Annotated in this window: 94 protein-coding genes and 3 pseudogenes (1 of these 97 running past the window's edge); 66 read left to right on the top strand and 31 right to left on the bottom strand. The window is 62.2% G+C overall.

The features are described 5' to 3' along the window. From BMZ57_RS17320 to BMZ57_RS17310, 3 genes are all read left to right on the top strand, one after another. Positions 1-186: the 3' portion of an oxidoreductase gene (locus BMZ57_RS17320; RefSeq protein WP_069673075.1), read on the top strand. It extends 648 nt beyond the left edge of the window; 186 of the gene's 834 nt are visible here — the last part of the coding sequence; the start codon falls outside the window, past its left edge; it ends in the stop codon at positions 184-186. Positions 187-212: 26 nt separating this feature from the next. Next, positions 213-1,154, top strand: a complete 942-nt coding sequence (locus BMZ57_RS17315; RefSeq protein ID WP_069673076.1) for an AraC family transcriptional regulator — start codon at positions 213-215, stop codon at positions 1,152-1,154. 409 nt (positions 1,155-1,563) lie between these two features. Further along, on the top strand, positions 1,564-2,046 hold the full coding sequence (locus BMZ57_RS17310; protein WP_010210553.1) for a GNAT family N-acetyltransferase: 483 nt from the start codon (positions 1,564-1,566) through the stop codon (positions 2,044-2,046). 281 nt (positions 2,047-2,327) lie between these two features. Here the strand turns inward: BMZ57_RS17310 and BMZ57_RS17300 are convergent, their stop codons facing one another. From BMZ57_RS17300 to BMZ57_RS17280, 5 genes are all read right to left on the bottom strand, one after another. Further along, on the bottom strand, positions 2,328-2,711 hold the full coding sequence (locus BMZ57_RS17300; RefSeq protein WP_069673077.1) for a tautomerase family protein: 384 nt from the start codon (positions 2,709-2,711) through the stop codon (positions 2,328-2,330). A gap of 61 nt (positions 2,712-2,772) precedes the next feature. Continuing rightward, a complete protein-coding gene (locus BMZ57_RS17295) occupies positions 2,773-3,603 on the bottom strand; it encodes a phytanoyl-CoA dioxygenase family protein (protein WP_021492017.1) in 831 nt (276 codons plus the stop codon). Positions 3,604-3,642: 39 nt separating this feature from the next. Continuing rightward, positions 3,643-5,022, bottom strand: a complete 1,380-nt coding sequence (locus BMZ57_RS17290; protein ID WP_069673078.1) for an MFS transporter — start codon at positions 5,020-5,022, stop codon at positions 3,643-3,645. A 10-nt stretch (positions 5,023-5,032) separates the two neighbouring features. Then, positions 5,033-6,190, bottom strand: a complete 1,158-nt coding sequence (locus BMZ57_RS17285) for a hypothetical protein (protein ID WP_069673079.1) — start codon at positions 6,188-6,190, stop codon at positions 5,033-5,035. 20 nt (positions 6,191-6,210) lie between these two features. Further along, a complete protein-coding gene (locus tag BMZ57_RS17280) occupies positions 6,211-7,197 on the bottom strand; it encodes an aldo/keto reductase (protein ID WP_010210562.1) in 987 nt (328 codons plus the stop codon). Positions 7,198-7,511: 314 nt separating this feature from the next. Here BMZ57_RS17280 and BMZ57_RS17275 point away from each other — a divergent pair, with 314 nt between their 5' ends. The 8 genes from BMZ57_RS17275 to BMZ57_RS17240 all read left to right on the top strand — a co-directional run bounded on the left by BMZ57_RS17275 (position 7,512) and on the right by BMZ57_RS17240 (position 15,532). Continuing rightward, the gene (locus BMZ57_RS17275; protein ID WP_010210563.1) at positions 7,512-9,167 is read left to right on the top strand and encodes a GH3 family acyl-acid amido synthetase; all 1,656 of its coding nucleotides are present in this window, start codon (positions 7,512-7,514) and stop codon (positions 9,165-9,167) included. A gap of 15 nt (positions 9,168-9,182) precedes the next feature. After that, positions 9,183-10,061 carry an alpha/beta hydrolase gene (locus BMZ57_RS17270; protein ID WP_021492013.1) on the top strand — a complete coding sequence of 293 codons (879 nt, stop codon included), beginning with the start codon at positions 9,183-9,185 and terminating at the stop codon, positions 10,059-10,061. Next, positions 10,048-11,241 carry an enolase C-terminal domain-like protein gene (locus BMZ57_RS17265; protein WP_069673080.1) on the top strand — a complete coding sequence of 398 codons (1,194 nt, stop codon included), beginning with the start codon at positions 10,048-10,050 and terminating at the stop codon, positions 11,239-11,241. Before BMZ57_RS17270 ends, BMZ57_RS17265 begins: the two co-directional genes overlap by 14 nt. Next, the gene (locus tag BMZ57_RS17260; protein ID WP_069673081.1) at positions 11,238-12,959 is read left to right on the top strand and encodes a thiamine pyrophosphate-binding protein; all 1,722 of its coding nucleotides are present in this window, start codon (positions 11,238-11,240) and stop codon (positions 12,957-12,959) included. Before BMZ57_RS17265 ends, BMZ57_RS17260 begins: the two co-directional genes overlap by 4 nt. 9 nt (positions 12,960-12,968) lie before the next feature. Next, the gene (locus tag BMZ57_RS17255) at positions 12,969-13,841 is read left to right on the top strand and encodes a sugar transporter (RefSeq protein WP_010210568.1); all 873 of its coding nucleotides are present in this window, start codon (positions 12,969-12,971) and stop codon (positions 13,839-13,841) included. After that, positions 13,834-14,154 carry a Dabb family protein gene (locus BMZ57_RS17250; protein ID WP_010210569.1) on the top strand — a complete coding sequence of 107 codons (321 nt, stop codon included), beginning with the start codon at positions 13,834-13,836 and terminating at the stop codon, positions 14,152-14,154. Before BMZ57_RS17255 ends, BMZ57_RS17250 begins: the two co-directional genes overlap by 8 nt. Next, a complete protein-coding gene (locus BMZ57_RS17245; RefSeq protein ID WP_021492009.1) occupies positions 14,141-14,851 on the top strand; it encodes an SDR family oxidoreductase in 711 nt (236 codons plus the stop codon). Before BMZ57_RS17250 ends, BMZ57_RS17245 begins: the two co-directional genes overlap by 14 nt. 108 nt (positions 14,852-14,959) lie before the next feature. After that, positions 14,960-15,532, top strand: a complete 573-nt coding sequence (locus BMZ57_RS17240) for a TetR/AcrR family transcriptional regulator (RefSeq protein ID WP_010210571.1) — start codon at positions 14,960-14,962, stop codon at positions 15,530-15,532. 128 nt (positions 15,533-15,660) lie between these two features. Here BMZ57_RS17240 and BMZ57_RS17235 read toward each other — a convergent pair whose 3' ends face one another. Continuing rightward, on the bottom strand, positions 15,661-16,551 hold the full coding sequence (locus BMZ57_RS17235; protein WP_082001435.1) for a helix-turn-helix domain-containing protein: 891 nt from the start codon (positions 16,549-16,551) through the stop codon (positions 15,661-15,663). A 330-nt stretch (positions 16,552-16,881) separates the two neighbouring features. On the opposite strand from BMZ57_RS17235, the gene BMZ57_RS17230 reads away from it, so the two are divergent. Continuing rightward, positions 16,882-18,936: a TonB-dependent receptor gene (locus BMZ57_RS17230; protein WP_083266260.1), complete on the top strand. Its 2,055-nt coding sequence runs from the start codon at positions 16,882-16,884 to the stop codon at positions 18,934-18,936. A 124-nt stretch (positions 18,937-19,060) separates the two neighbouring features. Here the strand turns inward: BMZ57_RS17230 and BMZ57_RS17225 are convergent, their stop codons facing one another. From BMZ57_RS17225 to BMZ57_RS17215, 3 genes are read right to left on the bottom strand one after another with little or no spacing between them, the layout of a single operon-like run. After that, positions 19,061-21,208, bottom strand: a complete 2,148-nt coding sequence (locus BMZ57_RS17225; RefSeq protein WP_069673084.1) for a TonB-dependent receptor — start codon at positions 21,206-21,208, stop codon at positions 19,061-19,063. A gap of 33 nt (positions 21,209-21,241) precedes the next feature. Then, positions 21,242-24,295, bottom strand: coding sequence for an ABC-2 transporter permease (locus tag BMZ57_RS17220; RefSeq protein ID WP_044287158.1), 3,054 nt, complete (start codon positions 24,293-24,295; stop codon positions 21,242-21,244). After that, on the bottom strand, positions 24,292-25,176 hold the full coding sequence (locus BMZ57_RS17215) for an ABC transporter ATP-binding protein (protein ID WP_069673085.1): 885 nt from the start codon (positions 25,174-25,176) through the stop codon (positions 24,292-24,294). The genes BMZ57_RS17220 and BMZ57_RS17215 overlap by 4 nt, the downstream gene beginning before the upstream one ends. Positions 25,177-25,471: 295 nt before the next feature. On the opposite strand from BMZ57_RS17215, the pseudogene BMZ57_RS17210 reads away from it, so the two are divergent. From BMZ57_RS17210 to BMZ57_RS17130, 19 genes and pseudogenes are all read left to right on the top strand, one after another. Then, positions 25,472-29,800: pseudogene (locus tag BMZ57_RS17210) on the top strand (non-ribosomal peptide synthetase); the annotation flags it as partial. A gap of 24 nt (positions 29,801-29,824) precedes the next feature. Continuing rightward, positions 29,825-31,354, top strand: a pseudogene (locus BMZ57_RS30200) (amino acid adenylation domain-containing protein); the annotation flags it as partial. Further along, positions 31,331-31,891 carry a phosphopantetheine-binding protein gene (locus tag BMZ57_RS30195; protein ID WP_437438498.1) on the top strand — a complete coding sequence of 187 codons (561 nt, stop codon included), beginning with the start codon at positions 31,331-31,333 and terminating at the stop codon, positions 31,889-31,891. The pseudogene BMZ57_RS30200 and the gene BMZ57_RS30195, both read left to right, overlap by 24 nt. 38 nt (positions 31,892-31,929) lie before the next feature. After that, positions 31,930-37,386: a non-ribosomal peptide synthetase gene (locus BMZ57_RS17205; RefSeq protein WP_045792188.1), complete on the top strand. Its 5,457-nt coding sequence runs from the start codon at positions 31,930-31,932 to the stop codon at positions 37,384-37,386. Then, positions 37,383-39,116 (top strand): ABC transporter ATP-binding protein, encoded by a 1,734-nt coding sequence (locus BMZ57_RS17200; RefSeq protein WP_010210581.1) that lies wholly within the window; start codon positions 37,383-37,385, stop codon positions 39,114-39,116. The genes BMZ57_RS17205 and BMZ57_RS17200 overlap by 4 nt, the downstream gene beginning before the upstream one ends. Beyond that, on the top strand, positions 39,113-40,858 hold the full coding sequence (locus BMZ57_RS17195; RefSeq protein WP_021492003.1) for an ABC transporter ATP-binding protein: 1,746 nt from the start codon (positions 39,113-39,115) through the stop codon (positions 40,856-40,858). Before BMZ57_RS17200 ends, BMZ57_RS17195 begins: the two co-directional genes overlap by 4 nt. Further along, the gene (locus BMZ57_RS17190) at positions 40,852-41,955 is read left to right on the top strand and encodes a saccharopine dehydrogenase NADP-binding domain-containing protein (protein WP_052806512.1); all 1,104 of its coding nucleotides are present in this window, start codon (positions 40,852-40,854) and stop codon (positions 41,953-41,955) included. The genes BMZ57_RS17195 and BMZ57_RS17190 overlap by 7 nt, the downstream gene beginning before the upstream one ends. Then, positions 41,952-42,986, top strand: a complete 1,035-nt coding sequence (locus tag BMZ57_RS17185) for a class I SAM-dependent methyltransferase (RefSeq protein ID WP_044287152.1) — start codon at positions 41,952-41,954, stop codon at positions 42,984-42,986. Before BMZ57_RS17190 ends, BMZ57_RS17185 begins: the two co-directional genes overlap by 4 nt. Then, positions 42,983-44,653, top strand: coding sequence for a class I SAM-dependent methyltransferase (locus tag BMZ57_RS17180; protein ID WP_069673087.1), 1,671 nt, complete (start codon positions 42,983-42,985; stop codon positions 44,651-44,653). Before BMZ57_RS17185 ends, BMZ57_RS17180 begins: the two co-directional genes overlap by 4 nt. After that, positions 44,650-45,828, top strand: a complete 1,179-nt coding sequence (locus tag BMZ57_RS17175; protein ID WP_069673088.1) for a cytochrome P450 — start codon at positions 44,650-44,652, stop codon at positions 45,826-45,828. Before BMZ57_RS17180 ends, BMZ57_RS17175 begins: the two co-directional genes overlap by 4 nt. Next, positions 45,825-46,970 carry a Gfo/Idh/MocA family oxidoreductase gene (locus BMZ57_RS17170; protein WP_010210589.1) on the top strand — a complete coding sequence of 382 codons (1,146 nt, stop codon included), beginning with the start codon at positions 45,825-45,827 and terminating at the stop codon, positions 46,968-46,970. The genes BMZ57_RS17175 and BMZ57_RS17170 overlap by 4 nt, the downstream gene beginning before the upstream one ends. Next, positions 46,967-47,686, top strand: a complete 720-nt coding sequence (locus tag BMZ57_RS17165) for a VOC family protein (RefSeq protein WP_031290816.1) — start codon at positions 46,967-46,969, stop codon at positions 47,684-47,686. Before BMZ57_RS17170 ends, BMZ57_RS17165 begins: the two co-directional genes overlap by 4 nt. Beyond that, on the top strand, positions 47,679-49,277 hold the full coding sequence (locus tag BMZ57_RS17160; RefSeq protein ID WP_069673089.1) for a (2,3-dihydroxybenzoyl)adenylate synthase: 1,599 nt from the start codon (positions 47,679-47,681) through the stop codon (positions 49,275-49,277). Before BMZ57_RS17165 ends, BMZ57_RS17160 begins: the two co-directional genes overlap by 8 nt. Further along, positions 49,274-50,032 (top strand): thioesterase II family protein, encoded by a 759-nt coding sequence (locus BMZ57_RS17155; RefSeq protein ID WP_069673090.1) that lies wholly within the window; start codon positions 49,274-49,276, stop codon positions 50,030-50,032. The genes BMZ57_RS17160 and BMZ57_RS17155 overlap by 4 nt, the downstream gene beginning before the upstream one ends. Beyond that, the gene (locus BMZ57_RS17150; RefSeq protein WP_010210594.1) at positions 50,029-50,337 is read left to right on the top strand and encodes an isochorismate lyase; all 309 of its coding nucleotides are present in this window, start codon (positions 50,029-50,031) and stop codon (positions 50,335-50,337) included. The genes BMZ57_RS17155 and BMZ57_RS17150 overlap by 4 nt, the downstream gene beginning before the upstream one ends. Continuing rightward, the gene (locus tag BMZ57_RS17145) at positions 50,334-51,701 is read left to right on the top strand and encodes an isochorismate synthase (RefSeq protein ID WP_069673091.1); all 1,368 of its coding nucleotides are present in this window, start codon (positions 50,334-50,336) and stop codon (positions 51,699-51,701) included. The genes BMZ57_RS17150 and BMZ57_RS17145 overlap by 4 nt, the downstream gene beginning before the upstream one ends. Before the next feature lie 450 nt (positions 51,702-52,151). Next, positions 52,152-53,393 carry a multidrug efflux RND transporter periplasmic adaptor subunit MexE gene (gene mexE, locus BMZ57_RS17140; protein WP_042571180.1) on the top strand — a complete coding sequence of 414 codons (1,242 nt, stop codon included), beginning with the start codon at positions 52,152-52,154 and terminating at the stop codon, positions 53,391-53,393. Between the two features lie 15 nt (positions 53,394-53,408). Continuing rightward, positions 53,409-56,588: an efflux RND transporter permease subunit gene (locus BMZ57_RS17135; protein ID WP_010210597.1), complete on the top strand. Its 3,180-nt coding sequence runs from the start codon at positions 53,409-53,411 to the stop codon at positions 56,586-56,588. Next, entirely contained in the window at positions 56,585-58,000 is a 1,416-nt protein-coding gene (locus BMZ57_RS17130; protein ID WP_038453228.1) for an efflux transporter outer membrane subunit, read from the top strand. The genes BMZ57_RS17135 and BMZ57_RS17130 overlap by 4 nt, the downstream gene beginning before the upstream one ends. 109 nt (positions 58,001-58,109) lie before the next feature. Here the strand turns inward: BMZ57_RS17130 and BMZ57_RS17125 are convergent, their stop codons facing one another. After that, positions 58,110-59,135: an AraC family transcriptional regulator gene (locus tag BMZ57_RS17125; protein ID WP_010210602.1), complete on the bottom strand. Its 1,026-nt coding sequence runs from the start codon at positions 59,133-59,135 to the stop codon at positions 58,110-58,112. Positions 59,136-59,302: 167 nt separating this feature from the next. Here BMZ57_RS17125 and efeU point away from each other — a divergent pair, with 167 nt between their 5' ends. The 4 genes from efeU to efeO (BMZ57_RS17105) are packed head-to-tail and all read left to right on the top strand — an operon-like array spanning position 59,303 to position 63,514. Then, positions 59,303-60,136 carry an iron uptake transporter permease EfeU gene (efeU, locus tag BMZ57_RS17120; RefSeq protein ID WP_010210603.1) on the top strand — a complete coding sequence of 278 codons (834 nt, stop codon included), beginning with the start codon at positions 59,303-59,305 and terminating at the stop codon, positions 60,134-60,136. A gap of 10 nt (positions 60,137-60,146) precedes the next feature. Then, a complete protein-coding gene (gene efeO / locus BMZ57_RS17115) occupies positions 60,147-61,349 on the top strand; it encodes an iron uptake system protein EfeO (protein ID WP_044287144.1) in 1,203 nt (400 codons plus the stop codon). 14 nt (positions 61,350-61,363) lie between these two features. After that, positions 61,364-62,668, top strand: coding sequence for an iron uptake transporter deferrochelatase/peroxidase subunit (gene efeB / locus BMZ57_RS17110; RefSeq protein WP_010210606.1), 1,305 nt, complete (start codon positions 61,364-61,366; stop codon positions 62,666-62,668). A gap of 27 nt (positions 62,669-62,695) precedes the next feature. After that, complete coding sequence (gene efeO / locus BMZ57_RS17105) at positions 62,696-63,514, top strand: iron uptake system protein EfeO (RefSeq protein ID WP_010210607.1); 819 nt, start codon at positions 62,696-62,698, stop codon at positions 63,512-63,514. Positions 63,515-63,578: 64 nt separating this feature from the next. Here efeO (BMZ57_RS17105) and pssA read toward each other — a convergent pair whose 3' ends face one another. Further along, the gene (pssA, locus tag BMZ57_RS17100; protein ID WP_021491988.1) at positions 63,579-64,922 is read right to left on the bottom strand and encodes a CDP-diacylglycerol--serine O-phosphatidyltransferase; all 1,344 of its coding nucleotides are present in this window, start codon (positions 64,920-64,922) and stop codon (positions 63,579-63,581) included. A gap of 125 nt (positions 64,923-65,047) precedes the next feature. Here pssA and BMZ57_RS17095 point away from each other — a divergent pair, with 125 nt between their 5' ends. Continuing rightward, the gene (locus BMZ57_RS17095; protein WP_069673092.1) at positions 65,048-65,611 is read left to right on the top strand and encodes a TetR/AcrR family transcriptional regulator; all 564 of its coding nucleotides are present in this window, start codon (positions 65,048-65,050) and stop codon (positions 65,609-65,611) included. 53 nt (positions 65,612-65,664) lie between these two features. Continuing rightward, a complete protein-coding gene (locus BMZ57_RS17090) occupies positions 65,665-66,144 on the top strand; it encodes a nuclear transport factor 2 family protein (RefSeq protein ID WP_021491986.1) in 480 nt (159 codons plus the stop codon). Between the two features lie 32 nt (positions 66,145-66,176). Here the strand turns inward: BMZ57_RS17090 and BMZ57_RS17085 are convergent, their stop codons facing one another. Both BMZ57_RS17085 and BMZ57_RS17080 read right to left on the bottom strand, forming a co-directional pair. Next, a complete protein-coding gene (locus BMZ57_RS17085; RefSeq protein WP_010210611.1) occupies positions 66,177-67,334 on the bottom strand; it encodes a PQQ-dependent sugar dehydrogenase in 1,158 nt (385 codons plus the stop codon). Between the two features lie 12 nt (positions 67,335-67,346). Then, entirely contained in the window at positions 67,347-67,661 is a 315-nt protein-coding gene (locus BMZ57_RS17080) for a hypothetical protein (RefSeq protein ID WP_031290812.1), read from the bottom strand. Between the two features lie 184 nt (positions 67,662-67,845). Between BMZ57_RS17080 and ku the strand changes: the two genes are divergently transcribed. Both ku and ligD read left to right on the top strand, forming a co-directional pair. Next, positions 67,846-68,679 (top strand): non-homologous end joining protein Ku, encoded by an 834-nt coding sequence (ku, locus tag BMZ57_RS17075; protein ID WP_010210615.1) that lies wholly within the window; start codon positions 67,846-67,848, stop codon positions 68,677-68,679. 3 nt (positions 68,680-68,682) lie between these two features. Further along, on the top strand, positions 68,683-71,142 hold the full coding sequence (gene ligD / locus BMZ57_RS17070) for a DNA ligase D (protein WP_069673093.1): 2,460 nt from the start codon (positions 68,683-68,685) through the stop codon (positions 71,140-71,142). Positions 71,143-71,163: 21 nt separating this feature from the next. On the opposite strand, the gene lpxO is transcribed toward ligD, so the two are convergent. Beyond that, on the bottom strand, positions 71,164-72,063 hold the full coding sequence (gene lpxO / locus BMZ57_RS17065; RefSeq protein ID WP_010210619.1) for a lipid A hydroxylase LpxO: 900 nt from the start codon (positions 72,061-72,063) through the stop codon (positions 71,164-71,166). A 296-nt stretch (positions 72,064-72,359) separates the two neighbouring features. Here lpxO and BMZ57_RS17060 point away from each other — a divergent pair, with 296 nt between their 5' ends. Continuing rightward, positions 72,360-72,746 (top strand): TIGR03067 domain-containing protein, encoded by a 387-nt coding sequence (locus tag BMZ57_RS17060; RefSeq protein WP_010210620.1) that lies wholly within the window; start codon positions 72,360-72,362, stop codon positions 72,744-72,746. A gap of 141 nt (positions 72,747-72,887) precedes the next feature. Here BMZ57_RS17060 and BMZ57_RS17055 read toward each other — a convergent pair whose 3' ends face one another. Beyond that, positions 72,888-73,700 carry a class I SAM-dependent methyltransferase gene (locus BMZ57_RS17055; RefSeq protein ID WP_042571186.1) on the bottom strand — a complete coding sequence of 271 codons (813 nt, stop codon included), beginning with the start codon at positions 73,698-73,700 and terminating at the stop codon, positions 72,888-72,890. Positions 73,701-73,855: 155 nt separating this feature from the next. Here BMZ57_RS17055 and BMZ57_RS17050 point away from each other — a divergent pair, with 155 nt between their 5' ends. The 3 genes from BMZ57_RS17050 (at position 73,856) to BMZ57_RS17040 (ending at position 78,163) form a co-directional block, all read left to right on the top strand. Further along, positions 73,856-75,094: an MFS transporter gene (locus BMZ57_RS17050; protein WP_029529153.1), complete on the top strand. Its 1,239-nt coding sequence runs from the start codon at positions 73,856-73,858 to the stop codon at positions 75,092-75,094. A 142-nt stretch (positions 75,095-75,236) separates the two neighbouring features. Beyond that, positions 75,237-76,823, top strand: coding sequence for an ABC-F family ATPase (locus tag BMZ57_RS17045; RefSeq protein ID WP_010210624.1), 1,587 nt, complete (start codon positions 75,237-75,239; stop codon positions 76,821-76,823). A gap of 164 nt (positions 76,824-76,987) precedes the next feature. Next, positions 76,988-78,163, top strand: coding sequence for an MFS transporter (locus tag BMZ57_RS17040; protein WP_010210626.1), 1,176 nt, complete (start codon positions 76,988-76,990; stop codon positions 78,161-78,163). Here BMZ57_RS17040 and BMZ57_RS17035 read toward each other — a convergent pair. Next, positions 78,157-79,194 carry an alpha/beta hydrolase family protein gene (locus BMZ57_RS17035; protein ID WP_045792201.1) on the bottom strand — a complete coding sequence of 346 codons (1,038 nt, stop codon included), beginning with the start codon at positions 79,192-79,194 and terminating at the stop codon, positions 78,157-78,159. The two genes, BMZ57_RS17040 and BMZ57_RS17035, sit on opposite strands and share 7 nt — an antisense overlap. 228 nt (positions 79,195-79,422) lie before the next feature. Then, complete coding sequence (locus BMZ57_RS17030) at positions 79,423-80,034, bottom strand: FMN-dependent NADH-azoreductase (RefSeq protein WP_047543736.1); 612 nt, start codon at positions 80,032-80,034, stop codon at positions 79,423-79,425. A 125-nt stretch (positions 80,035-80,159) separates the two neighbouring features. Here BMZ57_RS17030 and BMZ57_RS17025 point away from each other — a divergent pair, with 125 nt between their 5' ends. Together BMZ57_RS17025 and BMZ57_RS17020 are read left to right on the top strand one after the other, a co-directional pair. After that, entirely contained in the window at positions 80,160-81,068 is a 909-nt protein-coding gene (locus tag BMZ57_RS17025; protein WP_010210630.1) for a LysR substrate-binding domain-containing protein, read from the top strand. After that, on the top strand, positions 81,065-81,421 hold the full coding sequence (locus tag BMZ57_RS17020) for an MmcQ/YjbR family DNA-binding protein (RefSeq protein ID WP_021491979.1): 357 nt from the start codon (positions 81,065-81,067) through the stop codon (positions 81,419-81,421). The genes BMZ57_RS17025 and BMZ57_RS17020 overlap by 4 nt, the downstream gene beginning before the upstream one ends. A 384-nt stretch (positions 81,422-81,805) precedes the next feature. Here BMZ57_RS17020 and BMZ57_RS17015 read toward each other — a convergent pair whose 3' ends face one another. Together BMZ57_RS17015 and BMZ57_RS17010 are read right to left on the bottom strand one after the other, a co-directional pair. Continuing rightward, the gene (locus tag BMZ57_RS17015; protein ID WP_010210632.1) at positions 81,806-82,189 is read right to left on the bottom strand and encodes a DUF1294 domain-containing protein; all 384 of its coding nucleotides are present in this window, start codon (positions 82,187-82,189) and stop codon (positions 81,806-81,808) included. After that, positions 82,186-83,016, bottom strand: coding sequence for an undecaprenyl-diphosphate phosphatase (locus BMZ57_RS17010; RefSeq protein ID WP_069673094.1), 831 nt, complete (start codon positions 83,014-83,016; stop codon positions 82,186-82,188). The genes BMZ57_RS17015 and BMZ57_RS17010 overlap by 4 nt, the downstream gene beginning before the upstream one ends. 218 nt (positions 83,017-83,234) lie before the next feature. Between BMZ57_RS17010 and BMZ57_RS17005 the strand changes: the two genes are divergently transcribed. From BMZ57_RS17005 to BMZ57_RS16995, 3 genes are all read left to right on the top strand, one after another. Then, on the top strand, positions 83,235-84,869 hold the full coding sequence (locus BMZ57_RS17005; RefSeq protein WP_021491978.1) for a methyl-accepting chemotaxis protein: 1,635 nt from the start codon (positions 83,235-83,237) through the stop codon (positions 84,867-84,869). 104 nt (positions 84,870-84,973) lie between these two features. Next, positions 84,974-85,537 (top strand): nicotinamide riboside transporter PnuC, encoded by a 564-nt coding sequence (pnuC, locus tag BMZ57_RS17000; protein WP_069673095.1) that lies wholly within the window; start codon positions 84,974-84,976, stop codon positions 85,535-85,537. Beyond that, positions 85,534-86,052: an AAA family ATPase gene (locus BMZ57_RS16995; protein ID WP_010210642.1), complete on the top strand. Its 519-nt coding sequence runs from the start codon at positions 85,534-85,536 to the stop codon at positions 86,050-86,052. The genes pnuC and BMZ57_RS16995 overlap by 4 nt, the downstream gene beginning before the upstream one ends. A 51-nt stretch (positions 86,053-86,103) precedes the next feature. On the opposite strand, the gene ggt is transcribed toward BMZ57_RS16995, so the two are convergent. Further along, positions 86,104-87,828 carry a gamma-glutamyltransferase gene (gene ggt, locus BMZ57_RS16990; protein WP_010210643.1) on the bottom strand — a complete coding sequence of 575 codons (1,725 nt, stop codon included), beginning with the start codon at positions 87,826-87,828 and terminating at the stop codon, positions 86,104-86,106. 160 nt (positions 87,829-87,988) lie between these two features. On the opposite strand from ggt, the gene BMZ57_RS16985 reads away from it, so the two are divergent. Then, complete coding sequence (locus BMZ57_RS16985; protein WP_042571188.1) at positions 87,989-88,636, top strand: TetR/AcrR family transcriptional regulator; 648 nt, start codon at positions 87,989-87,991, stop codon at positions 88,634-88,636. A gap of 41 nt (positions 88,637-88,677) precedes the next feature. Here BMZ57_RS16985 and BMZ57_RS16980 read toward each other — a convergent pair whose 3' ends face one another. From BMZ57_RS16980 to BMZ57_RS16965, 4 genes are all read right to left on the bottom strand, one after another. Further along, positions 88,678-92,205 (bottom strand): molybdopterin cofactor-binding domain-containing protein, encoded by a 3,528-nt coding sequence (locus tag BMZ57_RS16980; RefSeq protein ID WP_069673115.1) that lies wholly within the window; start codon positions 92,203-92,205, stop codon positions 88,678-88,680. Positions 92,206-92,210: 5 nt separating this feature from the next. Further along, entirely contained in the window at positions 92,211-92,693 is a 483-nt protein-coding gene (locus BMZ57_RS16975) for a (2Fe-2S)-binding protein (RefSeq protein ID WP_010210646.1), read from the bottom strand. Between the two features lie 173 nt (positions 92,694-92,866). Then, positions 92,867-93,301 (bottom strand): MarR family winged helix-turn-helix transcriptional regulator, encoded by a 435-nt coding sequence (locus tag BMZ57_RS16970; RefSeq protein ID WP_010210647.1) that lies wholly within the window; start codon positions 93,299-93,301, stop codon positions 92,867-92,869. A gap of 151 nt (positions 93,302-93,452) precedes the next feature. Further along, the gene (locus BMZ57_RS16965; RefSeq protein WP_042571190.1) at positions 93,453-94,505 is read right to left on the bottom strand and encodes a 2,5-dihydroxypyridine 5,6-dioxygenase; all 1,053 of its coding nucleotides are present in this window, start codon (positions 94,503-94,505) and stop codon (positions 93,453-93,455) included. A 308-nt stretch (positions 94,506-94,813) separates the two neighbouring features. On the opposite strand from BMZ57_RS16965, the gene BMZ57_RS16960 reads away from it, so the two are divergent. The 6 genes from BMZ57_RS16960 to BMZ57_RS16935 all read left to right on the top strand — a co-directional run bounded on the left by BMZ57_RS16960 (position 94,814) and on the right by BMZ57_RS16935 (position 100,892). Continuing rightward, entirely contained in the window at positions 94,814-95,947 is a 1,134-nt protein-coding gene (locus tag BMZ57_RS16960; RefSeq protein WP_010210651.1) for an FAD-dependent monooxygenase, read from the top strand. Continuing rightward, entirely contained in the window at positions 95,944-96,741 is a 798-nt protein-coding gene (locus tag BMZ57_RS16955; RefSeq protein ID WP_069673096.1) for an alpha/beta fold hydrolase, read from the top strand. Before BMZ57_RS16960 ends, BMZ57_RS16955 begins: the two co-directional genes overlap by 4 nt. 14 nt (positions 96,742-96,755) lie before the next feature. Further along, a complete protein-coding gene (locus tag BMZ57_RS16950; RefSeq protein ID WP_010210656.1) occupies positions 96,756-97,508 on the top strand; it encodes a maleate cis-trans isomerase family protein in 753 nt (250 codons plus the stop codon). 13 nt (positions 97,509-97,521) lie between these two features. After that, positions 97,522-98,154 carry an N-carbamoylsarcosine amidohydrolase gene (locus tag BMZ57_RS16945; RefSeq protein WP_010210657.1) on the top strand — a complete coding sequence of 211 codons (633 nt, stop codon included), beginning with the start codon at positions 97,522-97,524 and terminating at the stop codon, positions 98,152-98,154. Positions 98,155-98,476: 322 nt separating this feature from the next. Beyond that, positions 98,477-99,787 (top strand): MFS transporter, encoded by a 1,311-nt coding sequence (locus BMZ57_RS16940; protein ID WP_010210658.1) that lies wholly within the window; start codon positions 98,477-98,479, stop codon positions 99,785-99,787. Positions 99,788-99,815: 28 nt separating this feature from the next. Next, entirely contained in the window at positions 99,816-100,892 is a 1,077-nt protein-coding gene (locus BMZ57_RS16935) for a nucleoside hydrolase (protein ID WP_047543728.1), read from the top strand. Between the two features lie 64 nt (positions 100,893-100,956). On the opposite strand, the gene pdxR is transcribed toward BMZ57_RS16935, so the two are convergent. Further along, entirely contained in the window at positions 100,957-102,384 is a 1,428-nt protein-coding gene (pdxR, locus tag BMZ57_RS16930) for a MocR-like pyridoxine biosynthesis transcription factor PdxR (protein ID WP_069673097.1), read from the bottom strand. A 131-nt stretch (positions 102,385-102,515) separates the two neighbouring features. Between pdxR and BMZ57_RS16925 the strand changes: the two genes are divergently transcribed. The 4 genes from BMZ57_RS16925 to BMZ57_RS16910 are packed head-to-tail and all read left to right on the top strand — an operon-like array spanning position 102,516 to position 105,227. Beyond that, entirely contained in the window at positions 102,516-102,989 is a 474-nt protein-coding gene (locus BMZ57_RS16925) for a carboxymuconolactone decarboxylase family protein (protein WP_010210663.1), read from the top strand. Next, positions 102,986-103,426, top strand: a complete 441-nt coding sequence (locus BMZ57_RS16920; RefSeq protein ID WP_010210668.1) for a GNAT family N-acetyltransferase — start codon at positions 102,986-102,988, stop codon at positions 103,424-103,426. Before BMZ57_RS16925 ends, BMZ57_RS16920 begins: the two co-directional genes overlap by 4 nt. Then, positions 103,423-104,016: an FMN-dependent NADH-azoreductase gene (locus BMZ57_RS16915; RefSeq protein ID WP_010210671.1), complete on the top strand. Its 594-nt coding sequence runs from the start codon at positions 103,423-103,425 to the stop codon at positions 104,014-104,016. Before BMZ57_RS16920 ends, BMZ57_RS16915 begins: the two co-directional genes overlap by 4 nt. A gap of 59 nt (positions 104,017-104,075) precedes the next feature. Then, positions 104,076-105,227, top strand: a complete 1,152-nt coding sequence (locus BMZ57_RS16910) for a MalY/PatB family protein (protein WP_038453221.1) — start codon at positions 104,076-104,078, stop codon at positions 105,225-105,227. A 189-nt stretch (positions 105,228-105,416) separates the two neighbouring features. Here BMZ57_RS16910 and BMZ57_RS16905 read toward each other — a convergent pair whose 3' ends face one another. Continuing rightward, positions 105,417-105,632 (bottom strand): TOBE domain-containing protein, encoded by a 216-nt coding sequence (locus tag BMZ57_RS16905; protein WP_003173733.1) that lies wholly within the window; start codon positions 105,630-105,632, stop codon positions 105,417-105,419. Between the two features lie 317 nt (positions 105,633-105,949). Here BMZ57_RS16905 and BMZ57_RS16900 point away from each other — a divergent pair, with 317 nt between their 5' ends. From BMZ57_RS16900 to BMZ57_RS16890, 3 genes are read left to right on the top strand one after another with little or no spacing between them, the layout of a single operon-like run. Then, a complete protein-coding gene (locus BMZ57_RS16900; RefSeq protein ID WP_069673098.1) occupies positions 105,950-106,906 on the top strand; it encodes an aliphatic sulfonate ABC transporter substrate-binding protein in 957 nt (318 codons plus the stop codon). 10 nt (positions 106,907-106,916) lie between these two features. Continuing rightward, positions 106,917-107,738: an ABC transporter permease gene (locus tag BMZ57_RS16895; RefSeq protein WP_069673099.1), complete on the top strand. Its 822-nt coding sequence runs from the start codon at positions 106,917-106,919 to the stop codon at positions 107,736-107,738. After that, complete coding sequence (locus BMZ57_RS16890) at positions 107,735-108,451, top strand: ABC transporter ATP-binding protein (protein ID WP_069673100.1); 717 nt, start codon at positions 107,735-107,737, stop codon at positions 108,449-108,451. Before BMZ57_RS16895 ends, BMZ57_RS16890 begins: the two co-directional genes overlap by 4 nt. A 37-nt stretch (positions 108,452-108,488) precedes the next feature. On the opposite strand, the gene BMZ57_RS16885 is transcribed toward BMZ57_RS16890, so the two are convergent. The 4 genes from BMZ57_RS16885 to BMZ57_RS16870 all read right to left on the bottom strand — a co-directional run bounded on the left by BMZ57_RS16885 (position 108,489) and on the right by BMZ57_RS16870 (position 111,556). After that, a complete protein-coding gene (locus BMZ57_RS16885; RefSeq protein WP_045792209.1) occupies positions 108,489-109,415 on the bottom strand; it encodes a FecR domain-containing protein in 927 nt (308 codons plus the stop codon). Beyond that, positions 109,412-109,930: a sigma-70 family RNA polymerase sigma factor gene (locus BMZ57_RS16880; protein ID WP_010210683.1), complete on the bottom strand. Its 519-nt coding sequence runs from the start codon at positions 109,928-109,930 to the stop codon at positions 109,412-109,414. The genes BMZ57_RS16885 and BMZ57_RS16880 overlap by 4 nt, the downstream gene beginning before the upstream one ends. Positions 109,931-110,043: 113 nt before the next feature. Next, positions 110,044-110,775, bottom strand: coding sequence for a DUF4365 domain-containing protein (locus BMZ57_RS16875; protein ID WP_069673101.1), 732 nt, complete (start codon positions 110,773-110,775; stop codon positions 110,044-110,046). A 151-nt stretch (positions 110,776-110,926) separates the two neighbouring features. After that, entirely contained in the window at positions 110,927-111,556 is a 630-nt protein-coding gene (locus BMZ57_RS16870; protein WP_044287076.1) for an LbetaH domain-containing protein, read from the bottom strand. Between the two features lie 113 nt (positions 111,557-111,669). On the opposite strand from BMZ57_RS16870, the gene BMZ57_RS16865 reads away from it, so the two are divergent. Both BMZ57_RS16865 and BMZ57_RS16860 read left to right on the top strand, forming a co-directional pair. Further along, positions 111,670-112,635, top strand: coding sequence for a threo-3-hydroxy-L-aspartate ammonia-lyase (locus BMZ57_RS16865; protein WP_069673102.1), 966 nt, complete (start codon positions 111,670-111,672; stop codon positions 112,633-112,635). Next, complete coding sequence (locus tag BMZ57_RS16860; RefSeq protein ID WP_010210686.1) at positions 112,632-113,012, top strand: RidA family protein; 381 nt, start codon at positions 112,632-112,634, stop codon at positions 113,010-113,012. The genes BMZ57_RS16865 and BMZ57_RS16860 overlap by 4 nt, the downstream gene beginning before the upstream one ends. On the opposite strand, the gene BMZ57_RS16855 is transcribed toward BMZ57_RS16860, so the two are convergent. Next, on the bottom strand, positions 113,000-113,626 hold the full coding sequence (locus BMZ57_RS16855) for a helix-turn-helix transcriptional regulator (protein WP_045792213.1): 627 nt from the start codon (positions 113,624-113,626) through the stop codon (positions 113,000-113,002). The genes BMZ57_RS16860 and BMZ57_RS16855 overlap by 13 nt on opposite strands. 70 nt (positions 113,627-113,696) lie before the next feature. Between BMZ57_RS16855 and BMZ57_RS16850 the strand changes: the two genes are divergently transcribed. Together BMZ57_RS16850 and BMZ57_RS16845 are read left to right on the top strand one after the other, a co-directional pair. After that, positions 113,697-114,794 carry a DSD1 family PLP-dependent enzyme gene (locus tag BMZ57_RS16850; RefSeq protein ID WP_069673103.1) on the top strand — a complete coding sequence of 366 codons (1,098 nt, stop codon included), beginning with the start codon at positions 113,697-113,699 and terminating at the stop codon, positions 114,792-114,794. Positions 114,795-115,080: 286 nt separating this feature from the next. Next, a pseudogene (locus tag BMZ57_RS16845) lies at positions 115,081-115,343 on the top strand (ribonucleotide-diphosphate reductase subunit beta); the annotation flags it as partial.

The raw sequence follows: 115,343 nt of genomic DNA, 5'->3' as shown, positions 1-115,343 counted from the left end.
AGCGGCCTTCAACTGGGCGACCCGCAGAAAGCCGCACGCGCCATGATGACTATTATCACCAGCCCCAATCCGCCGGCTCAACTGCTGCTGGGCAGCGACGCCCTGGCTCTGGTGCGTGACAAGCTGCAGCGGACGGCGGAGAGTATTGAGCAATGGGAAGCGCTGAGCTGTTCCACGGACGGCTGAGCATAAAAGTGGAGAACGTACAATCGATGCCGAAATCCAAGGACCCGAGCACTGCGCGTATGGTGCAGTTGATGGGCCAGCTTGCACCGCTGGAGGGTTACAACCTGAGTCCGCTGGATGATGTGCGTTTTCTGCGTTCCAACCGGCCGCTGAAGCGCACCCCGGTTCTATATGAGCCGGGCATCGTCATCCTCTGTCAGGGGCAGAAACGCGGCTATCTGGGTGATGACATTTACATCTATGACGCCCAGCATTATCTGGTGGTGTCAGTGCCCGTGCCTTTTACAATGGAGACCGACGCTAGCGAGACGGAGCCAATGCTGGCGGTGTACATACGTCTGGATTTCAATCTGGCCGGCGAGCTGATTCAGCAGGTAGATGAGGTATGGAACATCCGCGCGGCTCAGCCTATGGGTATGTACGCCTCGCCCATGGACGAACCGCTGCGCCAGTCGACCCTGCGTTTTCTGGAAGTCATGGGCGACTGCACCGACGCGCTAATCCTCGGACCAGCGATGTTGCGCGAACTTTACTACCGCATCCTCACTGGCGAACAAGGCGGCACCCTACGCGCGGCTATCGTCCAGCAGGGTCAGTTCGGCAAGGTGACGCGCGCCATTCACAAAATCCACCGCTGTTACCACGAGCGTCTGGATGTAGAAATCCTCGCCCAGGAAGCGCAGATGAGCGTGCCTAACTTTCATCTACATTTTCGCAAGGTGACCGATTCCTCGCCTATGCAGTACCTCAAGTCGACGCGGTTGCATCAAGCGCGACTACTGATGCTGCGTAACGACCTGACAGCGGCCAAGTCGGCATTTCTGGTGGGTTATGAAAGTGCTTCGCAATTTAGCCGCGATTTCAAACGCCTCTTCGGACGCACGCCAATAGCGGAGGTGGCATGGATGAAGCAGGCTTATGCGTTGCCGGCACCGCCAACCCCTTCGCCCTTCGTGTCATCACACTGAGTTTCAAACAATCCTGTCTTGGCCGTCGCCAGTAGGCTTGGGATCGTGCGGATGGCGTGCCTGCCGATACGGCGGGCGAGTGAAGTTTCACATCTGCGGCCGCATGGATGAACAGTAAGCGTCTGGTGAAGACGTCTGGACAAAGTAAATGGTCTGAACACGATCAGATTTCCCGAAAGAGCCACTCGCCAGTTCGCATTTTCGTTTCTTGACACAGTGCTCGAATTTCCAGATTATCGATCAATGACGCCTACAAATCTCGTTAGCATGATGCGCCCCTTGATGACTGCCTTTGGCGGGCCATAGGGCGATGTGCGCTTAGAACAGAAGCATTGACCAGAAGCCCCGCCAGAAATGGATGGGGCTTTTTCATTCCCCTTCCAACTCATTGATGACAAGGAGAGTGAAGATGCTGTTGATCCGCCCAGCCAAACGTACTGACGCCGAGGCCGCGTTTGATATACGCCTCCAGGCGATCCGGCATCAATGCATTACCGTCTATACCGCTGAGCAAGTAATGGCGTGGACTGATGTGCCGCTCACAGACCGATATCGGGCTTGGGTGGAAAAGGAGTACCACGTTGCCTGGTTGGGCGAGATACCGGTCGCAACAGGTCTGATTGATTTCCAGTCTGGAGAGATAGGCGCTATTTTCGTATTGCCTGCATTCATGGGACAGGGGATTGGCAAGACAATGCTCCTATACCTTGAGCGACTGGCCTTTAAAGCTGGGATCGTCGACATCCATTTAGATGCTACCCCTAACGCAACCGCGTTCTACCGTCGGTGTGGCTATCACGGAGATATTCAAGCTATCTATACCTCGCCCTCCGGTCTTGAGCTGGCTTGTACACCGATGCGGAAACAGTTGGCCAGTGGAGAGCTCCTGTAACGCGGGTGACGAGCAGGCTGCCGAACTCAAGTTGAGTAAGTCAGTCCGGCATGCAGTCGTGGACGAAGCTTAACCCTGGAGATCCGGCGTTGAAGTGAAGCGTCAGGTCATAAGCCCCCATTCGCGATCGCCCGCGCGCCCGATGTAAAGGGGGGGCAAAACTGGGCGCGCATTCATTTTCATCGCCGCAATGCTGATACCGAACCTGTCGCGATATGAATACATCAACGGTCCCGGCGAGGTCGAAGACGGGCGTCTTGATGCATTCCATCATCCAACCCTCATGGTTCCAAAAACGTTGATCGTATGCGCACGTAGCCACTTGCGGGCACTTCAGTGATCTGTACGGATATATCCACCTTCTGCTGGCGCAGCACCGGCTCGAAAATGTCAGCGAGCACCTCCAGCAGGAGACTGCTGATGGTGTGGCGTTTTTCATCATCGCCAGCCTTACCGGAAACAGTCGACACGTTCAGATGGATGAACTCCTGAGGCTCAACGCAATCACCTACGAAATAGTTGTCGTATCGAATGAGCCGCGTCTTAACCAAGTCCAGCCGCAGTCCGGAAACCTCAACAAGGGTGTTATGAAGGCGCTGGCTAGCCTCCTTGAAATTAACGTCACTCCCTACCCCTGCGGTGTACTCAAGGTATACATGTGGCATGTTCAACTCCTTGGGCGTAATCAAACACCGACCGGCAGGCGCCGGCCGGGTAACCTGCCTGTCAGCGCGTTGGGATAATGGGGAACTTCGGGTGCTCCATCGGCATATCCAGCGTCAACCCGAGGGGGTCGGTACGGTGGTTGGAAGCCCCGGTGTAGCGTGCCGAAACGGGCAACCACAGGGTTGAATACACCCATCGTGGCGTATTAGAGCTGTTAGCGGGAGCCGCGTGGATCACGTTCATGTCATGCACGGTGGCATCGCCGGCTTTGAGCGAAATAGGCGGTGACATTTCGAACTCATCCAGCACCCAAGGATGTTCGTCGAGCAACGTTACGTTATCGCGGCGATTGAAGTAGCGCCCCAGCATGCCCGCTCGGTGGCTGCGGCTGAGAAACTGCATGGTCCCCATCTCCGGCGTGAGATCGACCAGCGCGATCCAGATATTCAGCGCTCCTTGCCGGTCCAGTGGATGATGTGGAAAGTCCTGGTGCCAGGGAGTGTCACCGCCGGCTTCGGACTCGGGGTTCTTGGCGAACACATGGTCCGAATAGAACCGCACCTCCTCGCCCGCCAGTTGCGAGGCAATGCTGGCCAGCTGCGGCGAGTGGCTGAGTGCCTTGATCTGCGGACAGGTGGCGGAGACTTCATCCCAGCGCGCATACCAGCGGTAGGCATTTTCGATCTGCTTGCCGGGATCGTTGCGATCGACGGTGCGCGCGACTTCGCCCATCCGGGTCTTGGCCTCGTTGAGCAGCATCTGCACGGTTTGGGCGTTGATCACATTTTCCAGTTTCATCCAGCCGTTGGCCCGATAATCCAGGATTTGCTGGGCGTCCAGAGAGTGCGGCGCGTAGCCGTCGTTTGCCTCGGTCTTCATGACTGCTTGCATGTTCAATCTCCAATGTTTCCAGGTTTATTGAGCACTGCTTCAGGCGGCCGATTGCGCGGCCATGGGTTGCTTGCGCAGCAACACGAGCGTCAACGCCCAGCCCGCAGCCAACAGCAGCGAGGACAAGACGATAACTTGGGTGAAGCCATGGCCGAACTGGGCGGCGTCGGCAACGTTGATCAACAGACTGAAGATCGCCACGCCAATCAGACCGCCCACCTGGCGCGACGCATTGACGATGGCCGACGCCACGCCGGACTTGTCACTGCTGACATGGTTAACGGCGGTGGCAGTCAAGGTGGGCACCGTCAGTGAGATACCGAAGCCGATGACAAACATCTGCACGGCAATGTGGGCGTAAGGCGCCCCACCCACGAACGGCGTGAGCGCAACCACGCCGAGCAGCGCGATGGCCAGCCCCAACGACAGCAGGCGCCGCTCACCCAACTTGGGCAACCAACGGGCCGCCAACTGATTGCCGAAGAACAGCACGCCAGTCATGGGAATAAAGGCCAGTCCGGTATTGATCACCGAATAGTGATTGACCTGCTGCAAAAAAATGCTAAACACGAAAATCAGCCCGTAGAACACAAAGTTCACGATCACTCCCAATATCGAGGCCAGGCTAAAGGCCGCATTGTTGAAGACCGCGAGCGGAACCATCGGTCGTGCGGTACGTGATTCGACCCACAAAAATCCGAGCAGGCCGCCAAGAAAGCACAGCGCATGCACCAGAACGCGTTGGTCCAGACCTTTCTGGCGACCCAGCTCGATGACGGTGTAGGTCAGGTTGGCCAGGGTAAACAACGCCAGCAGTTGCCCCCACAGGTCAAAACCGCCTTTGTGATTGGCCGGAATTCGCGGCGCATTGATCAGGCACAACACAATGCCGATCAGGCCAATCGGCAAGTTGATGAAAAAAATGCTGCGCCACCCGAACACACCGATCAGTAACCCGCCCACGACCGGACCGGCCGCCAGCGCAATACCCGCTACGCCCGCCCACAAGGCAATCGCCTTGCTGCGTTCGGAAGGCACTTCAAAGGTGATACGCACCAGGGCCAGGGACGTCGGCACCAGCAGTGCAGCACCTATGCCTTGCAGCGCTCGAAAGCCAATCAGCGACGGCAACGTCTGGGCCAGGCCACAGCCCAGCGAGGCCAGGGTAAAGACCACGTACCCCCATAAAAACACTTTCTTGTGCCCGAACCGGTCACCCAGCGCGCCTCCGGTGAGCAGGAAGGAGGCAAACAAAAGCGTGTAAGCGTTGACGATCCATTGCAGTTGCAGCACATCGGTGGCGAACTCGGCCTTGAAACTTTCGAGCGCGACGTTGACCACGCTGACATCAAGCAACACCACCACGAACCCCAGGCAGGTGGCGAGCAACGTTAATTTCTTCTTGCTGGAAGTATCCATTATCAATTCCTCACGGGATGTTGAACGCAGCAGGCAGTGCCTCAAGCACGGCCTCGATCTGCGCCTTGAACGCCAGCGCCGTTGAGCGCTCTACTTTCAGCGAACTGAAGGCCAACGCTGCATGCCAGGTGCCATTGAACCGGGCCAAGTGCAGGACGAAGTCGTAGTTGCCACCGGTGCGGTTGACCAACGTTGAGAAACCGATCACAGAAGCCGCGGGATGCGTCAGGAACCGCTCCAGCGACCCGGTATTGGTAAACGCCAGCGCGGGCCTCGGGGTGTGGTCGAGCACCGTCTCTTCGTGTGTTCCCAATAGCGCCCTGGCCTCGACCACCGCCTGCGCATACCGCTCGATACACCCATACAGATCCGGGCTCTGGCTATCGAGCGTGGTTTTGCGAACGTCAATCAAGCAGGCCTTGGTCAGCGGAGCCCCAGCGGCGCCAGGCTCACGTCGCGAATACGCGGTGAATAAATCGAATGCGGGGACGCCGAAATGCCTGAGATAGCTATGAGCAAAAACCCCGCCCCAAATGGCGTTAGTGCTGAAACCCGACGCCGTGCGCAGTTGATCGATGCGTTTTTCGGCCTCGCTACTGACCTGCAACCGGACAAAATCGGCGTAACTGGCTTTGCCTGTCTCGATGGGTGAACCGCGCCAATGCGCCAGGCGTATGCGGAACGCATGCGCCGCTCGATCATCGAGGCTGGCGGGCATCTCACCCAGGTAGCCGGCGAGGCTATTGACCAATCTGGCGGTGCTGTAACCGTCGGAGATCGCATGGTTGCGCGTGAGCAGGATATGGGTCTGATCGATCTCGGGGTCGGTCACCACCAGCGCCCTCCAGCCTTCCTGGTCGGCCAGCAAACGGTTGAGCTCAAGCTTGAGCAAAACGTCGGGAAGCAACGATGTCGGGGGTGTGCAAGGTAGTGCCTGGACCTCGTCTTCGACTGCCACGAACCCATGCCTGTCGTTGCCGACAGGCACTATCTTCTGGCGCAGAAACGCATAGTCGGCGACCAATTGCCCAAATGCCTTGCACGCCCGCAGCGGGCTGACGCACCCCGGCACCGTGAGCAATGTGGTCACTTGGGTATTGCCGTTGCGGTTAAGGAAATTCTGGTGAAACCGCTGTTCGGTTTCGTCCAGCAAGCGGTGCGGCTGCATACCGGCCTCCGTGGCAGTGCCTATCGGTCGATGAATTGCATCATTCGCTGTTCGTAGCGTTCACCCGCCACCGCCCACTGCCCAAGCAACGCCTGGATCGCGTGCGATTGTTCGTCGTTTAACACGCAGGCATCGGCAGCCACGTTCTCTTCCAGGTAGGCGACCCGCTTGGTTCCCGGGATCACTGCCAGGTGCGGGCTGCGCGTGAGCAACCAGGCCAGCGCCAACTGCGCAGGCGTCATCGACCACGAATCGGCCAGCGCAAGAATCGACTCGGTCAGAAAGGTGTTGGCGGCAAAGTTTTCTTCGCGAAAGCGCGGGTCTTGCTGGCGGAAGTCATTGGCGTCGTAGTGAGTAGCGCTGGCCGCCTTGCCGGTCAGGAACCCGCGGCCCAATGGGCAGAAAGCGACGTAGCCGATGCCGAGGTTGTGCAACAGCGGCAGGATCTCTTGCTCGACATTGCGCTCCCACAACGAGTACTCACCCTGTATCACTGAAATCGGGTGAGTGGCATGGGCGCGCTCGATGGTGCGCGTGCCCACCTCGCAAAGGCCCAGGTACTTGACCTTGCCCTGCTCGACCAGACGCCCCATCGCCCCCACCACTTCTTCGATGGGAACCGTAGGATCCAACCGGTGCTGATACAGCACGTCGATGTAATCGGTCCCCAAACGTTTGAGCGAGGCCTCGACGACTCTTTGCAGATTGCTTTCAGAACTGTCCACGCCAACGATCTGGCCGTCGACGATGCGGAAACCGAACTTGGTGGCGATGACCACCTCCCCGCGGCGCCCGGCAAAAGCGCGCTGCAACAGCCGCTCATTGGTAAACGGCCCGTAAGCCTCGGCCGAATCGAAGAAGTTCACGCCCAGCTCCAACGCTCGATGCAAGGTGCGTAGCGATTCGTTGTCATCCGTGGCGCCATACCACTGGCTCATCCCCATGCAGCCCAGCCCTATGCGGCCAACCTGCAGACCCTGTGTGCCCAACGTGATCGTCGAAACCATGGAATCGCCCTCCTTGTGATACTGATCGTTCTACATCTTTTTCAAATTATCGCCTCCCCGTCAATACAATGTTTCTAAATATTTTGTTTTATTTCGGGTTCGAATGTCCTTATCAAGAGCCACGAACATGAAAAATAACTATATAAATCAATTTATTAATGCCTCATAACCGATCTTAAAATTTTATTCCGCCAAAACCAAATGATTGGATCCAATAACCAGAAACATATTGACACATATATTTTGAGCGTCTAAACACTCTCAACAGAGACATCACGGTCTCTTTTTCTTTCCACAAGATCGAGGACGAACGCATGGGCAAGATGGACTCTTGGATCGGCCATTGGCAGCGCGGGGTGCCGACCTTCAAAGCGGAATGCGCCCAAGCGCAAGCGAACTATTTGGAAAGGCTCGACAAGCCCCTAAAGACCCAGGAACACGTGCTCGAAGACATCATTCACGTGTGCCAGAAGTCGTTGTTTTGGAAAGAAAACGGTTTTCAGGTCAGCCACTGCAACGGCAGGATCACCCGCACCAACATCCCGGTCATGACCTATGAAGGGTTCCGCGACATCCTGGTGCGTGAAGGCCAGCAAAAAGGCGGAATACTCAGTTGCAGCCCGGTGGTGCGCTGGCTCAAGACCAGCGGTACCACCGGGCAATCCAAGCGCATTCCCTACACGCTGCACTGGATTCGCCAGTACCGGGTGCCGGCCATCAAGGCCATGTGGGGGTTCTTTGCCCATGACTACCCGGCCCTGCACGCAAATCCGTGGGCCACACTGGACACGCAAACCGTTCGAGACCCAAGCAACGAGTACGTTGAAGGTTTGCCCTACCAGGCGATCAGCAACCGCCACCCGCAGATCGGCAGCGGCGACTGGAACCCGCCCTGGTATGAAGCGCCCTGGTTTACGCCGACGCCGGATGCCAGCCATGAGCAGAAGATGTATGCACGGCTGCTGTGGACACTGGGTGAGGACGTCAGATTACTCACGGCCATCAACCCCAGCACTCTGCTCTCCCTGCACCATTGCCTGCTGGAAAACCGTGAACGCCTGCTGCGCGACCTGCACGACGGCGCCCATGCCGGCAGCCTCATGCGGGCAGCTGACCCTGCGGCTGCGCACCGGCTGGAGAGTGTGTTGGCCCGCGACGGGGTGTCACTGCCGGATGTATGGCCGGGGCTGGAGCGCTTCAGTTGCTGGACTGCAGCGTCGGCCAAGCTCTACAAGCCCCAATTGGAGCGAATCATGGGGCAGGCCAAGGTGCTGCCATTCATGTCATGCGGCACCGAAGGCGTGGTGACCCTGCCCGTGGATGACGATCAGGACAGCCAGCCGTTGGCGGTTGATCAGGCGTTTTTCGAGTTCATTCCCGTATCAGTGGATATGGATGCGCTGATACGTGATCAGGTGCAGCCGCAGACCGTGTCTCTGGATCAGCTCAAGGAAGGCGACGAATACCACCTGGTCATGTGGCAGGGCAACGGGATGGTGCGCATGTACACCGGCGATATCTATCGCGTGCACGGCTATTACCGAGGCGTGCCGCGTATCAGTTTCAGCCGGCGTAATGGGGTGATGCATTCTTTCACCGGCGAAAAGATCACCGAGACCCAACTGCACGAAGCGGTGCAGATGTGTGGCATCCCCAATGCCGGGCTTTACCTGTGCGCCCCGGTCTGGAACGAAACGCCCTATTACGCCGTGGCCATCGAGGCGGCAGGCGCGCCTTGCGGTGAGTCGGAGCGCCTCAGTCAGTTACTCGATGGGCATCTGCAGGCGATCAATATCGAGTACGAGTCCAAGCGTTCCAGCAAGCGCCTGGGACAAATCAAGGTCATCACTGTGCCTGGCAACGCGATCTCCATGGCGATCGAACAGGAAAAAGCCGCCAGGAAAACCCTGCAGATCAAGTACAAGCCCTTCCAACCCGACCTGTCCCTGCTGGGCATCCAGCAACTCTGATCTTGAGAGGCACTCATGAACATGCACTTGTTTCAGCACAACATTGCGCGTGAAGTCCACTACCTGGCTCAGGCAGACCGGCGGATGGCCCTGCATGCCTGGCGCCCGCAGCAGCCGCAAGGCGCCATCCTGTATTTTCATGGGCTGCAAAGCCACGCCGGTTGGTTGTGGTCGGTAGGTAATGCATTCGCCAACCTGGGCATCGCGTTCTACGCCCTGGACCGCGAAGGGTGCGGTATCAGCAGCGGTCAGAAACATGGGTTCCCGGACGTGCGTACGTTGCACACGGATGCCTCGGCCGCCATCGAACACATTCGTCGCGAAGTGCCCGACGATGTGCCGCTTTGCCTGTTCGGGCACTGCCTGGGCGGATCGGTGCTGGCCGCCATCGCAAGCAGCCCCCGCGCCGAGCTGCCCTATGACAATCTCGTCATCTGTTCGGCCTGGCTGGGCAAAATGCATGACCGGCTCAGTGAACAGGAGCGCGCCGACATCGATCTGGACGACAGGCAGACGCTGTGGGATGCGGGGCTCAACCCGGACGACTTCACCGCCAACCCGAATCTGGCCGAATTCATCCGCAACGACACGCTGGCCACCACTCATTTGCAACATCGAGAGCGGAAAAAATTGCTGGCGCTGGAAAAGGTCTACCTGGCGGCCGATGCCCGACCCATCGACGCCCCCAGCCTGTTTATCTGCGCCAACAAAGACCCGCTGGTGGATGTGAACGCCACCGTTGGTCACTTCCAGCGCCTGTGCCGCAACGGCTCTACCCTGCTGGTCAATCAGGACAAGCACTACCTGTTTTTCACCCCCGCGATGGGCCAGGTGGTGCAGTTCACCGCAGATTTCGTCAAGGCCAACGGACGCTACGCCTATGACGCCGCCTGAGGTCTACCTGGTACGCCAGCCCATGGCCAACCCGTTCGTGCATGGCGCCCACCAACGCCACACTTCAGACAGTGTGGTGCTCAGCTGGACGCTCGGCGCCTTTACAGGGATCGGTGAATGCGCGCCGCGCCGCTACGTGACAAGCGAAGACTGCGAGTCGGTGCTGACCCAACTGCGCAGCCTTGACTTCGCGCACTTGGCAAAAGCATTGGCCAGCGGCGACCCGGTCGACCGGGGGCGCGCACTATATGAACATGGCCTGCCATTCGAGGCCAGTGAGAACCTGGGTAACAACACGCAGTGCGTGGTGGAAATGGCGGTACTCGACTCGCTGGCCCAACAGGCCGGCCTGCCATTGTCCACCTACCTGCTGCGCATCACCGAGGCCGTTGCGACGGCACGCCGCACCGTGCCCGCGCACATCAACATCACCCAGGTACTCGACCTGTCGCAACCGGTTCAGGCGTTCCTTGAACAGCGCAAACCGTTGCGCTCGCTCAAGCTCAAACTGGCCGGTGATCCGCACGCCAACCAACAACGTCTGGAAACCATCCGGGCACTGGCGCCGCCCCTGGCGTTGTACGTCGACCCGAACATGAGTTGGTCGGCCGAACAACTCCACGGCAGCGCGCGACAGTTTCATGCACTGGGTGTCGCGCTGTTCGAGGAACCCTTGCCGCCCGGCAGCCTGGAGGATTACCGCCAGGCGAGGCTCAAGCATGGCGTGGCAATCATGCTCGACGAGTCGGTCACCTCAGCGTCCAGCCTGGCGCGGGCGTGGCAACACCAGGCGCTGGATGCGGTGAACCTTCGGATCGCCAAATGCGGTGGGCTGTTGGCCAGTGCGCGAATGATCGAGCAGTGCCACGCGTGGGGGCTGCCCGTTTACCTTGGCGTGCAAGTTGCCGAAGTCGGACCGCTGATCGCCGCGCACCGTGCGCTGCTCACGGCCTACGAGGGTTTTATCGGCGTGGAAGCCGGGCAACACGATCGTTTTTTCCACACCGACCTGCTCGAACCGATGCCAGCCATTGATAGAGATCACAACGCCATTCACTTGCCCGTTCCGACGCGAACAGGCCTTGGCTGCCGCCTGACGTCCCATGTGCAGCCCTACCACTGTGCAACCGGTGTCGACAGACACCCCAACGAATCTCTTCACATGGAGCGTGCACGATGAAGTATTTCTCCGATCTGCTTGTCGATCTTCTGATCAACCAGGGCATTGAGTACGTCTGCTTCAACCCCGGCGCGTCATTTCGCGGCATTCATGACTCGCTGGTGCATCACCCCGACCCGGCCGTACCGGCCATCCTGATGTGCTGCCACGAGGAAATTTCGGTAGCAATGGCCCACGGTTATTACAAGGCCAGCGGCAAGCATATGGCGGTGCTGGTACATGCCAATATCGGCTTGCAGCACGCGAGCATGGCCATCTTCAACGCCTGGTGCGATCGGGTCCCGCTGTTGGTGCTCGGCGGCAACGGGCCGATCGACGCCGCACTGCGTCGCCCCTGGATCGACTGGATCCACACGTCCCAGGGCATCGACAAGTTGCTCTCGGGTTACACCAAATGGACCGATATGCCGGTCTCCCAAGCCGCCACGCTGGAATCGGTGCAACGGGCGCTCAAGCTGTGCGCGGCCGAACCTCACGCCCCTTGTTATGTCGCCATCGACAGTGCAGTTCAAGAAGAGTCACTGGCGCCGGGGCTCTTGCTGCCATCCGGCGCGGTACGCCCGGAACGCCTGCCGGCACTGGACGATGAGCAACTGAACGAACTGGTGGACCGCATGCTGGCGGCACATCACCCCGTGATCGCGATTGATTACGCCGCACTGGACGATGAGCAGGCCGAGCAAATGCTGAGGCTCGCCACCCTCACAGGCGCGGCGGTGATTTCACGTAACGGCCGCTACAACGTGCCCAATACCCATCCGCTGGTGTTCCAGGACCACGATGCACAACTGATGAGCGAGTGCGACTTTCTGCTGGCCTTGGAAGTCCAGGATCTTTATGGGCTGATCGCCAACTCCGGACAGCAACCCCACGCTGGTCTTTACATCGCGACCCTGGGCACCCACTCGCTGTTGATCAGCAGTTGGGTGGCCGACAGCCAGAAGCTGGTGTGCGCCGACCTGGCGCTGCACGCCAATGTGGCGGCCTCCATTACGCGTATCGCACAGGCGGCGCAGGCGTTGGCGGCGTCGCGCACTCACACGGCACAGACGTTGGTCGATGAGCGCACCCAGCGCATTGCGGCCCACAAGCAGGCGCGTCGCCAGGCGCTGCTGGCGCAAGTCACCCAACCCGCCGACGGCTTGACCATCGCCCAGGCGCTGATCGCTATCCACGAAGCCATCGGCCATGAACGTTGGGTACTCACCAACACTGGCAGCGTGACAATCGACACCCTGGTGCGTGGGCTCTGGCCCATCGAGCGCAGTGAAGCGTATATCGGCATGAGCGGCGGCGCCGGGCTGGGTTACGGCCTGGGCGCAGCCATCGGTGCGGCCGTCGCCCACAAAGGCAGCGGCCGGCTGTGCGTCAATCTGCAATCGGATGGCGACCTGCTCTATACCCCAAGCGCCTTGTGGACCTTGTCCGCCTACGACATTCCCCTGCTGGTGCTGGTGATCAACAACCGTCTCTACCTCAATTCCAAGCAGCACGCCGAACGGATTGCCGACCTGCGTCAACGGCCCAGCGACCTGTCCAATCTGGCGACCAGCTTTCATGAGAACGAGGTGGACTTCGTCGCCCTGGCGAAAACCTTTGACCTCTATAGCCCTGGCAGTGCCGAGACACCGGCGCAGATCGGGGAAAAGATCTGCGACTGCCTGTCCTACATGCGCACCTACGGCAAGCCTGCCCTGCTCGAAATCAAGACCCTCTAGGAGCTTCCCATGTCGATCATTTTCGAATGCGCGCGGGATGGCCAGCGCTACGTCACCCGCCCCAGCTCCACCGGGCCCTACACCCTTTATCCGGTGAGCGACCTGTACACGCTGCTGCGCGACACACCGGCGGGCGAATACCCCGGCGGGCCGCTGGAATACCTGCACGAGCACAGCCCTGCGCCGTTGACCGTTGCGGACCTTGCCGGCTTCGAGCTGCTGCCCTGCCTGCAACCGCCCGACCCACGCCAAGGCATGGTGTGCGGCTTTGGCCTGACCCATCAGAGCAAAGTCGCGGAACCACCGCAACACGGCGAGCGCCCGGCCTTCTTTATCAAGGGCTTTGCCGATTCCCTCAAGCGCAGCGGCGACGTACTGCGCATGAACCGCGGCGCACTCTCGGCATGCGAAGAAGCTGAAGTGGTAGCGCTGTTTCTGGTGGCCGATAACAGTCGCCCGACCTATATCGGCTACACCTTCGGCAACGACCTGACCGATATCGCCCTGGCCAAATCCAAGCGCAACTACCTGGCCTACGCCAAGTTACAACCCAGCGCCATCTCCCACCTGCTCTACCGCCAGCCCCTGCCCGAACTGATACAGGGCAAGACATCCATCTACCGCGCGGGCGACCTGCACTGGGAGCAAGGCTTCAGCACCGGCCTGTCGTGCCTGTGCTATGACGCCGACGAGCTGTTCGAAACCCTTTGGCAGCACCCGTCGCTGCGCCTGCCCGGCACGCTGATCTACCTGTACCTGGGCGCCGATCGTAACAGCGCCGATGCCGGTATCCACCTTAGCCACGGCGATACCGTGGTGTGCGATTTCGACAACGGCCCGCGCCTGAGCAACTTGATCGAATGGGAGAACGTTCATGTTTAAACGCATTGTTTTGCTCAAAAGCCCTGACGCGGCCGCCGTATCCACGCTGCTGCAGGAACTGCACGCATTTCCCGGCCAGGTGCCAGGCTTGGTAGCGGTGGAGGTGATCGCAGACAGCGGCGAGCGGTCACTGGGCTTCGACCAGGGTTTTATCCTCACGTTTACCGACGAGTCGGTACTCCCCGGCTGGCGGGAACATCCGCTGCACGCGGGTTTCCGCCCCAGGTTGCGCGCGTTGTGCCAGATGTTGATTTTCGATTACCCGCACCCTGCGCCCGCACACCAGAAGGAAGACCACTATGCCTACGTTTGAACCCACTACTGAGGTGTTGGTCATCGGCGGCTCTGCCGGGATCGGTTTTGCAATCGCCAAACTGTTCCACCAGCAAGGAGCGAGAGTCACCTTGGCCGGGCGCAGTACGACGCGGTTGCATCGCGCTGCGCACGACATCGGCCCGAACGTGGCAACCGAGGCACTGGACGTTACGCAACCGGCGCAGCTGGAGGATTTTTTCTCCCGGCCGACGCGCTGGAAGCATATTGTCGTCACCGCCGCCTCGCTGACCTTCGGCCCACTGCGTAGCGTTTCTCTGGAGGATGCCCAGCGCATCTTCGACAGCAAGTTCTGGGCGGCTTATCACATTGCCCGGCTCGCCACCTTTGACGAGCACAGCTCGCTCACGCTGGTCTCCGGGCGCTTTGCCCAGCGCGCCGGTGCGCAAACTGCGCTGATCAGCGCAGTCAATGCCGGCATCGAGGGGCTGGCACGTGGGCTGGCCAGCGAACTCTCACCGGTGCGGGTCAACGTGCTCTCACCGGGCTTTGTCGACACTGGCATGCATCCCGAAGCCCTGGTAGAAAAAATGCGCCAGCGCAGCCAAGCACTGCCGGTCAAGCGCATCGCGCTTCCTGAGGATATCGCCTCGGCCGCCCTGTTGCTGGCGACCAACTCAATGATCAGCGGCACCGTACTGGCCGTGGATGGCGGCGATACGGTGACACTGACCTGAGGTTTGCGACGCATGGGCGAAATACTGAATCAAGACTGAGATAGACTGGTCTATATCAGAATGTTACGGTTTTCGCCCATTTCTACTGCCCGAGCCTGGAGTTCCGAGTTGTCTGTATCGAAAAAGCAGCATGTCGTCGACACTGCTACCAGCCTGTTTTCCCAATACGGTTTTCACCCCGTGGGCGTCGACTGGATCATTGAAGCCTCTGGCGTCGCCAGGATGACGATGTACCGTAATTTCGCGGGTAAAGAAGACTTAGTCAAAACCGTGCTGTTACAGCGCTCGGATCATCTGCTCAAGCAATTGAAGATGCGCATGGACGAAAAGCCCAGTCTGGAAGAGAAGATCATCTCGATCTTTGATTGGCGAGGTCAGTGGTTCTGCTCGACCAGCTTCGCAGGCTGTTTGTTCGGCCGAGCGGTGGCCGAATTCCCGGACCGCTCGGATATCCGAGAGATCGCCCTCGATTACAAGCGCAAGCTGCATGGACTTGTAGAAGACGAAATAACCCGCCACTACCCCCAAGAGACCGCCACGACACTCGCGACCTACATCATTATGCTGCTGGACGGGGCGACGGTGAGTGCCCATGCGTTCAGTGGAAGTCACTATGCGAGTGATGCATGCGATGCGGCGCTAATGTTGCTCCGATTTAACGTAGGCAAGCAAATTCGCTGAACGGCTCGTTGCCCGCTAGGGCGGCACCAATCCATTGCGCTCAATAAGCGGGGGCCGTCAAATTCCCCCGGTACTTCGGGGCTGGCGCAGGCTATTAAACCTATCGCGATAGCCGCTATTGAAACGGTCTATGAAGCATTAATCCCAAATGATTTGCTTCTGCCGCCGTTCTTGAAAGTCGACGGGTTGATTCCAAACTGCTTGCGAAACGCCGTCGCAAAATGACTCGCGTTGGCGTACCCCAGGTCCGAGGCAATGCGCATCACGGATTCATCACCGCTCATCAAGCGGCTGCGTGCCTGAATCATTCGTGCTTGCTGAAACACGCCGTAGACGCTGTTGAAAAACAGTTGGCGAAACCCGCGTGTCAGCTTGGGTTGGCTCAACCCGGACTCACGCGCCAACTCCGACAGGCTCGGCGCCTTGCCCAGGTCTTCGAGCAGACGCTCACGGGCACGCACCAACCTTTGACGGTCGGTGTTACTGACGCGACAGGTGCATTCAGCGTCCTGGCGCACCTCAAGGAACAAACTCACCAGCGTAACGCTCTGCCCGTAGAGCCATAGACTGCTGCGCGGCTGGACGGGTGACAGTCCGGCCCCCTGATCCATAGCGCTGCCGAGCAGGTGCGCAGTCGCGCTCATTTCGCCACTGCGGTGTCCATCGAGGAAGCATTGGTCACAGGCCAGCGCTTTGTTCAACAGCGGATCGAGTTTCAACTCCCATTGCTCAAGCACTTCAGGACGAATCATCACGGTGATGTTATCGATCTCGCCATGCTGGTGATACAGACCATGGCGGCAACGCCCGAAGCTGATGCTGCCGGCGCCCTCGTCAATTGCATAGCGCCGTTGCCGACGCCCCTCCTGAAAGCTGCACGAGGCTTTACCCTTGAGCAGGTTGGTGAAACTGAAATGGATGCAATCACTGTCGTCTTGCAAGGGCAATTCGATCGGCTGTTCGAACGTACTTTGCCAACGCACGATGTCCAGCCCGTCCTGCAGCGACACGCGGGTCACGCGACAGTGCGCCCCTGGTCCGAGGTCGCTTCCATATCCTCCCGTAATGATTCGCGAGACCGGCATCGGCTCCCCTGCGCCTCCTTGAACGGCTGACATCGTAAATCTCCTGGCTGACCGGATACGGCTCGAATCAGATCACATCGGGGTGGAATTACGCAATTGATAATTATTAGCATCTGGCGCGCTGCACAGGCTCCGCCAAATCGCCGCTGCCCCCCGCAACGCGCGCCGATCAGAATCTTCAGTCAAGGTCCCATCATGTCTGCACAATGCAACACGACGGCTACCCGCCAATTTTGCTACAAACGTAATACTATAACAATAGCCATGAGTTTGACATTGGCCAATTCGGCACTCGCCACCACCATCAGCGAGCCCGTGCAACTGCCGGCCTCGACGGTGACTGCGCGCATGGAGCAGGAAGACCCGAAGGAAGTGCCCATCAGCCTCAGCGTGATCAGCGGCGAGCAACTGCGCACCCAACGCCTCGACACCCTGGAGAGTGCCCTGCGCAACACTTCCGGAGTGAGCGTCAACTCCTCAGGAGGGCCGAATGACTTCAACGTACTGATCCGCGGCGTCGGTTCGCTGTACCAGATGTCGATGGATGACAGCTCGGTGGCATTCAATATCGACGGTGTGCCGGTGTCGTCGCGCAGCCTCGGTTTCGGCACCCTGGACGTCGATCGCATCGAAGTACTCAAGGGGCCCCAGGGCACGCTGTCCGGTGCGATTGGCCAGGCGGGCGCGGTCAATATCACCACGCATCAACCGACCCGCGAACTTGAAGGTTATGTGCGCGGCGAAGTCGGCCAGGAAGGCCAGTTCCTCACCGAAGGTGCCATCGGCGGGCCGATCAGCGACAGCCTCAGCGGTCGCCTGGCAGTGCGTCGTGCCGGCTATGACAGCTGGATCGACAACGACCAGACCAACCACCCCATCACCAAGCCGCGTAACGAAGCCTACCGAGGCAGCCTGCTCTGGGACCTCAACGATGACACCCATGTGCTGGTCAGCGCCGAACGCCAGAACACCGAGCGCGCCACCAACTCCCTGGTGTTGCGTACCTACGGCAGCGACCCCAGCCTGAACCTGACCCCCGGCCTGTTCGACGACAACTACAAGACCACCGAGCGCTACACCATCAAGGTCGATCATGATTTCGCCAACAGCCGCCTGACCTCCACCACCGCCACCGGCACCGCCGACTTCGAAGGCCTGATCGCCTACGACAGCAAACTCATGGGCGCCCTGTACGGCACCCCCAGCGAGTTTTGGGTGGTGGACAAATCCTTCGAGCGCAGTTGGAGCCAGGACCTGCACTTGAGTTCGCTGCCCGACTCCGAGGTGTTCTGGGTTGCGGGCCTCGCCGCCAGCCGCAACGAGCGCAGCTACGACACGCCGCGCAACACCTACGGCACCTCCGGCGCCAAGTACCGCGATTTCACCACCACCACCTACGCCGGATATGGCGAAATGACCTTCCCCCTCACCGAGCGCTTGAAACTCACCACCGGCTACCGCCACTCCTGGGACCGCAAGACCTACGACGGCCAATACTTCTCCGGCAGCAGTGCAGTGCAGGACTCACGCAAGCTGACCGACGACTACGGCACCGGCCGCGTTGCCCTGAGCTACGCCCTCACGCCGCAAACCAACGTCTACGTGCAACTGGCGCGGGGCTATAAATCCGGTGGTTTCAATGACTACGCCTCGCAGGTCACCGACAGCGAACCCTACAAGGCCGCCGTCAGCAAAGCCGCGGAACTGGGCTTCAAGAGTGAAACTGAAGACCGTCGCGGCAGCCTTAACGGTGCGCTGTTCTTCACCCGCGTGCACGACGACCACCTGCTCGGCTACGACGCGGCGACCTTCGCCACCAATGCCTTCAACGCCGACACCCGCACCCGCGGCGCCGAATTGGAGGGCAGCTGGCGCTTCGACTACGGCCTGACCCTGGCCGCCAGCGCCACCTACCTCGATGCCAAGATCACCAGCGGCGTGCAAGGCATCCAGGCTGGTGACGTCGCGGCCGGCAACCGCACTCCGGATGTCCCGCGCTGGAGCGGCAACTTCAACGCCAGCTGGAAACACCCACTGGGCACCTTCGCCAGCCTCGGCGAAACCACCCTCAACACCAGCCTCAACTACCACTTGATGGGCGAACGCGCGGCCGACCCGCAAAACCACTTCAACCTGGACAACTACGAGAAACTCGACCTGCGCGCCGGCCTGGAAGGCAAGTTCGGCGAAGTCTATGCCTTCGCCGACAACCTGCTGAACCAGACCTACGACACCTACGGTTTCTACAGTGACCCGGTGGCCTACGGTGCACCGGCACGCCGCCGAACCTTGGGCGTCGGCTACACCTACACGTTCTGACCCTCCCCCCTGTCGGCGCGAGCTTGCCCGCGAAAAACGTCAACGCTAACCGAGCAACCTGATTTAACGCGGCACCGGGACGCTCTTTCGCGAGAAAGCTCGCTCTTACAGGGGCAGATGTGGGTCAGAACTGGTAGCTATACCCCACGCCCGCCGAACGCCCACGCCCTGGCATGCCCGTTAGTACCTGGTCAGTGGAGTACGAGCCGTACAGGTCGTAGCGCGCATCCAGGAGGTTGTCGGCCCACAGGTAGACCTCCGAACCGCCACTCTCCAGGCCCAGGTGCAGGTCCAGCTTGGCGTAGCCCTTGAGGTCGTAGTGGTTCTGCGGGTCGGCCGGGCGGTTTTTCTGTACGCGGTAATTGAGCAAGGTGTTCAGGCGTGGCGCCGGTAACCCGAGCAACGCCCCCAGGTTCTTCTGCCAGGCGACGCTGAAATTACCGCTCCACAGCGGCACATCCGGCACGCGACTGCCCGCCGCCACGTCACCGCCGGAAACACCCGGCGCATCCGACGTCACCACTGCATTGGTGTAGCTCACGGCACTGCCCAAGGTCAGCTCATCGGTGACGTGCCAGGTAGTCGACAACTCGGCGCCCTTGCTGCGGGTGTCGGCATTCACCGCGCTGACCGCCAGGGTGTTGAAATCGTAGCCCAGCAGGTGGTCGTCCTGTACGCGGGTGATGAACAACGCCCCTTCCAGGCTCAGGTCGCCCCCGGCACTTTCATGCTTGAAACCCAACTCGGCGGAATTTACCTTGGCCGCCTTGTAAGGTTCGCTGTCCTTGACCGACGTGGCGTAATCGTTGAACCCCGCCGACTTGTAGCCCCGCGACAGCACCGCATACACATTGGTCTGCGGCGTCAGCGCGTAGCTCAACGCCACGCGCCCGGTGCTGTAATTGTCCTGCAAACGCCGGCTGTCGCTGACCAGCGCGCCGCCAGTGGAGTAATCGCCACCATAGGTCTTGCGGTCCCACGTATGACGCAGGCCGGTGGTAAGTTTCCAGTCTTCGGCAATTGGGTACGTCACCTCACCATAGGCCGCGTAACTGTTGGTGCTGAAGTCGCGCAACTGCTGCGCGCCGCTGGTGAGATTGTTGGAGTCGAAACTGCGCTCGGAGCGCGACAAGTTGAGCCCCGTCACCCAAAACACATCGGCATCCGCCAGCGACCCCAGGCGCAGGTCCTGGCTCCATACCCGCTCATGGGCCGAGTCTTCGATCAGGTATTCGAACGCAGAACCGTACAACGCCCGCGTGATGTTGCGATCGTAGCCCTTGACCGCATTGAAATCGGTGCTGGTGTAGGCACTGATCGAGGTGATGCGCGACTGCGCCAGGTCGTGGTTGAGTTCGAAGGAGTAACGCTCATTGGTCTTCTGGTTGCCATCGAATGTGCCGGGCGTGTAGTCCAGGCTCGGGCGATTGCCAAACGGGCGTAGCAGCTCCAGGCCCGCATAGTGCTCGGCGCGCTGGCGCTCGGCGGTCAGCAAGCCGGTGGTACCCTGGTCGTTATCCCACAGCAGGCTGCCGCGCAGCGCCAGGTCTCGGGGTTTGGTCAGCGGGTCGCCGTTCTGTTGATCATCGACCCAGTTATCAAAGCCGCTGCGACGCAAGGCGATACGCCCCGCCAGCGAGTCGGTCAACGGCCCGCCCACGGCGCCTTCGGTCATGAACTGGCCTTGGTTACCCACTTCGCCACGCACATACCCCTCCAGCTCGCGCGTCGGCTTACGGGTGGTCACGTTGATCGCGCCCGCCTCGCTGTTGCGCCCCAGCAACGTGCCCTGGGGGCCTTTGAGCACCTCCACCTGCTGCACGTCGAGGGTGGCCAGCGCCGCATTGCGCACTGACATCGGCACGCCGTCCACATTCAACACCACCGAGCCGTCATCCATGCTCATCTGGTTCAGTGACCCGACGCCACGGATACGCACATTGGCGTCATTCGCGCCGCCCCAGGAGTTCACCTCCACCCCCGGCGTGGTCCGCAGCGCGTCTTCCAGGGTACGCAGGCGCCGGGTCTCCAGGGTCTTCCCATCGATCACCGAGAGACCAAAGGGAATATCCTTGGCACTCTCCTGGCTCAACCGCGCGCTGACCGTCAGCGGAGCCAGTTCAATGGACTCCGCGGGGGCCTCCGGCTGATAGTCAGCGGCATAGGCCGTGCACATCTGGCTGGACAAACCCAGCGCCATGGCCTGGGTCAAGACGTTGGCCCGCCAGCCGAGGGGACGGCGCAGCGGCTGGATAAACAGAGCAGATGACATGGAAAAACTCCAAAAGGCAGGGATGATTCAAATTCATTGAGCAGGCCCCCAGCGCGTGAGCGCGGCGGCGATCGCTTGCGGATCAGGCGCGCCCAGCAGAGGCTGGATCGCGGCCGGCCATCCCTGGCCGTTTCGGATAGCGGCAGTCATTGCCTTCAGTTGTTCGGGGCTTTGCGCAGCGGTCCATCCCAGGCTCGCCAGCACTGCATAAGTGGCGGCCCAGCCGTGTTCGCGGGCATCGGCCAGGGTGCCGACGGGTTCGCCGTCATTGCCCAGCGCGCGGGTCAGGTCATCGTCCATGAGCTTCACCAGAACCGCGCGAGCCTCAGGGCCGTCCACATCCGCCACACACAGCAAAGCGATCGCACCTGCTACGCCCTGGCTCAACCACAAGTAACCCGGCACCTGGCGCAGGTCGCTGGCATCAACCAGCATCCGTCGGGCGAGCAGTTCGGCGATATGCGCACGGCGTGCCGAGCGCCCGACGCCGGCAGCAGCCGCGTCCCAATCTGGCGATTGGGCGAGCAACAGGTGACCGTGGCTCAAGCGACTGGCGCCCATGCCGGTCGGCCACAGGCTCACGTCATCCACCGCCGGGCGACTGCCCAGGCGTCGCGCCACACAAGCGCTCATCAGGTCCAGGTCTTCACGCACTTCAACGGCAGTTTGCTGGCGACTGGCATCCGCCCGTGCCTGCAGGCTGTAGGCAAAATCCATGGGCGCTGAGCTGTGACCGCTAAAGGCCTGCCCGTCGATCTCAACATGCCATTGCCAGTCGCCCGCCGGTGCAACGGCCTCCACGGCGACGGCGGAATTCGTCGCCAAGGTAGGCACTTCGGGCGTCAAATCGGCCTCGCTGCGCTGCACCGGCGCACGCAACAGCCGCTCGCTGTCCAGACCCAGGCGCGGCATCACGCGGCGTGCTTCCAGCCATACGCCGTGCGGCCCCAGCCAGTAGGCTTCGCCTTCCGACGGCCAGCCGTTGGCGCTGACAATCCAGTTCAGCTCCACACTGCAAGCGTTCGTCGTGCACTGTGCCAGGGGCACGCGCAGGTGTTCGGTGGCCTGCTCGAACGTGACCGGTTGCCCCATCACGCTGACCGCCGTCACCCGCAGGCCTGGGGGCAACTCGGCATCCAGTTGGCGGGCGACCATGGCGTCCAGCGTCCACTGGCCCTCGACTTGACGCGCGGTTGAATCGACGCGCAACTGCACACGCCCGCCCGCCACCTGCCAGGCAGCCGCGCCGGCCAGCCAGCGCTGTTCCCAGGCGGCGCGCTCGGCACGTTCCTCGGCCACCGATTGGTAGTCGCCCTGCTCCACCAGGTAACGCTGCAAAGCCACGCCACTGCCCAGCAAACCCAAGGCGCCCAGAGCCAACATGGCAAGCGGCAACGGCTGGCGCAAGTCAGCGAAACGGCGTCGCTCGGGACCACGTGGTAACACCAGCGCCGCCACGCCGACCATCACCACGCAACCCGCAAGTTTCCAGCCCGCCAAGGTGCCGAGATAGGGCAACCAGGGTGCCCAGCCGGTGAGCTGTGACAACGCCACATGGGCCGGTATCCCCATCGCATAGGCGGGATAGCTGACCAGCCCCAGTTCGTGGTTGAGCACCAGGAAAAACGTCAGCAGCATCGACATGGCGTAAGCCAGCCCCGAGCGACGTATCAACGCATGCACCAGCACCGTCAGCGTGGCCAGTTCCAGCAGCGGCGGCGCGAACACCAGCGCCTGGTAAATCAGCACAAAGCCCGGTGCCAGGCTGTCGGGCGCAGCGATGGCGCTGATCAGCAGGCTGGCAATGCCCGGCACCAGCGCCAGGGTCACGGTGGCCAACAACACACAGGCCGTGCGGCCGAACAACCGCAGCCAGGTTGGCGCGGGCGTGGCCTGCAACATGGCACCCAGGCCTTCGACGTCATCACGACGGCACACCAGGCCTACCAGCGCCGCGACGATAAACGCGATCACCAGGAACAACGCGCTCGACAACAGCGGCAGGGTCAGATCCGCCCGTGGCACCATCGGCCCGCGCGCATGCCACACGCCGTGGACAAAGCCGCTGAGCACGCCCATCACCAATAGCAAGCCGAGCGCCACCCACCAGATCCGCCGAGCAAACAACTGGCGTACCTGCCAGCGCGCTTCATGCCACACGGCGTGCGCCCAACAACTGGCCGCCAATGGACCCGGCAACTGCACGTCACTGCTGCGCAGCATCGGTGGTTCCGCCAGCACCGCGCCGCTGCGGCGCCCCATCAGGCCCTGGCGAGTGGTGCGCGCCAATACCACGGCGAGTACCAGCAGCGGCAACACACACCACAGCGCACGGTTGAGCCAAAACCCCGGCGTCAACGCCAGCAGCGCCTGGGACTTCTGCGCGGCGCTCCAGGTTTCGATCTGGGCCTGAGCAAAGGTAAACAGCGACGGGTCCAGGCTGGCCGCCAACAGCGGGTTGATATGCCCGCCTTTGAGCACCACCACCGCAAACATCCACAACAGCATCAATACCGTCGCCAGGCCAAATGGCGCGGCCAGGCCACGGCTGCGCAACGCCAGCAGGTAATACAATGCGCCGATCCCGGTGCTTACCGGCAACAGCAAGGCAATCCAGGCAAACCCCAGCGCCGACCACACCGGCGCACCGATACTCGCCGCCGGCACCCAGCCGAGCCAGCCCAATACCGGGCTGACCAGGAAGCCGACAATCAACGAGCTGGCGAGCAACCCGCCCACCAGCGCCGCGCCGATAAAACGCCCCCACAGCAAGGCCGGCAACGACAGTGGCAAGGTCAGCAGTACCTCTTCCAACTGCGCCTTGCGGTCGCGCAGGGCCGGCTGTGCAAACACCCAGGCCCAGGCAAAAAACAGAAAGAACATGCAGCCGCATGACATCAGGTAAATCAAGCTCGGCGCATTGCGGGCAATGTCGCTGGCGCCCATTTTCTGCACGTAGTCGGCATTTGTCAGGGACATCAGCAGGTAGCCGGTGAGGCCAAGAAACACCAGCAAGGGAATGCCGCTGCGCAGCCCGGCGCGGGCTTCCACCCAGGTTTCACGCAGCAGCAACGCGAAGGTATTCATGCGTCCACCGCCTCACCGGCCTGGGCCAGCGCCAGGTAATAGATATCTTCCAGGCGTGGCACGTGGGGGGTGAAGCGCGAGTCTGCCGGCCGCTCGCCATGCACGATCACGCGACTGCCTTCGGGGCTGGCGGCCACATGCAGGGCTGCGGGCAACGTTTCGCCGCGGCTGAATGGCGCTTCCCACAGTCGGCCCTGCTCGGCAGCGAGCAAATCGGCCGGTCGACCTTCGACAATAATCTGCCCGCCGGCCAACACTGCCAGGCGGCTGCACAGGTTCTCGACGTCTTCGACGATATGGGTCGAGAGCAGCACGATGGACTCGGCGGCGACATCCGCCAGTACCCGATGAAAACGGTTACGTTCGGCCGGATCGAGGCCGGCCGTGGGTTCGTCGACGATCAGCAAGCGCGGCGAACCCACCAGCGCCATGGCGATACCGAACCGGCGCAACATGCCCCCCGAATAGGTCGCCAGCGCACGGTGAGCGGCCTGCTGCAGGTTGACTTTATGCAGCAGAGCCTCGATTTCCTCGCGACGCTGGCGATTGTCGGTACGGCCCTTGAGCCAGGCGAAACGGTCGAGCAAATCCCGGGCACTCACGCCAGGGTACGCGCCCAATTGCTGCGGCAGGTAACCCAGACGGCGGCGTAGATGGTCGGGGCCGCGCAATACATCCACGCCGTCCAGGTGAATGCTGCCGGCGTCCGGCTGCTGCAGGGTCGCCAGGGTGCGCATCAGGCTGCTCTTGCCCGCGCCGTTGGGACCGAGCAAACCATACATGCCGGGGCTAACACTCAGGTCCACGCCACGTAGCGCTTCGACGCCATTGTTGTAGCGCTTGCGCAGGCCGCGCACCTGTAAACCTGAATCGACTGACATCCGCAACTCCATGAAGAGGCCCTGCAAAAGGGCGGCGAGCGACGGTAGTCAAGGGCGTGTGCCGGGCTCTACCCGATTCAAGTCATTTTCCAACCGCATCGCGCGACGTATTGGCGGCATGCCCCGCCGCTGCGCCCGCGCAATCCGCACTGGGCAAACGGATACGGGGCAAAAACGATTCGATCCGGGTAGTCGCCAAAATGAGAATGACTAGCATCTTCCCCCATGCATTTGCCTGCCCCCAGCGCCTGGGCCAACCCCGGTCCGGGCCCTAGCGATGAGAAGACGTTGAGCCATGGCCACTCCCAGCACCTCAACCGCAATACTGCTGCGCCAATCCCTGTCCGACGCCCTTGGACTGCCCGCCGACCAGGTGCCCCTGGAGGCCAACCTGATCGAATGGGGGCTGGATTCCGTCACCCTGATCCGCCTCGCCGGCCAATGGCGCCGCCAAGGCCTGGCCGCACGTTTCGCCGACCTGGTAGCGGACCCGCGCCTGTGTGCCTGGCTGGCCCTGCTTGACACAGCGCCCACAGCCACCGCGCCGATCAGCACCTCTATCGACGACAGCTTACCGTTCGAACTCGCGCCGATGCAGCACGCCTACTGGATCGGCCGCGCCCCCGGCCAACAGTTGGGTGGCGTGGCCGCGCACTTCTATAACGAGTTCGATGGCCAGGACGTTGACCCGATACGGTTGGAAGCGGCCGTACGTGCCCTGCTCGCGCGGCACCCGATGTTGCGGGCGCAGTTTCTCGATGACGGCCGCCAGCAGATCCTCGCGCACAGCCCGTGGCCAGGATTGACGGTGCATGACCTGCGCCAGGCCAGCGCCGAGCAGGTGCAGCAACGGTTGGCGGCCTTGCGCGCCGAGCTGTCCCACCGTCAGCTGGCCGTTGAACAAGGCCAGGTGCTGGATATCCAGCTATCGCTGTTGCCCAACGGCACCCGTCTGCACCTGAACCTCGACATGCTCGCCGCCGATGCCCTGAGCCTGCGCACTCTGCTCGGCGACCTGGTGCAGTTGTACCGCCAACACCCCCTGCCCGCGCTGGACTACAACTTTGCCCGCTACCTGGCCGACCTGCGCCAGGAACAGAACAGCGCCGAGCAGCGTGATCGCCACCAACAAGCGCGCGACTACTGGTTACAGCGCCTCGATCAATTGCCCGGTGCTCCGAGCCTACCGATCAAGCCCCAGGGCGATGACCGCCAGGTCTGCCGTCGTCACCATTGGCTGCCGCCGTCAGAACGCCAGGCATTCGAACGCCAGGCGCGGGAACACGGGCTCACGCCGGCCATGGCGCTGGCGGCGGTGTTCTGTGAGGCCCTTGGCGCCTGGTGCGATACACCCGAGTTATTGCTCAACCTGCCGCTGTTCAACCGCACACCGCTGCATGCCGACGTCGATCGTCTGGTCGGGGACTTCACTTCGTCGATCCTGCTGGCCTGGGACGGCCGGGTCGCCGGCACGTTTGCCGCACGCGCCACAGCCCTGCAACGGCGATTCCACAGCGACGTCGCACACAGTGCGTTTTCCGGCCTGGAGGTGTTGCGCGAACTGTCCCGCCAACGCGGTGAGCAAGTGCTGGCACCCGTGGTGTACACCAGCGCGCTGGGCTTGGGCGAGCTGTTCGCCGAGGGCGTACAAGCCAGTTTTGGCCAGCCGGCATGGATCATTTCCCAAGGCCCGCAGGTATGGCTCGATGCGCAAGTCACCGAGCTGGACGGCGGTATCCTGGTCAACCTCGATGCGCGTGAAGGGTTGTTCGCCGGCGGCGTGCTCGATGGCATGTTCAAGGCCTATACCGACCTGCTGCAACGCCTGTGTTTTGACCCCGCCAGCTGGCATCAGGCACCGCCAGCGCTGGTCCCCGCCGCGCAACTGGCAGTGCGCCAAGCCGTGCAAGGCCAACGTGTCGCCCTGCCCGTCAAGCGCCTGCATGAAGCGTTTTTTGCCCAGGCACGCCTGACGCCCACATTGCCCGCATTGCTGCAGGGCAACCCTCCCGTCATCAGCTATGGCGAGCTGGCAGAGCGTGCCCTGCAACTGGCGGCGTACCTGGAAGACCAAGGTATCCGGCGCGGCGATGTGGTGGCGCTGCAACTGCCCAAGGGGCCCGAACAGGTCATCGCGGTGCTGGGCATCCTCGCCTGCAGTGCCACGTACCTGCCGATCGGCATCGACCAGCCCGAGGCGCGTTGCCAGAAAATCTGTGACGGGTCGGGCGCGCGGTTACTGCTCAAGGCCCTGCCATCCGAGGGCCCCGCGCTGGAAGCCCCCCGGCCCGGCGCGATCAGCGACCTGGCCTATATCCTCTATACCTCCGGTTCCACCGGTGACCCCAAGGGCGTGGAAATCAGCCACCTGGCCGCAGCCAACACCCTGGACGACCTGCAACGGCGCCTGCAGTTGACCGCCGACGATCGCATTCTCGCGCTCTCTGCGCTGGAGTTCGACCTGTCGGTGTTCGACCTGTTTGCCGCGCTGTCCACCGGCGCGGCGGTGATTGGCATCGAGCCCGAAGCGCAGCGCGATGCCCTGCGCTGGCGTGAACTGGCCTTGCTGCACCACGCCAGCGTGCTCAACTGCGTACCGGCGCTGCTGGACATGTTGCTCGGTTGCGCAGCGGCCGACGCCCGCCTGCCGCTGCGTGCGGTGTTGCTGGGCGGTGACAAAGTCGCCCCGGACCTGGCGCCAAGATTGTGGGCTCAGGCGCCAGGCTGTCGCTTCATGGCCTTGGGCGGCGCCACCGAAGCGGCGATCCACTCGACGCTGTTCGAAGCCTTCCCCGACCAACCGCTGCAATGGCATTGCCTGCCCTACGGCAAACCGCTGGACAACGTCAGCCTGCGCATTGTCGACCACCAGGGTCATGACTGCCCGGACTGGGTGGCCGGGGAACTGTGGATCGGCGGCGCCGGGGTTGCCGAAGGGTATCGCGGCGACCGCGTGCGCAGCGCCGAGCGTTTTGTCGACTATCAAGGCCAGCGCTGGTACCGCACTGGCGACCGTGCACGCTACCACCCCGACGGCAATGTCGAATTCCTCGGGCGTACAGACTTCCAGCTCAAGCTGCACGGCTATCGCATCGAAGCTGGCGAAGTCGAACAGGCACTGCTGGCCTGCCCAGGCGTGGAGCACGCCGTCGTGCTGCTGGCCGGCCAGCAATTGGCGGCGGTTGTACGCCAGGCGCACGGCCCCGCGCAGCCTGCGCCCATTGACCTGCCGGGCCTGGCCGAGCGCCTGCCGGCGTATATGATTCCCACGTTCATCCTCGGCTGCGCGCAGTTGCCCTTGACCGGCAATGGTAAGGTCGACCGCAAGGCCCTACACGCCTGGCTCGCCCAGCACAGCCCGGCGCAGCAGGCCAACCTGACACCGCCCTGCGGCGTCATCGAACAACAGGTGGCCCGCGCTTGGCAGCAGCTGCTCGGCTGTAGCGAGGTGTGCCGCGAGCACAATTTCTTTGCCTTGGGCGGCGACTCCCTGAGCGCTACCCGCCTGGTGCGCCTGCTCGCCGAACACGGGTTGGGCGGTGCACGCATCGCCCAGGTGTTCGCCAAGCCGGTGTTGGCGCAGTTTTGTACCACTCTGCATCAACAGGTCCGGGCCGAATCCGCGCGCACCATTGTTGCAGACCTGGCTCAACGCCATGCGTCGTTCCCGATGACCGAGGTGCAACAGGCGTACTGGCTGGGCCGCGATCCCAGCCTGGTGTTGGGGGGCGTGAGTTGCCACTTCTACCGTGAATACGACGTCGAAGACCTCGACTTGCCGCGCCTGCAACGCGCCCTGCAGCGTCTGATCGAGCGCCACGAAATGCTGCGTGCCGTGTTCGATCACAGCGGCCAGGCGCGCATCCTGCAACAGGTGCCGGCCTTCGTGATCGGCCAGGGCCACGCCAGCCTCGACGACCTGCGCGAGCACTGTGCCCATCGCGTGTTCGACCCTCACCAATGGCCGCTATTCGACGTGCAAGCGGTTACCCATGGCCGGCATACACGCTTGGCGATCAGCCTGGACAACCTGATCCTCGATGCCCTGAGCATCCTGCGTTTCTACGCCGAACTCGATGCCTTGTACCGTGAGCCCGACATGGCGCTCGCCCCATTGGCTCTGTCGTTCCGCGATTACCAATTGCAGTGCGCCGCGGCGCCTGCCGAACTGCAAGCCGCGCAGCGCTTCTGGCAGGAACGTCTGCCGCAATTGCCACCCCACCCGCAATTGCCGCTGGCCGCCGACCCCGCCAGCCTCGGCCGGCCACGCTTTGAACGCCTGCAGGGGCAGATCGATGCCAGCGCCTGGCAAGCGATCCTGGCCAAGGCCCAGCAACAAGGGCTGACCGCCTCAGCGGTGCTGCTCTGTGCCTTTGCCGAAACCCTCGGCCGCTGGAGCGCACGCCCGGACCTAAGCCTGAACCTCACGCTGTTCGATCGCCGCCCCCTGCACCCACAGGTCGACCAAATAATGGGCGACTTTACCTCCCTGACCCTGCTCGGTTATGTGCCGGTGGCGGGTGAGCGTTGGGTCGACCGCGCACGGCGTACCCAGCAATCCCTGGGCGAGGCGCTGGAGCATCGCTGCGTGGGGTCGGTCAGCCTGCTGCGCCAACTGGCCCGTGGCAATGGCGAGCAACAGGTGAGCATGCCAGTGGTGTTCACCAGTGCCCTGGGCGTGCCGGATGGCACGGCGGCACCGGTGGATGGCCCGTTTGCCCGCCAGGTGTTCGGCCTGACACAAACCCCGCAAGTGTGGCTCGACCACCAGGTCGTCGAAGCGAACGGTGGTATCGCCCTGAACTGGGATCGTGTGGTCGGCCTGTTTCCCGAAGGCTTGGTCGAAACGATGTTCGCCGCTTACCTGCATAGCCTCAACTGGCTGGCCGAGCACGACTGGGACAGCGCTCCACCTGACCTGCTGCCCCAGGCCCAGGCGCAACGGCGTGCGCAGCTCAACGCTCCGGGCGACCGCGTGCCGGGCGACCCGACGCTGCACCAGGGCTTCTTTGAACAGGCGCGCCAGACTCCGCAAAGCCCGGCACTGTTATGGGGTGAACACGGCACGCTGAAGTACGGCGAACTGGCTGACCGTGCGTTGCGTATCGCCCACAGCCTGATGGATGCAGGCGTCGCACCCGGCGACCTGGTGGCCGTGTCCCTGGCCAAAGGGCCGCAGCAGGTCGCCTGCGTACTGGGCATTCTGGCGGCCGGCGCCGCGTACCTGCCGGTGGGTGTCGACCAGCCGTTGCAGCGCTGCCAGCGAATACTGCAACAGGCTGGCGTGACCCTGATGCTCGCCGAGCACGACCCGCAGCTGCCCGGCGTCAAACACCTCAAGCCATCCAGCGCGCTGAAAGCCGAACCGCTGGCGGCACCACGGCCTCTCGCGGCGGGTGAGCTGGCGTATGTGATCTACACCTCCGGCTCCACTGGCCAGCCCAAAGGTGTGGAAATCACACACCGTGCGGCGATGAATACCGTGGCCGACATCAACCGCCGTTATGACGTCCAGGCCACCGACCGGGGCCTCGCCCTGTCGGCGTTGGACTTCGATTTGTCGGTATACGACCTGTTCGGCCTGCTCTCGGTGGGCGGCGCCCTGGTGCTGATCGACGAAGACCAGCGCCGCGATGCACGGGCCTGGCTCAAGGCACTGCAACAGCACCGCGTGACCTTGTGGAACAGCGTGCCGGCGCTGCTCGACATGCTGCTGGAAGCCAACGCCAAAGACCGTCAGCGCCTGGATCTGAAGGTCGCGCTGCTGTCCGGCGACTGGATCGGCCTCGACCTGCCGCAACGCCTGCAAGACCAGGCCCCCAGTTGCCGTTTTATCGCCCTTGGCGGCGCGACCGAAGCGGCGATCTGGTCGAACCACTTCGAGGTGCAACCACCACTGCCGGGCTGGCGTTCGATCCCCTACGGCGTGCCGTTGACCAACCAGGCCTACCGGGTGGTCGATGCCCTGGGCCGTGACTGCCCGGACTGGGTCACGGGGGAATTGTGGATCGGCGGCGCCGGCGTCGCGCGCGGTTATCGCCACGCGCCGCAGTTGAATGCCGAACGTTTTGTCGACGGTTGGTACCGCACCGGTGACCTCGGCCGCTACCACCCTGATGGCCTGCTGGAGTTTCTCGGGCGGGCCGACAGTCAAGTGAAGATCGGTGGTCATCGCATCGAGCTGGGCGAGATCGAAGCCGCCTTGGCTCGCCATCCCTGTGTGAACAGCGCCGTGGCGCTGGTCGTCGACAACCGTCTGATGGCCGCTGTCACTGCCAGCACCTGCGCCGAGGTGCTGGCGCAACACCTGGAACAGTGCCTGCCGGCGTACATGCGCCCGGAACAGGTCCTGGTGCTTGAACGCCTGCCATTGAACAGCAACGGCAAGGTGGATCGCCGTGCACTGCTCGCCCCCTTGACCGCCGCTGCCCAGTCACGCGTGGCGCTGGATGAGCAACCGCTGAGCGCCGGCGAACACGTGATCGCCGAGCTCTGGCAGCACTTGCTCAAGGTGCCGAACGTATCGCGCCACGACAACTTTTTCCGCCTGGGTGGCGACAGCCTGCTGGCCACGCGTTTTCTCGAAATGCTGCGCAGCCGCCTTGGCGTGGAACTGCCCATGGGCCAGTTGTTCGGCGCCGCCAGCCTGCTGGAAGTGGCGCAGACCCTCGAACGCCTGCCCACCCCGCACACCCTTGAAGAAGGCGTCATCTGATGCCCGCGCAACCTCCCTTTTTCCCAGGAGCTGTACCCATGCCCGCCGCCAAACTGCTAAGCGAACTCAAATCCCTGGGCGTCGAACTCTGGCCCCAGGACGGACAACTGAAATTCCGTGCACCCCAGGGCCTGCTCGACACCGAGCGCCTGGCGCAATTGCGCGAACACAAGCAACAGATCCTGCACTTGCTAGAGACACAGGAACGCCCGCTCGTGCTGGCTGATCCGGCGCAACGCCACACGCCCTTCCCTCTCACCGATGTGCAGAACGCCTACCTGCTGGGCCGCCAATCGTCCTTCGGCTACGGTAATGTGGCCTGCCATGGCTATCTGGAACTGAGCTGGCCAAGCCTGGACCCACAGCAGGTGGAGCTGGCCTGGAACCGCTTGATCGCTCGCCACGACATGCTGCGCGCGGTGATCGCCAGTGAAGGCTCGCAGCGGGTGCTGGCCGACGTCGCCCACTATTCGCTGACCATTGCCGACCTGCGTGGCGCCACCCGCGCGCAGCACCAGCATACGGTGCAACAGATTCGCCAGGCCATGGAGCAGAAGCTTTACCCCACCGAGGTCTGGCCGCTGTTTGAGCTGCGCCTGAGCCGCAGTGACAACGGCGACACACTGCACTTCTCCATGGACTCCCTGATCGCCGACTGGGCCAGCGCGCAGCTGCTGTTCAATGAGCTGGAACTGTTGCTGCAGAATCCCCAGGCAGCCTTGCCAGCCCTCGACATCACCTTTCGCGACTACCTGCTGGCCGAGCGCAGTTTGCTCGAAGGCAGCCGCCACCAACGCGACCGTGATTACTGGCTGACACGCATCGACGCATTGCCCGCCGCACCGCAACTGCCGACGCCCCTGAGCGGCGAAGACACCCGCGAGCCACGGTTCCAGCGACACTCGGCGCGGCTTGAGCCGCGGCCATGGGCTGCCCTGAAAAGCGCAGCCAGCGAACGTAGCCTCACCCCATCGATCGTAGTGCTGGCAGCCTATGCCGCGACCTTGCAACGCTGGAGCCAGCAACCCGCCTTCAGCCTCAACCTGACATTGCTCAACCGCCTGCCGCTGCATCCACAGGTGGATCGCCTGGTGGGCGACTTCACCTCGGTCAGCCTGTTGCAGGTCAACGATCCCGAGGGCCTGGACTTCACCGCCCAGGCACGCCAGTTGGGCAACCAATTGTTTACCGACCTGGAGCACCGGTTGTTCTCCGGCATCCAGGTCATGCGCGAAATCGGTCGCCGCCGCGGGCGTGAAGCGGCGGCCATGCCGGTGGTCTTCACCAGCGCCATCGGCCTGGGGATTGAGGCGCCGCCGGCCAGTCAACGCCGGGTTGGCCACGGCATCACCCAGACGCCGCAAGTCACCCTCGATTGCCAGGTGATGGATGACGCCAATGGCCTGCACATTCATTGGGACGTGCGCCAGGGCGTGTTTCCCGACGGCCTGGTGGACGACATGCAGCAGGCGTTCGTCGCCGAATTGCAGTTGCTGGCCCTGGACCCGGCAGCCTGGGAACATCCGGTGCAAGTGCCGCTGCCGGCCTGGCAGCAGCGTGAACGCTTGGCGGCGAATGCTACCGCCGCCCCGTTGCCCACCGGCCGTCTGCATGACGGCCTGCTGGCCATGGCCTGGGAACATCCCCACGCCCTGGCGGTGATCGATGCCAGTGGCAGCCTGACCTACGCCGCCCTTGCCGAACGCGCGCTGGCGGTGGCGTCAGCCCTGCGTGAGGCGGGATGCGACGCGCAGGAACCGGTGGCGATCCTGATGCCCAAGGGACTCGACCAGGTGGTGGCAGCCTACGGCGTGTTGCTCGCCGGCGCCGCCTACCTGCCCCTGGACAGCAACGCTCCGGCCGCACGCCGCGACCGCGTACTGCGCAGCGCCAAGGTGCGGCATGTGCTGGGGCATTCCCTGGCGCAGCCCCATACGCCGTTGCCCGAGACATCGCAGTGGCACAGCGTGGACCGGCTGCCCTCGGCAGGCGCGGATTTCGAGCTGCTCGAAGGCAGCCCCGATCACCTTGCCTACGTGATCTACACCTCCGGCTCCACCGGCGAGCCCAAAGGCGTGATGATCAGCCATCGTGCCGCACTCAATACCGTGCAAGACATCAACCGACGCTTCGAGGTCAACGCCGATGACCGCGTACTGGGCCTGGCGCAGTTGAGTTTCGACCTGTCGGTGTATGACCTGTTCGGTCCCCTCGCCGTGGGCGGAACCCTGGTGCTGCCCGACCCCGCACGCGGCGCCGACCCATCGCATTGGGCCGAGCTGGTGCAGCGCCATCAGGTCACGCTGTGGAACTCGGTACCGGCACAGTTGCACATGCTCGCCGACTATCTGCACGCCGAACCCCGCCCACTGGACAGCCTGCGCCTGGCCTTGCTCTCCGGTGACTGGATCCCGCTGAATCTGCCCCCCCAACTCAAGGCGCTGCTGCCCGAACTGAAACTGGTGGGCCTGGGCGGCGCCACTGAAGCCTCGATCTGGTCGAACCTGCACCCTATCGGCGCCATCGACCCAGCGTGGCGCAGCATTCCCTACGGCCTGCCGTTGGCCAACCAAGGCTTTCGGGTACTCGACCACCACTGGCGCGATGCACCGACCTGGGTGCCGGGCGACCTGTATATCACCGGTGTCGGCCTGGCCCAGGGCTACCTGGGCGATATGGATTTGAGTGACGCACGCTTTTTTCCTCATCCGCTCGACGGTCAGCGCCTGTACCGCACCGGTGACCGTGGCCGCTACCTGCCGGGGGGTGAACTGGAATTCCTGGGCCGTGAAGACGGCCAGGTGAAAATTCGCGGGCACCGGGTGGAGCTGGGTGAGGTTGAGGCTGCACTGCTCGCCACCCCCGGCGTGGACAGTGCGGTCAGCCTGGTCAGTGGCGACCTGTTGGCGTTCGTCACCGCCGCACGCGCCGAACCCGAGCCGCTTCCAGGCGCGTCGTTGCTTACGGCGGTCAAACGCTATGCCGACAGCCAGGTGGGTAGTTTCGACGCGCAACAGGTGCGCGAGTATCAGGCTGACCTGAGTGCCGCCGCATTGAGTTCAATGCTGGAGGTGTTGCTCAAAGCCGGCCTGTTCAGCGGCGAACGGGCCGAACCGGACGCTGGCACAATCCTGCACGCCTTGCACGCCGAGCCGCGTCACCATTGGCTGGTACGCCGCTGGTTGGGCGCGCTGTGCGAGGCTGGTTTGCTGCGCTACACCCACTCGCACTACCGCCTCGCGCAACCCGCGCCCAACCCGGCACTGGCGTGGGGCCGGGTGGAACAGGCGGTCGCCTCGGGGCTGTGCAGCCAGGCGCTGCTCGACTACCAGCTCAAGCATGTGGGGCAACTGCCGCAACTGCTCAAGGGCGAGGTCAACCCGTTCGACCTGCTGTTCCCCCAAGGCCAACTGGACTTGGCATTGCAGCTGTATGGCGGTGACGCGGTGTCGCGCTACAACAACCACTGCATTGCTGCGCTGATCAATCGCCTGGCCACCCACCATCAAGGCGATGGCCCGCTGCGCATCCTCGAAATTGGCGCCGGTACTGGCGCCACCAGCGCGCCGGTCATCGGCTTGCTCGATGGGCTGGAAGTCGACTACCTGTTTACCGACATGACCGCGTTTTTCCTGCCGGCGGCCAAGCAACGCTTTGCTGAACAGGCCTGGGTGCGCTATGGCGTGTTGGACATCGACCAGGACATCCGCCCTCAGGGTCTGGCCAGCAACAGCGTGGATATCGTGCTGTGTGCGGGCATGCTCAACAGCGTCAAAGACATCGATAACGCCCTCGGCCAGATCACCGAATTGCTCAGTCCCGGCGGTTGGCTGGTGTTCAGCGAACCCACCGGTGAGTGGCCGCCGATCCTGCTGACCCAGGGCTTCATGATGACGCCGGTCAATGGCGACCACGACCAGGGCCGAAGTGGTCTACGTGACGCCGATATCTGGCAGGCGCGGGTCAAGGCCTTCGGTGGCGAATGCCTGCCTGCCCTGCCCCAGGCCGACCACCCGCTGGCCGCCCTCGGCATGCAGGTATTCGCCGCGCGCTTCAAGGCCGGCGTGCAGCGTCTGAGTGTCGACAGCCTACGCCGCGCCCTGGCCCAGCGCCTGCCGGACTACATGCTGCCAGCGCACCTGCAGGTACTCGACCGTTTGCCGCTGACCGCCAACGGCAAGGTCGACCGCAAGACGTTGGCCGGCTGGCGCCCTGCCGCCGATGCCCAGGCCTCCAGCAGTCAAGAAGCGCCGAGCGATCCGCTCACCGCCGAGTTGTGTCGCGTATGGGCCGACGCCCTGGGGCTGGCGCAGATCGGCGTCGAGGACAGCTTCTATGAAAAAGGCGCCGACTCGCTGATCCTCGCCCGTGTCGCCGGCCAACTGCGTGAGCAACTGCCCCAGGCCCAAAGCCTGAGCTACGACACCTTGTTGCGGCAGATGCTCAATGAGCCGAATGTCGCCGCCCTCGCGCGCCTGCTCAATCAGGGCAAAACCACGCCGGCCAGAGTTGCCGCCAGCGGTGAAGCGCAACGCTCATCCCGCAGCAACGCGCTGGTGGTACCGTTTGGCGGGGGTGAGGCCGGCCCGGTGCGGGTGATGTTCCATGCGGCCCTCGGCACCCTGGATTATTTCCAGCACCTGGGCCGCGCCCTTGCCGACCAGCAGGCGGGTCCGGTGATTGGCTTTGCCGTGGCGGACACCGAACAGTACCTGGCGCTGGAGCCCAAACGCCTGATCGAGAGCGTGGCCGAGGACTACGCCGAGCGCTTGATTGCCGACGGCCATCAACGTTTCCAACTGATCGGCTACTGCCTCGGCGGCCTGCTGGCCACTGAGGTTGCCCGACGCTTGCTCGAACGCGGCATGGAGGTGGTCGACTTGAGCCTGATCGACAGCATCCCGATGTTCATCGACACCGACGAAGAACTGGCCTACGAGGCGATCTTCGTGCCCAACCTGAACCTGGACCCGGTGAAAACCGTGTTCGGTGCGCACATCGAAGACTACGACGTCTACCGTGCCATCGACCTGTTGATGGCCCGCGACAACCGCCGCGTGCCGGCCGGGGCCATGGCGGCGTTGAGCGGCGATCCGGGGCTGGACGCGCTGGCGCTGGCGGTACAACAACAATCGGCGCGCAGCCAGGAGGAGCGCCTGGCCGAATACGCGCACCTGGCCTCAGGCCAGGCCGGCGTACCGATCGGCGCCGAACTGGTGCCGACGCTGTTCCGCGTGTGCCGCCACAGCATGCGTGCGGCGCGATTCGACCCGCCGCCGTTCCTCGGCAACATGACCTACCTGCGCTGCCTGGAGCAGCAATCGTTTGGTATCACCGGCGGCGTCGGTCATCTGGCCGCGCCGTTCTGGGAAGACGCCTGCCTGGGCCGCTTCGAGTTGATCGACGTGCCCGGCAACCATTTCAGCGTGATCGAACCGCCCCACGTCCACACCGTTACTGGGCACCTGCTTGAGGCCCTTCGGAAAAACTCATGACCACTGCCCTGGATACCCTGAAACGCCCGGTCAATCGCCTCATCCGCCTCGGTGTGGCGTTCGCCGCCCTCGGCGCATTGGTTAACCTGGTGCCCTTTATCGGCCTCACCGAACTGGGCCGCTTGCTGTTGGCCGGCAGCGCCGACAGCCAAACCCTGTGGCTGTGGGCCGCGCTGGTGGTGATCGCCCTGAGCGTAGGGTGGATGGCCAGCGGCGTGGCGCTGTGGTTGACCCATGTGGCTGACCACCGGCTGCAATCGAGTTTGCGCGAAGCCATGGTGCACAAGCTCGGGCGCGTGCCGTTGGGCTGGTACACCGACACCACCTCCGGCGCCGTGCGCAAGGTGGTGCAGGATGACCTCGAAGACCTGCACCATCTGGTCGCCCACCATGCGGTGGAACTCACCGCGGCCATCGTCACCCCGCTGGCGGGCTTGCTGTGGCTGGCCACGCTGAACTGGCGGCTGGCGCTGCTGGCGGTGCTGACGCTGCCCATCTACGCAGTGGCCTACACCCTGATGATGCGCGGCTTCGGCGCCAAGATGCAGTTGCTGGACAAGAGCATGACCCGGGTCAGCGCGGCAATTGTCGAGTTCGTGCACGGCATTGCCGTGGTCAAAGCGTTCGGCCAGGTCGGCCAGGCGCATCGCAGCTATCAGCAGGCGGTCAACCAGTTCAGCGAGCAGTACGCCGGCTGGGTCAGGCCGCTGCTGCGCCTGGAAGCCTTTTCTTCGATGGCCCTGAGTGTGCCGGTGATCCTGCTGGTAAGCCTGGGGGTCGGCAGCCTGTTGCTAGCGTACGGCTGGATCACGCCGCTGGAACTGTTCGCCGAAACCCTGGTAGCGGTGGTCATCCCGCAATCGCTGCTGGTGATCAACCAGAGCCTCACGGCCCAGCGCACGGCCCTGGCAGCAGCCGATCGCATCGAAGCACTGCTGGACGTCGAGGAACTGCCCACGCCCAAGGCCTGCGTCCAACCCCAAGGCAGCGACATCCGCTTTGAACAGGTGCAGTTCGGCTACGACGCCGAGCACCTGATCCTCAAGGGCGTCGACTTGCACTGTCCAGCCGGCAGCGTCACCGCATTGGTCGGTGCATCCGGTGCCGGCAAGTCGACTCTGGCCAAGCTGGTGCCGCGCTTTCATGACGTCAACGCCGGCCGCATCTGCGTGGGTGGCGCCGATGTGCGTGAGATCGACCCGCGCCAGTTGTATCGACACGTGGGCTTCGTGTTGCAGGACGCGCAGCTGGTGCACGGCACAGTCGCCGATAACCTGCGCCTCGGCCGCCCCGACGCCAGCGATGCGGAGGTCGTGGCGGCGGCGCGATCGGCGCAGATTCATGCGCGTATCCAGGCCCTGCCCCGGGGTTATCAATCGGTGATCGGCGACGATGCGGTCTTCTCCGGTGGCGAAGCGCAGCGCGTGTCCATCGCCCGCACCCTGCTGGCGGACACGCCGGTGTTGATCCTCGATGAAGCCACCTCCCACGCCGACCCCGAATCCGAAGCGCTGATCCAGGACGCCCTGTCGGCCCTGGCACGTGGTCGCACGGTGCTGGTGATTGCCCATCGCCTCGCAAGCATCAGCGGGGTCGACCAGATCGTCGTTCTCGACCAGGGCCGCGTGCTGGAAAGCGGCTGCCATGAACAACTGCTGAAAGCCAACGGCGCCTATGCCCGAATGTGGCGAGCAGGTGCCGAAACCCCTGCCTTGGAGATGTCTTTGTGATCCGTAGCCTTGTGACCTTACTGGGCCCGCCCCATGCCTCGCGTCTCTACCGTTACCTGGCGTGGCTGGTGACCAGTGCCGTGCTGCAAGGCCTGGCCGTGGCCCTGTTGGTGCCGATCCTGCACGCGCTGTTCGTCGGCGACTTGCCCAGCGCCATGACCTGGCTGGCGGGCCTGGCGGCGATGGTAGTGCTGACCTGCATCGCCCACTACCAGCAGGCCATGAAGGGTTTTGCCCTAGCTCTGCTGGTGCTGACGACGTTGCATGATCGTCTCGGCCAGCACTTGGTCAGCCTGCCCCTGGGCTGGTTCAACTCGGAAAAGGTTGGACGCCTGTCGCGCAGCGCCACCAGCGGCACGTTGATGGTCACCGGTTTGTTTGCCCATTACCTGGGGCCGGTGGTGTCCGGGGTAGTGGTGCCGGCCACCGTGGCACTGACCCTGTTCGTGTTCGACTGGCGCCTGGGCCTGACGGCCGTGCTGTGTGCGCCGTTGATCTACTTCGCCCATCACTGGTCGGCCGCCGCCATCGGCAGCAACGATGCGCGGGTGGAAGCCGCCGCGACCCTGGCCGGCAACCGGGTGGTGGAGTTCGCCCGCTACCAGCAAGTACTGCGCGCGTTTGGTCGCACCCAGGACGGCTACGCGCCGTTGCAGGCGGCCAATCAGGCGCAAAAGCAGGCCGGTGGTTCGATGCTGTCGCAGACCTTTCCCAAGCTGCTCGCTGGCGGTTTGACCGTGCAGCTGGCGTTCGCGCTGCTGGTAGGCGTGGGCATTACCCTGGCTGCCCATGGTGAAATCGATGCCATCCAGCTGGTTGCCCTGCTCGCCCTGGCAGCGCGGTTTGTGGGGCCATTGGCCGAAGCTGCTGCACGCAGCGGTCTATTGCGCATGGCCGGCAACGACCTGGATCAGTTGGTGGGCATCCTGCGTGAGCCGTCGCTGCCCGAGCCCGTCGTCAGCCAGCCCTTGTCCGCGCCGGGCAGCCTGGCCTTCGAACAGGTGAGCTTCGCCTACCCCAGTGGCCCGACGGTGCTGCAGGATCTGACCTTCAGCGCCCCGGCCCATTCAATGACCGCGATTGTCGGCGCCTCGGGTTCGGGCAAGACCACCGTCACTCGCCTGCTGATGCGCTTTTTCGATACCACCACGGGCAGCGTCAAGGTCGGCGGCGTGGACGTGCGTGAACAGTCCAGCGAGGCGCTGATGGCGCAACTGTCGCTGGTGATGCAGGACGTGTACCTGTTCGACGACAGCCTGGAAGCGAACATCCGCGTGGGCAGCCCGGACGCCAGTGCCCGCGACGTCGCCGAAGCGGCACGGCTGGCCGGTGTGGATGAAATCGTCGCACGCCTGCCCCAGGGCTGGAACACGCCGGTGGGCGAAGGCGGCGCATCGTTATCCGGGGGCGAACGCCAGCGCGTCTCACTGGCCAGGGCGTTGCTCAAGCGTGCGCCCATCGTGCTGCTGGACGAAGCCACTGCTGCACTCGACCCGCACAACGAAGCCTTCGTACAAGCCGCGATTCAGCGCCTGATGCAAAACTCGACCGTGCTGGTGATCGCCCATCGCTTGCCGACCATCATGGCCGCCGACCAGATCCTGGTCCTGGACCAGGGGCGTCTGGTGGAATCGGGCACCCACGCGCAACTGCTCAGCCTCAACGGTCGTTATGCCGGGTTCTGGCATGACCGTCAGCGCGCCGGCGGCTGGCGCCTGAATGCGCAGGCCCAGCCATGCTGATCGGGGTGCTGGGTGCCAGTGGTGACGTCGGCCTGGCCAGCGCGCAGGCCTTGTTGAGCCTGGGCCTGCACAACCTGCGCCTGGGCGGGCGTGACGCGCACACCGGCGCGCGTTGCCTGGCGCGGCTGCATCAGCAATGGCCGGATGCTCGGTTGCAATGGACGGCCGTGGACTTCAACGACACGCCCGCACTGGCCAGGTTCGCCCGTGGCTGCGACGTGCTGCTCAATTGCGCCGGCCCCTCCTGGCGCGTGGCGGACCGTGCCGCACAGGCCGCCTTGAAAGCCGATGCACATTACGTCGACGCCGCCGGCGATATACACCTCGACCCGGCCCTATGGCGCGGGCGTAGCGCGGTGCTTGGCGCGGGCCTGCAACCGGGGCTCACCGGCCTGCTACCGCGCTGGCTGGCTGCGCAAGGGTTCACTCGGGTGCAGGGCCTGACCAGCTATTTCGGCCTGCGCGACCAATTCACGGCGGTGGCCGCGGACGACTTCCTGCAAGGTGCGGTTGACGGCTCCAGCGAGCCCTTGGCGGCCTGGCACAACGGCCGGTGCAGCCGCGCACTGAGGCGCCGTCGCGATGTGCTGCTGCCGTGTTTCCCCGGCCCGGTGCATGTGCTGCCCTACTTGAACGAGGAAGGCGAACGCCTGGCCAGGGACCTGCACCTGGAGACAGGCCAGTGGTTCAACGTGATAACCGACGGGCATGTGCTCAACGCCCTCGACCAGGCGCACAACCTGCCGCGTGCCGAAGCGGTGCAACGCTTATGCACGGCCAGCCAGTTGGACCTCAGTGGCCAGCCACCCTTTGTCACGTTGTTGCTGCAACTCGATGGTCTCTGCGACGGCCAAGCGTGCACTCGCAGTCTGGTACTCAGCGGCGCCGGCAATGCGGCACTGACCGGCGCCATGGCGGCGATCACCGTAGTGAGTGTGCTCGAAGGCGAAATCCGCCCCGGCTGCCATCACGCCGCCCACGCCTTGCCGCCCGCCGCCAGCCTTGAACGCCTGCAACGCACCTCGTCGATCCGCACGCTGAACCTGCTGGACCACCCGCTCGAACACCTGCAAGACGCCGAAGAAGGTTGCCTATGAACACCGCCCTCAACGCACTGAAACAATTGAGCCTGGGCGTCATGGCTGACGTGCTCCTGCATACGCAGGCCTTGCCGATGCAGGTGTGGCGAACAGCCGAACACCTTAACCAGGCCCTCGGTACGGCACCGCGCCATGCCTGGATTGTGCGGCGCTGGCTGGCGGCGTTGTCGCGTGCCGGAGCCGTGCGTGAAGACAACGACCGGTTTGCCTGGCACGGCACGCCGCCACAAGCAGCCATCGGCGATCTACCAACGTTGTATGCGGAACTGGGCTTCCCGCCGAGCATGGCGCAACTGCATGCCCAGGTCATCGAGCGCCTGCCCGAGTTGCTGCGCGACCAGATTGCCCTGGCGCCTTTGTTGGTGCTTGCCGGGGACCCGGTGGCGGTACTCGGTGCGTACCAGCACAACCACTTCACCGCCGCGATCAATCAGGCGCTGGCGGCCCGCGCGCGGGAGGCCGGCAAGGCCGACGAAGTGCTGCAAGTGCTGGAACTCGGCGCCGGCGCCGGCTGCACCACCCGCGCTGTACTCGCGGCCCTGGAAGACCGCGAAAAGGTCTATCGATTCACCGACCTCAGCGCCCTGTTTACCGGCGCGGCTCGTCGCCAGTTCCGCCTGGAGCCAGGCGTGCAATTCAACCTGCTCGACCTCGATCGCGACTTCAGCGAACAAGGCATCGAACCCCGCAGCCAGGACCTGGTAATTGCCGGCAACGTGCTGCACAACGCCTGCGACCTGCCGCGCAGCCTGGCGCGAATCCGCGATTGCCTGCGCGACGGCGGCACCCTGCTGTTCAGCGAATCCATCGCCGACAACCCGGCGATGCTGACCTTCATGCACCTGTTGCTATCCCCGCCAGCCGGCGCCCCGCCAAGGGCCACCGATGAGGTGTTCCTCTCACCCGACGCCTGGCGCCTGGCCCTGCACGCCGCGGGTTTTGAGTTGCTCGACCTATGGCCCGCCGCGACCGACCCGCTGGCCGTCGCCGGGCAACGTCTGTTCCATGCCACAGGAGTTTCCCGATGAACGTCGATACCCTGCTGATCGACCTGCCCACTGCGCCCTGGCAACTGCCTGCATTTACCGACCTGGGCGTTCATCAGTTGGCGCCCGCCCGGCTGCTGGCCTTGCTTGAGCGCCAACGCCCCGCGGTAGTGATGATGAGCGCCGAACAGCTGGAGTGCCTGCTGGATTTCCCCGCGCTGGCGCTGAGTGATCTCAGCCACCTGCAACAGTTGCTGTTCGTCAGCAACCGCTCCGGTGACTGGAAGCTCGCGGAGCGAGCGGCGGCGCACCTCGATTGCAGCGTCCAAGGCTTCACGGAGCAATGGCACGACTTGGCCAGCATCAAGCTCGCGCATCAACGCTGGCGTGAGCGCGCGATGGACCATCCCCAAGTCAATGCCGCGGCCCTGCACGGTCAGACGCTGTTCGTGGTCCCGCGTCCTTGCGCGAGCATGCCGGTAGACGATCACCTGGCCGCAACCGAGGCGGCGCTCGACCAACAATTTGAAGCCGCACAGCTGAGGGAGGCAGTGCGACTCAATGACCGATTGGGCCATGCCGCGTTGCTCTCCATGCTCAATGGGCTTGAGCAGTGCGGGCTGCTGCCTGCACCGCTCAATGACGTGGCCCACAGCCTGGCGCTGGCCGGCATTGCCCCCGGTCACCGGCCTTTGATTGCACGCTGGCTCGATGTGCTGCAATCCCAGGGCCTATTGCAACGTGCCGCCGATAGGTTGCAGCCCACCCTCGACGCAGATGCCTGGAGCGATGCCGCCCTTGAACGTATTTGGGCGCAGTTGAGCGTGGACTGGGCGCGGAATACCGGCGGCAGCGGCACCCTCGACTATGCGCGGGAGAATGCGCGGCAGTTGCCGTCGTTGATGCGCGGTGAATGTGCGGCGGTGCATCTGCTGTTTCCCGAAGGCCGCACCGAACGCGCGACAGCGCTGTACCGCGAAAGCCTGGCGGCGCAATACCAGCACCGCGCCGTCGCCCACTGGATCGGCGCCTGGGCCGCACGCCAGCCGGCCGGTGTGCCGCTGCACGTGCTGGAAGTCGGCGCTGGCACCGGTTCCACCACCCAGGCGGTGTTGCCCACGTTGGCCAATGCCAATGTGGACTACCTGTGCACCGACGTATCGCGCTACTTCAGCGAGCAAGCCGCCGAGCGGCTCAAGGGCTGGTCGTGGGTGCGCCACGGCGTGTTCGATATCGACCGCCCAGCCCTGGCCCAGGGTTATCCAAGCCAGACCTGGGACCTGATCGTCGCCGGTGGCGTGCTGAATGCGGCCCGCGACACCGAACGTTCCCTGGCCACCCTGCTCGCTTTGCTCAAACCGGGCGGCTGGCTGGTGTTCAGCGAACCGACGCAGGAAGCATTCTGGGTGATGGCCTCCCAGGCTTTCATGCTCAACCAGGCCAGCGACGAGCGCCAACTCAGCAGCGCCACATTTCTGGACCTAATGCAATGGCAAAGCGCACTGGCGCGGGCCGGCTTCCACGGCAACCGCAGCCTGCCCGCCGCCGCACACCCGCTGGCGAGCCTGGGCCATCGCGTATTCGCAGCTCAGGTCCCGGCCCAACGCCTGAGCCGCGCCGCACTGAAGGCCCATCTGGAAGACCCCGCGCTGCAGCTGGAACTGCTCGACCATTTGCCCGACTTCAGCACCGCCAAGGACTTGCCATGACCCCGCTGGACTACCCTTTCAACCGCTTCACCGACCTGAAGCTGGCCGAGCCCTATCGCCATGCCCAGCAGGCACCGGGGCTGTTGCGCATCCAGATGCCCATCGGCGCCCCCGCCTGGCTCGCCACCCGCTACGACGATGTTCGCCTGGTGTTGGGCGACCGGCGCTTCAGCCGCAGCGAGGTGTTTCGCCGCGACGACAGCCCCCGCGCGTTTCCGCGCATCGCCGGTGGCATCGTGATGATGGACCCGCCGCAACTCACGCGAATTCGCTCGCGCGCCGCCCAGGCCTTCACCCGTCGCCGCGTCGAAGCCCTGCGCCCCCACGCCCGCGATTACGCTCACCAGTTGATCGACCGTATGCTCGCCGCCGGCCCGCCTGCCGACCTGGTCAACGACTACGCCCTGCCGCTGCCCCTGGCACTGATCTGCGAGCTGCTCGGTGTACCGGTTCAGGACCGTGATCGCTTCAAGGTGTGGAACGATTCACTGCTGTCAACCCGCACCGAGGACGCAGCCCAAACCCAACGTCACTTGGGTGAACTGGCCGCGTACATCAAAGGCCTGGTGGCCGAGCGTCGACGCGAACCGCGGGATGACTTCATGACCGCCTTGACCCAGACCGACGACAAAGGCGAGTCCCTCAACGAGGAGCAATTGCTGCTGTTGTGCATTGCGATCCTGGTCGCCGGTTACGAAGGCAGTGCCGCGCAGATCCCCAATTTCATCCAGGTGCTGCTGGACAACCCCACCCAGTGGCAACAGCTCAAGGCCGATCCCGAGCAGATACCGCAGGCGGTCGAAGAGCTGCTGCGCTACATCCCGCTGGCCTCGGCGGCGATGTTTGTGCACTACGCGCTGGAAGACATTCAGGTCGGTGAAACCCTGGTGCGCCAGGGCGACGCGGTGTTCGCCTCCATCGGCGCCGCCAACCATGACCCCGCACGCTTTGAAAACCCGCAGGCGCTGGACCTGCATCGGGATGCCAACGGCCATTTCGGCTTCGGCCATGGCCTGCATCACTGCATCGGCTCGGCCCTGGCACGGGTCGAATTGCAGGAGGCGCTGCACGCCCTGGTGGTGCGCCTGCCCGACCTGCAACGCTGCGGCGAAGTGCAATGGAAAACCGCGACGTTTTTTCGCGGCGCCCACTGCCTGCCGGTGACCTGGTCATGAGCCGCCCGCCTGTACGCAAACGCGTGGTCATTGCTGGCACCGCGTTCGGCCGTATTTACCTGCAAGCCCTGGCGCGCGCTCAAGCCGACTACGAACTGGTGGGCATCCTGTCACGCGGCAATGCCTACTCCCGCGCCTGCGCCGCGCACTATGGCGTGCCGCTGTACGAGGCTGTGGAGCAAGTGCCGGATGACGTCGATATCGCCTGCGTGGTGGTGCGCTCAGGCGCCACCGGCGGCGCCGGCAGCGAGCTGGCCCAGCACCTGCTGCGGCGGGGCATCCATGTGCTCCAGGAACACCCGGTGCACCACCGCGAAATCGCTGCGTGCATGCAGGCCGCGCGCCAGGGCCGCGCGGCTTATGCGGTGAACACGCTGTACCCGAATATCCTCGCGATCCGGCGTTTTCTCACCGTGGCCGAGTACCTGCGCGAACAGCAGGGGCTGGCGTATATCGACGCAGCTTGCAACAGTCAGGTCGCCTACCCGCTGCTGGACATTCTCGGGCGTCTCGCCGGGGGTATGCGGCCCTGGGTGTTCGCAGCGCCGGGTGCCGGAGTCGGGACGCAACCCTTCACGCGGCTCAACGCGCGTTTCAACGGTGTACCGATCAGCCTGCGCATTCAGAACCAGGTGCACCCCCAGGACCCGGACAACCATTCCTTCCTGTTGCATCGCCTCGAAGTGGGCTGCGAAGCCGGCGTGCTGAGCCTGGGTGACACCCATGGCCCGGTGCTCTGGAACCCGCGCCTGCACGCCCCACGGGACAACACCGACCGCTTGATCATGGCCGGCCCCGGCAGCGAACGCCTGGCCGGTCCGACCATGGTGGTGCTCGACCCGCAGACCCCGGCGAGCTACCACCAGGTGTTCAACCAGGTCTGGCCCGATGCAGTCACTGTCGCCCTCGGCGAGCTGTGTCGCGACATCGATGAACCCGCACGCCGCCTGCGCAGCGGTGTGTGGGCCACCGAGGTGTCCATGGCCTGGCGCGAAATGAACAGCCTGATCGGCATGCCTGAACTGATCGAACCACCGGTGCCGCGTGCACTGCCACTGGCCGAACTCCAGGCCCGTGCCGACGCCGTACACCCCCCTTGCGGTGACGACACCGCCCAACTGCTGGGAGCCCTGCCGTTTTGAACACTGCCCAACCCTCTTCCGCATGCAGCCATGTGCTGCTGTGGGTGCGCGATCTGCACCAGGCCGTAGCGAATTTCCGCGCTGCCGGCTTCGAGGTCACTTACGCCACTGCCGAGGCCAGCGCGCAACACGCGCACATCTGGTTCAGCCAGGGGCCGATCATCGAACTGCTGACCACGCCTCGGCATGCCTGGCTGTTCAAGTGGCCCATCGACTGCCTCGCCGGCCGGGGGGCCGGACGGCGCATGTTGCGTTGGGCCGCCCAGGGCGAAGGCTTCTGCGACCTCGCCCTGCTGTGCGAAGACCCGGCCCTGGCGCCGCGCCTCAAGAGCCTCGCGGCCTGCGGCGTGCACATGGGGCGCACGGTGAACTGGCGACGCACCTGCGCCGATGGCAGTCAAACACGCTTTCGCTTCGTGTACCCGCGCCATGACCGCCTGCCATTCCTGGTCACGCCCTACTCACCTTCCCAGCACCCGGCGCGCAGGGTGCACCCCAATGGCGCCACCGGGTTGGCCGCGATTCTTCTGGGCGTACACCCCGACGATCACCCCGCCCTCAACTTACTGGCCGGCGATGACCCGCTGCTGCGCCTGCAACCGGCCACGCACACCGGCGTACAAGCGGTGCATATCACCGGCCTTGCGCACCCGTTGAATTTGCACGGCGCCCAGTTGTTGAGCTGCCCGACTGCCCAAGGAGATTGCCATGCTTGATGGATGTACTGACTGGCCCGACGACTTTATCCACCGCTACCGCGAGCAAGGCTACTGGCGCGGCGCGCCCCTGGGCGAACTGCTGCGCGAGCAGGCCCGGCGTACGCCGCACAAAGAAGCGTTGGTAGACGGCACTCGGCGCTGGACCTACGCCGACCTCAACCATCAGGCCGACTGTCTGGCCGCCGGTCTCGCTGAGCGCGGGCTGGTGGCTGGCCAGCGGGTGCTGGTGCAGTTACCGAATGTCGCCGAATTCTTCAGCCTGACCTTCGCCCTGCTGCGCCTGGGCGTCATTCCGGTGTTTGCGTTGCCGGCCCATCGTGAACATGAACTGGCGCACCTGGCGCACCTCAGCCAGGCGGTGGCCTATGTGATTGTCGATCAGCATCTGGGCTTCGACTATCGCCCGTTGGCGCGCACGCTGCGTGCGCAAGTGCCGAGCCTGCAACAGGTGTGGGTGGTCGGCGCCGCCGAGGAGTTTGTGCCCCTGGCGCAGTGTGTCGCCAGCCCGCGAGAATGGTCGCAGCCAGATTCGCGAGAGGTGGCAGTGTTGCTGCTGTCCGGCGGCACCACCGGCCTGCCCAAGCTGATCCCGCGCACCCATGACGACTACGCGTGCAATGCGCGCCTGGCGGCCCAGGCGTGTGGGTTCGATGCCGATACGCGTTACCTCGCCGCATTGCCGGTGGCGCACAACTTCCCCCTCGCCTCCCCCGGTGCGCTGGGCGTGTTCAGCGTCGGTGCCACCCTGGTGCTGGCGCCGGAACCGAGCCCGGACACCGCCTTCGAACTGATCGAACGCGAACGCATCACCCACACCGCCCTGATCCCGCCACTGGTACTGCTGTGGCTGGAAGTCGCGCAATGGTCCGATAACGACCTGAGCAGCCTGCAATGGCTGCAGGTCGGCGGTGCCCGGCTCAAGGCCGAGATTGCCGCACGCATCCGCCCGGCCCTGGGCTGCGGCCTGCAACAGGTGTACGGCATGGCCGAGGGTTTACTGTGTTTCACGCCGCTGGATGATCCGCAGGCGTTGGTGTTTGACACCCAGGGACTACCGCTGACCGCCGACGATGAGATCCGCATCGTCGACGCCGACGACCAGCCGGTAGCACCTGGTGCCATTGGTGAATTGCTGGTGCGTGGTCCCTACACCATTCGCGGCTATTACAACGCCGCCGAGCAGAACCAGCGCGCCTTTACCGCCGACGGTTTTTACCGCAGCGGCGACCTGGTGCGGCGCCTACCCGAAGGGCATTTGATCGTCGAGGGACGCAGCAAGGACGTGATCAATCGCGGTGGCGAGAAAATCCCCGTGGAAGAGATCGAGAACCTGCTGCTCGGCCACCCACTGATTCGCGATGTAGCGCTGGTGGCCCTGGCCGACGAGCTGTTGGGGGAACGCAGCTGCGCCTGTGTGCTGGCCCACGGCGAGCAGGTCGACCTGGCCTCGATCAACGCCTGGCTGCGTGAACGTGGGCTGGCCGCCTACAAATTGCCGGATCGCTTGCAGGTGCTGCGCGAGTTCCCGCTGACGCGCCTGGGCAAGGTCAACCGCAAGGCCCTGGCAGAGCAGGTGCTGGCGCTATGAACGGCGCTGCATCGCCGTGGCTGCGCGTGCTGCGAGAAAGCGAACTGGCGCGGGCGCGCTTGGTGTGCCTGGCGCATGCCGGGGGCAGCGCGAGTTTTTTTCGTCCGTGGCTGGCGCACCTGCCGGGGGATATCGACCTGTTGGCCGTGCAGTATCCAGGGCGTGAAGAGCGTTTCAACGAAACGCATATCCCGTGCTTGGAGAGCCTGGCCATGCACATTGCCGCAGCGCTGCAAACGCTGCCCGCCCGGCCCTTGCTGCTATTCGGCCACAGCATGGGCGCCACCCTCGCCTACGCCGTGGGGGTGCGCCTGCAGGCGGCAGGTTGTGGAGCCACCCATGTGTTCGTCTCGGGCCACGCGCCTGCGCACCGGCAACCGCCCAGTGACCTGCACCGCCAGGACGACGCCACGCTGATCGCCGATATCCTGCGCCAGGACGCCGACGCCGCCGGCCTGTGGGCCAACCCGCAACTGCGTGCGCTGTTCCTGCCGACCCTGCGCAGCGACTACCAGGCCATCGAAACCTGGCGGCCCAAGCAGCTTGCCCGCTTGACGGCGCCACTCGATGTGCTGCTGGCCCGTGATGACGCGGAAGTCAGCCTTGAGCAGGCCCGCGACTGGGCCGATCTCAGCCATCACACCCCGGATATTCGCCTGTTCGAGGGCGACCACTTTTACCTCAAGCACCAACCACGACCGGTGATCCATCACCTGTTGCAACGCACTGCCTACCTTCAGGGAGACTCGGTATGAAAACCCCGGAACACTGCACCGGCCTTTCGGACATTCGTCAGGCCATCGACAGCCTCGACCAGCAGATCATCGACGCCCTCGGCCTGCGCATGCAGTACGTCAAGGCCGCCTCCGCGTTCAAACCTGACCAGGCCAGCATCGCCGCGCCGGAACGCGTCGCAGCGATGTTGCCGCAGCGCCGTCAATGGGCGCAGGCGGTCGGGCTGGACGGTGAGTTTATCGAGGGGCTGTTCAACCAGATCATCCACTGGTACATCGCCGAGCAGACCGCCTTCTGGCTGCAGAAAAAGAGCAAGGTGGTATGAACGAGAACGCGTTGCTCAAGGTGTTCCAGACCGCGCACCAGCGTGCGGTGGCGTATCAAAGGCCAGTCATGGCTGTTTCTTCATACGCCGCGCCGACGCTGGAAGCCCTGGCCCTTTATGAAGCCCACAGGCAGGGGTTCTTCTGGTGCACGCACTCGCCGGACCTGGCGCTGTTCGGCCTGGGTTGCGCCTGGCAGATCGAGGCCAGCGGCCCCCGGCGCATGCTCGACGTGGACCGCCAATGGTTCGCCCTGTGCGCCGACGCGGTAATCGTTGGGTCCAAGGCACCGTTGCTGCTGGGTGGCATGCGCTTCGATGAACAGCGGCCGTGCGCCCCCCATTGGGCCGCCTTCGCTGACGCCAGTTTTCATCTGGCCCATTGGCTGCTCAGCGAAGACGCCCACGGCCGCTGGCTGCGCTGCCAGCGGGTAGTCGGACCCGACAGCGACCCGCAGGCATTGGCTCGCGACAGCCTGGCGGCCTATGCACAATTGCTCAACCCTCCCGCCGCGACGGCCACTGCGCCCGACGTCATCGAACGCATTGCACTGCCTTCCCGGCAATGGCAGGGTAAGGTCGATAGGGCATTGCAGGCCATTTCAGCTGGCGATTTGAACAAAGTGGTGTTGGCGCGGCATATCGAGTACCAACTGGACGCGTCCCTCGACAGTGGAGCAGTGATGCAGCGTCTGCACGCACGCAGCAACGCGTCCCACCTGTTCGCGCTGCACCGTGGCGAGCATTGCTTCATGGGTGCCACGCCCGAACGGTTGCTCAGTTGTCAGGAGGGTCGTCTGACCACCCATGCCCTGGCAGGCAGCGCGCGACGTGGCATGACGGCCAACGAGGATCACGCTATCGGTGAACGGCTCCTGGCCGATCCCAAGGAGCAACATGAACACCGACTGGTGGTGCAGACCATTACCCAAGCCCTGGACGGCAAGGTCAGCGACCTCCAGGCCGCGTCATCCCCCAACCTGCTGAAGCTGGCCAACGTGCAGCACCTGAGCACGCCGATCATGGCGCAACTCAACTCGGACAAGCGTTTGCTGGACGGTATCCACGCGCTGCATCCAACGCCGGCGGTGGGTGGATTGCCAACTGCGACCGCCATGGACTTCATCCGTCGCCACGAAGGCTTCGACCGGGGCTGGTATGCGGCGCCTGTGGGTTGGCTGGATTCACAGGGTAACGGTGACTTCCTGGTGGCTCTGCGCTCGGCGCTGATCGCCCCTCGGCACTGTCATTTGTTCGCGGGGTGCGGGATTGTTGAGGGCTCTCAGCCTGCCGAGGAGTATGAGGAGACCCAAATCAAGCTTGCCAGCATGGAGCAGGCACTCTTGCTCGTCCCCCCCCGGCCCTAATCAGACGCCTCTTTGAGCACCTCATAAATGAGGTCGGAGGCTATGGCGACGAGGATCAAATCAGTGCCCGCCTCCAAGAGAACAACGGGCGGACCGTCTGGCTGACCTGCGCAGATTCCGGCAGCGCGCGGGCAATCGAGACGGCCACATCGTCCCCTTCCCCTGACGGATTTTGGCTGGGACGCTCCATGCCGACGTGCGGATAACGCTCGCAGTATCGTGCGACGCATCCGCCAGCCTCTATGCCACGATTCAGGTTCCTTACCCGCACGGCAAAAGACTTTTGCCATTAATCTCATTGATAGCTCCCTAACGAAACCCCCATACTAGAGGGCTAATCTCGCGCTTATATCATTCCGAATGATAGTTACCTTTGCTTCATTCGATTCGTGACATAGCACAGCGCCGCGCATGATCCGCCCATCTCAAATACATTGGCGGATGCACCTCATGGAACAGTCACTCAAACATTTGCGCTTCCCCCTGGCGGTTTTGGCCGTGGTGGTGATGAGCGCGTGCGGCAAGACCCCGGAACAAGCGGCCGCCATGCCTGCTGCCAAAGTCAGCGTGGCCAAGGTGCTGGAACAACCGGTCAACGAGTGGGACGAGTTCACCGGTCGCCTGGAAGCCCCCGAAACCGTACAGATCCGTCCGCGCGTGTCCGGCCAGATCGATCAGGTGGCCTTCACTGAAGGCGCCCTGGTAAAGAAAGGCGACCTGCTGTTCCAGATCGACCCGCGTCCGTTCCAGGCTGAAGTCCGCCGCCTTGAAGCCCAGTTGCAACAAACCCGCGCCGCCGCCACCCGCAGCGATAACGAAGCCCAACGCGGCGAGCGCCTGCGCCAGAGCAATGCGATTTCGGCCGAACTGGCCGACTCGCGCACCACCGCTGCCCAGGAAGCCCGCGCTGCCGTCGCCGGGATCCAGGCGCAGTTGGACCTGGCCAAGTTGAACCTGAGCTTTACCCGTGTGACCTCGCCGATCAGCGGGCGTGTCAGCCGTGCCGAAATCACCGCCGGTAACCTGGTGACCGCCGACGTCACCGCGCTGACCAGCGTGGTCTCCACCGACAAGGTCTACGCCTACTTCGACGCTGATGAGCGTGTGTTCCTCAAGTACACCGAACTGGCTCGCCAAGGCCGTCGCGGTGCGACCACTCCGGTTTATCTGGGCCTGTCCAACGAGACCGGCAACCCGCACCAGGGCCAGATGAACTTCGTCGACAACCAGGTCAACCCGGCCACCGGTACCATCCGTGGTCGCGCCGTGTTCGACAACAGCAAAGGCGAATTCACCCCTGGCCTGTATGCCCGCTTGAAGCTGGTTGGCAGCGGCACCTACTCCGCCGTGTTGATCAACGACGAAGCCGTCGGCACCGACCTCGGCAAGAAGTTCGTGCTGGTGATGGAAGGCGACAAGCCGGCTTATCGCTCAGTGGAACTGGGGCCGAAGATCGAAGGTTTGCGCATCGTGCGCAGTGGCCTCAACAAAGAAGACACCATCGTCGTCAAGGGCCTGCAGCGCGTGCGCCCAGGGTCGCCGGTCGCCCCGGAAACCATTCCGATGGCCAGCAAGGAAACCCTCGCCGCCTTGGCCCAACAACGACAAGCGCTTGAAGCCAGCAATCTGGAACAAGTGGCGCCGGATAAAGCCGCGCCGAAACTTGCCAGCGCTGCGACCCCACGCGGTTAAGGGATACGACTCAAGATGAATTTTTCCAAGTTCTTCATTTCGCGGCCGATCTTCGCAGCAGTGCTCTCGCTGCTGATCCTGATCGCCGGTGCGATCTCGCTGTTCCAACTGCCGATCAGCGAATACCCGGAAGTGGTGCCGCCGACCGTCGTGGTACGCGCCAACTTCCCGGGCGCCAACCCCAAAGTCATTGGTGAAACCGTGGCCGCTCCGTTGGAGCAAGCCATCACCGGCGTCGAGAACATGCTGTACATGTCCTCGCAGTCGACCGCCGACGGCAAGCTGACCCTGACCATCACCTTCGCCCTGGGCACCGACCTGGACAACGCGCAGGTGCAAGTGCAAAACCGCGTGACCCGGACTCAGCCGAAACTGCCTGAGGAAGTGACGCGCATCGGTATCACCGTGGACAAGGCCTCCCCCGACCTGACCATGGTGGTGCACTTGACCTCCCCGGATCAGCGCTACGACATGCTGTACCTGTCCAACTACGCCCTGCTCAACGTGAAGGATGAGTTGGCGCGTCTGGGCGGTGTGGGTGACGTGCAATTGTTCGGCATGGGCGACTATTCGCTGCGGGTGTGGCTGGACCCGAACAAGACCGCTTCGCGCAACCTGACGGCCACCGATGTGGTGACCGCGATCCGTGAGCAGAACCGTCAAGTGGCCGCCGGCGCCCTGGGTGCGCAACCTGCCCCGACCGCCACCGCGTTCCAGTTGTCGGTGAACACCCAAGGTCGCCTGGTGACCGAGGAAGAGTTCGAGAACATCATTATCCGTTCCGGCGATAACGGTGAAATCACTCGTTTGAAAGACATCGCACGGGTAGAGCTGGGTTCCAGCCAATACGCGCTGCGTTCGTTGCTGAACAACCAGCCGGCCGTGGCGATCCCGATCTTCCAGCGCCCTGGCTCCAACGCCATCGAGATCTCCAACGAAGTGCGCGGCAAGATGGAAGAGCTGAAAAAGAGCTTCCCGCAAGGCATGGACTACAGCATCGTCTATGACCCGACCATCTTCGTGCGCGGCTCCATCGAAGCGGTGGTGCACACCCTGTTCGAAGCGTTGATCCTGGTTGTGTTGGTGGTGATCCTGTTCCTGCAGACCTGGCGCGCCTCGATCATTCCGTTGGTGGCCGTGCCGGTATCCTTGATTGGTACGTTTGCGGTGATGCACCTGTTTGGCTTCTCGCTCAACGCGCTGTCCTTGTTCGGGTTGGTACTGGCCATCGGTATCGTGGTGGACGACGCCATCGTGGTGGTGGAGAACGTCGAACGGAACATCGAACTGGGCCTGGACCCGTTCCCGGCCACTGAAAAAGCCATGAGCGAAGTGACCGGCCCGATCATCGCCACGGCGCTGGTGCTGTGTGCGGTGTTCATTCCAGCTGCCTTTATCAGCGGCTTGACCGGGCAGTTCTACAAGCAATTCGCCTTGACCATTGCGATCTCGACGGTGATCTCGGCGTTCAACTCGCTGACCTTGTCCCCTGCCCTGGCCGCGGTGTTGCTGCGCAGCCATGACGCGCCGAAGGATCGTTTCTCCAAGATTCTCGACAAGATTTTCGGCGGCTGGTTGTTCCGTCCGTTCAACCGCTTCTTCGAAAAAGCCAGCCACGGTTATGTCGGCACCGTACGCCGTGTGATTCGCGGCAGCGGCATCGCCCTGTTCCTGTACGCCGGTTTGATGGTGCTGACCTGGTTCGGTTTTGCCCACACCCCGACCGGTTTCGTACCGGCCCAGGACAAGCAATACCTGGTGGCCTTCGCCCAATTGCCGGACGCCGCGAGCCTGGACCGCACCGAAGACGTGATCAAGCGCATGTCTGACATCGCGCTGAAACAACCGGGTGTGGAAGCTGCCGTAGCCTTCCCGGGCTTGTCGATCAACGGTTTCACCAACAGCCCGAACAGCGGCATCGTGTTCGTGACCTTGAAACCGTTCGACGAACGTAAAGACCCGAGCATGTCAGCCGGTGCGATTGCCGGCGCGTTGAACGGTAAATACAGCGACATCCAGGAAGCCTACATGGCGATCTTCCCACCGCCGCCGGTACAGGGCCTGGGTACGATTGGTGGTTTCCGCCTGCAGATCGAAGACCGTGGCAACCTGGGTTACGACGAGCTGTACAAAGAAGTGCAGAACATCATCACCAAGAGCCGTACCACGCCGGAGCTGTTCGGCCTGTTCACCAGCTACACGGTCAACGTGCCCCAGGTCGATGCCGCCATCGACCGTGAAAAGGCCAAGACCCACGGCGTGGCGATCAGCGACATCTTCGATACCCTGCAGATCTACTTGGGTTCGTTGTATGCCAACGACTTCAACCGCTTCGGCCGGACCTACCAGGTCAACGTGCAGGCTGAGCAGCAGTTCCGCCTGGATGAAGACCAGATCGGCCAGCTGAAAGTGCGCAACAACAAAGGCGAGATGATCCCGTTGGCGACCTTCATCAAGGTCAGCGACACCTCGGGCCCGGACCGCGTGATGCACTACAACGGCTTCATCACCGCTGAAATCAACGGCAACGCTGCACCGGGCTACAGCTCGGGCCAGGCTGAAGCGGCGATCGAGAAACTGCTGAAAGAGGAACTGCCCAACGGCATGACCTACGAGTGGACTGACCTGACCTATCAGCAAATCCTCTCGGGTAACACTGCGCTGTTCGTGTTCCCGCTCTGCGTACTGCTGGCGTTCCTGGTACTGGCCGCCCAATACGAAAGCTGGAGCCTGCCATTGGCGGTGATCCTGATCGTCCCGATGACACTGCTGTCGGCGATTACCGGGGTGATTATCTCGGGTGGCGACAACAACATCTTCACCCAGATCGGCTTGATCGTTCTGGTAGGCCTGGCCTGTAAGAACGCGATTCTGATTGTCGAGTTCGCCAAGGACAAACAGGCAGAAGGCCTCGATCCGCTCGCTGCGGTACTGGAAGCCTGCCGTCTGCGTCTGCGGCCGATCCTGATGACCTCGTTCGCCTTCATCATGGGTGTGGTGCCACTGGTGTTGTCCAGCGGTGCCGGTGCCGAGATGCGTCATGCCATGGGCGTGGCGGTGTTCTCCGGGATGATCGGTGTGACCTTCTTCGGTCTGTTGCTGACGCCAGTGTTCTACGTACTGATCCGTCGCTATGTAGAGCGCAGCGAAGCGCGCAAAGCGGCCAAGGCCTTGAAGCTGGAGACACAGCAATGAGTGTGAAAGTATTCCTGCCGAGCTTGTTGGTACTGGCGCTGAGCGCCTGTGCCGTGGGCCCGGACTACAAAACCCAGACACCGGAGGCGGCCAATATCACGGCCGCTGCCGATGCCAAACAGTATGACCACGCCAAGTTCGAAGGCATCTGGTGGCAACAGTTCGAGGACCCGACCCTCAACCAACTGGTAACCCAGGCGCTTCAAGGTAACCGGGATCTGCGCGTCGCCTTTGCTCGCCTGCGGGCGGCACGGGCGATCCGCGATGACGCCAGCAATGACGCCATGCCGACCATCACCAGCCGTGCCAGCAGTGACCTGGCCAAGGGGCAAATCCCGGGCCAGACCACCAAGCGCGTTAACAGTGAGCGTTATGACCTCGGCCTGGACATGGCCTGGGAACTGGACCTGTTCGGTCGCATCCAGCGCAACCTGGAAGCCACCGACGCCGACCAGCAGGCCGCCGAGGCTGACTTGTACCAGCTGCAAGTCACCATGATTGCCGAACTGGTGGACGCCTACGGCCAACTGCGTGGTGCGCAACTGCGTGAACGCATTGCCCTGGACAACCTGAAGAACCAGCAGGAATCGCGCACCATCACCGTCAGCCTGCGGGATGCCGGTGTGGGCGACCAGCTCGACGTGGAGCGTGCCGACGCGCGTCTCGCGGCGGTTGAGGCCAGCGTGCCGCAACTGCAAGCCGAACAAGTGCGCGAGCGCAACCGCATCGCCACCCTCCTCGGCCAGCGTCCCGACAAGCTCAGCGTCGACCTGGGCCCGAAAAACCTGCCGGCAATTGCCAAGGCGTTGCCGATTGGCGATCCAGGGCAATTGCTGCAACGTCGCCCGGACATCCTCAGCGCCGAACGTAAACTGGCTGCTGCCACGGCGCGTATCGGCGTGGCCAAGGCCGACCTGTTCCCCCGGGTCAGCCTCAGCGGCTTCCTCGGCTTTACCGCCGGGCGAGGCTCGCAGATCGGCTCGTCCGCCGCGAATGCCTGGGCCCTGGGCCCAAGCATCACCTGGGCAGCATTTGACCTGGGCAGCGTGCGCGCCCGTTTGCGCGGCGCCGATGCCGAGGCGGACGGCGCCCTGGCGACCTACGAGCAGCAAGTCCTGTTGGCCTTGGAAGAATCCGAAAACGCCTTCAGCGACTACGGCAAACGTCAGCAACGCCTGGTTTCGTTGATCCGCCAAAGCGAATCCAGCCGCGCCGCCGCCGACCTGGCCGCGATCCGCTACCGCGAAGGCACCGTGGACTTCCTGGTGCTGCTGGACGCACAACGTGAGCGCCTGGCCGCCGAAGACTCCCAGGCCCAGGCCGAAGTGGATTTGTATCGCGGGATTGTCGCGATCTACAAAGCGCTGGGGGGCGGCTGGCAGCCGGATACGGTGGTCGCCAGCGCCAAGTGATGTAAAGAGCTCCTTTGGTTGGTCGCATCCAGCCAATTTTTTGCCCCGTGGTCCATTCGGTCACGGGGCTTTTTTATCCGTCGCTCAAAAAAGATTTTTCGCGAATCCTTCATTTATCAGCGAAGTGTTCATTAAGAATCAGACTCCGATAATGCCCCGGATTCGACCCGCTCCATTTACGAAACGCCTTATAAAACGAACTCGTATCCGCAAACCCCAACCGCTCCGCGATCTCGGCAAAACTGATCTGTGGCTCCGCCAACCACACAATCGCCAATTCCTTGCGCACACTGTCCTTGAGGCCCTGGTAGGTCTGCCCTTCTTCCGCCAGGCGCCGCCGCAAGGTTGAGGCGGAGATGCACAGGCTGACGGCGAGACCTTCAGTCTCCGGCCAGGTGTGGGGGGGGAGCTGGCGCAGGTCGTGCTTGATGCGGGTGGCGAGGCTGTCGGGATCGCGGTATTTGACCAGGATATTGGCCGGTGCGTGAGCCAGGAAACGCTTGAGTTCTTCCGGGGTGCGCTTGATTGGCAGGTCCAGGCAGTCGGCAGAGAAGATCATCCGCGTACGGGGCCGATCGAAACGCAGGTTGTCGGAGAACATCACCTGGTAGTCAGCGCAAAAGTCCGGTTTTGCGCAGCGCAGCTCAATCGCCAGGATTGGAATACGTCGTCCTGCCAGCCAACAGGCCACGCCGTGCACAATCATCCAGTAGGTAAAGTAGGTGAAGGCGCGATTGGGTTCAGCCTCGGGCTCGACCAGCACGATCTCCGCCAGACTTTGTTGACGCACCAACTCAGCGGGCATCCGCTCCAGCATGAGTGACAGGAACCCCAGCGCGGTCTCCAGGCTGGTGGCGAGGGTTGGCTGCGCCATTGCAGCGCGGCAGAGAAACGCCAGGCTACCGGACTTGAGCTTGCGCGGGTCCATGCCAAAGAACTCATCATCGGTACGGCGTGCCAACAGGCGCCATAGGCGTGCGTAGGTAGTGGCCGAAACCCGCGCGGTAGGTTCGGCGAGCCACTGCGGGTCTATCCCGGCGTCGTGCAGCACTTCAGCACTGGCCGCCCCCGGCGCGCAGCTTTGCAATAAAGCTTCACGCACAAGATGAATGGAGATGGTGTCTTTTTCCGACATGGTGAACCGCGTATCCAGCTGCGCAAAGAATGGCACGCATCATAAGGGCGGACGCGCATTGCCACCACCGTTCAGCCCATGTTCAGCAAACGTCAAGGATTGTTGTTTAGCAATGAGTATCATTATGTTACAAATTAGCACCCTATCTAGTTGTGACGCGGTGCCGAATGCTCGTTCCTTTCCTCATCATGCTGCGCGAAGGCATTGAAGCCGCATTGATCGTTGGCATCATCGCCAGCTACCTGCAACAGACCGGCCGTGGCCAGTGGATGCCCGCCGTGTGGATCGGCGTGTTTCTCGCTGCTGCACTGGCCCTGCTGGTCGGAGGGGGCCTGGAACTGGTCAGCGCCGAGTTCCCGCAAAAACAGCAAGAATTGTTTGAAGGCGTGGTTGGCCTGGTCGCCGTGGGCATCCTTAGCTCCATGGTGTTCTGGATGCGCAAAGTGGCGCGGTCCATCAAGCATTCCTTGCACGAATCCCTCGACCACGCCCTGGCCGGTTCCAAACACCAGGTCACCGCGCTGATCCTCATGGTGTTTTTCGCCGTGGCCCGCGAAGGCCTGGAAACCGTGTTCTTCCTGCTGGCCGTGTTCCAACAGAGCGAAGGACCAGCCGCACCCATAGGCGCCCTGCTCGGCCTGATCCTCGCGATCATCGTCGGTTTCCTGATCTATACCGGCAGCATGCGCCTGAATCTGGGGGCGTTTTTCCGCTGGACCGGCCTGTTTATCCTGGTGGTGGCTGCCGGCATCCTCGCCAATTCGGTGCAGGCCCTGCATGAAGCAGGCGTGTGGAATCACCTGCAGACCGTGCTGTTCGACTTCAGTGCCGCGTTGCCCATGGACAGCCCGCTGGGCTCAGTACTGGCCGGGATGTTCGGCTATCAGGAAGCGCCGACCATCAGCACCCTCGGCGCCTACCTGATTTATCTGGTGGTGGCCTTGGTGATGTTCTTCCTGCCCACCGCACCGGCCACACCTTCTTCCGTTTCCAGCCAGTAAGGACCGCCTCTTGTCCAACCCTACTCCTCAGCCCTCCTCGCCACCCCGCGCCCTGCGCTGGGCCGTGGCGGGGTCGGTGGTCGTGATGATCGCTGCCGGTGGCCTGTTCTATTACGCTTCGCAACTGGCGGCCAGCAAGCGCCAGACCAACCACAATGAAATCGCGGTGACCCTCCATGGCCACGCCTGCGAGCCCAATGAACTGAGCGTGCCCGCTGGCCGCGCCAGCTTTCGCATCATCAACCGCTCCGACCGTGCAGTGGAATGGGAAATCCTCGACGGTGTGCTGGTGGTCGAAGAACGGGAAAACATCGCCCCAGGCCTGAGCCAGGTGATCAACGCCAACCTGCTGCCGGGCGACTACGCGATCACCTGCGGCTTGCTGAGCAATCCCCGCGGTACCTTGCACGTGACGCCGACCGCGGAATCCGACGCGCAAGCCAAGGCCAAGCCGTCGATGGTGGCGTTTATTGGGCCGCTGTCGGAGTTCCGTGTGTACCTGAGCGGCCAGGGCAGTGCATTGATCAAGGCCGTAACCGCGTTGCAACAAGCCATCGACGCTGGCGACCTGGCCCAGGCTCAAGCGCTCTACGTTCCGGCGCGCGAGGCTTACCAACGGCTGGCCCCGGCGTCGCAACGCCTGGCGGAGCTGGACAACGCGATCAACGCCCGCGCCGACTATTTTGAAAAGCGCGAGCAAGACCCGGCCTTCAGCGGTTTCCACCGGCTCGAATACAGCCTGTTCCAGCAACGCAGTCTCGACGGCTTGGCGCCGATTGCCCAGCGTCTGCTGACCGACGTCACCACCCTCAAGCAACAACTGCTCGCCCAGTCACTGCCGCCGGAGCAACTGGTCAGCATTGTGGTGCGCAACCTCAACAGCCTGGCCGATGTACGTGCCGTCAGTGGTGAAGAGGAACGCTACAGCCATGTCGACCTCAATGGTTTCGCCGCCAACCTGGAAGCTGCGCACAAAGTCGTCGACCTGATGCGCCCCTTGCTGACCAAGTCCGCCGCCGACCTGCTGCCTAACGTGGACAGCGCCCTTACGGCCTTCGACAGCCAACTCAACGAATTGAAAGTAGACGGCCAGTACCGCCACTACGACAGCGTCACCGCCGATCAGCGCCAGCAGATCGCCGACAAGGCCAAGGCTCTGGCCGCTGCACTCGATGGAATCGACCCCGCCCTTGGCCTTTCCGGCCTGAAGTGAAGACGACCGCACACATGAGTGATTCAGGACAATTTGACCACCAACGCCGCCGTGTCTTGCTGGGCATGGCCGCCACCGGCGCCGCCATTGCCGGCAGCGCCCTGACCTGCCCGGCCATGGCCGCCGCCGCGGAACAAGTCACCACCGCGCCGCGCAGCGACAAGACCCAGGATCACCACGACTTCTTCGGCATCCACCAGAGCGGTATCGTCACCCCGCGCCCAGCCTGCGGCATGCTTGTGGCATTCGATGTACTGGCCAGCGACCGCGAGGACCTGGAGCGCCTGTTCCGCACCTTGAACGCACGCATTGCCTTCCTGATGACCGGCGGCACCGTGCCGCAAGTCGACCCGAAACTGCCACCTACCGACTCCGGCATCCTCGGCCCGGTGGTCACGCCAGACAATCTGACCATTACCGTGTCCGTCGGCGAATCGCTGTTCGATGAGCGCTTCGGCCTTGGCGCGGTCAAGCCCAAACGCCTGAGCCGCATGGTTGGCTTCCCCAACGACGCCCTGGAACCGGCGCAGTGCCACGGTGACCTGAGCCTGCAGTTCAGCTCCAACACGCCGGACACCAATATCCACGCCCTGCGCGACATCGTGAAGAACCTGCCCGACCTGCTGCTGGTGCGCTGGAAACAGGAAGGCAGCGTGCCGCCCCAGGCACCGAGTAAACCTGGCGAACCCGCGCAGAGCGCACGCAACTTCCTCGGCTTCCGTGACGGTTCGGCCAACCCGAACTCCAACGACACCAAGGCCATGGATCAGATTGTGTGGGTGCAACCGGGCAGCGATGAACCGGCCTGGGCGGCCAACGGCAGCTATCAGGCCGTGCGCATCATCCGCAATTTCGTCGAGCGCTGGGACCGTACCCCACTGCAAGAACAGGAAAGCATCATCGGCCGCATCAAGCCGACCGGCGCGCCCATGGACGGCGACAAAGAAACTCAGGTGCCCGACTACAGCAAGGACCCGGAAGGCAAGGTGACCAAGCTCGATGCCCACATCCGCCTGGCCAACCCGCGCACCCCGCAGACTCAGGCCAACCTGATCCTGCGTCGGCCGTTCAACTACTCCAACGGCGTCAACAAAAACGGTCAGCTGGACATGGGTCTGTTGTTCATCTGCTACCAGGCTGACCTGGAGAAAGGCTTTATCAGCGTGCAAACCCGGCTCAACGGCGAACCCCTGGAGGAATACCTCAAGCCGGTCGGCGGCGGGTACTTCTTCACCTTGCCGGGGGTCACGGGACCGAAGGATTTCATCGGGCGCACGCTGCTGGCTGCAACGCACCCCCACACCACTGCCCAGACCTAAAACACACCCCAGAGCGGAAACCGTCCCATGAAAAAGTCGTCTATCGCGTTGTCGTTATTGCTGACCCTTTCGCCGTTGGCAGCCTTCGCCGCTACCGCGCCGCTGGACCTGGTCGGGCCGGTGTCGGACTACAAAATCTACGTCACCGAAGAAATCGGCGAGCTGGTCACCCAGACCCAAGCCTTTACCGACGCCATCAACAAGGGCGACCTGGCCACCGCCAAGAAACTCTACGCGCCGACCCGCGTGCACTATGAGTCCATCGAGCCGATCGCCGAGCTGTTCAGCGACCTCGACGCATCCATCGACTCCCGCGTCGACGATCATGAAAAGGGCGTGACCGCCGATGACTTCACCGGCTTCCACCGCATCGAGTATGTACTGTTCTCGCAGAACACTACCCAAGGCCTGGAAGAGCTGACTGCCAAGCTCAACACCGACGTCAACGACCTCAAGACGCGCGTCGATGGCCTGACTTTCCCACCGGAAAAAGTCGTAGGTGGTGCCGCAGCCCTGCTTGAAGAAGTCGCCGCCACCAAGATCTCCGGTGAAGAAGACCGCTACAGCCATACCGACCTGTATGACTTCCAGGGCAACATCGACGGCGCGAAGAAAATCGTCGACCTGTTCCGTGGCCAGATCGAGAAACAAGACAAAGCCTTCCTGGCCAAGGTCGACAAGAACTTCGCCACCGTGGACAAGATCCTGGCCAAGTACAAAACCAAGGACGGTGGTTTCGAGACCTACGACAAGGTCAAGGAAAACGACCGCAAGGCCCTGGTGGGCCCGGTCAACACCCTGGCAGAAGACCTGTCCACCTTGCGTGGCAAGCTGGGCTTGAACTAAGCGACAGACAAAAAAAGACCCAGTCCCCGGTTGAAGGGGCTGGGTCTTTTTTTTGCCTGCAGGTTTACAGGATGCGGTACAGCAATCGTTCGATACGAACGCGGCTGACCCGGCGCAGGAACTTGCCAACGGCCTCTGGGTAGTCCGGCAGTGTTTGCAGGTCCTGATAACGCTCGATACGCGTGGTGTGCTGGAAAATCTGCGCCAGTTCGGTGCGTCGCGGCACCAGCCACTCATGCTTGGGATCATCGATCAACAACGCGTTTTCCAGGTCGAGGCGGAACGCGCGCGGGTTGAGGTTGTTACCGGTGAGCAAGGTGTAGCGCTGGTCGATCCACATGCCTTTGAGGTGGTACGTGTTGTCACCGTCGCGCCACAGGTGCAGGTTCAACTGGCCGCTGTCGATCATCGGCTGATGGCGCTTGGCAAAGCGGCGCAAGCTGATTTCGTAGAGGTAGGGCAGCGCAGCAATGACCTTGAACGGCTCGCTGGGCGGGATGTAGAAATCGTTGGCGGTCTTGTCGCCGACAACGATGTCGATCTTCACCCCACGTGCCAGGGCGCGGTTGATTTCGCGGGTGACCGGCAGCGGCAGGTTGAAGTACGGGGTACAGATGGTCAGCTGATGTTGGGCGCTGGCAATCAGTTCGAGGATCACCCGGTTCAGGGGGTTGTTCTTGCCGACCCCGAGCAAGGGGCTGACCGACAGTTGACCATTGGGCAACTGCCCCGCCGTGGTGTCGTAAGTCGCGTGTTTCAGGCGGCTGCGCAAATCGCCGATGTCGTTGCGCAGGCTACGGGTGGTGGGCGGATTGGGCAGGTCCAGGCGATTGACCGCCTTGGATGCCACTAGGCCGTGCTCCACCAGGTGCTGCATGGAATCGGCGAGCGCTTTGTTGTGGATCAGGTGGTAGCGGTCGAAACGGTACTTGTCGAATTTGTGCAAGTACACATTGTTCAGGCTGGCGCCGCTGTACAGCACCGAGTCATCGATCACGAAGCCCTTGAGGTGCAGCACGCCGAACAACTCGCGGGTTTGCACCGGCACGCCGTACACCGGCACTTCGCTGCTGTGGCGCTGGGTCATGGCCTGGTACCAGGCGCTGTTGCCGGGCTGCTTGCCGGCACCGATCAAGCCGCGCTGGGCACGCAACCAGTCAACCACCACCACGATGTCGAGTTCCGGCCGCGCAGCCTTGGCGGCGTGCAGGGCGTCGTAGATCTCCTGCCCCGCTTCGTCCTGCTGCAAGTACAGCGCGACGATATAGATGCGCCGGGTGGCCTGGGCAATCTTCTCCAGCAGGCAGCGACGATAAGCGTCCGCGCTGGACAGCACCTCAAGGGCGTCGGGACTGAGGGGGAAACCGCGCAGTTTGGGCAGCAGGGAGCGTTTGAAGAACGACGGCATAAGGCTCGCAATGGGTCGAATCCGAAGAGGCCCCGAGCTTACACCATGGGGGTGCTCAGGTCTCGCTGCGGCGCATGGAAAAATGTTAATTGACTATGAAGAACGATCGTTCTACTGTTAGCCACATGAACGAAATTAACCGCAATGAAACCCGCGACATTATTCTCGACGTTACTGAGAAGTTGATCTATCGCCATGGCATCGCCGCCACGGGCATGGACTTTCTGGTGAAGACCGCCGGTGTCTCGAGAAAAAGTATTTACCGCTACTTCGCCAATAAAGACGACTTGGTGATTGCCGCCCTGCAACGTCGCGATGAACGCTGGATGCAGTGGCTGCGCGATGAAGTCGAACGCCGTGAAGGCACGGGAGAACGCCTGCTGGCGCTGTTCAGCGTGCTCAAGGATTGGTTCGGCACCGCCGACTTCCGTGGCTGTGCCTTCATCAACACCAGTGGCGAAACCGGTGACCCACACGACCCGGTGCGCCTGCTGGCCAAGGCCCATAAACAGAAACTGTTCGAGTACGCACTTGAACTGTGTCAAGCACATGGCACCCCCGACCCCGAGCGGCAGGCCGCGCAACTGCTGATCCTGATCGATGGCGCCATTACCGTTGCCCTAGTGATGGGCGATTCAACAGCTGCCGATAATGCGCAATGCATGGCGCGAACGTTATTGGGACTTTGAACCCGCTGGTAGACGCAACTTCCGATAAACCCTATTCATTGAGGAACCGTCCAATGTCATCGACTGCAGAAACACGTCCGCCACTGCCGCCGTTCACCCGCGCGTCGGCCATCGAAAAAGTACGCCTGGCCGAAGACGGCTGGAACTCCCGCGACCCGCAGCGGGTGTCCCTGGCGTACACGCTGGACACCCAGTGGCGCAACCGCGCCGAATTCGCGCATAACCGCGAAGAAGCCAAAGGTTTTCTTACTCGCAAGTGGGCAAAGGAACTGGACTACCGGCTGATCAAGGAGTTGTGGGCGTTTACCGATAACCGCATCGCGGTGCGCTATGCCTATGAATGGCACGACGATTCGGGCAACTGGTTCCGCTCCTACGGCAACGAGAACTGGGAATTCGACGAGAATGGCCTGATGGCCAATCGTTTTGCCTGCATCAACGACCTGCCGATCAAAGAAAGCGAGCGCAAGTTTCACTGGCCGCTGGGCCGGCGCCCGGATGATCATCCGGGGTTGTCCGAGCTAGGGCTGTAAAACAGTTGGGGCCGGTTTGCCGGCCCCAACGCTTAGTCCTGGTTCAACCCCACCCGATACAGCACGCCATCCTCCTCATCCGTCAGTACATACAGAAAGCCATCCGGCCCCTGTCGTACATCGCGGATGCGCGCCTTCAGCCCACCGAGCAAGCGTTCCTCATGGATCACCTTATCGCCATCAAACTGCAAGCGGATCAACTCCTGGGTGGCCAACGCACCAATAAACACGTTGTGCTGCCAGGGCTTGAAGCGATCCGCATCGTAAAACGCCATGCCGCTGATACCCGGTGATTTTTCCCACACGTGATGCGGCGGTACTGTGCCCTCCACCGTTTTGCCTTTGGCTTCGGGAATCGGTGTCAGCGAGTAATTGATGCCGTGGGTTGCCAACGGCCAACCATAATTCTTGCCCCGCTCGATGATGTTGATCTCATCCCCCCCACGCGGCCCATGTTCGTTTTCCCAGATCGTGCCGCTCCACGGGTTAAGCGCCAGTCCCTGGGGGTTGCGCTGGCCGTAGGACCAGATCTCCGGGCGTACGCCTTGCTGACCGACGAAGGGGTTGTCATCCGGAACGCGGCCATCCGGGTAGATGCGTACGACCTTGCCCTGCAGCTTGTCCAAGTCCTGGGCGGTCGGACGATCGTTGTTTTCCCCCAGGGTCACGAACAGGTAGCCATCGCGGTCGAAGGCCAGGCGCGAGCCGAAGTGGTTGCCGGTCGACAGCTTGGGCTCCTGGCGCAGGATCACCTTGAAGTCGGTCAAGCCACTGAGGTCAGCCGCCAGGCGCCCTCGGCCCACCGCGGTGCCGGCGGTACCGTCCTTGCCGCCACCTTCGGCGTAGGACAGGTAGACCGTGCGGTCCTCCTTGAAGTCCGGCGACAAGACCACATCCAGCAAACCGCCCTGCCCTTTGGCCCAGACTTCAGGCACTCCCTTCAGTGGCGCGGACAGCTTGCCGTCGGGGCTGACAAAGCGCAGGTGGCCAGGGCGTTCAGTCACCAGGAAGCCTTGCTTGTCCGGCAGAAAGGCCACCGCCCATGGGTGGTCCAGGCCTTTGGCGATCGGCGTGGCGCTGATGCTGCCCTGTTCACTGGGGAACTGCTGGGCGTCGGCGGCGTAAGCTGCCGTCAACGGCAGCAGCGTGGTGGCGCAAAGGGCGGCTAGCAGGCTTTTGCGTAGAAACATAAGGCGGAATCCTTACCGGCGATTGCCGTTGGCATCATAAGTGGGGGCTTTGGTTTCGGTGGCTGGGCGGCTGGGCGCGGCATTGCGTTTGGGATAGCTATTGCCGATACCGCCGTTTTCCAGGGTCGGCGTGCGCGTAGTCGGCCCGGTCTGGATACCGCGGACCGCCGGAGCATTCTGTTGGGTACCCTGCATGCTATTGGGATTGGCCCGGTGGATCGGGCCGTTGTTGCCGCTGTTGTTACCGGGCAGGTTTTGCGCCTGGACCATAGGAACAAGGGCCAGACCCAACAACAGGGCTGCAACGTGACGCCTGCAACTGTTCATGACGAAGCCTCTCTGGGGCGAGGAGTACGTGCTTTCGATAACACGCTACGCCTTGGGTTCGGCTTTCGACACTAAATAGTTTCTCATCAGGTGTAACACGATCTGTCCGCGCATCTGACCGGAGAAACTTTTCCCGCCGCTTTCGAGTCACCAGAACACAGCCTCTTCGTAAGGAATCGCACTTATGCCACGGGCAATCTGGAAAGGCGCCATCAGCTTTGGCCTGGTACACATCCCGGTCTCACTGGTCTCGGCCACCTCCTCTCAAGGCGTCGACTTTGATTGGCTGGACAAACGCAGCATGGATCCGGTGGGTTACAAACGCATCAACAAGACCACCGGTAAGGAAGTGACAAAGGACAACATTGTCAAAGGCGTTGCGTTCGAGAAAGGCCGCTACGTGGTGCTCAGCGAAGAGGAAATCCGCTCGGCCCACCCCAAATCGACCCAGACCATCGAGATCATCGCGTTTGTCGCCAGCGACCAGATCCCATTGCAGAACATCGACACCCCCTACTTCCTTGCTCCGGATAAGCGTGGCGGCAAGGTCTACGCATTGCTAAGGGAAACCCTCAGGAAAACCCGCAAAGTGGCCCTGGCCAATGTCGTGCTGCACACCAAGCAGCACCTGGCAGCCTTGATGCCGTTGGACTCGGCACTTGTGCTGGTAATGCTGCGCTGGCCTGCCGAAGTGCGAAGCCTGGACGAACTGGAGCTGGGCAGCGACGTGACCAAGCCGAGCCTGGCCAAGGGCGAGCTGGACATGGCCAAGCGCCTGGTGGACGACATGAGCGCCGACTGGCAGCCCGACGACTACCGCGACAGTTTCCAGGAAAAAATCATGGCGCTGGTGGCCAAAAAGGCCAAGGCCGGCAAGATCGAGGATGTGGAAACCAGCAAAGACAGCGAAGAACGCAAGTCCGCCGATGTGATCGACCTGACGGAACTGCTCAAGCGTAGCCTGGCCGGCAAACCCACGAAGAAGCCTGCCGCGAAGAAATCCACCAAGGCCTCCTAAGTCATGTCCAAGCCCTTGAGCGAATACAACCGCAAACGTGATTTCGGGATAACCGCCGAACCGGCAGGCAGTGCGCCAGCAGGCAAACGCAAAGCCTCGGCGCTGTCGTTTGTGATTCAAAAGCATGACGCACGCAACCTGCACTATGACTTCCGCCTGGAGCTCGACGGCGTACTGCTCAGTTGGGCCGTCCCCAAAGGCCCGAGCCTGGATCCCAGCCACAAGCGCCTGGCCGTCCACGTCGAAGATCATCCCCTGAGCTATGGCGGCTTTGAAGGCAGCATTCCAGCGGGTCAGTACGGTGCAGGCGATGTCATCGTGTGGGACCGCGGCATCTGGCAGCCCCACGATGAGCCCCGCAAGGCCTACGCAGCCGGCAAGCTCAAATTCACCCTGGTCGGCGAGAAGCTCTCCGGTGACTGGGCGCTGGTGCGCACGCGCTTGAAGGGCAGCGGCGACAAGGAACAATGGCTGCTGATCAAGGAAAAGGACCCACAGGCGCGCTCGGCCGACGACTACGATATCGTCCAGGCCCAGCCGAACAGCGTGCTCAGCGATGCCTCAGTGGGCAAACCCAAGACGCGGGCCAAGGCCAGGAAAACCGCCCTCCCCGAGCAATTCACCCCACAATTGGCCACACTGGTGGATCGTGCACCCGAGGGCGATTGGCAATACGAAATCAAGTTCGACGGTTACCGCATGCTCGCACGTATCCAAGCGGGTGAAGTGCGCCTGTTCACCCGCAACGGGCACGACTGGACCGAGCGTCTGCCGCGTCAGGTCAAGGCCTTGCAGACACTGAAGCTCAAGGACAGCTGGCTGGATGGTGAGGTGGTCAGCCTCAATGGCGACGGCCTGCCGGACTTTCAGGCGCTGCAAAATGCCTTAGATATCGGCCGCAGCCTGGACATTGTCTACTACTTGTTTGACGCGCCCTTTCTCAATGGCGAGGACCAACGCCAGGCGCCGGTCGAGGAACGCCGCGCCGCCCTAAAGGAGGCTCTGGCCGGTAGCCGCAGCACATTGCTGCGCTATTCCGAAGCGTTTACCGCGCACCACCGGGACATCTTTGAAAGCGCCTGCGACTTGGCCCTCGAAGGCGTGATCGGTAAGCGCCTGGGCAGCCCGTACGTTTCCCGTCGAAGTGCCGACTGGATCAAACTCAAATGCCGGCTGTCCCAGGAATTCGTGATCGTCGGTTACACCCGGCCACAGGGTTCACGCAGTGGCTTCGGCGCGCTGTTGCTGGCGGTGAATAACGACACGGGCCTGGTGTACGCGGGCCGTGTGGGAACGGGTTTCGATCAGGCGGCGCTGAAAGCCATTTACGCGCAGCTCACACCGCTGGAGTGCGAGACGTCACCCCTGGCGAAGCCACTGTCCAGCGCCCAAGCGCGTGGTGTGCATTGGGTCAAACCGACGTTGGTCGCGCAGGTGCAGTTTGCCGAGTGGACACGCGAAGGCGTGGTCCGCCAGGCAGCGTTTGTCGGGCTGCGCACCGACAAGCCGGTGGCGCAGGTTGTTCATGAGCAACCACGCACGGTCCACTCAAGGAAGCCGGTGAAAAAAACCAGTCGCGATGTGAACATCACCCACCCAGACCGTGTGATCGATAAACACAGCGGCACACAAAAACAGCAACTCGCGCAATTCTACGACACCATCAGCCAATGGATTCTGCCCTTCCTGCGCCATCGTCCTGTCTCACTGCTGAGAGCGCCCGAGGGTATCGAAGGCGAGCAATTCTTCCAGAAACACTCGGAGCGCCTGGCCATTCCCAACATCAAGCAATTGCATCAGTCTCTCGATCCTGGCCATGCACGCCTGATGGAAATCGACAACGTCGGCGCATTGATCGGCGCAGTACAAATGGGCAGCGTGGAGTTTCACACCTGGGGCGCCACCTCGGACAAGATCGAAACCCCGGACTTGTTTGTGCTCGATCTCGACCCGGACCCGGCACTGCCCTGGAAAGCCATGCTGGAGGCCGCGCAACTCACCCTGTCGGTTTTGGATGAGCTGGGGTTGCAAGCCTTCGTCAAAACCAGCGGCGGCAAGGGCCTGCACCTGATCGTGCCGTTGGCGCGCCGAGACAATTGGGAGACCGTCAAGGCGTTCGCCAAGGGCATCGCCCAGTTCATGACCGAGCAGTTGCCCGAACGTTTTACCGCGACATCGGGCCCCAAAAACCGGGTCGGCAAGATCTTTATCGATTACCTGCGCAATGCCCGCGGTGCCAGCACCGTAGCGGCGTATTCCGTGCGCGCACGGCCTGGCTTGCCAGTGTCGGTACCGGTCAGCCGCGAGGAGTTGGAGGGGTTACGCGGTGCGCAACAATGGACCGTCGCCAATGTGCTGCAGCGCTTGAACGCTTTGAAAGCGGACCCCTGGGCGGGGTATGCCAATCGCCAGAAGATCAGCAAGAAGATGTGGGACAAACTGGGCGCCCATCCACCGGAATGAATGGCGCCCACAAAGCGATCCTCAGATCAGCAGGAAAATAGCTGCCAATCCAGCGAAGATCGCCCATTTTTCCAGGTAGTAGCGCGTACGATTGCGCTTTTTCAGTTCCTTGCCACGCAGGCGGATCTTGTACAGACGCGTGAAGGCGCGATTGAGCCCGCCGGTCTTGTCACCCGCATCGTTGGGCGAACCTGCAGCCGCCATCACGTTACGGCTGAACCAGCGGTTGAACGCAGCCGCCCAGCGGTATTTCATCGGCCGCTCGATGTCGCAGAACAGGATGATGCGGTTCTGCTGCGTGGTGTTTTCGGCGTAGTGGATGTAGGTCTCGTCAAACATCACCGGCTCGCCATCACGCCAGTAATAGTTCTCGCCATCCACATTGATGTAGCAGCCAGGATCGTTCGGGGTGTCCAGGCCCAAGTGGTAGCGGTACGAGCCGGCATAGGGGTCACGGTGGCGCACCAGCTTGGAGCCCGGCGGCAGCTCGGCGAACATCGCGGCCTTGATCGAACCGATGCTCTGCACCAGCTCAGTGGTGCGCGGGCACAGCTTCATCGCTGAAGGGTGACTGTCGCCATACCATTTCAGGTAGAAACGCTTCCAACCCGACTTGAAGAACGAGTTGAAACCCACGTCGTTGTACTGATCCGAGCGCTTGATCTCCCCGGCACGCATCAGGTTCTGGCCTTCCAGGCGAATTTCTTCCCAATGTTCCTGGAGCGGACTCAGGTCGGGAAAATCACTGGGTGACAGATACGGTCGGCTGGGCAGCTTGGAGAAGAGGTAGAGAAAGCAGTTGATCGGTGCCAGGAAGGTCGAATGATCACTGAGCTGGCGACCCAGCTTGTGCCGCACCCGGCCACGCAGATGTACATACGCAATCGAGGCAACGTAAAGAACAACAATGATGAGTTTCAAGGGATTTCGTCACACGTCAGAAGAGAACAGGCTGCTCCTGCGTGCCCACAACGGCCGAGGTTGGATAGCAGCACCTGAAATCACAATTCACACAGTCGGCACGACCCGTTGAGGTACAACGGGTTGATGGCCATTGGCAGTTATTTAGCCACAGGTTGTAACCAAAAGTTAACTAAGAATTGTGAAAAGCTGTCGCGTGAGTGTGTTGGGCGCAAGGGTCGACAAATGTCAGCCCTGGCTATGCGCAGGCAACCATCCAGTGGTAAAAGCAGCCCCAGCACCTAAAAGGAATGTGTATGCCCTCCCTGATAGACCCGGATGTTCAAGCCCTCCAAGGCGCCTGGGAGCAGACGTCATTGGAAGACAATGGCGTGCTCAACCCCGTCGACGCCCACAGCGCCCCCGGGGCACTGACCACGATTACCGACGACCGCTTTGAAGTGAGGACCACCTCGGGCGAAGTGTTGCTGGCGGGCCGATTCTCCCTCGACAGCAGCACCGTCCCTAAAACCATTACCTGGATCGATTCCATCGGCGAGGATGCAGGTAAGCACTTGCCCGCCAGTTATCGGCTCGACAGGGATGAGTTTGTTTTCATTGCAGCGGATGAAGGCATGCCCAGGCCGACCACATTCAGTACCGGTCCCGGGCAGACCATGCGCACGTTCGTGCGGCGCACCTGAGGGGCAGGCCCTACAAGTTTGCGACGGCATTTTCACGAAGCCTTCACTTTCGGACCTATAGGGTGAAACTTACCTACTCCAGTGAATCCCTTGGCCCGCCTCCCCTCGCGGGCCTTTTTTTGCCTGTGGCACCCCATGACGTTATCCGGGACGTTTGGTGGCGGTCAGCGTAAAACACATCGGCAATTGCGCAGGCTGGTGCTCGTACTGGTCGTATAGTTCTTCGCGGTTGGAGTGCGGATACTCCTGGAGGTTTGTGATCTGCAGGTCTGCGCGGATTGCGGCACTGACCACGTCGCCCAGGGTGTGCACGTACCAATAGGACGTTGGCCCGGCCACTTCGCCCTGCCCTTCGTAGACAATCGACTCCTGCAGCACAAACGGCTCGCGCTGAAAGTAGGAACTGGCCGGCAGGAAAGGGTTTGGCGCCCGTGGATCAAATACCTCCAGAAACGGATGGGTTTCATACATCACCAACGTGCCGCCGGGCTTCAAGGTGCTGGCAACATGACGCATGAACTGCTCCACATCCGGCATCCAGCCCAGCACGCCGATAGTCACCAGAGCGATATCGAAGCGCGCCTGCAAAGAGTGCGGCAACTGGTGGATATCACTTTCTATGAACTCAGGGTTGTGCGGTGAGACTTCGGCCAGTTCACGGGCCTGTTGCACAAACGCCTGGGATTGATCCACGCCCACGACCGAACGCGCGCCCAGGCCGTACAACGAAAGGCTTTCCCGGCCATTGTTACAGCACAGTTGCACCACATCCTTACCGACTACCCCAACGTCTTGCAGCACGCCGGTAAGCGTGGGGTCCAGGCAAGAAAAGTCAGCGGCGCCGACACTGTTGAGCAGCACGTTCCAGGTGTCGCTGGTTTTGTGCAGGCTGGCGGATTGGTCCCAGGCGTCCTTGTTGCTGGCAATCGCCTGTTGAGCCGAGGGCATGTCCATTGCGTCTCCAGATATTCAATACAGCGGGGCTGCGAAAATAAGCCAAGTGCTCTCGGATTAAAACCCCGCGAAGCGGGCGAAACTTAACGCAGGCCCCACGGGTCATTATCGCAATGCGTGTTCTGCCCTTGAACGCCATCTCCGAAGACCTCGCCGTGGCCAAACACTCCGACCTGCGCAACGCCTTGTCCCTGGACAGCCTGAATTTCTTCCTCGCGGATGTGCGCGACGGCCTCGGCCCTTACTTGGCCATTTACTTGCTGGCCGTGCACAAATGGGACCCGGCCAGCATCGGCGTGGTCATGACCCTGGCCGGCATCGCCGCCTTGCTCACCCAGGGACCGGCGGGGGCGCTGATCGACCGCACCCGCAGCAAGCGCGCAGTGGTTGCGTTGGCCGCCATCGTGGTGACCGGCAGTTGCCTTCTGCTGCCCTTTGTCAGTTCCTTCAGCCTGGTGGCGTTGACCCAGGCCGCCAGCGCCGTCGCCGCGTCCGTGTTCGCTCCGGCAATCAGCGCAATCTCCCTGGGCATCACCGGGCCACGCGCGTTCACCCGCCGTACGGGGCGCAACGAAACATTCAACCACGCCGGCAATGCCGTCGCGGCGCTATTGGCCGGCGGCTTGGCGTATCTGTTCGGCCCAGTGGTGGTGTTCTACCTGATGGCCTTTATGGCGGTGGCCAGCGTCATCGCGATCAGTTGCGTGTCGGCTGAGGCCATCGACCATGACGTCGCCCGAGGTTTTGACCCGGAGCACCACACTGACCACGAACAACCCTCCGGTATCAGCGTGTTGCTGTCGAACCGCCCGCTATTGCTGTTCGCCATCTGCTGCGCCCTGTTCCACCTGGCCAACGCCGCAATGTTGCCGCTGGTCAGCCAGAAACTTTCACAGATCAACCTGCAGATGGCCACGCCGCTGACGTCGGCGTGCATCGTCGCCGCGCAATTGGTGATGGTGCCGATGGCTTGGCTGGTTGGGCTCAAGGCCGACATCTGGGGACGCAAACCCTTGCTGATGGCCGGGTTCATCATCCTGCCGCTGCGCGGTGTGCTCTATACGCTGTCCAGTGATCCCTATTGGCTGGTTGCCGTGCAGATGCTTGACGGCATCGGCGCGGGGATCTTCGGCGCGCTGTTCCCGGTCATCGTCAAGGACCTGACCCAAGGCACCGGGCGCTTCAACGTCAGCCTGGGCGCGCTCTCCACCGTATTCGGCCTGGGCGCGGCACTGAGCAGCAGCCTGGCCGGTTTCGTGGTGCAACAGGCCGGCTACAACGCCGCGTTCCTGACCCTGGCCGGCGTGGCGGCCCTGGCATTGGCGCTGTTGTGGCTGGCGATGCCGGAGACCTTGGCGAAACCTTCCTTCGCTAGACATACAACTGTCGCCTGACATATGCGACAATGCGCGCCAAATTCCAACACACATCCAAAATTTTCTGCTCAGCGACCGGGTTTCGCGCCTTGATGTCGCTGTTGACGCATGCCTGAAGGCGCCTGCCGACACGCTCGCAACCCATTGATAGGTAAAGTAATTGATCTCCACAGCTAACATCACCATGCAGTTCGGCGCCAAGCCGCTCTTCGAGAATGTCTCGGTCAAGTTCGGCGCCGGCAACCGTTATGGTTTGATCGGTGCCAACGGTTGCGGCAAGTCGACCTTCATGAAGATCCTCGGCGGCGACCTCGACCCGTCCGGCGGCCAGGTGATGCTGGAGCCGAACGTACGCCTGGGTAAACTGCGCCAGGACCAGTTCGCCTACGAAGAATTCACCGTGCTCGACACCGTGATCATGGGCCACGAAGAGCTGTGGAAGGTCAAGGCCGAGCGCGACCGTATCTACTCGCTGCCTGAAATGAGCGAAGAAGACGGCATGGCCGTGGCCGAGCTGGAAACCGAGTTCGCCGAGATGGACGGCTACACCGCCGAATCCCGTGCCGGCGAACTGCTGCTGGGCCTGGGTATTCCGCTGGAACAACACTTCGGCCCGATGAGCGAAGTGTCACCAGGCTGGAAACTGCGCGTATTGCTGGCCCAGGCGCTGTTCTCCGATCCTGAAGTGCTGTTGCTCGACGAACCGACCAACCACTTGGACATCAACACCATCCGCTGGCTGGAAAACATCCTGACCCAGCGCTCCAGCCTGATGATCATCATCTCTCACGACCGTCACTTCCTGAACAGCGTGTGCACCCACATGGCTGACCTGGACTACGGCGAGCTGCGCCTGTTCCCGGGCAACTACGACGAGTACATGACCGTGGCGACTCAGTCCCGCGAGCAACTGCTGTCGGACAACGCCAAGAAGAAGGCACAGATTTCCGAGTTGCAATCCTTCGTCAGCCGCTTCTCGGCCAACGCCTCGAAAGCCAAACAGGCCACTTCCCGTGCCAAGGCGATCGACAAGATCCAGTTGGCCGAAGTCAAGCCATCGAGCCGTGTGAGCCCGTTCATCCGTTTCGAGCAGAACAAAAAGCTGCACCGCCAGGCGGTCATCGTCGAGCGGATGGCCAAAGGCTTCGACGGCAAGCCTCTGTTCAAGGACTTCAGCTTCCAGGTTGAAGCGGGCGAGCGCGTAGCGATCATCGGCCCGAACGGTATCGGCAAGACCACCCTGCTGCGCACCCTGGTCAACGAACTGACCCCGGACGCCGGCAGCATCAAATGGACCGACGCCGCAGAGCTGGGCTACTACGCCCAGGACCATGCACATGACTTCGAAGACGACGTCACGCTGTTCGACTGGATGGGCCAGTGGACCCAAGGCGAGCAAATGATCCGTGGCACCCTGGGTCGCATGCTGTTCTCCAACGACGAGATCCAGAAGTCGGTGAAGGTGATTTCCGGTGGTGAGCAAGGCCGCATGCTGTTCGGCAAGCTGATCCTGCAAAAGCCAAACGTGCTGATCATGGACGAACCGACCAACCACTTGGACATGGAATCCATCGAAGCGCTGAACCTGGCGTTGGAGAACTATCCGGGCACGCTGATCTTCGTCAGCCACGACCGTGAGTTCGTGTCGTCCCTGGCCACCCGCATCATCGAGTTGAGCGCCACCGGCGTGATCGACTTCAGCGGCACCTATGATGATTACCTGCGTAGCCAGGGCGTGGTGTTTTAACAGCAGCCATTCGTTTTTAGCTGCAAGCGGCAAGATAGAGCCCCATCCTGTGTGACGGGGCTTTTTGCATGGGTATGCCGCCCCCTCATTAATAGATAGCCTGCTTTCTTTTCCCTTGGGCCCTTGCCATGATGCACTCACCGCCCGCCCGCGAACGAGTGCCCATGTCTGCCGCCGCCCCCAGCTCCCTGTCGATCACCCTGCAGATCGTTTCCATCGTCTTTTACACCTTCATCGCGTTCATCTGCATCGGCCTGCCGATTGCGGTGATTCCAGGCTATGTGCATGAGCAACTGGGCTTCAGTGCCGTGGTGGCCGGAGTGACGATCGGTTCGCAATACCTGGCGACCCTGCTCAGCCGCCCCATGGCCGGGAGAATGTCGGATACCGTGGGCACCAAGCGTGCCATTGTCTTGGGCTTGGCAGGGATTCTGGTCAGTGGCGTGCTGACGTTCTTTGCGACCTGTCTACAGAGCATGCCTGCCTTGAGCCTGAGCATCTTGATTGTCGGTCGACTGTTGCTGGGCGTGGCCCAGGGTCTGATCGGCGTGGGCACCATCAGTTGGTGCATGGGCGCCGTCGGCGCCGAACACACGGCGCGCTCGATCTCCTGGAACGGCATCGCGTCCTACGGCGCCATCGCCATTGGTGCACCGCTGGGTGTGGTGATGGTGGCCGAATACGGCTACAACAGCCTCGGCATTGCGCTGGCGGTACTGTCCGCGCTGGGCCTGGTGCTGATCCGCAATAAACCCTCGGTGCCGGTGGTGCGCGGTGAGCGCCTGCCGTTCTGGGCGGTGTTCGGGCGTATCGCGCCATTCGGCGCCAGCCTGTGCCTGGCGTCGATCGGCTACGGCACCCTCACCACTTTTATCACCCTGTATTACCTTAATCGCGGCTGGGCCGGTGCGGCGTACTGCCTGACGGTGTTTGGCGTGTGTTTTATCCTGTCGCGGTTGGTGTTTATCTCTGCGATCAGTCGGTTTGGTGGCTTTCGTGCCGCAATCGCCTGCATGACTATCGAGACCCTCGGCCTGACGCTGCTATGGCTGGCACCGTCGACTGGCGTGGCGTTGATTGGCGCCGGGCTGACCGGTTTCGGCTTGTCGCTGGTGTACCCGGCGCTTGGCGTGGAGGCCATCAAACAGGTGCCCAACAGCAGCCGTGGCGCGGGGCTGAGTGCTTATGCAGTGTTTTTCGACTTGGCCTTGGCGATTGCCGGGCCGTTGATGGGCGCCGTGGCACTGAACCTCGGCTATGGCTGGATCTTCTTCTGCGCCGCGTTGTTATCGGTGACTGCGCTGGGCGTGACCCTTTTGCTCAAGCGGCGCGCTTACTGATCAGCCGTCTGCATTCCGGCGCGGGTGGATTGGCCGAGGGTGTGACTGAAAAAACGCCCCGCTTCGGAAATCAGGTCGCGGTGGATGCCCTCGCGGTCGACGCCATCGGCATCGGTGCAGATCGCCGGCATGGCCGCCAACTGATCACTGTCACACGGCGCCATGAACACGAAGTGCCCTGCCCCGGCCAACAGCTTGAAGTCCGGCGGTTCCGGCAGCTTGCGTGCAAGCGCCGCGGCGTTCTTGTCCACGGCCACCAACTTGTCGCCGTCGCCGCTGTAGAGCAGCACCGGCACATGCACGTCGGCCAGGGTGTGGCGGCCGAACATCAAACTCAACGGTGCCATCAACATCAACGCATGAATGCGCGGATCGGATTGCGGTTGCAGGTCGTCGCGGTCCACCACCAGTTCACCTTGAGTGGTGCAGGCGTCGCGATCTTCCGGCCGCTCCTGGCAGTAGCGGCGCAGGCGGTCGAAATCCGGCTTGGCGCCGGCCAGGATCAACGCGGTTTCGCCGCCGGCCGAGTAACCGATCACGCCCACCTGGTCGACGTTGACGAACGGCGACAACATCGGGTCGCCCAAGGTCGCGGTGATCGCTTCGGAAATCTGGATGGGCCGGCCATACAGGTTACTCACCGTGCCCAGGCGGCTATGGTCCTTGTAGTTGTCGCCCGGGTGCAACACCGCCACCACCACAAAGCCTTTACGTGCCAGCGACGTCGCCAGGTCATGCAAAGCCAGCGGCGTACCCGTGTTGCCATGGGACAGCATCAGCATCGGGAAACGGCCGATGGCAATCTTGGCGTCTTCCGTGGCGGCGACGTGATAGGCGCCCAGCGGCGTGGTGTGTTCAAGCCCGGTGGAGGGATAAAAGGCAATGGCCTTCATCGGCTGCAAATCCAGCGGATCAAGGAACGTCATGCGATGGAAGCCCACACTCCAATGCGGGTGCGGCGCTGGCGCGGCGTGCACTGAAACCAGGCCACCGAGCAACGAAAGAACCATAACCGCACAAAGACGCATCATGAGGATGTCCACCTTTGCTGCAAAAAAACCGGCATGTCGGGTTGAAAAGTCCATGTTCAAGGCGCTCGACCGGATGATAAACCCATGCGTGCATAACCTGGGCCAACGTATTGACCGCGGGTAAACGAAAAAAACTCCGTAGTCAGGTCGTTTTGAGGCGACCCGAATACAGAGTTTAGACGTCCCGTTTCAGAATGAAACGGGGAACAGCACGGTTTTACCTAAGCTTTACGCAGCCGCGAACAACTGTTCGTTGATCAGCACATTGGCGTCGCTCAGGGACTTGCTGCGGAACTCGTCGCCATACGCCAGGCCGTGGGCGCGGACGAACTCGATGTCGGTGATGCCAAGGAAGCCCAGCAGCACTTTCAGATAATCTTCATGGGCCACACCGGTCGCTTGGCCGACATGCAGGCCGCCCGACGTCGACACAACGATGACTTTTTTGTTGCCGCACAGGCCTTCCGGACCCGCTTCGGTGTAACGGAACGTCTGGCCGGCGACGGCGATGCGATCGATCCAGGCTTTCAATTGAGTCGGGATAGTGAAGTTGTACATCGGCGCGGCGATCACCACCGCGTCGGCAGCGAGGAATTCAGCCAGGGTCTTGGCGCTGAGCTCTGCTTCGTGCTGTTGCGCGGCATTGCGCTGGTCAGCCGGGGTACCCAGGGCGCCCAGGGTCGCGCCGGAAAAGTGGTTGAGGCCTTCGGCCGCCACGTCACGGTAGGTCACTTCCACGCCCGGCTCAGCCGCTTGCCATGCCTTGACCACACCAGCACTGAGCTGACGGGACGCCGAGTTGTCGCCGAGGATGCTGGAATCGATGTGCAACAGTTTCATGTGGGATCTCCGGTTGGGATCGTCAGGGGCGATCAGATGGTGGTGATGCTACGCATGAAACCAATAGCTGATAAGGCACCTGAAATGCGATAGTTTGTCCCACTGACAGGACAATAGGTTGACCCATGCAAGACCTCAACGACCTCTACTATTTCGCCAAAGTCGTGGAAGCCGGTGGCTTCGCTGCCGCCGGCCGGCTGCTGGGAATTCCCAAGTCGCGGCTGTCGCGGCGGATCGCCGAGTTGGAAGAACGCCTCGGCGCGCGCCTGCTGCAACGCACTACCCGCCAACTCACCCTCACGGCTGTCGGCGAGCGCTACCTGCGCCATTGCCAGGCGATGCTGCTGGAGGCGGAAATGGCCGATGAGGCGGTGGCCAGCATGTCCAGCGAGCCCCGTGGACGGCTGCGCGTCAGTTGCCCGGTGGGCATGGCCCAGCACATCTTGCCAGAACTGGTGGCTGGATTTCTTGCGGCTCATCCCCAGGTGCAGCTGGAGATGACCCTGGTCAACCGCCGTGTCGACCTGGTCGCCGAGGGCATCGATGTCGCCCTGCGCGTACGCGAACTGGGCGATGAAGACCCGCTGCTGGTCACCAAGCGCCTGCGCCAGGCCCAGACCGTGCTGGTGGCCAGCCCCGCGCTCATGCTCGGTCGCCACGTGGCGACCCTTGAGGATCTCAAACAGTTACCGATCCTCGGCGCGCTGGAGGCGGATCGCCTGGTGCATCAACGCATTCTCGACCCTCAGGGCAACGCCCACGACCTGGCGATGGAGGCTCGCCTGGGTATCGACGATTTTATCGTGCGCAAAACCAGCGCCATCATGGGCCTGGGCTTCACCGTACTGCCGATGATGTACTGTGAAGAGGAATTGGCTAACGGCCGGCTGGTGCAACTGCTGCCGGAGTGGTCCTTGCCTGGCGGCTGGCTGCAAGCGGTTTACCCGCATCGGCGCGGTGTGCTGCCGGCGATCCGGGCCTGGATCGACTACCTGGAAGAAGGCTTCAAAGGCTGTGGAGACCGCTTGCTATGAAAATGACCGAAGAACAAGTCGCCAGCTTCTGCCTGAGTCTGCCCGGCGCGCGGGAAGACTATAAATGGGGCGGTGTGCGCGTATTTTCGATTGCCGGCAACAAGATGTTTGCCCTGCAGAACCTGCGCGGTGAATCGCTGGCGTTCAAGGTCGATAAGGAACTGTTCCTCGGCCATGTGGACCGCCCAGGCATCCACCCGGCGCCCTACCTGGCGCGCGCGCAGTGGATCATCATGAACACGCCCTACCCGCTGGGCGCTGATGAACTGCGTGGCTTGCTCCAGCGCTCCCACCAGTTGGTGGTCAGCAAGTTACCCAAGCGCACGCAGATCGGGCTGTTGCTGGGTGATTGACGTGCTGTTGCCCCCTAGGTATCTACATCAATTTTCGGTGTTGCGCCGGCCTGTGGCGAGAGAGCTTGCTCCCGTGACGGCCTGATAGTCGCCCGAGACCTATCCGATGTAAATCGATCAATAGGTGGGAGCTGGCTTGCCTGCGATTGCGGACTCCAAGCCGACCATGCGCTTGAGTTGGAATGAGTACATATCCATTCCTGCGGTAACGGCTACTTAGGGTTCCGCCCTTACGGCGGCTCACTTTCGGAAAGCCCCAAAAGCAAGCAAAAGGTCTTCGCCCCACCACTCGGCACCTCGCCTAGGCTCGGTGAGCCCTCACTCCGGCTTGAATCCGTGGGCCGACGCAATGGGCCATCCTTGGCCCAGTGCGGATATCCGGGCCTAAAGCACTGAAACCAGTGTCCCCCCCAGAAACATCTGGTCCAGCCAGAACACTTGATGCAGCAGCACGATCACCCAGAACAGCACCTGGTAAGACACCTTGCGCGTCTTGTGGCGGAACACTTGCTGGGCAATCAACGCCCCCGGCCAGCCGCCCGCCAGTTCCACGGCGTGCAGGATGTTTTCCGGGGTGCGCCAACTGTCGGTACGGGCCTTACGCTTGTCACTCCAGTAGAGGAAGAACGCGATCACGCTGACAACGCCATAGGCCGCCAGCGGGATCACGGTCTCGCCGCGCTGCCATACCAAGATTGAACCCAGTAACGGCGCTGCGCACAGCAGCAGGAAGATCGCCGCCTTCAGGCGTGGATGCTGGATCATCATGCCTTCGCGGCCGCCCAGTCGATCCAGCCGAACTGCCAGGTCGCCAGGATCAGTAGGCCGAATGCAATGCGGTACCAGGCAAACACGGCATAGCTGTGGCTGGCGATGAACTTGAGCAGGCCCTTCACCGCAATCATCGCGAAGATGAACGAGGTCACAAAGCCGATGGCAAACACCGGCAAGTCCGCAGGCTGGAACAGGTCGCGGTACTTGTAGCCCGAATACACAGCGGCACCCACCATGGTCGGCATCGCCAGGAAGAACGAAAACTCGGTAGCGGTCTTGCGCGACAGGCCAAACAGCAAGCCGCCAATGATGGTCGAGCCGGAGCGGGAAGTCCCTGGGATCATCGCCAGGCACTGGGCCAGACCGACCTTGAGTGCGTCTTTCCAGGTGATGTCATCCACGGTTTCGGCATGCACTTCATGCTCGCGGCGCTCGGCCCACAGCATGATGATGCCGCCCACCACCAGCGCCGTCGCCACGGTGATCGGGTTGAACAGGTAGTGGTGAATCAGGTCGGCGAAAATCACCCCCAGCACCACTGCCGGCAGGAAGGCGATCAGCAGGTTGACGGTAAACCGCTGGGCCTTGCGCTGGGTCGGCAGGCCACTGACCACTTCGAAAATCTTGCCACGGAACTCCCACACCACTGCCAGGATCGCGCCCAGTTGGATGATGATGTTGAACGCATTGAAACGGTCGCCGGTAAAGTCGAGCACGTCGGCGACGATGATCTGGTGGCCGGTGCTGGAAATCGGCAGGAACTCGGTAAGCCCCTCCACAATGCCAAGAATCAATGCCTGTATGGCGGTCCAAAAATCCATGCTTCCCCCAAAGGTCTTGCTCTATGGCAAGCCTTGTTGATCTTTTTAATGGTTCACTGACGACAAGACGCGGTGTTGAGTTTCAACCCCGAGCTGCAAAAATCTTGTGAAATATCAGACAGTACTCAGGTTTTCCGAATGCAGGCCGAAAGCCTATCAGACAAGGCGGAAAAGTCGATGCAGCCCCACAATTATAAAAAGCACGGAGTGACAGGACCATGAACAGTTTGCGCAATATGTCGATCAGCCGACGCCTGTGGCTGATCCTGATAGTCGCCGTGCTGATGCTGTTGGCCCTGGGTATGCTGATGCTCAAGCAGATCCACGACGACCTGTACCAGGCCAAGCGCCAGCAGACTCAACACGTGGTCCAGACCGCCAGCGGGATCCTGACGTTTTATCACGGTCTCGAAACCACCGGCGTGATGACCCGTGAAGCCGCCCAGAAGCAAGCGTTGAGCGCGGTGCGTGGCTTGCGCTACGACCATGATGACTATTTCTGGATCAATGACCTCACTCCCGTGATGATCATGCACCCCGCCAACCCCAAGCTTGACGGCCAGAACCTCTCGGCCATCCGCGACCCCGATGGGTTTGCCGTGTTCAACGAGTTCGTGATCCTGGCCAAGGCCAAGGGCGCCGGCATCGTCAACTATCGCTGGCCGAAACCGGGCGCCGAAGCGCCGGTGGCCAAGACCTCGTATATCCAACTGTTCGAACCGTGGGGCTGGATCATCGGCTCCGGCGTGTACGTAGACGATGTGCAGGCCGAGTTCAGCAGCCAAGTCTGGAAAGCCTCGTTCATCGGCCTGGCTATCGCGCTGGTGATGGCGCTGCTGGTCTCACTGATCGCCCGCAGTATTGTGCGGCCGTTGCAAGCTGCAGTGAACGCCATGGGCAACATCGCCAGCGGCGAAAGCGACCTGACCCGCAGCCTCGACACCCATGGGCAGGACGAAGTCACCCAACTGTCCCGGCACTTCAACAGTTTCACCGCCAAGCTGCGCCAGGTAGTCGGCCAGTTGCAGGTGTGCGCCAACGCCTTGGGCCAATCCTCGCAGGAGCTGGGCAGCAACGCGACCCAGGCCCATGACCGTAGCCAGCAACAGTCCCAGCAGATGGAACTGGTGGCCACCGCCATCAACGAAGTCACCTACGGCGTGCAGGATGTGGCCAAGAATGCCGAACACGCCGCCAGCGAAATGCGCGACGCACAGGCCCAGGCCCAACAAGGGCAGGTGAATATCGACAGCAGCCTGCAGCAGATCGATCAGCTCTCCGGCACCATCAGTCAGGCGGTGGAAGTGATTCGCACCCTATCGGCAGAAAGCACCCAGATCGGCAGCGTGCTCGAAGTAATCCGCTCGATTGCCGACCAGACCAACCTGCTGGCCCTTAACGCGGCCATTGAAGCAGCACGCGCTGGCGAGCAAGGGCGTGGCTTCGCCGTGGTGGCCGATGAAGTGCGACTGCTGGCCCAGCGCACGCAAAAATCCACCGCCGAGATCCAGGGCATGATCGAGCGCTTGCAAGGCCACTCGGAAGCGGCGGTCAAGGTGATCAGCGACAGCCACAGCGCCTCACAGCTGACCATCGAACAAGCCGGCCAGGCCGGCGCCAGCCTGACCGCCATCGGCGAGTCACTGCGCAACCTCAACGGCCTCAACGCCTCGATTGCCAGCGCCACCCTGCAACAAGCGCATGTGGTGGAGGACATCAACCAGAACGTCACCGAGGCGGCCGGTTTGTCCCACAGCACGGCATTGGCGGCGGAGCAGTCGAGTGTGGCGAGTGCGCATTTGCGTGGTCTGAGCGAACAACTCGACGGCCTGCTGCGTCAATTCAAGGTCTGATCCGGGGGGGAGCGGGCTAGCCCCGCTCACCCCATCAGTTAATTCCTACGCCAATCTTCTTTCGTTACAATCACTGCCCTCTCCCATTCTCCCAAGGAACCACCATGTCCGGGCTTGAACTGTTCGCCGCCGCCCTCGGGGTGATCGCTGTGTGGCTGACCGTCAAGCAAAACCCCTGGTGCTGGCCCATCGGCCTGGTGATGGTGTTGCTGTACACCTGGGTGTTCTTCGACGTGAAACTCTATTCCGACATGCTGCTGCAAGTGGTTTACGCCGCGTTGCAAGTCTACGGCTGGTGGCAGTGGACCCGTGCCGGCGAGGTCAAGCAAGGACGTCAGGTCACCAGCCTCGGTGTCCCGGCGATCATGGCCAGCCTGGCGGTGGGCGCAGTCGGTAGCCTGTTGCTCGGTGCCGCCATGGCCCAATGGACGGATGCTGCCCAGCCCTGGCTCGACGCCGCCCTTACCGGCTTCAGCCTGGTAGCGCAGATGTGGATGGCGCAGAAACGCGTGCAGTGCTGGCCACTGTGGATCGCCGTGGATGTCATCTTCGTCGGGCTATTCCTCTACAAAGGCCTGTACCTCACCGCCGCGCTCTACGCGCTGTTCACCGTGATCGCCGTGCAAGGCTGGCGCGAATGGCGCGCCGACCCGGCGTTGCACGCATGAAAGTGGTGGTACTGGCGGGCCCCGAATCCAGCGGTAAAAGCTGGCTGGCGGCGGAGTTGCAGGCGCATTTCGGCGGGTTGATGGTGGGTGAATACGTGCGTTATTTCATCGATCACCATCAACGCGACACTATCCTGGCGGACATCCCGGCCATCGCCCGTGGCCAGATGGCCTGGGAAGACGACGCCCGCGCCAAGCAGCCTGAACTGTTGATCCTCGATACACATCTGCTGACCAACAAGCTCTGGAGCCAGACCCTGTTCGGCGCCTACCCGGCCTGGCTCGACAGCGAACTGCTGGCCCGCCACTACGACCTGCACCTGTTGTTGTCACCGGAAGATGTGGAATGGACCGCCGACGGCCAACGCTGCCAGCCGGCACTGGCGGACCGCCAGGCATTTTTCCAGGAAAGCCTGGCGTGGATGCAGCAGCATCAGGAGACGGTTGTGGTGATCCGAGGGGACTGGGAAGCGCGTCGGAAAGCGGCATTCGCCGCAGTCGATAAAGTGCTGTAGGGGCGAGCTTGTGAGGTTTCGCGAGCACGCCCCTACAGCGATGAGCAGCGTTTAGTAGCCCAGCGACAGGCCCGTGTTGCGACGCGGGTCATTTGCGCCGTAGAAACGGTTGTTACCCACCGGCTTGCCTCCCAGGGACGGCGCACCGACCAAAATCGCCGCCAAGTGGTTGGCATCCTGCGGACCGGCAAACGTGTGGCCCCAGCTTTCGAGGATCTTCTGGGTGTCCGGGCTCACCGCGAAGGTTTCAAGGTTGGTGGTTTCCGGCATCCATTGCTGGTGGAAACGCGGCGCGTCCACGGCCTCCTGGATGTTCATCTTGTAGTCGATGACATTCAGGATCGTCAGCAAAGTCGCGGTAATGATGCGGCTACCGCCAGGCGTACCGACCACCATCACCGCCTTGCCGTCCTTGGTCACGATGGTCGGGCTCATCGACGACAGCGGTGCCTTGCCTGGAGCGATGGCGTTGGCTTCACCCTGGACCAGGCCGTACATGTTCGGCACGCCGACCTTGACGGTGAAGTCGTCCATTTCATCGTTGAGGATCACCCCGGTCTTGCTCGCCATCACGCCCGCACCGAACCAGTCGTTGAGGGTATAGGTGACCGACACCGCGTTGCCCCACTTGTCGACGATGGAATAGTGGGTGGTGTTGTTGCCTTCATGGGGCGACACGCCCGGCTTGATCGCCTGGGAGTCACCGGCTTTTTGCGGTTCGATGGCGTCGCGCAGTTTCGCCGCGTAGTTTTTGTCCAGCAGGTGCTCGATCGGGTTCTTCACGAAATCCGGGTCGCCAAGGTAGCTGTTGCGATCCACGTAGGCATGGCGCATGGCTTCGATCTGGTAGTGCAGGCCCTGGGCCGAGTGATAGCCAAGGTCAGCCATCGGGTAGCCTTCGAGAATGTTCATGATCTGGCAGATCACCACGCCGCCAGAGCTTGGAGGCGGCGCCGAGACCACATGGTAGCCACGGTAGTCGCACTCGATAGGCGCCAGTTCGCGGGTCTTGTACTTGTCGAGGTCCGCCTGGGTGATGATGCCCTTGCCGGCCTGGCTGGAATCCACCAATGCCTTGGCGACCCACCCTTTATAGAAACCGTCGCTGCCCTTGGCCGAGATTTCCTTGAGGGTCTTGGCCAGGTCTTTCTGCACCAGTTTCTGGCCGACCTGCATCGGCTGGCCGTTGTGCAGGAAGATCCCGCGCATGTCCTGGTCTTTCTCGAACTCGCCGGTTGCGGTGTGCAGCAGGTCGATATCACCCTGCTCCAGCTCGAAGCCGTTTTCCGCCAGTTTGATCGCCGGGGCGATGACTTGGGCGCGCTTGAGAGTGCCGTATTTGCTCAGGGCCAGCTCCATGCCCGAGACGGTGCCGGGCACGCCCACGGCCAAATGGCCCTTGGCGCTGAGGCCTTCGATGACATTGCCATCTTTGTCCAGGTACATATTGGCGGTGGCTGCCAGCGGGGCTTTTTCGCGGAAGTCAAGGAAGGTCTTGCGCCCGTCCGCCAGTTGCACGGTCATGAAGCCGCCGCCGCCCAGGTTACCCGCCGCCGGGTACACCACGGCCAGCGCGTAGCCCACGGCCACCGCCGCATCGACCGCGTTGCCGCCGGCCTTGAGCACATCCACGCCCACATGAGTTGCCAAATGCTGGGCCGTCACCACCATGCCATTTTCACCGCCCACCGGGGCCTGGGACGCGGCTTGCACACCACTGACCGTCAACACCAGAGCGGTGGCAATCAAGGTACGGCTGAAGGGTTGGTATTTCATCCATGGCTACTCTAGTTATTGAGACGCACCAAAATAGCCCGCCGCGGATTTAATCCCCAGCGCAATGGCGTTTTTATTACAGAACTTGTCGGTCATAGAACGGACGCGAAAAACCCCATGCTATATTTCGCGCCCTGACTGTCGTGCAAGGCGCTTTGATATGGCGATCAAGAAAACCGGTATCCGCGCCCAACAGGCTGACCAGACCCGCGCGCGTATTCTCCAGGCGGCGGTCAAGGTGTTCACCCGCGACGGTTATTCCGGCGGGCGGGTCGACAGCATCTCCAAGGAAGCCGACTCCAACGACCGCATGCTCTATTACTACTTCGGCAGCAAGGAACACCTGTTCGTCTGTGTGCTGGAGCACACCTACGAGCAGTTCAACCACGCTGAAAGCAAGCTCAAGCTGAACCTCGACGCACCGGAGCAGGCGTTGCGTGACCTGGTGGCATTTATCTGGAATTACTACGTCAAGCACCCGGAATTCGTGGCGATCCTCAGTATCGAGAACCTGCACCAGGGCAAGCATGCCCGGCAGTCCGGCGAGATGCGGCGGCTGTCGGGTGAAGCGGTAGGCGTGCTGCGGCCGATCATCGAGGCGGGTCAGGCCCAAGGCGTGTTTCGCCGGGATGTGGACCTCAAGCACGTGTATTTGATGATCGCCTCGCTGTGCTACTTCTATAACTCCAACCGCCACACGCTGAGTTCGTTCCTGGGCGAAGACCTGGCGGAAAAGGCGCAGCAGCAGGATTGGCTGGGGTTTATCAGTGATTTGGTGGTGCGGGGTGTAACACCGATTCCGCTGTAGCAAGCCAGCGCCCCCATCTGCTCCTCATAGGCCTTGAACGATCAGTGCGTACCGGGATTGGCGCGCAGGTGGGCAACCTTCTGTTCCAGCCCCTTCCACTGCGGCGCATTCGGCGCAAATTGCGCGCGCAGATACGCCGCCAGATCCGCCACCTGGCTATTGGACAAACTGTCCTTGAACCCCGGCATGTAACCCAGATCCTGGGTCGCCGGTTTGCTGATGCCTTGCAGAATCACCTTGATCAAATTATCCGGCTGGTCGCTGTGCACGTTGGTGTTGGTGGCCAACGACGGGCTCACCCCAAACAGTTTCGGTCCCAGGCCATCCGCATGGCAGGCCTTGCATGCACCTTCGAACACCCGACGGCCATCGGGATTCGGCACATTGGCCGCCGCAACCAACGGGGCTTCGGCCGCCGCATCACCCTTGAGCGACGCCAGGTACACCGCCATCGCACGGATATCCGCCTTGGGCAGTTTCGACAACTCACTCACCACCGGCCCCATCGGGCCCGCTGCCACGCCATGGGCATCGGAATACCCGGTGCTCAGATAGGTAAACAGTTGGTCCTCGGTCCACGGCGTCGACGCCTTGGACAAGCCGTTGAGGGCCGGAGCCTCCCAGCCATCAACCGTACCACCGGCGAGGAACGACTTGCCGCCCTTCTCCGCTCCCGTCAGGTTACGCGGCGAATGGCAGGCGGCGCAGTGGCCCAGGCCGTTGACCAGATAGTTGCCGCGGTTCCATTGTTCGCTGCGCTCAGGCTGCGGCGAGATCTCGCCACGCCGCAGGTTCAGGGCATTCCAACCTGCCATCAACGGCCGGATATTGAACGGAAAGCGCATGGCATTCGGCGTCGGCGCCTGGCTCACTGGCACCTGGGACATCAGGTAGGCATACAGCGCCTGCATGTCCGCCTCATTGATATTGCGAAACGCCGTATAGGGAAACGCCGGGTACAGGTTGCGCCCGTCTCGACCAATGCCGTCACGCATCGCTCGCTCGAACGCCGGGTATGACCAGGCGCCGATCCCGGTCTTCACATCCGGGGTGATATTGCTGCTGTACAGCGTGCCGAACGGCGTCTGCATCGCCAGCCCACCGGCATTGGTCGCGCCACCAGGCGCCGTATGGCACACCGCGCAATCGCCCACCGCCGCCAGCAACCGCCCGCGCTCCAGGGTCGCCTTGGACCAGGTGCCGGCGCTGGGTGGCGCTATCGGTGGAATTTCAGCGTGGAACGGCCAGGCCGTCGCCAGCACCGCGCCCAAGGTGGCAAACAGTGCGCCGAACCACCACTTCCGGCGTTTCTCAGGCGACTTGGCTGGCTCGCCCAGGGTGCCCGCATTCAATGCTGCCAGCACGCGTTCCGGGGTGATCGGCAGCTCGCGAAAACGGATGCCGGTGGCGTCATAGATCGCGTTGGCAATCGCCGCCGCACTGGGTACCGAGGCCGACTCACCGGCGCCCATGGGCGGCTGGTCCTGGCGCGGCATCATCATCACGTCGATCTTTGGCACTTCGGGGAACGTCAGGATCGGATAACCGCCCCACTCCTTACTCGCCACCGTCGACTCTTCAAACGTCACCCGCTCCTTCAACACACGGCTGGTGGACTGGATCACATTGCCGTGGATCTGATGCTGCACCCCGTCTGGGTTGATCATCATTCCCGAGTCATGCCCGATCACGACGCGGGTCACCGACACATCGCCGGTCTGCTTGTCGATCGCCACATCCGCCACCCACGCCGCCCAGGCCGCGCCGAAACCGGGGAACTTGCTGTGAATGTAACGCGCGTAGGCAAAGCCACGGCCACGCAGCAGATGGTCGTCGCTGGCGGTTTGCATCGGTGCGGTGCGCGGCGTCCAGTTGGCACGTTCGGCGGTGGATTTCACCAGGTCTATGGCGCGCTCGTCCTTGAGGTAGCGCAGGCGGTATTCCACCGGATCGACGCCAGCGGCGAAGGCCAGTTCATCGATATAGGACTCGTGGGCAAAGGTGTTGGGCAAGGCCGATACGCCACGCATCCATGAGGCGCGCACGATGGGCGCCATGTCGTTGATGGTCACGCGCATAGTGTCGATGTCATAGGGCGGAATCGAGGTGCGGTCGCCCATTTCGAACATCGCCGCCACCGGTTCCACACGTCCCGTCAGCAGCAATGCCAAAGTCGGTGCGCCATTGGACGGATAGCTGGTCTCAAAGTCGTAGGCGGCGATGCTGCCGTCGGCGTTGAGGCCACCGTCGACATCCATCAATTGTGCAGTGCCCTTGGGCTCCCACAGGTGTTCCTGTTCGCGGGTCAATTGCACGCGCACTGGTTTGCCGACGGCACGGGAGAGCAGCAAGGCATCGGCACACACATCGTCGGCGCAATTGCGCCCGTAACAACCGGCGGCCTCCATGCGAATCACATCGATCAGCGCTTCATCACACGCCAACAACCACGCCAAGTCGGCCCGTAACAGGTGCGGGTTCTGGCTGCCCGACCACACCCGGCTGCCGGCTGGCGAGTAATCCGCCACACCGCAGGAGGGGCCGATCGACCCGTGCATCTGGTACGGCCAGAGATAACTGCGCGGCATGCGTTGGCTCGCGCCCGCCAGGGCTTCGTCGACATTGCCCTGATCCAGCACGGTGCGGCGTACGCGGGGATTGTCGCGGATAGCCTGTTCGACATCCGTCATGTCCGGTAACCCGTGGTTCCAGGGTTTCCAGTGCACCTGCAATTCACTGGCGGCCTTGACGGCCTGCTCTTCACGCAGTGCAACCACGCCGACAAAATCCCGGATCACCACCACCGCGACGATGCCGGGGATATGGGCTATAGACGATTCATCCACACTCAACAGGCTGTTGCCGACAAAGTCGCCGCAATCGAGCCCTGCGTACGGTGGACGAATGACCCGGCCATGGAGCATGCCCGGCACGCGCATATCGTGCACGTAAGTCAGCTCGCCAGTGGCTTTGCCGGGGATATCCACCCGAGCAGCGCCCTTGCCCACCAGGCGATAGTCCTCGATGGGTTTCAGCGGCGCATCACCGCTGATGCGCAATTGGTCATGCTGACCGCTGACCAGTTCAGCATACGTCGTGGTACGCCCGTCTGCAGCGTGGATGACGCCGGCGTCGACCTTGAGGCTGGCAGTGCTGACACCCAGGCGCCCCGCCGCCCGCGCCAACAGGAAACGCCGCGCTTCGGCTGCCGCATTACGCAAGGGCACCGCTGATATCTGCAGGGTCGCACTGGCAATGGTTGCCCCCTGGTTGGGCACGCGCTCGGTATCGCCGAGCACCATCTTTACCTGCTCCATCGTCAGGTCCAGCTCTTCGGCGACGATCTGTGCCAGCGAAGTGCGGATACCGGTGCCCAGGTCCACATGACCATTGAACGCGTACACCAAACCATCATCGTTCACCGCAATAAACAGCCCCAGCTCCTTGGGCTTCACCGTAGGCGTGCCGCCCTTGGCCACCGGCCCCGAAGGCGGCAGGACATCGTCGATGATCAACAAAACGCCGGTCTTGGCCAGCCACTGGTCACGGGAAAGGGAAGTGTCGGTCATGGTCATCAATCCACAGTCATCAGGCGGGCCGCACGCAACACCGCGCGCAGGATTTCGATATGGGTGCCGCAACGGCAGAGGTTGCCCGACAGCTCGTTGCGCACCTGCGCTTCGCTGGGGTTGGGGTTGCGGTCGAGCAAGGCCTTGGTGGTCATGATCATGCCGTTGAGGCAGTAGCCACATTGCGCGGCCTGCTCATCGATAAAGGCTTGTTGTACCGGGTGCGGCGCGTCGCGCGTGCCCAGGCCTTCAAGGGTGACAATCTCGCGGCCTACGGCCCCCGACAGCGGAAACACGCAGGAACGGGCCGCCACCCCATCGATGATCACGGTGCAGGCACCGCACTCCCCCAGGCCGCAGCCGTATTTGGGGCCATTGAGTTCCAGGTCATTGCGCAGCACCAGCAACAGCGGTGTGTCCGCCATGGCGCTGACGTCGCTTTTTCGCCCGTTGACTTCAAGCGTTACCGTGATGTGCTGGCTGATCATTCGCTTCGCCCGTAACAGTTGGTGAAGTAGGCACTACATGAAATAGTCAAAAAAAAGCGTCGCGGACCTGAGGTCTCACGACACACTTGACTGATGAAGTGGCTACTACATCAACTCAGAGCAAATTCGGTGCCATATTCCTGTTTCACCCCCTTCTGCGGGGGTGTGGCATGTCAGTCCTGCGGGTCGTCGATCATCTTGCGCAACAGGAACAGCACCGCGACCCTTTCGGCCGGGTTGAGATTGCTCATGGTCAATTCGCTGATCTGCGCGGCGCGCGGCGCGGTCTGGGCGACCAGTTCGGCGCCTGCCGGGGACAGGTCGACCACCACTTTGCGTTTATCCTGCGGGTCGGGTTCCAGGCTAATCAATTCCTTGGCCTTGAGGCGCTCGACGATACCGCGAATGGTCGCCTGATCCACGGCAGTGGCCTTGACCAGTTCCGTCAGGGAGCTTGCACCGTGATCGCGCAGTGCACACAAGGTGACGAACTGCACGGCGGTGAGCTGCGAGTCGCCGACATTCTGCTGAAAGATCGCCAGGTGGCGCTGGTAGGCCTTGCGCAGCAGGTGGCCAACTTGTTCAGAAAAGACGTAGGAATCAGGCACGGCGGGGCTCGGTGAGTGGCTGGCGATGGGGAAGCATGATGGCGGGCTTGCTGAACGGACTCAAGGCAATCGCTGAAGAAACCCTATCAAAATGTGGGAGCTGGCTTGCCTGCGAGCGCCCTCGCAGGCAAGCCAGCTCCCACATGGATGTTCAGCGAGCCAGGGATTCCACGGGGGCAACCACATCCCCTGCAATCACCACCGCTTCATCATCCAGGTACACATCGCAATGACGCAGCGGAATATCCATATGGCACGGCGTCTTGCGCGTCCCGCCCACCTCGGTGTTCGGCCCGGTAGAGAACAGGAAATTGCCATAGAACGCCCGCGCATCCATGCACATGCCGTCGTTCTTGTCATGCAAGCCCATGGCCGTCCACTGTGCCCGTGGTTGCAGGCCCCAGCCGATATGGGAAATGCCGTACACCTCGGGATCGTTGAAGTACTTCATGTAATCACGCAGGTATTCGGCCTCGAAACCACCGTGGATCTTGGTAATGAAGCCCTTCTCGATCTCCAGGGTGATCTTCTCGCGGGTGTAGGTCTTGAACGGCAGCAAAATGTCGCCGATGTCCAGCACCAGCACGCCCTCGGCGGTTTCTTCGTTGGGCCAGGAGAACAGGAAGCCACTCGGCCAATGATCCCAGCGTCCAGGCTCGTCGGCAAAACCGTATTCCGTCACTGACGGGTATTGCCCCAAGGCGGCGCGGAAGTCGCTGCCAGCGCGGGACTTTACGTGAATCGAACGCGCCTTTTTCAGCAACTGCTCGGCCGCCAGCACGCGCACTTTGTCCGCTTCGGTGGGCAGCATGCGCGCCAGTACTTCCGGCGGTTCCACCGCCAGCAGAATGCGCGTGCCGGTCTTGAGAATCTGTTCCTGCTCCGGCGAGTGCAGCAGCATCATGGTGTCGACGATCAAGTCGGCGGCCTCCAGGGCACGCTGGGCGGCGATATTGCCGGTGAGCGCGGTGTCGCCGCAGTAGGCGGTCATGTCGTTGCCCATCGCCCTGGGGTGGTTGAACGACGGCAACTCCACCGCATACACCTTGGCTCCCAAGCGCTGCGCGGCGTCCATCGCGGCTCGCACGGTGCGGGGGTCCGAGTAATGGCTCTTGAGCACGGCGACGCTCTGGGTCGGGTCGACCTTGGACAACTTCAACACGTGCTCAAACATCTGGGTCAGTTCGCAATCGCTTACCGGCATTTTCCTGTCTCCTGTGGGCCTGCACCAAGTTCAGGCAGCACGCCTCACTCTAGTGCATTTTTTATAGCGTATACGCCATTTAATAACGATAAGACCCGAATTACAGTCAGACTGCAAGCGGCGCGCAAAAACGTTACCTATCGAAACATACCCAGTATTTACAGACACAATAACGTTACACAGGACAATTATGGCCAAAAAATAAATTTGCGAAGGCGGGCTTCCCATTTTAAAAAATGAGCGTATACACTTTAAAAACCTTGCGAACAGACGCCGCCGAAAATCAAAAAGAGAGAGGAACACGCCCCATGGGAAGCACTCAGAAAATCGCCATCGTCGGCGCGGGCCTGGGCGGCGCCGCCGCTGCCACCCTGCTACAGCAAGCCGGCTTCGACGTTGATGTCTATGAGCAAGCGCCGGAGTTTTCCCGGTTGGGCGCGGGGATCCACATGGGCCCCAACATCATGAAAATCTTCCGCCGCATGGGCATCGAAAAGCAGCTTGACCTGATGGGCTCGCACCCCGAGCACTGGTTCAGCCGCTGCGGAGAAAGCGGCGACTACCTGTCACGCATCCCCCTCACCGGCTACGGGGCGTCCTACATCACCGTGCACCGTGGCGACCTGCATGCGCTGCAGATGTCCACCCTCAAGCCCGGCACCCTGCACTTCAACAAACGCTTGGAAAGCCTTGAGGAAACCGACACCCAGGTACGCCTGACCTTCGCCGACGGTCAGGTGACTTACGCGGACATCGTGATCGGCGCCGACGGCATCAACTCCAAGATCCGCGAAGTACTGCTGGGCGTGGAAAAGCCGCTGTACAGCGGCTGGGTCGCGCACCGTGCGCTGATCCGTGGCGACCAGCTCGCCAAATACGACCTGAAGTTCGAAGACTGCATCAAGTGGTGGACCGAAGACCGCCACATGATGGTCTACTACACCACCGGCAAGCGCGACGAGTACTACTACGTGACCGGTGTGCCCCATGCCGAATGGGACTTTCAGGGCGCGTTCGTCGACAGCAGCCGCGAAGAGATGTTCGACGCCTTCCAGGGCTACCACCCCACCGTCCAAGCCCTGATCGAATCCACCGAAAGCGTGACCAAGTGGCCGTTGCGCAATCGCAATCCGTTGCCACTGTGGAGCCGTGGCCGCCTGGTGTTGCTCGGCGATGCCTGCCACCCGATGAAGCCGCACATGGCCCAGGGCGCCGGCATGGCCATTGAAGACGCCGCCATGCTCACCCGTTGCCTGCAGGAAACCGGCATCAGCGACTACCGCACAGCCTTTGAACTCTACGAGGCCAACCGCAAGGAGCGCGCGTCGCGCGTGCAGGCCGTGTCCAACGCCAATACCTGGCTGCGCACCCAGGAAGATCCGGCCTGGGTCTATGGCTATGACCTGTACGCCCAGGAACTGAAATCGGGGGTGGCCGCGTGAGTACCTTTCTCTACGGCGCCAACGTGCAGGCCAACGGTATTCGCCAGCACTACCTGCGTTATGGCGGCAAGGGCACGGCGCTGATCCTGATCCCCGGCATTACCAGCCCGGCAATCACCTGGGGTTTTGTCGCCGAGCGCCTGGGGGCGCAGTTCGACACCTACGTGCTGGATGTGCGCGGTCGCGGCCTGTCCTCGACCGGTCCCGAGTTGGATTACAGCGCGGACACCTGCGCCGAGGACATTGGTGCCTTCGCCGATGCGCTGAACCTGGACAGCTACCACCTGATGGGCCACTCCATGGGGGCACGCTTTGCCGTGCGCAGTGCCGTGAAACACCCTGAAGGGGTGAAGCGTGTGGTGTTGATTGACCCTCCGGTCTCCGGTCCGGGCCGACGCGAATACCCGAGCAAGCTGCCGTGGTACGTCGACTCCATCCGCCAATCCCTGGTCGGCATGGACGCGGAGGCGATGCGCGCCTTCTGCGCCACGTGGACACCGGCACAACTGCAACTGCGCGCCGAATGGCTGCACACCTGCTACGAACCCGCCATCGTGCGAGCCTTCAATGACTTCCACGCGGTGGACTTCCACCACGACCTGCCCCACCTCAAGGCCCCAGCTCTGTTGATGGTGGCCGGCCGCGGCGGCGTGATCCTCGATGAAGACATTGCCGAGATCCAGGACCTGCAACCCGGCATCCAGGTCGCCCGCGTGCCGAACGCAGGACACATGATTCCGTGGGATGACCTCGACGGTTTCTTTCTCGCCCTCGGCGATTTCCTCGAACAATAACAATGGAGAGCACCATGCAGAAGCCTTACCGCATCGGCCAGATCGTGCCGAGTTCCAACACCACCATGGAAACCGAGATCCCGGCGATGCTCACCGCGCGCCAGGCGATCCGTCCCGAGCGCTTCACCTTTCACTCCAGCCGCATGCGCATGAAGCAAGTACGCAAGGAAGAACTGGCGGCCATGGACGGCGAGTCCGACCGCTGTGCCGTCGAGCTGTCCGACGCCAAGGTCGATGTGCTGGGCTACGCCTGCCTGGTAGCGATCATGGCCATGGGCCTGGGCTATCACCGCAACTCCGAACAACGCCTGCGCAAAGCCACGGCCGACAACGACGCCAACGCCCCGGTCATCACCAGCGCCGGCGCCTTGATCGAAGGCCTGAAAGTGATGGGCGCCAAGCGTATCGCGATTGTCGCGCCGTACATGAAACCACTGACCGAGTTGGTGGTGAACTACATCCGCGAAGAAGGCTTCGAGGTGGTGGATTGGCGCGCCCTGGAGATTCCCGACAACCTCGAAGTGGCCCGCCACGACCCGGCCAACCTGCCGGCCATCGTCGCCGGGATGAACCTGGAAGGCGTCGATGTGATTGTGCTGTCCGCCTGCGTGCAGATGCAGTCGCTGCCGGTGGTGGCCAAGGTCGAGGCGCAAACCGGCAAACCGGTACTCACCGCCGCCATTGCCACCACCTACGCGATGCTCAAGGCCCTGGACCTGGAACCCATCGTTCCCGGTGCCGGCGCCCTGCTCTCCGGCGCCTACTGAGGGGAGTGAAACAATGAGCGAACAATCCGCCGACGCCAACTACCAGGGCGTGTGGGGCAACCGCATCGGCTTTGGCAAGAAAGCCGCGCTGCTGATGATCGACTTCATGCAGGGCTACACCACCGAAGGCGCGCCGCTGTTCGCGCCGGGTGTAGTCACGGCCGTGGCCGAAAGCGTGGAACTGCTGGCCACCGCGCGCCTGCACGGGATTGCAGTGGTGCACACCAATATCCGCTACCATCCCGGCCATTTCGTCGATGGCGGGATCTGGGTGAAAAAAGCCCCGGTGATGAAAGACATGGTCGAAGGCAACCCACTCGCCGCGTTCTGTGCCGAGGTGTTGCCACTGGACGAGGAAGTCGTCATTACCAAACAGTACGCCAGTGCGTTTTTCGGCAGCAGCCTGGCGCCGATGCTGCATGCACAGGGCATCGACACCGTGGTGCTGGCAGGCTGTTCCACCAGCGGCTGCATCCGCGCCACGGCGGTGGATGCGGTGCAACACGGGTTTCGCACCATCGTCGTGCGCGAATGCGTCGGCGATCGACACCCCGCGCCCCATGAAGCCAACCTGTTCGATATCGACAGCAAATATGGCGATGTGGTGAGCAAGCAGGAGGCGATGCGCAAGTTCAGGGAGCAATAAGACGTTATTAAGAACTGCGCCATAGAGCGCGGTCTTGCACAAAACTGAGGCCCGGCCTTGGAACGCATTCAAATGTGGCAACCGATCCCTGTGGGAGCCGGTCTGGCCCGCGATGCAGACGCTGCGGTGTATCAGTGACACCGCGCCGATGCCATCGCTGGCCAGCCAGCTCCCACCTAAGCCCGGTTTCCCTATGGATCGCCTCCAACAGGCCCTCCTCAGTCTTCTGACACTGCCTTTGGAAGTCGCTTCTACAGCACTCCGAAGTGCTGGAACAAAAGCGGCTGTATAAAAACCATAAGTCACCGCCAGGAGACACCCAATGCCCATTGCGAATGCAGCGCCCGCGACCACCGTCGCCGACCCGGTCAACACGCTTTACCACAAGATCACCTGGAAGCTGATTCCCTTCCTGTGCTTCTGCTACCTGGCCGCCTACCTGGACCGCATCAACATCGGCTTCGCCAAACTGCAGATGCTTGACCAATTACAGTTCAGCGAAACCGCGTTCGGTCTCGGTGCCGGGCTGTTCTTTGTCGGTTATATCCTGTTCGAAGTACCGAGCAACCTGGTGCTGGAACGGGTCGGCGCAAAGATCTGGATCGCGCGCATCATGATCACCTGGGGCCTGCTCTCGGCCTGCACCATGCTGGTCACCTCCACCACCCAGTTCTATATCCTGCGTTTTCTGCTCGGCGCTGCCGAAGCGGGCTTTCTGCCGGGTGTCCTGTATTACCTGACCACTTGGTTTCCCACCCACCGACGCGGGCGCATCATTGCGCTGTTCATGATCGGCCTGCCGCTCTCCAGCGTGATCGGTGGCCCACTGTCCGGCTGGATCATGGGCCACTTCGACCACATGGGCGGCCTGCGTGGCTGGCAGTGGCTGTTCCTGATCGAAGCGGTGCCCAGCGTCTTGCTTGGCGTGCTGACCTTCTGGGCCCTGCCCAACACCTACCAGCAAGCCAAATGGCTGTCGGATGAGGAAAAGGCCCTGCTGGACACCGAACTGCGCAAGGACGATGCCGAAGGCTCCGCCAGCAAGCACAGCTTCCGCGACGGCTTCTTCAACCTCAAGGTATGGATGCTCGGCGGTATCGACTTCTCGATCCTGCTCAGCGCCTACGCCATGGGCTTCTGGATGCCGACCTTCATCCGCAACGCCGGGGTCACCGACACGTTCCATATCGGCGTGCTCACCGCCTTGCCAAGCGTCGCCGCCCTGCTCGGCATGCTGCTGATCGGCGCCAGCTCGGACAAACACCGCGAACGCCGCTGGCACATCATCGTGCCGTTTTTCATCGGCGCGGCGGCCATGGCCACGAGCACCTTCTTCACCCATAACGTGGTGGCCACGGTGGTGCTGTTCGCGATTGCTTCGGCGGCGATCATCGGCGCCGTGCCGGTGTTCTTCAGCCTGCCGGCGACCTTTCTCAAAGGCACCGCGGCGGCCACCGGCTTTGCCCTGGCCTGTTCGGTGGCGAATATCGCCGGCCTGGTCAGCAACTCATTGATGGGCGTTGCGATCGACGTCACAGGCAGCAGCGCCGGTGCCTTGTGGTTTTTCGCGGGCTGCCTGATCCTCAGCAGCTTCCTGGTCATCGCCTTGCCGGCGAAACTGGTGAACCGTTGATAACAACAATTTTTTCGGAAGACTCACCATGCAAGGCTTCTTGAAACGCTGTGCGCTGCTTGTTGCGGTCGGTCTGTGTGCCGGCACCGCGCAGGCGGCGGAAAAGGTCATCTTCGATACCGATTTCAACGTGCTCAACGATGACGGTCAGGCCTTCATCATGCTTGCCCAGTTGCATGCGCAAAAACGCATCGAGCTGCTGGGCATGACCCTGGTCAGCGGCAACGCCTGGGTCGATCAGGAGCAGGTCGACGCCCTGAAGGCCGTGGAACGCATGGGCGTGGATAAAGAGGTCGGCGTCTACTCCGGCGCCGCCTACCCGCTGCTGCACGACTACGCCACCTACGAGGCAGAAAAAGCGCTGTTCGGCTCCGGCTGGCCGGGGGCGTTCAAAAACCCGCGCCCCACATCACCCTCACAATTGGTCGCACCACCGGACGGCCTGGCCACCCACACGAAACTGCGCAAGGAGACCGCCGCGCAGTTCATTGTCGACAGCGTGCGCGCCAACCCGCACCAGGTGACGATCCTCGCCGTCGGCCCGCTGACCAACGTCGCCCTGGCGATTCGTTCGGCGCCGGATATCGTGCCGCTGATCAAACGCATCGTGTACATGGGCGGCGCCCTGGAAATTCCGGGCAATACCACGCCGGCGGCGGAGTTCAACTGGTGGTTCGACCCGGAGGCGGCGAAGATCGTGTTGCGCTCGCCGATCGAACACGTGATTTTCCCCAATGATGTGTGCGAGAAAGTCACCTTCGACAAAACGGTGTACCAGCGCGTGATTGCACAGAAAGGCGCGATTGCCGACCTGTACACGCATGAGTTCGGGCCGTTGTTCGACAAGGACCCGAGCTACCACAGCTTCACCTGGGACAGCTTGCCGGCGCTGTACCTGGTCAACCCTGGGATCGTCACCGAATCCCGCGAGCTGTGGGTGGATGTGGACGCCACGTTTGGCGCGGACTACGGTCGCGCACTGGGCTACCCGAAAGGCGCGCCCGTGGGCACGCAGAAGGCCAAGGTGGTGTTCGGGGTGGACCAGAAGAAATTCTGGGATGGCTACGTCAACCTTGTGACCCTGCCGACACCGGTCAAGCACTGACCGGTTGCGCGCTCCCACCGTGCGTGGGAGCGCTGTTCTCGCAACCTGCCAGCGCGGGGCCGCCTTAGAGCCGACCGATTCTTTCTGACGAACCCGCCCCTGCAGTAGCCGTTGTTACCAGAGGAACGGATAGATACTCAGCAATCACCGCACGCAAAACCTGAGCAACCACCACAGCGTCCGAAGCAGAAGCCACATTCGTGAACCCCATCAACACCCCCTGCCCCTGCCCACCTTCCAACGTCCAGGCAGACAACGCCTTAACCCCCAACCCCGCCCGCTCAGCCGCCTCAGCCACCGCCCAATCCGGCACATCCACCACCAACCGCGCCAGCAAATTAATCCCTCCCGCTTGCTCATCCACCCGCAAGAACGCTCCGCAATGCAGCCGCAACGCCTCTACCAGATACCCCCGACGCTGCGCATACAACTGCCGCATCTTCTTCAAATGCCGAGTGAAATGCCCTTGTTCCAAAAAGTCCGCTGCGGTCAATTGCAACAACTGCGCACTCCGCTGTTGCAACACCCGAGCCCCCTGCTCAAACCTAGCCAGCAGCGCCGCGGGCACCACCAGATACCCCAACCGCAACCCCGGAAACAGCATCTTGCTGAAACTCCCGGCATAGATCACCCGATCATCCCCATCCTGACGCTTGAGTGCCGCCAATGGCTGCCCGCGATAGCGAAACTCACTGTCGTAGTCATCTTCCACCACCCAACTGCCCTGCTCCCGCGCCCACGCCAGCAACGCCCGTCGCCGCGCCGGGCTCAGCGCAACACCCAGCGGGCTCTGGTGCGCCGGTGTGACAACCGCCAACCGTGCCTCACGTCCGCGCGAAATACCCTGCTCAACATCCAGCCCATCACGGTCCACCGGTACCGGCACCAGCTCCACACCCTGATGAATCAACAACTGGCGCGCATGCAGATACCCAGGGTCTTCAAACCAGCACCGCTGCCCTGCCATCGCCAATGCTTCACACACCAGCGTCAGGCCCCCCGCGTATCCGGCACACACAAACACCTGTTGCGGCGTGCACTCCACGCCCCGGTACAACGCCAGGTAGCTGGCTATCGCCACACGCAGCGCCTGGGTGCCGCGCTCATCGCCCATCGCCAGGCTGTTCGCGTCGGTGCGGCGCACTTGCTGGGTCACCAGCCGCGCCCACAGCTTGCGAGGGAAAGCATCCAAGGCCGGCAGGCCCATTTGCAGCGGCAGAGGGCCCGAAGTCACTGGCAACGCAGCCGGCATGGGTTTCACCGACACCTGCGGCAGCGCCTCGGCAATCACCGTCCCCGCCTGCCCGCGCGCTTCGAAAAAGCCCTCGCTGACCAGCAACTGATACGCCGCCTCCACCGTGCCTCGCGCCACCTTGAGTTCCTGCGCCATCGCCCGCACCGAGGGCACGCGCTCGCCGGGGCGCAACTGGCCCTGATCGATGGCCTGGCGAAAGCGTCGGTAGATTTCCTGGTATTTGGGCAGTGACGACATCTCGATTGGCTCGACGGGAAGACAGCACGGAGTCTGATCATGTCCCAACCCACTTGTCCAATCATGCCCCTGTCCGCCCAGCCGACCCACCATGAAAATGGCGCATCCCTTCACCGTCACAAGGATCGCCCATGAACCACCGACTCGATTACGCCCAGGCCGCGCCCGCCGGCTACAAAGCCCTGGGTTCGGTGCACAGTTACATCCACGGCTGCGGCCTGGAAAAAGAACTGATCGACCTGGTGTACCTGCGCGTCTCGCAACTCAATGGCTGCGCTTATTGCCTGGACAGTCACTCCCGCGACTTGCTCAAGCTCGGCGTGAGCCTGGAAAAAATCATGCTGTTGGCCGCCTGGCGCGAAGGTCTGCCGCTGTTCACCCCACGTGAACGTGCCGCCCTGGCTTGGGCCGAGGTGGTCACCCCGGTGGCGCAAACCCAGGTGCCGGATGCGGACTATGCAGACGTCGCGGCGGCGTTCAGTGAGAAGGAAATCGCCGACCTGACCCTGGCCATTGCCTTGATGAATGCCCTGAATCGCGTCGCCATCAGCTTTCGCAAAGTACCGGCGGCGGTCAAGGCACACCTGGAGAACCAAAAACCATGAATGAACATGTCGAATTTGCCCAGATGGAAACCCAGGCCGATCTGATTGCCAGCTTCGCGGTGATGCAACAGCTGCGCCCTCACCTCACCGACGCCACGGCGTTTGCCGAGCAAATCCAGCGCCAACGGCAAAACGGCTACCGCCTGCTGGCCGCACGCGAAAATGGCAACGTGATGGGTCTGGCCGGCTACCGGTTGACCGAAAACACCCTGTACGGCCGGTTTATCTACGTGGATGACCTAGTGGTAGACGCCACATTGCAACGGCGGCGCCTGGGTGAACAACTGCTGGACCGGGTGCGCGAGGAATCCCGCGCCCGTGGCTTTCGCTGGCTGGTACTGGACACCGGCATGCATATGGCCCTGGCCCAGCGCTTCTATTTCCGCCAGGGCCTACTGCCCCTGGGCATGCACTTTTCCCAGGACCTGAGCCAATGACCCGTGCCCTGCTCCTCAGTTTCAGCCCCCACGGCAAGGCCGCGCAGACCTTCAAACTGGCCCGTGCACTGTTGCGCGACCTGGTCCCCGACGCCGAGGTGACCGAGCGCGACTATGGCAGCCAAGCACTGCCACCCTTGACCCGTGAATATGCCAACGCGCTGACCACACCCGGCGGACTCGGCAGCAGCGCCACGGCACTCTCGGAACAATTGATCGTTGAACTGGAGGCCTGCGACCTGCTGATCCTGTGCACTCCCGTGCATAATTTCACCGTGCCGGCGGCGCTCAAGACCTGGATCGACCATGTGGTGCGCATCCAGCGCAGTTTTACGGTGAATGAACAGTTCGCCAAAGTCGGCTTGCTGCAAGACCGGCGCACCTTTGTGCTGGTCAGTTCGGGTAACGCCCGCAAGGGTCATGAACCGGATTTTCTGACGCCGTACATGAGCACCATCCTGTCTACAGTGGGCATTCACGCGGTGGATTTCGTCTACCTGCCGGCCATGGTGCGCGGTGAAGAAGCCGTCAATCGCGCCCTGGAACAGGCACACCGGCAACTTGCGGTGGCAATCAGCTCTGGCCTATAAAAATAATGGCGCTAGAATCAGCGCCATTCCTGCACCTGACGCCTTGATACGAGCCCCCCATGAGCTTTGATTTCGACACGATCCACCCCCGCTTCGGCACCGGCAGCACCAAGTGGAGCCGCTACCCGCAAGACGTGCTGCCAATGTGGATCGCCGACATGGACATCGCCGCCCCACCCGCCGTGCTGCAAGCCCTGCACGCGCGCATCGACCAGCAGGTGCTCGGCTACAGTGTCGCCGGGCCGGATGTACGTGAAGCGATCATTGCCGACCTGTGGGCCAAGTACGGCTGGCGCGTGCAGCCGGATGAACTGCTGTTCCTGCCTGGCGTCGAGCCGGGTTTCAACATGGCGCTGCACGCGTTTGTCCAGCCGGGCCAGCCGGTGGTGCTGCAAACCCCCAACTACCGGCCGATCCGTCTGGCACCAGGCCACTGGAACCTGCCGCGCATCGAAGTGCCCTTCGAGCAGGTCAACGGCGAATACCTCACGCCCATGCCCGCGATGCGCCAGGCATTGACCGGCGCCGGCGCGCTGTTGCTGAGCAACCCGCATAACCCCATGGGCAAAGTCTTCCCCCGTGAAGAACTGCTGGCCGTGGCCAACGCCTGCCTGGAAAACGGCGCGCTGATCATCTCCGACGAAATCCACGCCGAACTGTGCTTCGACGGCCGTCGCCACATTCCCACCGCCAGCCTCAGTCCCGAGATCGCCCAGCGCACCATCACCCTGATGTCGGCCAGCAAGGCCTACAACGTCGCCGGTCTCAAGACGTGCTTCGCGGTGATCCAGAACGCCGAGATCCGCGAACGCTTCAACAATGCCCGTTGCGGCATGGTCGACAGCGTCAGCCCTCTGGGCCTGGAAGCTACCCGCGCGGCCTACAGCCAGTGCAATGATTGGCTCGACGCGCTGGTGCAGTACTTGCAGTCCAACCGCGACTACCTGCTCGACGCCGTGCAAACCCGCCTGCCTGGCGTGGTGATGCACGCACCGCAAGGTACTTACCTGGCCTGGCTGGATTGCAGCGCCCTGGGCCTGGACGATCCGCAGCAGTTTTTCCTGGAACAGGCCAAGGTCGGGTTGAGCGCCGGTATCGAGTTCGGTGATGACAGCCAGCAGTTCGTGCGCCTGAACTTCGGCTGCCCACGGTCGATGCTGGAAGAAGGCCTGCAACGCATGGAACGCGCCCTGCGCAACCGTCAGGCCTGACTCACAACTGTTCGCAACGAGTGCCGCACCCCTGCTGTTACTGTTTTTGCCGGCCGCCGCAACCGGCTACAGCAGGGGTTCCAAGGCACGCCGATGTTCAACCTGGAGGTGGCGGCCACACACCCGAGCCTCATCCACCAGGGGACTCAGGCCTGAAAAAGTCCAAGGCTTGCACCTATCAAGGTGTACTCACAACTTGGCGATGGACACTTCTGTCGATTTTACGAAGGCAATCACTTCACTGCCTACTTTCAACTCCAGATCACGCACTGAGCGGGTGGTGATTACCGAAGTAACAATGCCGGACGCGGTCTGTACGTCGATTTCCGACACCACTTCCCCCAGCAGAATTTCCTTGATCACACCCTTGAATTGGTTGCGCACGTTGATCGCTTTAATGGTCATGTCGGCTTTCCTTTTGGTTGTTGGGTCAATCCGCACGAATGCCCAGGCCCTCAAAATGCGCCATCGACCAGAACATTAAAAGGAATATATAACTCTTTATTTATTCTTTATGGATATATGCGAACTGTTGCACCACCGACAGTGGATCAACAGTTTGCCTACTCCCGCTACAACCACATTTCCCTAAAGCCCCGGAAACACACGTACAGGCCAGATGGCACAGAGACTGCATATTCCTGAAAAGCATGATGGAACATGCGATTTAATTTTTCTGAATATAAGAAAGCCTTCTCTCAATGCCTTGCCGGAGCTGTTCCATGAAACCCTTCACCCAACGCTTACTCGGCGCATGCGCCCTCGCCCTGTGCCTGCAACCACTGGCCCATGCCGCTGAAAACGACCCCGCTGAAGTCAATCTCGACTACGCCTATTACTCGCCCGTCAGTCTGGTGCTCAAGCACTTCGGCTGGCTGGAACAGGCCCTGCCGCACTCCAAGGTGGGCTGGGTATTGAGCCAGGGCAGCAACCGTTCCCTGGAATACCTCAACAGTGGCGGCGTGGATTTCGCCTCTTCCGCCAGCCTGTCTGCCGTGCTCAGTCGCGCCAATGGCAGCCCGATCAAGTCGGTGTACGTCTATAGCCGCGCCGAATGGACCGCTCTGGTGGTGCGCAAGGATTCGCCGCTCAAGAGCGTCACCGACCTGAAAGGCAAGAAAATCGCCGCCACCAAAGGCACCGACCCGTACCTGTTCACCCTGCGCAGCCTGCAAAAAGCCGGGCTGAAAAAGGACGATGTGGAACTGGTGCACCTGCAACATCCGGACGGTCGTACCGCCCTGGAAAAAGGTGACGTGGACGCCTGGGCCGGCCTCGACCCGCACATGGCCGCCAGTGAAATCCAGGCCGGTTCGCGCCTGCTGTACCGCAACAAGGACTTCAACAGCTACGGCGTGGTCAGCGTCACCGAGCAGTTCGCCAAGGCGCATCCGCAGACCATCACCAAAGTACTCGGCGCGTATGAAAAGGCCCGCGATTGGGCGGTGAAGCACCCGGATGAATTCGCCAAGCTGCTCGCCGACGAATCCGGCCTGCCGTTGGAAGTGGCCAAGCTGCAACTGTCGCGTACCGACCTGAGCACACCCTTCCTGAGCAGCAAGGACGTGGTGTCGTCAAAGGCGGCCGCACCGATCCTGGTGTCCGAAGAACTGGTGCGCAAAGGCGTGAACGTGGACCAGGTGATCGACCAGTTGATCGACACCTCGTTCGGCCACTAAGGAGCGCGTGATGACCAGCAAAACCCAAGCATTGCCCCTGGTCGAGCCGGTGGCGATCAATCGCAGTGCCTGGCCGAGGCGGCTCAAGGGCCTGGTGTTGCCGGTGCTGATCCTGCTGGTGCTGGAGGTGGTGGTTCGAGTGGGTTGGTTGCCGTCGTACCAGATGCCGGCGCCCAGTGAGATCGCCGTGACCCTCACGGACCTCGCCGAAGGCTCACTGTGGAAACACATCAGTGCCAGCCTGGGCCGGGTGCTGCTGGGCTTTGCCATCGGTGCCAGCCTGGCGCTGGTGTTTGCCGCCTGGGTGGGCTTGAGCCGTGAGGCCGAAGCCTACCTGGAACCGACTTTCGCCGGGCTGCGCTCGATTCCGAGCCTGGCCTGGGTGCCGCTGTTGCTGCTGTGGCTGGGCATCGACGAGACCTCGAAGATCGTGCTGATCGCCATCGGCGCGTTCTTCCCGGTGTACCTCAATGGTGTCGCCGCCATCCGCGACATCGATCGCAAGCTGGTGGAAGTCGGGCAAATGTACGGCTTCAGTCGGTGGCGCCTGGTGCGTCGCATCCTGTTGCCGGCCGCCCTGCCTGGCCTGTTCACCGGGTTGCGCAGTGGCTTGAGCCTGGCGTGGATGTTTCTGGTGGCGGCCGAGCTGATCGCGGCCACCAAAGGCCTGGGTTACTTGCTCAGCGACGGGCGCGAGACCTCGCGGCCGGATATCGTGTTGGCGGCAATCATCGTGTTGGCGTTGCTGGGCAAGGTCAGCGATGGCCTGCTCGCCACGCTGGAAAAGCGCTGCCTGGCCTGGCGCGATACGTTCCAGGGAGCAGGACAATGAGCGTGCAGCCACTGTTGGACATTCATGTAGCGCGTAAAAGCTTCGCCCGCACCACCGTGCTGAAAGACGTGCGCCTGGCCCTGCAACCTCGGGAGGCCGTGAGCATGCTGGGCCCCAGCGGCTGTGGCAAAAGTACCCTGCTGCGAATCGTTGCTGGCCTGGAAAAGGACTTTCAGGGCGAACTGCGCAGCCCCGATGGCGAAGTCGCCTTTGTGTTCCAGGAACCTCGGCTGATGCCCTGGCTCACGGTGGAGCAGAACATCGGTTTCAGCGATGACAAGCACTACGACAAGGCCTGGGTCACGCAACTGATCGAGGAAGTCGGCCTCAAGGGATTTGCCCAGGCGTTGCCCAAGGCATTGTCCGGCGGCATGGCGCAACGGGTGGCGATTGCACGCGGACTGTATTCACGCCCGCAGGTGTTGCTGCTGGACGAACCCTTCAGTGCGGTGGATGCATTCACCCGCATGAAGCTGCAGGACCTGCTGTTGCAACTGGCCAAACACCACGCGATCGCCTTGCTGCTGGTGACCCATGATGTGGACGAGGCGCTGTACCTGAGTGACCGCGTGCTGGTGATGGATAACCGTCCGAGCAGCATTCGCCAGGAACTCGCCGTGGACTTGCAGCACCCCAGGGACCGGCGTGACCCGGTGCTGGCGCAACTCAAGGCACTGTCCTTGACCGAGCTGCAACGCGCCCACGTTATCTGATATCGCCTTTTTGGCTGCACCCCATTGAAGGGGGGTGTCAGGCCAGGGATTTGCGCGGTGTGAGGGTGACCCAATAGCGCGTGCGTGCGTGCAACTCCAGCCCCAACGTCGAGGCCAGCAGGTTGAGGATGCGGTCGGTGTCGTCCAGGCGAAAACTGCCGGTCACCCGCAACATTTCCAGGCTCGGTTCCCAACGTAACACGCCTGGCCGATAACGCTCGAGGTCCCGCAGGAAGTCACCCAGCGCCTGGTTCTGCGCAGTCAGCACACCGTCGCGCCAACCCAGCTGCACTACATCAAACGGCACCCAGGCCCCCAAGCCGCTGGCTTTCAGCGGCGCTTGCTGCCCGCCCTGCAGTGTCGTCATTTGACCGTTCAGGTCCCGCACCTGGACTGAGCCCTTGAGCACCGACACCAGACAACCGCTGGCCTGCTGCCTTACACACACATCGGCCTGGCTGACGCTCAACTCGCCGTAGCGCGTCCGCACGGTCACCGCCGCCGCGCCGGGTACGTTCAACGCCAACTCTCCGTCCACCAACGTGATGCGTCGCTGCGCCAGGTCCACGTCTACCGCCGTCGCGGTATTGAGCTGCAAGCTGCCGCCGTCGGCCAACGGGATGCGCTTGCGCTCGCCGGTCGCGGTGTGCAGGTCGGCACGCCAAGCCTCGATGGGCAGTTGACGGCTGATCAGCCAGGCGGTCGGCACCAATGCTGCAATTCCCAGGGCGCGCTTGAGCACGGCGCGGCGCCCAGGTTGCGGGCGATCGAGGCTGGCCATCGCCAGGGCCTGGGGCAAGTCGCTGAAACGCTGGCGCAAGGTCTGGGCTTTTTGCCAGGTCTGTTCGTGCTGGGGATGGCTGTCACGCCAATGCTGCAAGGCGGCGTGATCACGCTCGGTGGCGGCGCCGGATTCCAGCAGCGCCAACCACTGCGCCGCGGCGCGGGCAACGTCACGGCTCACAGGTCCACCAGCAGGCAATGTTCGTAAGCCTGGGCCATATAGCGTTTTACCGTGCGCTCCGACACGTCCAGGCGCTCGGCGATGTCCCGATAGCCCAGGCCTTCCAGTTGGCTCCACAGGAACGCACGGCGGACCAGCACCGGCAAGCCATCGAGCAATTCATCCAGGGCTTGCAAGGTTTCCAGCAGCAGCCAGCGTTGTTCGGGCGACGGCACGCAGGCTTCCGGCAGGCTGGCCAAGGCATTCAGATAAGCCTGTTCAAGACTGCGCCGCTGATGGAAATTCACCAGCAGGCGCTTGCCGACCGTCACCAGATAGGCACGCGGCTCCTGCATCTGCGCGATCGGCTGAGCGCTGGCCAGCACACGCAAGAAGGTATCCTGGCTCAGGTCGGCCGCATCCCAGGCATTGCCCAGACGCCGGCGCAGCCAGCTTTCCAGCCAGCTGCGGTGGTCGCGGTACAGGCTCGACAAGGTCAGTTCGGGGGCGTGGGTCGGAACTACAACATCATTCATGGCGAGCGACCTGCGCGGCGCGAGTGAGTCTCAAATGAGATTCATTCTATTTAATATCGCGTCGACACACCATGGTCTTTTCAACATTGCCGCTTTAAACGATCTCTCGCCCGTTAACCATCGCGAGCGTCATTCTCACTGTCCGCCTGGCGATCTAGCTTTCGCGTAAGGGCGTAGCAGAAACCCCAGAGGCGATCTAGTCGATTTCTTTCCAAAGGATCCTGCTGAGCATCCACGTCTTTTTCATAAGCCGTTTCCGCATGTCTGAGTTGGCTTGCCAGCGCTTCAACCAGGGCGCAATGCCCAGGATTTTGATGATAGACGCGTTCAACGCCCACCCCTTGGATTTCTTCGACTGTGCGCCTGGCTGCCTTTAATGCTTGAAAAAATGCGTTGTTGGACCGATTTGCAATCCTCTGCAATCGGCCTTTGCTCGTAGTGCCCAATAGATGCTGAGAAGCATGCAGCGTAAGTCGGTGCTTTCCTTTTCCACCCACTTCAAGATATTCCTGCTCAGAATCAATATACGTCCAAAGAATTGCGTGGCTCTGCAGGCTGACATAACAGAAAATCACAGGAACGCTGGAATTCTTCCAGTACGCCAAGTGTTTCTTTTCAACAAGAAAATTATTAACACCGGGCTTGAAGCTTTTACTCGTGGCCTTAATCTGAATTTTCAACAACTCTCCCGTGGCGTTGTGAGCAGCATTCGTGAACTCATACTCAGCATCAACGCCAAGATCCACGTTTTGCAGCCTGCACGGCCCACCAAACAATTCAATAAATTTCCCGGCAACCAAATACTCGCCTCGATCACCTATTTGCTTTCTGAGCGGATACTTCACTTATTAAAACCTCCTTGTTACAACATGGGAAAATCTGTAATCGTCGGTACAGATTCAAGAAAACCGCAGCTATTCAGCCTCCGACTTAGATTCATGTAGCCACCACCAGCGCCGTCAATCGTCTGGCCCTCGTGGAGGATAATTCCAGCCCTCAAGTGTATGTGTCTGCATTGCTCTCGCAATCAAACACCCGCCCCCGGCCCACGACACTTCCAGCCTTTAGCAGCGCCCCCGGCGCCAACACTGCATTGGCGCCGATCCGACACTGGTCGCCGAGCAACGCGCCAAACTTGTCGCACCCCGTGCGCTGCAAGGTCCCGTCAACCCGTACCCGCACTTCCTTGTCATCGCGCTCGTTGCGGTAGTTGGCAACGATGCTCCCCGCCTCCAGGTTGATCCTATGCCCCAACACCGAATCGCCGACAAAATTGAAGTGCGCCAGCTTGCTGCCGCTGAACATGAACGAGGTCTTCAACTCGGCACCGGGACCGATGATGCAATGCTCATCCAGCCAGCATCCGCCCCGTAGCAGTGAACCACTGGCGATAAAGCAGTGGGCGCCGATGATCAGGGGTGGCTTGAGCAACGCGCCAGCCTCGACGGTGGCGGTACGGTGGATGGCGATTTCATCCTGGATGATGTACTCGTCGGCCGAGAGTCTGGCCAACAACTGGCGAACGACCGCAGGCGCCTGGGTTGCCAGTGCCCAGGGTGTAAGGTCAGCCCATGGCGCAAGGGCGGATCGGGAGAACTGGGCGATGTAGTCGGTGAGTCGAATCAACGTCGAATCCTCTAACGGTCAGAGAAGTTCGAAACGCTAGCATGGACATACGACTCTTTACTATTTGTCTTTTTGTGGATATTTTATCCAGCATCAGACAACGAGGTCCGCCCATGCCATCGCCCACTTACCAAGACGTCATCGACGCCGCGCAACGCCTGGAAGGCGTTGCGCACGCGACGCCGGTGTTCACCTCGCGCACCCTCGACGCGCTGACCGGTGCGCAGGTGTTCATCAAGTGTGAAAACCTGCAACGTGCAGGCTCGTTCAAGTTTCGCGGCGCGTTCAACGCCCTGTCGAAATTTGACCCGCAGCAGCGCAAAGCCGGGGTGGTGGCATTTTCATCCGGCAACCACGCCCAGGGCATTGCGCTGGCGGCGCAGTTGCTGGGCATCCCGGCGACCATCGTGATGCCTACCGATGCACCGGCGGCCAAGGTTGCCGCCACCCGTGAATATGGCGCCAGCGTGGTGCTGTACGACCGCTTCACTGAAGACCGCGAGCAGATCGGCCGCAACCTGGCCACTGAACAGGGCCTGACCCTGATCCCGCCCTACGACCATCCGCACATCCTCGCCGGGCAAGGCACGGCTGCCAAGGAACTGCTGGAGTCCACCGGACCGCTGGATGCCTTGTTCGTTGGTCTCGGCGGCGGTGGCATGCTCTCGGGTACAGCGTTGTCGACTCGTGCCTTGTCGCCGGATTGCCTGCTGTATGGCGTGGAACCGGAAGCCGGCAATGACGGGCAGCGCTCGTTTCGCAGCGGCAGCATCGTGCATATCGACACGCCGAAGACCATTGCCGACGGCGCTCAGACCCAGCACCTGGGCAATTACACCTTCCCCATCATCCGTGACAACGTCAACGACATCCTCACCGTGTCGGATGCCGAGTTGGTGGCGGCGATGAAGTTCTTCATGCAGCGCATGAAAATGGTGGTCGAGCCTACTGGCTGCCTGGGCCTGGCGGCCTTGCTCAACGAAGCAGGCCGGTTCAAGGGCCAGCGGGTAGGCATTATCGTCACCGGCGGCAATGTCGATATCGAAAAGTACGCGGCCCTGCTCAGTGAGGCCTCATGAACAGCATCCACACTTCGACGGCTTCCCCGCCCGCCGGGCATTACGCCCAGGCCATCGCCCACGGCGACACGTTGTATATCTCCGGGCAATTGCCGGTCAGCCCGGACGGTCGGCATAACCTGTCGGCGACATTTGCCGAGCAGGCGCGGATCGCCTTGACCAATCTATTGGAAATCCTGAACGCCGCCGGTGGAACGCCGGCGGATCTGGTGAAGGTCACCGTGTATGTCGCCGGCGTTGAGCACTGGCCCGCATTCGACAGGGTCTACGCCGCCGCACTGGGTGAGCACCGCCCTGCCCGCGCCGTAGTGCCGGTGCCCGAATTGCATCACGGCTATCTCGTCGAGATTGAAGCGATAGCGCGTTACTTGGCGTAGGTGTAGACCGCCGCGCGCGAGACGCCCAGGTGCGAGGCCACGGTTTCCATGGCCCGGCGAATATCCAGGCAGCCGGAGTCTTTCAACTCCTGCATGAGTACACGCCGGTCCGCCGCCTTCAGCGCACGCGGGGTGGTGGCCAGGCGCGCTGCGAACTGGTCGATACGCGCACGGATGACATCGGCGCCGGACGGGTCCAGGGATTCGATGAGTTTGTCGCCGCTGACCGAGCCAAACTGCTCCAGCATGCCCTGCAAGCCACGGAACAACGAGAGATCGACGTTCATGCATAAGGCCGCCACGTACTCGCCGCCAGCGCCCTTGATGCCGATCGACGTGCTTTTGACCTGGCGGCCGTCGCTGAACTGGTTCTGGTAATTGGCGATGACTTGCGGGTACTCGGGGTCGGCAATGCGCGCAAGGCCCAACTCGGTGGTCGGGTCGCCCGGCGCGCGTCCGGACAGGTTGTTATGGATCGCCAGAATCGAGTGCTGCGGGTCGCGCAAGTCGTGCAGCACCACTTCGCAGAACGGGCTGAAGGTCTTGCTCAAGCCTTCGGCGATCTGTTCGAGCTGGCTGATCAGGTGAGTATCGTTGGGAGAGGTATTTTTCATGCAAGACAACATATCCAGTCCTGGACAGGGCGTCAATTTACACCCTGCCCCTCATTGTGGAGCCCGCACCATGGAGACCCCTGCCGCCTTGATCGACAGCGTGAAAATGCAGCGCAATATCCAGCGCATGCAGCAGCGCGCCGACGCCCTGGGCGTGCAGTTTCGCCCCCATGTCAAAACCCACAAGTGCGCCGAAGTGGTGGCCGCACAAATCGCAGCGGGCGCCAGCGGCATCACGGTGTCGACGTTGAAAGAAGCCGAGTATTTTTTCGCGCTGGGTATCCATGACATCCTCTACGCGGTGGCCATGGCCCCGCACAAACTGCCCCAGGCCCTGACGCTGCGTCGCCGGGGCTGCGGCTTGACGTTGATCACCGACAGCTTGGCCGGTGCCCAGGCGATTATCGATTTTGGCCGCCAGCACGACGAAACCTTTGCAGTGATGATCGAGATCGATTGCGACGGCCACCGCTCCGGGGTCAAGCCGCACGACCCTTTGCTGCTGAACATCGCCCGACTGCTCGGCGACACCCTCACCGGTGTGCTGACCCACGCGGGCGAAAGTTACGGCCTGGATACGCCTGAAGCCCTGCAAGCCATCGCCGAGCAGGAACGCGCCCGTTGCGTCGAGGCGGCCGAGCGGATTCGTGCCGCCGGCCTGCCCTGCGCCCAGGTCAGCGTCGGCTCAACCCCGACCGCACTCTCGGCCATCAGCCTGGAGGGTGTGACCGAACTGCGCGCCGGGGTCTACGCGTTCTTTGACCTAGTGATGCACAACATTGGCGTATGCAGCACCGATGAACTGGCCTTGAGCGTACTGACCACAGTGATCGGCCATCAGGCAGAAAAAGGCTGGATCATCACGGATGCCGGCTGGATGGCCATGAGCCGGGATCGCGGCACGCAATCGCAGAAAAAGGATTTTGGCTACGGCCAGGTCTGTGATGAGCGCGGTACGCCGATCGAGGGGTTGCTGTTGAGCAGCGCTAATCAGGAGCATGGCGTGGCGCATTTCCAGGGTGTGGATGTGGTCGCCCAATTCCCCTTGGGTGCTCGGCTGCGCATCCTGCCAAACCACGCCTGCGCCACCGGAACCCAATTCGGCAGTTATACCGCGGTGTTAGCGAATGGCGACCTACAGGTCTGGGAACGCCTGCGCGGCTGGTGATACACCGGTCACAGCCCGGCTTGGCGGCGATGGTGCCCGCAATGTCCATGCATGGTCCAAGGACCCAGGTGATGATCAGTGAAGATCGATGCCCGCTTGTGTCGTTGACCATCGTCACCACACACCATATAGTGTGCCCACAAACAGAACAGACCACTACATAGTGTGCAGTATCGGTATTTACCGACCACATTATGCGCAGTATTTCAATGCCTAGTAGCCTGCAAATTGCATATTTTTGGACGGGTTCACACGCCGTCAGAACAGATCAGGAAGGAGTATTTCAATGCTGAGTTGGGATGAAGTCGACAACGAAGACACCGGTGCAGCGGTGATCAAGGGCGCCAATGCCGGCCACGCCAGCGAAGCCAACATGGACCGTCTCGACGGTGCCGGCGCCGCCGCCGCGCTGGAAGCCCGTAACGTGACCGCCAACGACTCCGCCGCGATCATCCGCGCCAAGGCCGCCCTGGACAAACTCGACGTCGCCGAAGGCCTCGCCGAGCTGGAAGGCTCCGCCGCCCGCGTCGCCGTTGACGAAAAGCGCAT

It is taken from the genome of Pseudomonas simiae (assembly GCF_900111895.1).
Classification (GTDB): Bacteria; Pseudomonadota; Gammaproteobacteria; order Pseudomonadales; family Pseudomonadaceae; genus Aquipseudomonas; species Aquipseudomonas simiae.
This window is presented reverse-complemented; position numbering and strand designations above follow the sequence as displayed.

Excerpts from the sequence above, each read along its gene's own strand:
- BMZ57_RS17315 (WP_069673076.1), top strand. The coding sequence starts at position 213 with ATGCCGAAATCCAAGGACCCGAGCACTGCGCGTATGGTGCAGTTGATG.
- BMZ57_RS17310 (WP_010210553.1), top strand. The coding sequence starts at position 1,564 with ATGCTGTTGATCCGCCCAGCCAAACGTACTGACGCCGAGGCCGCGTTT.
- BMZ57_RS17300 (WP_069673077.1), bottom strand. The coding sequence starts at position 2,711 with ATGCCACATGTATACCTTGAGTACACCGCAGGGGTAGGGAGTGACGTT.
- BMZ57_RS17295 (WP_021492017.1), bottom strand. The coding sequence starts at position 3,603 with ATGCAAGCAGTCATGAAGACCGAGGCAAACGACGGCTACGCGCCGCAC.
- BMZ57_RS17290 (WP_069673078.1), bottom strand. The coding sequence starts at position 5,022 with ATGGATACTTCCAGCAAGAAGAAATTAACGTTGCTCGCCACCTGCCTG.
- BMZ57_RS17285 (WP_069673079.1), bottom strand. The coding sequence starts at position 6,190 with ATGCAGCCGCACCGCTTGCTGGACGAAACCGAACAGCGGTTTCACCAG.
- BMZ57_RS17280 (WP_010210562.1), bottom strand. The coding sequence starts at position 7,197 with ATGGTTTCGACGATCACGTTGGGCACACAGGGTCTGCAGGTTGGCCGC.
- BMZ57_RS17275 (WP_010210563.1), top strand. The coding sequence starts at position 7,512 with ATGGGCAAGATGGACTCTTGGATCGGCCATTGGCAGCGCGGGGTGCCG.
- BMZ57_RS17270 (WP_021492013.1), top strand. The coding sequence starts at position 9,183 with ATGAACATGCACTTGTTTCAGCACAACATTGCGCGTGAAGTCCACTAC.
- BMZ57_RS17265 (WP_069673080.1), top strand. The coding sequence starts at position 10,048 with ATGACGCCGCCTGAGGTCTACCTGGTACGCCAGCCCATGGCCAACCCG.
- BMZ57_RS17260 (WP_069673081.1), top strand. The coding sequence starts at position 11,238 with ATGAAGTATTTCTCCGATCTGCTTGTCGATCTTCTGATCAACCAGGGC.
- BMZ57_RS17255 (WP_010210568.1), top strand. The coding sequence starts at position 12,969 with ATGTCGATCATTTTCGAATGCGCGCGGGATGGCCAGCGCTACGTCACC.
- BMZ57_RS17250 (WP_010210569.1), top strand. The coding sequence starts at position 13,834 with ATGTTTAAACGCATTGTTTTGCTCAAAAGCCCTGACGCGGCCGCCGTA.
- BMZ57_RS17245 (WP_021492009.1), top strand. The coding sequence starts at position 14,141 with ATGCCTACGTTTGAACCCACTACTGAGGTGTTGGTCATCGGCGGCTCT.
- BMZ57_RS17230 (WP_083266260.1), top strand. The coding sequence starts at position 16,882 with ATGAGTTTGACATTGGCCAATTCGGCACTCGCCACCACCATCAGCGAG.
- BMZ57_RS17225 (WP_069673084.1), bottom strand. The coding sequence starts at position 21,208 with ATGTCATCTGCTCTGTTTATCCAGCCGCTGCGCCGTCCCCTCGGCTGG.
- BMZ57_RS17220 (WP_044287158.1), bottom strand. The coding sequence starts at position 24,295 with ATGAATACCTTCGCGTTGCTGCTGCGTGAAACCTGGGTGGAAGCCCGC.
- BMZ57_RS17215 (WP_069673085.1), bottom strand. The coding sequence starts at position 25,176 with ATGTCAGTCGATTCAGGTTTACAGGTGCGCGGCCTGCGCAAGCGCTAC.
- BMZ57_RS17205 (WP_045792188.1), top strand. The coding sequence starts at position 31,930 with ATGCCCGCCGCCAAACTGCTAAGCGAACTCAAATCCCTGGGCGTCGAA.
- BMZ57_RS17200 (WP_010210581.1), top strand. The coding sequence starts at position 37,383 with ATGACCACTGCCCTGGATACCCTGAAACGCCCGGTCAATCGCCTCATC.
- BMZ57_RS17190 (WP_052806512.1), top strand. The coding sequence starts at position 40,852 with ATGCTGATCGGGGTGCTGGGTGCCAGTGGTGACGTCGGCCTGGCCAGC.
- BMZ57_RS17185 (WP_044287152.1), top strand. The coding sequence starts at position 41,952 with ATGAACACCGCCCTCAACGCACTGAAACAATTGAGCCTGGGCGTCATG.
- BMZ57_RS17180 (WP_069673087.1), top strand. The coding sequence starts at position 42,983 with ATGAACGTCGATACCCTGCTGATCGACCTGCCCACTGCGCCCTGGCAA.
- BMZ57_RS17175 (WP_069673088.1), top strand. The coding sequence starts at position 44,650 with ATGACCCCGCTGGACTACCCTTTCAACCGCTTCACCGACCTGAAGCTG.
- BMZ57_RS17170 (WP_010210589.1), top strand. The coding sequence starts at position 45,825 with ATGAGCCGCCCGCCTGTACGCAAACGCGTGGTCATTGCTGGCACCGCG.
- BMZ57_RS17160 (WP_069673089.1), top strand. The coding sequence starts at position 47,679 with ATGCTTGATGGATGTACTGACTGGCCCGACGACTTTATCCACCGCTAC.
- BMZ57_RS17155 (WP_069673090.1), top strand. The coding sequence starts at position 49,274 with ATGAACGGCGCTGCATCGCCGTGGCTGCGCGTGCTGCGAGAAAGCGAA.
- BMZ57_RS17150 (WP_010210594.1), top strand. The coding sequence starts at position 50,029 with ATGAAAACCCCGGAACACTGCACCGGCCTTTCGGACATTCGTCAGGCC.
- BMZ57_RS17145 (WP_069673091.1), top strand. The coding sequence starts at position 50,334 with ATGAACGAGAACGCGTTGCTCAAGGTGTTCCAGACCGCGCACCAGCGT.
- mexE (WP_042571180.1), top strand. The coding sequence starts at position 52,152 with ATGGAACAGTCACTCAAACATTTGCGCTTCCCCCTGGCGGTTTTGGCC.
- BMZ57_RS17135 (WP_010210597.1), top strand. The coding sequence starts at position 53,409 with ATGAATTTTTCCAAGTTCTTCATTTCGCGGCCGATCTTCGCAGCAGTG.
- BMZ57_RS17130 (WP_038453228.1), top strand. The coding sequence starts at position 56,585 with ATGAGTGTGAAAGTATTCCTGCCGAGCTTGTTGGTACTGGCGCTGAGC.
- BMZ57_RS17125 (WP_010210602.1), bottom strand. The coding sequence starts at position 59,135 with ATGTCGGAAAAAGACACCATCTCCATTCATCTTGTGCGTGAAGCTTTA.
- efeU (WP_010210603.1), top strand. The coding sequence starts at position 59,303 with ATGCTCGTTCCTTTCCTCATCATGCTGCGCGAAGGCATTGAAGCCGCA.
- efeB (WP_010210606.1), top strand. The coding sequence starts at position 61,364 with ATGAGTGATTCAGGACAATTTGACCACCAACGCCGCCGTGTCTTGCTG.
- efeO (WP_010210607.1), top strand. The coding sequence starts at position 62,696 with ATGAAAAAGTCGTCTATCGCGTTGTCGTTATTGCTGACCCTTTCGCCG.
- pssA (WP_021491988.1), bottom strand. The coding sequence starts at position 64,922 with ATGCCGTCGTTCTTCAAACGCTCCCTGCTGCCCAAACTGCGCGGTTTC.
- BMZ57_RS17095 (WP_069673092.1), top strand. The coding sequence starts at position 65,048 with ATGAACGAAATTAACCGCAATGAAACCCGCGACATTATTCTCGACGTT.
- BMZ57_RS17090 (WP_021491986.1), top strand. The coding sequence starts at position 65,665 with ATGTCATCGACTGCAGAAACACGTCCGCCACTGCCGCCGTTCACCCGC.
- BMZ57_RS17085 (WP_010210611.1), bottom strand. The coding sequence starts at position 67,334 with ATGTTTCTACGCAAAAGCCTGCTAGCCGCCCTTTGCGCCACCACGCTG.
- BMZ57_RS17080 (WP_031290812.1), bottom strand. The coding sequence starts at position 67,661 with ATGAACAGTTGCAGGCGTCACGTTGCAGCCCTGTTGTTGGGTCTGGCC.
- ku (WP_010210615.1), top strand. The coding sequence starts at position 67,846 with ATGCCACGGGCAATCTGGAAAGGCGCCATCAGCTTTGGCCTGGTACAC.
- ligD (WP_069673093.1), top strand. The coding sequence starts at position 68,683 with ATGTCCAAGCCCTTGAGCGAATACAACCGCAAACGTGATTTCGGGATA.
- BMZ57_RS17060 (WP_010210620.1), top strand. The coding sequence starts at position 72,360 with ATGCCCTCCCTGATAGACCCGGATGTTCAAGCCCTCCAAGGCGCCTGG.
- BMZ57_RS17055 (WP_042571186.1), bottom strand. The coding sequence starts at position 73,700 with ATGGACATGCCCTCGGCTCAACAGGCGATTGCCAGCAACAAGGACGCC.
- BMZ57_RS17040 (WP_010210626.1), top strand. The coding sequence starts at position 76,988 with ATGTCTGCCGCCGCCCCCAGCTCCCTGTCGATCACCCTGCAGATCGTT.
- BMZ57_RS17035 (WP_045792201.1), bottom strand. The coding sequence starts at position 79,194 with ATGATGCGTCTTTGTGCGGTTATGGTTCTTTCGTTGCTCGGTGGCCTG.
- BMZ57_RS17030 (WP_047543736.1), bottom strand. The coding sequence starts at position 80,034 with ATGAAACTGTTGCACATCGATTCCAGCATCCTCGGCGACAACTCGGCG.
- BMZ57_RS17025 (WP_010210630.1), top strand. The coding sequence starts at position 80,160 with ATGCAAGACCTCAACGACCTCTACTATTTCGCCAAAGTCGTGGAAGCC.
- BMZ57_RS17020 (WP_021491979.1), top strand. The coding sequence starts at position 81,065 with ATGAAAATGACCGAAGAACAAGTCGCCAGCTTCTGCCTGAGTCTGCCC.
- BMZ57_RS17015 (WP_010210632.1), bottom strand. The coding sequence starts at position 82,189 with ATGATGATCCAGCATCCACGCCTGAAGGCGGCGATCTTCCTGCTGCTG.
- BMZ57_RS17010 (WP_069673094.1), bottom strand. The coding sequence starts at position 83,016 with ATGGATTTTTGGACCGCCATACAGGCATTGATTCTTGGCATTGTGGAG.
- BMZ57_RS17005 (WP_021491978.1), top strand. The coding sequence starts at position 83,235 with ATGAACAGTTTGCGCAATATGTCGATCAGCCGACGCCTGTGGCTGATC.
- pnuC (WP_069673095.1), top strand. The coding sequence starts at position 84,974 with ATGTCCGGGCTTGAACTGTTCGCCGCCGCCCTCGGGGTGATCGCTGTG.
- BMZ57_RS16995 (WP_010210642.1), top strand. The coding sequence starts at position 85,534 with ATGAAAGTGGTGGTACTGGCGGGCCCCGAATCCAGCGGTAAAAGCTGG.
- ggt (WP_010210643.1), bottom strand. The coding sequence starts at position 87,828 with ATGAAATACCAACCCTTCAGCCGTACCTTGATTGCCACCGCTCTGGTG.
- BMZ57_RS16985 (WP_042571188.1), top strand. The coding sequence starts at position 87,989 with ATGGCGATCAAGAAAACCGGTATCCGCGCCCAACAGGCTGACCAGACC.
- BMZ57_RS16980 (WP_069673115.1), bottom strand. The coding sequence starts at position 92,205 with ATGACCGACACTTCCCTTTCCCGTGACCAGTGGCTGGCCAAGACCGGC.
- BMZ57_RS16975 (WP_010210646.1), bottom strand. The coding sequence starts at position 92,693 with ATGATCAGCCAGCACATCACGGTAACGCTTGAAGTCAACGGGCGAAAA.
- BMZ57_RS16965 (WP_042571190.1), bottom strand. The coding sequence starts at position 94,505 with ATGCCGGTAAGCGATTGCGAACTGACCCAGATGTTTGAGCACGTGTTG.
- BMZ57_RS16960 (WP_010210651.1), top strand. The coding sequence starts at position 94,814 with ATGGGAAGCACTCAGAAAATCGCCATCGTCGGCGCGGGCCTGGGCGGC.
- BMZ57_RS16950 (WP_010210656.1), top strand. The coding sequence starts at position 96,756 with ATGCAGAAGCCTTACCGCATCGGCCAGATCGTGCCGAGTTCCAACACC.
- BMZ57_RS16945 (WP_010210657.1), top strand. The coding sequence starts at position 97,522 with ATGAGCGAACAATCCGCCGACGCCAACTACCAGGGCGTGTGGGGCAAC.
- BMZ57_RS16940 (WP_010210658.1), top strand. The coding sequence starts at position 98,477 with ATGCCCATTGCGAATGCAGCGCCCGCGACCACCGTCGCCGACCCGGTC.
- BMZ57_RS16935 (WP_047543728.1), top strand. The coding sequence starts at position 99,816 with ATGCAAGGCTTCTTGAAACGCTGTGCGCTGCTTGTTGCGGTCGGTCTG.
- pdxR (WP_069673097.1), bottom strand. The coding sequence starts at position 102,384 with ATGTCGTCACTGCCCAAATACCAGGAAATCTACCGACGCTTTCGCCAG.
- BMZ57_RS16925 (WP_010210663.1), top strand. The coding sequence starts at position 102,516 with ATGAACCACCGACTCGATTACGCCCAGGCCGCGCCCGCCGGCTACAAA.
- BMZ57_RS16920 (WP_010210668.1), top strand. The coding sequence starts at position 102,986 with ATGAATGAACATGTCGAATTTGCCCAGATGGAAACCCAGGCCGATCTG.
- BMZ57_RS16915 (WP_010210671.1), top strand. The coding sequence starts at position 103,423 with ATGACCCGTGCCCTGCTCCTCAGTTTCAGCCCCCACGGCAAGGCCGCG.
- BMZ57_RS16910 (WP_038453221.1), top strand. The coding sequence starts at position 104,076 with ATGAGCTTTGATTTCGACACGATCCACCCCCGCTTCGGCACCGGCAGC.
- BMZ57_RS16905 (WP_003173733.1), bottom strand. The coding sequence starts at position 105,632 with ATGACCATTAAAGCGATCAACGTGCGCAACCAATTCAAGGGTGTGATC.
- BMZ57_RS16900 (WP_069673098.1), top strand. The coding sequence starts at position 105,950 with ATGAAACCCTTCACCCAACGCTTACTCGGCGCATGCGCCCTCGCCCTG.
- BMZ57_RS16895 (WP_069673099.1), top strand. The coding sequence starts at position 106,917 with ATGACCAGCAAAACCCAAGCATTGCCCCTGGTCGAGCCGGTGGCGATC.
- BMZ57_RS16890 (WP_069673100.1), top strand. The coding sequence starts at position 107,735 with ATGAGCGTGCAGCCACTGTTGGACATTCATGTAGCGCGTAAAAGCTTC.
- BMZ57_RS16880 (WP_010210683.1), bottom strand. The coding sequence starts at position 109,930 with ATGAATGATGTTGTAGTTCCGACCCACGCCCCCGAACTGACCTTGTCG.
- BMZ57_RS16865 (WP_069673102.1), top strand. The coding sequence starts at position 111,670 with ATGCCATCGCCCACTTACCAAGACGTCATCGACGCCGCGCAACGCCTG.
- BMZ57_RS16860 (WP_010210686.1), top strand. The coding sequence starts at position 112,632 with ATGAACAGCATCCACACTTCGACGGCTTCCCCGCCCGCCGGGCATTAC.
- BMZ57_RS16855 (WP_045792213.1), bottom strand. The coding sequence starts at position 113,626 with ATGAAAAATACCTCTCCCAACGATACTCACCTGATCAGCCAGCTCGAA.
- BMZ57_RS16850 (WP_069673103.1), top strand. The coding sequence starts at position 113,697 with ATGGAGACCCCTGCCGCCTTGATCGACAGCGTGAAAATGCAGCGCAAT.